The sequence below is a fragment of the Paraburkholderia ferrariae NBRC 106233 genome (assembly GCF_000685035.1).
Taxonomy (GTDB): domain Bacteria; phylum Pseudomonadota; class Gammaproteobacteria; order Burkholderiales; family Burkholderiaceae; genus Paraburkholderia; species Paraburkholderia ferrariae.
Window position 1 is genome coordinate 1 of the sequence record NZ_BAYB01000011.1, and the last position, 113412, is coordinate 113412.

General features: G+C 66.6%; 102 protein-coding genes, 1 tRNA gene and 1 riboswitch (1 of these 104 only partly in view). Of the genes, 58 read left to right on the top strand and 45 right to left on the bottom strand.

Translation table 11 applies throughout. From position 1 onward, the window contains the following. Window positions 1–530 (bottom strand): pyridoxal-phosphate dependent enzyme (locus tag BFE01S_RS12280; RefSeq protein ID WP_028225750.1); only part of this gene is annotated, 530 nt, incomplete at its 3' end. Window positions 531–1156: 626 nt separating this feature from the next. Between BFE01S_RS12280 and BFE01S_RS12285 the strand changes: the two genes are divergently transcribed. From BFE01S_RS12285 to BFE01S_RS12370, 18 genes are all read left to right on the top strand, one after another. Next, complete coding sequence (locus BFE01S_RS12285) at window positions 1157–5200, top strand: DUF3683 domain-containing protein (RefSeq protein ID WP_028225751.1); 4044 nt, start codon at window positions 1157–1159, stop codon at window positions 5198–5200. A gap of 72 nt (window positions 5201–5272) precedes the next feature. Beyond that, complete coding sequence (locus tag BFE01S_RS12290) at window positions 5273–5704, top strand: HIT family protein (protein WP_028225752.1); 432 nt, start codon at window positions 5273–5275, stop codon at window positions 5702–5704. A 103-nt stretch (window positions 5705–5807) separates the two neighbouring features. Next, on the top strand, window positions 5808–6221 hold the full coding sequence (locus BFE01S_RS12295) for a gamma-butyrobetaine hydroxylase-like domain-containing protein (protein ID WP_028225753.1): 414 nt from the start codon (window positions 5808–5810) through the stop codon (window positions 6219–6221). A gap of 99 nt (window positions 6222–6320) precedes the next feature. Further along, window positions 6321–7052 carry a bifunctional demethylmenaquinone methyltransferase/2-methoxy-6-polyprenyl-1,4-benzoquinol methylase UbiE gene (gene ubiE, locus BFE01S_RS12300; protein ID WP_028225754.1) on the top strand — a complete coding sequence of 244 codons (732 nt, stop codon included), beginning with the start codon at window positions 6321–6323 and terminating at the stop codon, window positions 7050–7052. Window positions 7053–7088: 36 nt separating this feature from the next. Beyond that, window positions 7089–8147 carry a Tim44 domain-containing protein gene (locus tag BFE01S_RS12305; protein WP_028225755.1) on the top strand — a complete coding sequence of 353 codons (1059 nt, stop codon included), beginning with the start codon at window positions 7089–7091 and terminating at the stop codon, window positions 8145–8147. Window positions 8148–8282: 135 nt separating this feature from the next. Further along, window positions 8283–8930, top strand: a complete 648-nt coding sequence (locus tag BFE01S_RS38430) for a ubiquinone biosynthesis accessory factor UbiJ (protein ID WP_042337581.1) — start codon at window positions 8283–8285, stop codon at window positions 8928–8930. Between the two features lie 4 nt (window positions 8931–8934). Beyond that, on the top strand, window positions 8935–10512 hold the full coding sequence (gene ubiB / locus BFE01S_RS12315; protein WP_028225756.1) for a ubiquinone biosynthesis regulatory protein kinase UbiB: 1578 nt from the start codon (window positions 8935–8937) through the stop codon (window positions 10510–10512). A 72-nt stretch (window positions 10513–10584) separates the two neighbouring features. Continuing rightward, window positions 10585–11232: a methyltransferase domain-containing protein gene (locus BFE01S_RS12320; protein ID WP_028225757.1), complete on the top strand. Its 648-nt coding sequence runs from the start codon at window positions 10585–10587 to the stop codon at window positions 11230–11232. A gap of 151 nt (window positions 11233–11383) precedes the next feature. Then, the gene (locus tag BFE01S_RS12325) at window positions 11384–11734 is read left to right on the top strand and encodes an FmdB family zinc ribbon protein (RefSeq protein WP_028225758.1); all 351 of its coding nucleotides are present in this window, start codon (window positions 11384–11386) and stop codon (window positions 11732–11734) included. 84 nt (window positions 11735–11818) lie between these two features. After that, window positions 11819–12442 carry a DUF502 domain-containing protein gene (locus BFE01S_RS12330; RefSeq protein WP_028225759.1) on the top strand — a complete coding sequence of 208 codons (624 nt, stop codon included), beginning with the start codon at window positions 11819–11821 and terminating at the stop codon, window positions 12440–12442. Window positions 12443–12514: 72 nt separating this feature from the next. Next, window positions 12515–14320: an aspartate--tRNA ligase gene (gene aspS / locus BFE01S_RS12335; RefSeq protein WP_028225760.1), complete on the top strand. Its 1806-nt coding sequence runs from the start codon at window positions 12515–12517 to the stop codon at window positions 14318–14320. Between the two features lie 173 nt (window positions 14321–14493). Next, a complete protein-coding gene (gene nudB / locus BFE01S_RS12340) occupies window positions 14494–14970 on the top strand; it encodes a dihydroneopterin triphosphate diphosphatase (protein WP_028225761.1) in 477 nt (158 codons plus the stop codon). A gap of 77 nt (window positions 14971–15047) precedes the next feature. After that, on the top strand, window positions 15048–16421 hold the full coding sequence (locus BFE01S_RS12345) for a phospholipase D-like domain-containing protein (RefSeq protein WP_028225762.1): 1374 nt from the start codon (window positions 15048–15050) through the stop codon (window positions 16419–16421). A gap of 252 nt (window positions 16422–16673) precedes the next feature. Then, window positions 16674–17273 (top strand): TetR/AcrR family transcriptional regulator, encoded by a 600-nt coding sequence (locus BFE01S_RS12350; protein ID WP_028225763.1) that lies wholly within the window; start codon window positions 16674–16676, stop codon window positions 17271–17273. Between the two features lie 67 nt (window positions 17274–17340). Next, entirely contained in the window at window positions 17341–19128 is a 1788-nt protein-coding gene (locus BFE01S_RS12355; RefSeq protein ID WP_028225764.1) for an acyl-CoA dehydrogenase C-terminal domain-containing protein, read from the top strand. A 161-nt stretch (window positions 19129–19289) separates the two neighbouring features. Next, entirely contained in the window at window positions 19290–21728 is a 2439-nt protein-coding gene (locus BFE01S_RS12360) for a 3-hydroxyacyl-CoA dehydrogenase/enoyl-CoA hydratase family protein (RefSeq protein ID WP_028225765.1), read from the top strand. Window positions 21729–21780: 52 nt separating this feature from the next. Beyond that, the gene (locus tag BFE01S_RS12365) at window positions 21781–22980 is read left to right on the top strand and encodes an acetyl-CoA C-acyltransferase (protein ID WP_028225766.1); all 1200 of its coding nucleotides are present in this window, start codon (window positions 21781–21783) and stop codon (window positions 22978–22980) included. 81 nt (window positions 22981–23061) lie between these two features. Then, the gene (locus BFE01S_RS12370) at window positions 23062–23841 is read left to right on the top strand and encodes an enoyl-CoA hydratase (protein WP_028225767.1); all 780 of its coding nucleotides are present in this window, start codon (window positions 23062–23064) and stop codon (window positions 23839–23841) included. A 78-nt stretch (window positions 23842–23919) separates the two neighbouring features. Here the strand turns inward: BFE01S_RS12370 and fdhD are convergent, their stop codons facing one another. Then, window positions 23920–24753, bottom strand: coding sequence for a formate dehydrogenase accessory sulfurtransferase FdhD (fdhD, locus tag BFE01S_RS12375; RefSeq protein WP_028225768.1), 834 nt, complete (start codon window positions 24751–24753; stop codon window positions 23920–23922). 98 nt (window positions 24754–24851) lie between these two features. Between fdhD and BFE01S_RS12380 the strand changes: the two genes are divergently transcribed. Continuing rightward, window positions 24852–25334, top strand: coding sequence for a nitrate reductase associated protein (locus BFE01S_RS12380; RefSeq protein ID WP_028225769.1), 483 nt, complete (start codon window positions 24852–24854; stop codon window positions 25332–25334). Between the two features lie 277 nt (window positions 25335–25611). Further along, the gene (locus BFE01S_RS38435; RefSeq protein ID WP_042337583.1) at window positions 25612–28965 is read left to right on the top strand and encodes a sensor domain-containing protein; all 3354 of its coding nucleotides are present in this window, start codon (window positions 25612–25614) and stop codon (window positions 28963–28965) included. 31 nt (window positions 28966–28996) lie between these two features. Here the strand turns inward: BFE01S_RS38435 and BFE01S_RS12390 are convergent, their stop codons facing one another. Next, window positions 28997–29392, bottom strand: a complete 396-nt coding sequence (locus BFE01S_RS12390; protein WP_028225770.1) for an acyl-CoA thioesterase — start codon at window positions 29390–29392, stop codon at window positions 28997–28999. A gap of 290 nt (window positions 29393–29682) precedes the next feature. Between BFE01S_RS12390 and BFE01S_RS12395 the strand changes: the two genes are divergently transcribed. After that, window positions 29683–31578, top strand: a complete 1896-nt coding sequence (locus tag BFE01S_RS12395; protein ID WP_028225771.1) for an ABCB family ABC transporter ATP-binding protein/permease — start codon at window positions 29683–29685, stop codon at window positions 31576–31578. A 59-nt stretch (window positions 31579–31637) separates the two neighbouring features. On the opposite strand, the gene murU is transcribed toward BFE01S_RS12395, so the two are convergent. After that, on the bottom strand, window positions 31638–32357 hold the full coding sequence (gene murU / locus BFE01S_RS12400; RefSeq protein ID WP_042337584.1) for an N-acetylmuramate alpha-1-phosphate uridylyltransferase MurU: 720 nt from the start codon (window positions 32355–32357) through the stop codon (window positions 31638–31640). A 53-nt stretch (window positions 32358–32410) separates the two neighbouring features. Continuing rightward, window positions 32411–33460 carry an aminoglycoside phosphotransferase family protein gene (locus tag BFE01S_RS12405; RefSeq protein WP_028225773.1) on the bottom strand — a complete coding sequence of 350 codons (1050 nt, stop codon included), beginning with the start codon at window positions 33458–33460 and terminating at the stop codon, window positions 32411–32413. A gap of 222 nt (window positions 33461–33682) precedes the next feature. Here BFE01S_RS12405 and BFE01S_RS12410 point away from each other — a divergent pair, with 222 nt between their 5' ends. The 4 genes from BFE01S_RS12410 (at window position 33683) to rsmA (ending at window position 39411) form a co-directional block, all read left to right on the top strand. Next, window positions 33683–36052, top strand: coding sequence for an LPS-assembly protein LptD (locus BFE01S_RS12410; RefSeq protein WP_028225774.1), 2370 nt, complete (start codon window positions 33683–33685; stop codon window positions 36050–36052). A gap of 105 nt (window positions 36053–36157) precedes the next feature. After that, window positions 36158–37528, top strand: coding sequence for a peptidylprolyl isomerase (locus BFE01S_RS12415; RefSeq protein WP_028225775.1), 1371 nt, complete (start codon window positions 36158–36160; stop codon window positions 37526–37528). Between the two features lie 11 nt (window positions 37529–37539). Then, a complete protein-coding gene (pdxA, locus tag BFE01S_RS12420) occupies window positions 37540–38562 on the top strand; it encodes a 4-hydroxythreonine-4-phosphate dehydrogenase PdxA (protein ID WP_042337587.1) in 1023 nt (340 codons plus the stop codon). Between the two features lie 15 nt (window positions 38563–38577). After that, a complete protein-coding gene (rsmA, locus tag BFE01S_RS12425) occupies window positions 38578–39411 on the top strand; it encodes a 16S rRNA (adenine(1518)-N(6)/adenine(1519)-N(6))-dimethyltransferase RsmA (protein ID WP_028225777.1) in 834 nt (277 codons plus the stop codon). A 55-nt stretch (window positions 39412–39466) separates the two neighbouring features. On the opposite strand, the gene BFE01S_RS12430 is transcribed toward rsmA, so the two are convergent. Both BFE01S_RS12430 and panE read right to left on the bottom strand, forming a co-directional pair. Continuing rightward, window positions 39467–40405, bottom strand: a complete 939-nt coding sequence (locus tag BFE01S_RS12430) for a DMT family transporter (protein ID WP_028225778.1) — start codon at window positions 40403–40405, stop codon at window positions 39467–39469. A 160-nt stretch (window positions 40406–40565) separates the two neighbouring features. Next, on the bottom strand, window positions 40566–41507 hold the full coding sequence (gene panE, locus BFE01S_RS12435) for a 2-dehydropantoate 2-reductase (RefSeq protein WP_028225779.1): 942 nt from the start codon (window positions 41505–41507) through the stop codon (window positions 40566–40568). A 161-nt stretch (window positions 41508–41668) separates the two neighbouring features. Here panE and gloA point away from each other — a divergent pair, with 161 nt between their 5' ends. Then, window positions 41669–42055, top strand: coding sequence for a lactoylglutathione lyase (gene gloA / locus BFE01S_RS12440; RefSeq protein WP_028225780.1), 387 nt, complete (start codon window positions 41669–41671; stop codon window positions 42053–42055). A 152-nt stretch (window positions 42056–42207) separates the two neighbouring features. Here the strand turns inward: gloA and BFE01S_RS12445 are convergent, their stop codons facing one another. The 13 genes from BFE01S_RS12445 to BFE01S_RS46550 all read right to left on the bottom strand — a co-directional run bounded on the left by BFE01S_RS12445 (window position 42208) and on the right by BFE01S_RS46550 (window position 56576). Next, the gene (locus BFE01S_RS12445) at window positions 42208–43086 is read right to left on the bottom strand and encodes a M48 family metallopeptidase (protein ID WP_028225781.1); all 879 of its coding nucleotides are present in this window, start codon (window positions 43084–43086) and stop codon (window positions 42208–42210) included. Window positions 43087–43162: 76 nt separating this feature from the next. Further along, window positions 43163–43924 (bottom strand): lysophospholipid acyltransferase family protein, encoded by a 762-nt coding sequence (locus BFE01S_RS12450; protein WP_028225782.1) that lies wholly within the window; start codon window positions 43922–43924, stop codon window positions 43163–43165. Window positions 43925–44002: 78 nt separating this feature from the next. After that, window positions 44003–44566 carry a D-glycero-beta-D-manno-heptose 1,7-bisphosphate 7-phosphatase gene (gmhB, locus tag BFE01S_RS12455; protein ID WP_028225783.1) on the bottom strand — a complete coding sequence of 188 codons (564 nt, stop codon included), beginning with the start codon at window positions 44564–44566 and terminating at the stop codon, window positions 44003–44005. 30 nt (window positions 44567–44596) lie between these two features. Continuing rightward, window positions 44597–46696, bottom strand: coding sequence for a glycine--tRNA ligase subunit beta (gene glyS / locus BFE01S_RS12460; protein WP_028225784.1), 2100 nt, complete (start codon window positions 46694–46696; stop codon window positions 44597–44599). A 16-nt stretch (window positions 46697–46712) separates the two neighbouring features. Beyond that, the gene (gene glyQ, locus BFE01S_RS38440) at window positions 46713–47720 is read right to left on the bottom strand and encodes a glycine--tRNA ligase subunit alpha (protein WP_084169773.1); all 1008 of its coding nucleotides are present in this window, start codon (window positions 47718–47720) and stop codon (window positions 46713–46715) included. 227 nt (window positions 47721–47947) lie between these two features. Continuing rightward, window positions 47948–49672, bottom strand: coding sequence for an apolipoprotein N-acyltransferase (gene lnt, locus BFE01S_RS38445; RefSeq protein WP_042337589.1), 1725 nt, complete (start codon window positions 49670–49672; stop codon window positions 47948–47950). Window positions 49673–49816: 144 nt separating this feature from the next. Further along, window positions 49817–50710, bottom strand: a complete 894-nt coding sequence (locus tag BFE01S_RS12475) for an HlyC/CorC family transporter (RefSeq protein WP_028225785.1) — start codon at window positions 50708–50710, stop codon at window positions 49817–49819. 272 nt (window positions 50711–50982) lie between these two features. Further along, window positions 50983–51651, bottom strand: a complete 669-nt coding sequence (locus BFE01S_RS12480; protein ID WP_042337591.1) for a gamma-glutamylcyclotransferase — start codon at window positions 51649–51651, stop codon at window positions 50983–50985. Window positions 51652–51723: 72 nt separating this feature from the next. Continuing rightward, a complete protein-coding gene (gene ybeY, locus BFE01S_RS12485; protein ID WP_028225787.1) occupies window positions 51724–52185 on the bottom strand; it encodes an rRNA maturation RNase YbeY in 462 nt (153 codons plus the stop codon). 48 nt (window positions 52186–52233) lie between these two features. After that, complete coding sequence (locus BFE01S_RS12490) at window positions 52234–53337, bottom strand: PhoH family protein (RefSeq protein WP_028225788.1); 1104 nt, start codon at window positions 53335–53337, stop codon at window positions 52234–52236. A gap of 34 nt (window positions 53338–53371) precedes the next feature. Then, entirely contained in the window at window positions 53372–54742 is a 1371-nt protein-coding gene (gene miaB / locus BFE01S_RS12495; RefSeq protein WP_028225789.1) for a tRNA (N6-isopentenyl adenosine(37)-C2)-methylthiotransferase MiaB, read from the bottom strand. 317 nt (window positions 54743–55059) lie between these two features. Further along, entirely contained in the window at window positions 55060–56028 is a 969-nt protein-coding gene (locus BFE01S_RS12500; protein ID WP_028225790.1) for a LysR family transcriptional regulator, read from the bottom strand. Window positions 56029–56039: 11 nt separating this feature from the next. Continuing rightward, window positions 56040–56576: a hypothetical protein gene (locus tag BFE01S_RS46550; protein ID WP_028225791.1), complete on the bottom strand. Its 537-nt coding sequence runs from the start codon at window positions 56574–56576 to the stop codon at window positions 56040–56042. Between the two features lie 11 nt (window positions 56577–56587). On the opposite strand from BFE01S_RS46550, the gene BFE01S_RS12510 reads away from it, so the two are divergent. The 3 genes from BFE01S_RS12510 to ribB all read left to right on the top strand — a co-directional run bounded on the left by BFE01S_RS12510 (window position 56588) and on the right by ribB (window position 60080). Next, window positions 56588–57778, top strand: coding sequence for an MFS transporter (locus BFE01S_RS12510; RefSeq protein ID WP_028225792.1), 1191 nt, complete (start codon window positions 56588–56590; stop codon window positions 57776–57778). A 369-nt stretch (window positions 57779–58147) separates the two neighbouring features. Further along, on the top strand, window positions 58148–58864 hold the full coding sequence (locus tag BFE01S_RS12515; RefSeq protein WP_028225793.1) for a helix-turn-helix domain-containing protein: 717 nt from the start codon (window positions 58148–58150) through the stop codon (window positions 58862–58864). A gap of 137 nt (window positions 58865–59001) precedes the next feature. Continuing rightward, window positions 59002–59191: riboswitch (FMN riboswitch) on the top strand. A gap of 166 nt (window positions 59192–59357) precedes the next feature. Then, window positions 59358–60080, top strand: coding sequence for a 3,4-dihydroxy-2-butanone-4-phosphate synthase (gene ribB / locus BFE01S_RS12520; RefSeq protein ID WP_042337592.1), 723 nt, complete (start codon window positions 59358–59360; stop codon window positions 60078–60080). A gap of 87 nt (window positions 60081–60167) precedes the next feature. Here the strand turns inward: ribB and BFE01S_RS12525 are convergent, their stop codons facing one another. Next, on the bottom strand, window positions 60168–60854 hold the full coding sequence (locus BFE01S_RS12525) for an HAD family hydrolase (protein WP_028225795.1): 687 nt from the start codon (window positions 60852–60854) through the stop codon (window positions 60168–60170). A gap of 253 nt (window positions 60855–61107) precedes the next feature. Here BFE01S_RS12525 and BFE01S_RS12530 point away from each other — a divergent pair, with 253 nt between their 5' ends. Beyond that, window positions 61108–61500 carry a hypothetical protein gene (locus BFE01S_RS12530; protein ID WP_028225796.1) on the top strand — a complete coding sequence of 131 codons (393 nt, stop codon included), beginning with the start codon at window positions 61108–61110 and terminating at the stop codon, window positions 61498–61500. A gap of 241 nt (window positions 61501–61741) precedes the next feature. Here BFE01S_RS12530 and BFE01S_RS12535 read toward each other — a convergent pair whose 3' ends face one another. Beyond that, entirely contained in the window at window positions 61742–61939 is a 198-nt protein-coding gene (locus tag BFE01S_RS12535; RefSeq protein WP_028225797.1) for a hypothetical protein, read from the bottom strand. A gap of 716 nt (window positions 61940–62655) precedes the next feature. On the opposite strand from BFE01S_RS12535, the gene BFE01S_RS12540 reads away from it, so the two are divergent. Next, on the top strand, window positions 62656–63459 hold the full coding sequence (locus BFE01S_RS12540; protein WP_407668210.1) for a ferritin-like domain-containing protein: 804 nt from the start codon (window positions 62656–62658) through the stop codon (window positions 63457–63459). A gap of 125 nt (window positions 63460–63584) precedes the next feature. Continuing rightward, complete coding sequence (locus BFE01S_RS12545) at window positions 63585–64094, top strand: hypothetical protein (RefSeq protein ID WP_028225799.1); 510 nt, start codon at window positions 63585–63587, stop codon at window positions 64092–64094. Between the two features lie 114 nt (window positions 64095–64208). On the opposite strand, the gene BFE01S_RS12550 is transcribed toward BFE01S_RS12545, so the two are convergent. The 4 genes from BFE01S_RS12550 to BFE01S_RS12565 form a co-directional block, all read right to left on the bottom strand. Then, window positions 64209–65909, bottom strand: coding sequence for a DEAD/DEAH box helicase (locus BFE01S_RS12550; protein WP_028225800.1), 1701 nt, complete (start codon window positions 65907–65909; stop codon window positions 64209–64211). Between the two features lie 232 nt (window positions 65910–66141). Further along, window positions 66142–66762 (bottom strand): PAQR family membrane homeostasis protein TrhA, encoded by a 621-nt coding sequence (gene trhA / locus BFE01S_RS12555; RefSeq protein ID WP_028225801.1) that lies wholly within the window; start codon window positions 66760–66762, stop codon window positions 66142–66144. A gap of 167 nt (window positions 66763–66929) precedes the next feature. Next, entirely contained in the window at window positions 66930–68225 is a 1296-nt protein-coding gene (locus tag BFE01S_RS12560) for a c-type cytochrome (RefSeq protein WP_028225802.1), read from the bottom strand. A gap of 21 nt (window positions 68226–68246) precedes the next feature. Continuing rightward, window positions 68247–69002, bottom strand: a complete 756-nt coding sequence (locus tag BFE01S_RS12565; RefSeq protein WP_028225803.1) for a c-type cytochrome — start codon at window positions 69000–69002, stop codon at window positions 68247–68249. Window positions 69003–69529: 527 nt separating this feature from the next. Between BFE01S_RS12565 and BFE01S_RS12570 the strand changes: the two genes are divergently transcribed. Next, entirely contained in the window at window positions 69530–70456 is a 927-nt protein-coding gene (locus BFE01S_RS12570; protein WP_028225804.1) for a CopD family protein, read from the top strand. Window positions 70457–70533: 77 nt separating this feature from the next. Here the strand turns inward: BFE01S_RS12570 and BFE01S_RS12575 are convergent, their stop codons facing one another. After that, window positions 70534–70833 carry a hypothetical protein gene (locus BFE01S_RS12575; RefSeq protein ID WP_028225805.1) on the bottom strand — a complete coding sequence of 100 codons (300 nt, stop codon included), beginning with the start codon at window positions 70831–70833 and terminating at the stop codon, window positions 70534–70536. A 316-nt stretch (window positions 70834–71149) separates the two neighbouring features. Further along, window positions 71150–72298, bottom strand: coding sequence for a galactonate dehydratase (dgoD, locus tag BFE01S_RS12580; protein WP_028225806.1), 1149 nt, complete (start codon window positions 72296–72298; stop codon window positions 71150–71152). A gap of 144 nt (window positions 72299–72442) precedes the next feature. On the opposite strand from dgoD, the gene BFE01S_RS12585 reads away from it, so the two are divergent. Together BFE01S_RS12585 and BFE01S_RS12590 are read left to right on the top strand one after the other, a co-directional pair. Next, the gene (locus BFE01S_RS12585) at window positions 72443–73120 is read left to right on the top strand and encodes a FadR/GntR family transcriptional regulator (protein ID WP_084169810.1); all 678 of its coding nucleotides are present in this window, start codon (window positions 72443–72445) and stop codon (window positions 73118–73120) included. A 195-nt stretch (window positions 73121–73315) separates the two neighbouring features. After that, a complete protein-coding gene (locus BFE01S_RS12590) occupies window positions 73316–73966 on the top strand; it encodes a hypothetical protein (protein ID WP_028225808.1) in 651 nt (216 codons plus the stop codon). 192 nt (window positions 73967–74158) lie between these two features. On the opposite strand, the gene BFE01S_RS12595 is transcribed toward BFE01S_RS12590, so the two are convergent. Then, window positions 74159–74452 (bottom strand): GYD domain-containing protein, encoded by a 294-nt coding sequence (locus tag BFE01S_RS12595; RefSeq protein ID WP_028225809.1) that lies wholly within the window; start codon window positions 74450–74452, stop codon window positions 74159–74161. Window positions 74453–74770: 318 nt separating this feature from the next. On the opposite strand from BFE01S_RS12595, the gene BFE01S_RS42955 reads away from it, so the two are divergent. Then, the gene (locus tag BFE01S_RS42955; RefSeq protein ID WP_084169775.1) at window positions 74771–75202 is read left to right on the top strand and encodes an STM2901 family protein; all 432 of its coding nucleotides are present in this window, start codon (window positions 74771–74773) and stop codon (window positions 75200–75202) included. Next, a complete protein-coding gene (locus tag BFE01S_RS12600; RefSeq protein ID WP_028225810.1) occupies window positions 75202–75555 on the top strand; it encodes a DUF1493 family protein in 354 nt (117 codons plus the stop codon). The genes BFE01S_RS42955 and BFE01S_RS12600 overlap by 1 nt, the downstream gene beginning before the upstream one ends. 309 nt (window positions 75556–75864) lie before the next feature. On the opposite strand, the gene BFE01S_RS44225 is transcribed toward BFE01S_RS12600, so the two are convergent. From BFE01S_RS44225 to BFE01S_RS12630, 5 genes are all read right to left on the bottom strand, one after another. Next, window positions 75865–76275 carry a hypothetical protein gene (locus BFE01S_RS44225; RefSeq protein WP_156966992.1) on the bottom strand — a complete coding sequence of 137 codons (411 nt, stop codon included), beginning with the start codon at window positions 76273–76275 and terminating at the stop codon, window positions 75865–75867. A gap of 77 nt (window positions 76276–76352) precedes the next feature. After that, window positions 76353–76429, bottom strand: a tRNA-Met gene (locus tag BFE01S_RS12610). A gap of 109 nt (window positions 76430–76538) precedes the next feature. Continuing rightward, window positions 76539–78197, bottom strand: a complete 1659-nt coding sequence (locus BFE01S_RS12615) for an MFS transporter (RefSeq protein ID WP_028225812.1) — start codon at window positions 78195–78197, stop codon at window positions 76539–76541. A 280-nt stretch (window positions 78198–78477) separates the two neighbouring features. Continuing rightward, window positions 78478–80055: a sensor histidine kinase gene (locus tag BFE01S_RS12625; protein WP_028225813.1), complete on the bottom strand. Its 1578-nt coding sequence runs from the start codon at window positions 80053–80055 to the stop codon at window positions 78478–78480. Between the two features lie 12 nt (window positions 80056–80067). Further along, entirely contained in the window at window positions 80068–80817 is a 750-nt protein-coding gene (locus tag BFE01S_RS12630) for a response regulator transcription factor (RefSeq protein ID WP_028225814.1), read from the bottom strand. Window positions 80818–81023: 206 nt separating this feature from the next. Between BFE01S_RS12630 and recA the strand changes: the two genes are divergently transcribed. The 8 genes from recA to BFE01S_RS12670 all read left to right on the top strand — a co-directional run bounded on the left by recA (window position 81024) and on the right by BFE01S_RS12670 (window position 89657). Beyond that, complete coding sequence (recA, locus tag BFE01S_RS12635; RefSeq protein WP_028225815.1) at window positions 81024–82103, top strand: recombinase RecA; 1080 nt, start codon at window positions 81024–81026, stop codon at window positions 82101–82103. A gap of 7 nt (window positions 82104–82110) precedes the next feature. Beyond that, window positions 82111–82863, top strand: coding sequence for a recombination regulator RecX (gene recX / locus BFE01S_RS12640; protein ID WP_028225816.1), 753 nt, complete (start codon window positions 82111–82113; stop codon window positions 82861–82863). A 117-nt stretch (window positions 82864–82980) separates the two neighbouring features. Then, window positions 82981–83673 (top strand): DUF2889 domain-containing protein, encoded by a 693-nt coding sequence (locus BFE01S_RS38450; RefSeq protein WP_084169777.1) that lies wholly within the window; start codon window positions 82981–82983, stop codon window positions 83671–83673. 51 nt (window positions 83674–83724) lie between these two features. Next, complete coding sequence (gene sucC / locus BFE01S_RS12650; protein WP_028225817.1) at window positions 83725–84891, top strand: ADP-forming succinate--CoA ligase subunit beta; 1167 nt, start codon at window positions 83725–83727, stop codon at window positions 84889–84891. Between the two features lie 93 nt (window positions 84892–84984). Continuing rightward, the gene (gene sucD / locus BFE01S_RS12655) at window positions 84985–85866 is read left to right on the top strand and encodes a succinate--CoA ligase subunit alpha (protein ID WP_028225818.1); all 882 of its coding nucleotides are present in this window, start codon (window positions 84985–84987) and stop codon (window positions 85864–85866) included. A gap of 190 nt (window positions 85867–86056) precedes the next feature. Continuing rightward, window positions 86057–86773: a TerC family protein gene (locus tag BFE01S_RS12660; RefSeq protein ID WP_028225819.1), complete on the top strand. Its 717-nt coding sequence runs from the start codon at window positions 86057–86059 to the stop codon at window positions 86771–86773. 179 nt (window positions 86774–86952) lie between these two features. After that, the gene (locus BFE01S_RS12665) at window positions 86953–87606 is read left to right on the top strand and encodes a pilin (protein ID WP_281177399.1); all 654 of its coding nucleotides are present in this window, start codon (window positions 86953–86955) and stop codon (window positions 87604–87606) included. 257 nt (window positions 87607–87863) lie between these two features. Then, window positions 87864–89657: a PglL family O-oligosaccharyltransferase gene (locus BFE01S_RS12670; protein WP_028225821.1), complete on the top strand. Its 1794-nt coding sequence runs from the start codon at window positions 87864–87866 to the stop codon at window positions 89655–89657. A 93-nt stretch (window positions 89658–89750) separates the two neighbouring features. Here the strand turns inward: BFE01S_RS12670 and BFE01S_RS12675 are convergent, their stop codons facing one another. The 7 genes from BFE01S_RS12675 to BFE01S_RS12705 form a co-directional block, all read right to left on the bottom strand. Beyond that, window positions 89751–90101, bottom strand: coding sequence for a nucleotide pyrophosphohydrolase (locus tag BFE01S_RS12675; protein ID WP_028225822.1), 351 nt, complete (start codon window positions 90099–90101; stop codon window positions 89751–89753). A 39-nt stretch (window positions 90102–90140) separates the two neighbouring features. After that, window positions 90141–90620 (bottom strand): cyclic pyranopterin monophosphate synthase MoaC, encoded by a 480-nt coding sequence (gene moaC / locus BFE01S_RS12680; protein WP_028225823.1) that lies wholly within the window; start codon window positions 90618–90620, stop codon window positions 90141–90143. A 134-nt stretch (window positions 90621–90754) separates the two neighbouring features. After that, window positions 90755–91348, bottom strand: coding sequence for a DUF2946 family protein (locus tag BFE01S_RS12685; protein ID WP_028225824.1), 594 nt, complete (start codon window positions 91346–91348; stop codon window positions 90755–90757). Then, the gene (locus BFE01S_RS12690; protein ID WP_028225825.1) at window positions 91341–92396 is read right to left on the bottom strand and encodes a YheT family hydrolase; all 1056 of its coding nucleotides are present in this window, start codon (window positions 92394–92396) and stop codon (window positions 91341–91343) included. The genes BFE01S_RS12685 and BFE01S_RS12690 overlap by 8 nt, the downstream gene beginning before the upstream one ends. A gap of 19 nt (window positions 92397–92415) precedes the next feature. Beyond that, entirely contained in the window at window positions 92416–92862 is a 447-nt protein-coding gene (locus tag BFE01S_RS12695; protein ID WP_028225826.1) for a nuclear transport factor 2 family protein, read from the bottom strand. Window positions 92863–92936: 74 nt separating this feature from the next. Beyond that, window positions 92937–93962, bottom strand: coding sequence for a lipopolysaccharide heptosyltransferase II (gene waaF / locus BFE01S_RS12700; RefSeq protein ID WP_028225827.1), 1026 nt, complete (start codon window positions 93960–93962; stop codon window positions 92937–92939). A 278-nt stretch (window positions 93963–94240) separates the two neighbouring features. Next, window positions 94241–94435, bottom strand: a complete 195-nt coding sequence (locus tag BFE01S_RS12705; protein ID WP_028225828.1) for a zinc-finger domain-containing protein — start codon at window positions 94433–94435, stop codon at window positions 94241–94243. Window positions 94436–94945: 510 nt separating this feature from the next. Here BFE01S_RS12705 and BFE01S_RS12710 point away from each other — a divergent pair. Continuing rightward, window positions 94946–96145, top strand: a complete 1200-nt coding sequence (locus BFE01S_RS12710; RefSeq protein WP_028225829.1) for a phosphoglycerate kinase — start codon at window positions 94946–94948, stop codon at window positions 96143–96145. Here BFE01S_RS12710 and BFE01S_RS44230 read toward each other — a convergent pair. Then, window positions 96142–96588, bottom strand: coding sequence for a hypothetical protein (locus tag BFE01S_RS44230; protein WP_156966993.1), 447 nt, complete (start codon window positions 96586–96588; stop codon window positions 96142–96144). The genes BFE01S_RS12710 and BFE01S_RS44230 overlap by 4 nt on opposite strands. Here BFE01S_RS44230 and pyk point away from each other — a divergent pair. The 6 genes from pyk to BFE01S_RS12740 all read left to right on the top strand — a co-directional run bounded on the left by pyk (window position 96587) and on the right by BFE01S_RS12740 (window position 103580). Further along, window positions 96587–98023, top strand: coding sequence for a pyruvate kinase (pyk, locus tag BFE01S_RS12715; RefSeq protein ID WP_028225830.1), 1437 nt, complete (start codon window positions 96587–96589; stop codon window positions 98021–98023). The two genes, BFE01S_RS44230 and pyk, sit on opposite strands and share 2 nt — an antisense overlap. 513 nt (window positions 98024–98536) lie before the next feature. Continuing rightward, window positions 98537–99601, top strand: coding sequence for a class II fructose-bisphosphate aldolase (fba, locus tag BFE01S_RS12720; protein ID WP_028225831.1), 1065 nt, complete (start codon window positions 98537–98539; stop codon window positions 99599–99601). Between the two features lie 167 nt (window positions 99602–99768). Then, window positions 99769–100659, top strand: a complete 891-nt coding sequence (locus BFE01S_RS12725; protein WP_028225832.1) for a phosphoribosylaminoimidazolesuccinocarboxamide synthase — start codon at window positions 99769–99771, stop codon at window positions 100657–100659. A 44-nt stretch (window positions 100660–100703) separates the two neighbouring features. Further along, on the top strand, window positions 100704–101222 hold the full coding sequence (gene purE, locus BFE01S_RS12730; protein ID WP_028225833.1) for a 5-(carboxyamino)imidazole ribonucleotide mutase: 519 nt from the start codon (window positions 100704–100706) through the stop codon (window positions 101220–101222). A gap of 72 nt (window positions 101223–101294) precedes the next feature. Next, on the top strand, window positions 101295–102524 hold the full coding sequence (locus BFE01S_RS12735) for a 5-(carboxyamino)imidazole ribonucleotide synthase (protein WP_028225834.1): 1230 nt from the start codon (window positions 101295–101297) through the stop codon (window positions 102522–102524). A gap of 12 nt (window positions 102525–102536) precedes the next feature. After that, on the top strand, window positions 102537–103580 hold the full coding sequence (locus tag BFE01S_RS12740; RefSeq protein WP_028225835.1) for an L-threonylcarbamoyladenylate synthase: 1044 nt from the start codon (window positions 102537–102539) through the stop codon (window positions 103578–103580). Window positions 103581–103700: 120 nt separating this feature from the next. Here BFE01S_RS12740 and BFE01S_RS12745 read toward each other — a convergent pair whose 3' ends face one another. The 3 genes from BFE01S_RS12745 to dacB form a co-directional block, all read right to left on the bottom strand. Next, the gene (locus tag BFE01S_RS12745; protein ID WP_028225836.1) at window positions 103701–105080 is read right to left on the bottom strand and encodes an SGNH/GDSL hydrolase family protein; all 1380 of its coding nucleotides are present in this window, start codon (window positions 105078–105080) and stop codon (window positions 103701–103703) included. Window positions 105081–105182: 102 nt separating this feature from the next. Continuing rightward, a complete protein-coding gene (locus BFE01S_RS12750; RefSeq protein WP_028225837.1) occupies window positions 105183–106112 on the bottom strand; it encodes a sterol desaturase family protein in 930 nt (309 codons plus the stop codon). A 283-nt stretch (window positions 106113–106395) separates the two neighbouring features. Next, window positions 106396–108012, bottom strand: a complete 1617-nt coding sequence (dacB, locus tag BFE01S_RS12755) for a D-alanyl-D-alanine carboxypeptidase/D-alanyl-D-alanine endopeptidase (RefSeq protein ID WP_042337633.1) — start codon at window positions 108010–108012, stop codon at window positions 106396–106398. 361 nt (window positions 108013–108373) lie between these two features. Between dacB and BFE01S_RS12760 the strand changes: the two genes are divergently transcribed. The 6 genes from BFE01S_RS12760 to BFE01S_RS12785 all read left to right on the top strand — a co-directional run. Continuing rightward, the gene (locus BFE01S_RS12760; RefSeq protein ID WP_028225839.1) at window positions 108374–109036 is read left to right on the top strand and encodes a response regulator; all 663 of its coding nucleotides are present in this window, start codon (window positions 108374–108376) and stop codon (window positions 109034–109036) included. Window positions 109037–109070: 34 nt separating this feature from the next. Beyond that, window positions 109071–110372 carry an ATP-binding protein gene (locus BFE01S_RS12765; protein WP_028225840.1) on the top strand — a complete coding sequence of 434 codons (1302 nt, stop codon included), beginning with the start codon at window positions 109071–109073 and terminating at the stop codon, window positions 110370–110372. A 153-nt stretch (window positions 110373–110525) separates the two neighbouring features. Continuing rightward, entirely contained in the window at window positions 110526–112013 is a 1488-nt protein-coding gene (locus BFE01S_RS12770; RefSeq protein ID WP_028225841.1) for a DegQ family serine endoprotease, read from the top strand. Between the two features lie 261 nt (window positions 112014–112274). After that, the gene (locus BFE01S_RS12775; protein WP_028225842.1) at window positions 112275–112763 is read left to right on the top strand and encodes a carboxypeptidase-like regulatory domain-containing protein; all 489 of its coding nucleotides are present in this window, start codon (window positions 112275–112277) and stop codon (window positions 112761–112763) included. Window positions 112764–112963: 200 nt separating this feature from the next. Beyond that, entirely contained in the window at window positions 112964–113338 is a 375-nt protein-coding gene (locus BFE01S_RS12780) for a DUF427 domain-containing protein (protein ID WP_028225843.1), read from the top strand. A gap of 33 nt (window positions 113339–113371) precedes the next feature. After that, on the top strand, window positions 113372–113412 hold the start of the coding sequence (locus BFE01S_RS12785; RefSeq protein ID WP_028225844.1) for a CoxG family protein. Its footprint extends 703 nt past the window's final position; the window shows 41 of its 744 coding nt (coding positions 1–41); its start codon is at window positions 113372–113374; the stop codon falls past the right edge of the window.

The window sequence follows — 113412 nt, forward strand, 5'->3', positions numbered from 1 at the left end:
GCGTGGATCGGGGCCTGATGCTGGCTCAGGATCTCCATGGCGACCGTGCCCTGGCCGGCGATCACGTCCGGGTCGTCGAACGGGTGCACGAAGGTCAGGCCGCGCTCGTCCTGCAGGCGCAGGGCGTGGGCGTAGGTGTCGCTGTAGGACTCGCCCGCCTGCACCACCTCGACGGTCGGGCCGCCGTGGGTGCGCACCGCATCGACCTTCACCTGGGGCGTGGTGACGGGCACGCAGATCACCGCCTTCACGCCGAGCCTCGCGGCCGAGAGGGCCACGCCCTGGGCGTGATTGCCTGCGGAGGCGGTAATCACGCCGCGCTCGAGCTGCGCGGGGGTGAGCTGGGCCATCTTGTTGTAGGCGCCGCGCAGCTTGAAGGAGAACACCGGCTGGTTGTCCTCGCGCTTGAGCCACACCGCGTTGGCAAGGCGCGCGGAGAGATTGGGCGCGCGCTCCAGTTCGGTTTCGCGGGCCACGTCGTACACGCGGGCGGTGAGGATTTTTTTGAGGTAGTCGTCGTGGGAAGCCATGCGGGGCGTGCCTGGAAGGCAAAGGAAGCGGAAAAAGCGGGGTAGGACGGCAAACGCCAATGATAGCGCCAACGGCCAGGGTGCTGGCGCGTGCTCCCGGACTCCATTTCCCGACCCTGTGGACGGCGAATCATGTCGCGCCCATACCACGTAGCGGTCACGACGGCCGCCGCCATCGCTTCCCCGGTTCGCCGCGCGCAAAGAACGCCGCGGAGCGCCGCGCGCCTTGCGCCACAACGGTTTGCCGCCGTTCGCCGATTAACCTTGCGGGGCGGGCGGGTTCCCGGACCGCCCCAGCGCTCGCACGGATCATGCGTTAAAATCCGGTTTTGATAACCAGGATCGGAAGATGCACTGGCAACCTCGGACAGCCCATTTGATGCCCGCACGGCGCGAGACCCGCCCCGCGGCGCAGCGGCATATCCGCCACGCACGATCGTGTCGCGGAGTCTGAGTGCAGGGGTTCCGCTGGCGTGAATGCCGCCGCCGCGAGGCTTCCCCAACCTGATGTCCGCCACCCGCCACCGGCGGACACGATTTCAGAATAGCGCCCCACGCGCCCCGCCGGTATCGGCCGGGCGGCTCGCCAGCCGCTGCACGGTACCGACACAAAGAGTCGTCCAACCATGAACGCACCTCAAGTTTTCGATCCTCACGGCGCTGCCGCCGCCGTGGCCACCGACATCGAACCTCGCCTGCGCGAGATTCCGTATAACTACACGTCCTTTTCGGATCGCGAAATTGTCATTCGCCTGCTCGGCGAGGAAGCCTGGGCCGCGCTTGCCGAACTGCGGGCCGAGCGCCGCACCGGCCGCTCGGCGCGCATGCTCTACGAAGTGCTGGGCGACATCTGGGTGGTGCGCCGCAATCCGTACCTTCAGGACGACCTGCTCGACAATCCGAAGCGCCGCGCGCTCCTGATCGAGGCGCTCAACCACCGCCTCGCCGAAATCGAAAAACGCCGCCGCGCCGACCTGAGCGAGCACGGCGACGATGCCGGCCTCGATCGCGCCGCGCGCGTCGAGACGCTGATCGCCGCGGCGCACCGCGCGATCGACGCGTTCGCGGGCGAGTTCGGGAAGATGGCCGAACTGCGCCGCCGCGCGACCAAAGAACTCGGCCGCCGCACGCAGAAGGACAACATCCGCTTCGACGGCCTCGCGCGCGTTTCGCACGTGACCGACGCGACCGACTGGCGCGTGGAATATCCCTTCGTCGTGCTGACGCCCGACACCGAGGAAGAGATCGCGGGCCTCGTCAAGGCCTGCTTCGAACTGGGCCTCACCGTGATTCCGCGCGGCGGCGGCACGGGCTACACGGGCGGCGCGGTGCCGCTCACGCCGTTCTCGGCCGTCATCAACACCGAGAAGCTCGAAAAGCTCGGCGCGGTCGAGATGACCGATCTGCCCGGCGTCGATCGCCAGGTGCCCACGATCTTCTCCGGCGCGGGGGTGGTCACGCGGCGCGTGACCGAGGCTGCCGAAGCCGCGGGCTTCGTGTTTGCGGTCGATCCCACCTCCATCGACGCCTCGTGCATCGGCGGCAACGTCGCCATGAACGCGGGCGGCAAGAAGGCGGTGCTGTGGGGCACGGCGCTCGACAACCTCGCCTGGTGGCGCATGGTCGATCCCGAAGGCAACTGGCTCGAAGTCACGCGCCTCGAGCACAACATGGGCAAGATCCATGACATCGCGCTCGCGCGCTTCGAGCTGAAGTGGTTCGACGGCGAGCACGCGCCGGGCGAGAAGCTGCTGCGCACCGAACGGCTCGACATCGAGGGCAAGCGCTTTCGCAAGGAAGGCCTCGGCAAGGACGTCACCGACAAGTTCCTCGCGGGCCTGCCCGGCGTGCAGAAGGAGGGCTGCGACGGCCTCATCACGTCGGCGCGCTGGGTGCTGCACAAGATGCCGGCGCACACGCGCACCGTCTGTCTGGAGTTCTTCGGCCAGGCGCGCGAGGCGATTCCGAGCATCGTCGAAATCAAGGACTACCTGTTCGAAACCTCGAAGCAGGGAGGCGCGATTCTCGCCGGGCTCGAGCATCTCGACGAACGCTATCTGCGCGCCGTGGGCTATGCCACCAAGAGCAAGCGCAACGCGTTTCCGAAGATGGTGCTAATCGGCGACATCGTGGGCGACGACGCCGATGCGGTGGCCACCGCCACCTCGGAAGTCATCCGCATGGCCAACGGCAAGAGCGGCGAAGGCTTCGTGGCCGTCTCCGCCGAGGCGCGCAAGCGCTTCTGGCTCGACCGCAGCCGCACGGCCGCCATCGCGAAGCACACCAATGCGTTCAAGATCAACGAAGACGTCGTGATCCCGCTCAACCGCATGGGCGAGTACACGGACGGCATCGAGCGCATCAACATCGAGCTCTCGATCAAGAACAAGCTGCAGCTGGTCGATGCGCTCGAAGCGTTCTTCAAGGCCGGCAAGCTGCCGCTCGGCAAAAGCGACGACGCAAGCGAGATTCCGTCGGCGGAACTGCTCGAAGACCGCGTGCAGCAGGCGCTCGACCTGCTCAAGCGCGTGCGCGAGCGCTGGACCTTCGTGGGCGAGAAGCTCGATCTGTCCTTGCGCGAGGCGCAGCACTATCTCGTGCAACTGGGCTACGAGGCCCTCGCCGAGAAGTTTGCCGACCGCGTCGATGTGCAGCCCGGGGCCACCGTGTTCCACGTCACCCAGGACCGCACGGTGCGCATTTCGTGGAAGCAGGAGATCCGCGCGGAGCTGCGCCAGATCTTCAACGGCGGCGCGTTCAAGCCGATCCTCGACGAAGCCCAGGCGATCCACAAGAAGGTGCTGCGCGGCCGCGTGTTCGTCGCGCTGCACATGCACGCGGGCGACGGCAATGTTCACACGAACATTCCGGTCAACTCGGACAACTACGAGATGCTGCAGGACGCCCACGCGGCGGTCGCGCGCATCATGAAGCTCGCAAGGTCGCTCGACGGCGTGATTTCGGGCGAGCACGGCATCGGCATTACCAAGCTCGAGTTCCTCACGGACGAAGAGATCGCCGAATTCCGCAGCTACAAGCAGCGCGTCGACCCGCACGGGCGCTTCAACGCGGGCAAGCTGCTCGACGGCGCCGACCTGCGCAACGCCTATACGCCGTCGTTCGGCCTGATGGGGTACGAGTCGCTCATCATGCAGCAGTCCGATATCGGCGCGATTGCCGAATCGGTGAAGGACTGCCTGCGCTGCGGCAAGTGCAAGCCCGTGTGCGCGACGCACGTGCCGCGCGCGAACCTGCTCTACAGCCCGCGCAACAAGATTCTCGCGACCTCGCTGCTGGTCGAGGCGTTCCTGTACGAGGAGCAGACGCGCCGCGGCGTGTCGATCAAGCACTGGGACGAGTTCAACGACGTGGCCGACCACTGCACGGTCTGCCACAAGTGCGTGACGCCGTGCCCGGTCAAGATCGACTTCGGCGACGTGACGATGAACATGCGCAACCTGCTGCGCAAGATGGGCAAGAAGAAGTTCAACGCGGGCAACGCGGCGGGCATGTTCTTCCTCAACGCCACGAACCCGCAGACCATCAACCTCGCGCGCGAGGCGATGATGGGCGTGGGCTACAAGGCGCAGCGCCTCGGCAACGACCTCCTCAAGAAGGTCGTGAAGAAGCAGACGGCGCGTCCGCCCGCGAGCACCGGGCGGCCCGCCGTGGTGGAGCAGGTGATCCACTTCGTGAACAAGAAGATGCCGGGCAACCTGCCGAAGAAGACGGCGCGCGCGCTGCTCGACATCGAAGACAACAAGATCGTGCCGATCATCCGCAACCCGAAGACCACGAGCGTGGATTCGGAGGCGGTGTTCTACTTCCCGGGCTGCGGCTCGGAGCGCCTCTTCTCGCAGGTGGGCCTCGCCACCCAGGCCATGCTCTGGGAAGCGGGCGTGCAGACCGTGCTGCCGCCGGGCTATCTGTGCTGCGGCTATCCGCAGCGCGGTTCGGGCCAGTTCGACAAGGCCGAGAAGATCGTCACGGACAACCGCGTGCTGTTCCACCGGGTCGCGAACACGCTCAACTACCTCGATATCAAGACGGTGGTGGTGTCGTGCGGGACCTGCTACGACCAGCTTTCCGGTTATGAATTCGAAAAGATTTTCCCGGGCTGCCGCATCATCGACATCCACGAGTTTCTGCTCGAAAAAGGCATCAGGCTCGATGGCGTGACGGGCACGCGCTACATGTATCACGACCCGTGCCATACGCCGATCAAGACCGTCGATCCGGTCAAGCTCGTCAACGAACTGATGGGCGCGGAAAAGGACGGCTACAAGATCGAGAAGAACGAGCGCTGCTGCGGCGAATCGGGCACGTTGGCCGTGACGCGCCCGGACGTTTCGACCCAGGTGCGCTTTCGCAAGGAAGAAGAGATCCGCAAGGGTGCGGCAAAATTGCGCGGCATCCCGCTCGTGGGCAGCGCCAATGGCGTGCAGCCCGCCACGCCGCAGGAAGCCGGCGGCGTGGGCAGCGCCGAGAACGTCAAGATCCTGACGAGCTGCCCGTCGTGCCTCCAGGGCCTGTCGCGCTACAACGAGGACGCCGGCATCGAAGCCGACTACATCGTCGTGGAAATCGCCCGTCACGTGCTGGGCGACAACTGGATGGCAGATTATGTCCAGAAGGCGAACAATGGCGGAATCGAGCGCGTGCTGGTCTAATGGCGGCGCTGGGTAACAGCGGATTGTAGGGATTGCACGGTGCGATCCTGCGATGGCGGCTCGGGGGCGACGATGGGATGCGTATTCTGCAGTGAGGAAGGCGGCGAAGTGCTATGGCAGGACGAGCGCATGCGCGTCGTGCTGGCCGTATCGGAAGCCGATTACCCGGGCTTTTGCCGGGTGATCTGGAATGGCCACGTCGCCGAATTCTCGGATCTCGCCGCGCCCGACCGGGAGCATCTGATGCGGGCCGTCTATGCCGTCGAACGGGCCTTGCGCCGCGTCATGCAGCCTTCGAAGGTGAACCTGGCGAGCCTCGGCAACCAGGTGCCGCACATGCACTGGCACGTGATCCCGCGTTTCACGAACGACGCGCATTTCCCGCTGCCCGTGTGGGCGCCGCGCCAGCGCACGGTTTCCGAGGCGATGCTGGGCCAGCGCCGCGCGCAGGCCACGCTGCTGCGCGAGGCGGTGCGTCACGAAATGGACGGGGCGCTGGCCTGAAGGGGCCGGCAGCCATGGCTCGGGCCGTGCCATGGCCATGGTGATGGCAGGCCGGGCGCCGGAGGGGCGTCGCGCTGAACGGGCATGAGCCCGAGGACGAATCATGAGTGGACTGAAATCCGATACGCCGGTGCCGACCGGCATCGTGGTGCATGCCGTTTCGCGCGTGCTGGAGTTGCAGTACGCGAACGGCGAGAGCTACCGCGTTCCCTTCGAGCTGATGCGCGTGTATTCGCCTTCGGCGGAAGTGCGCGGCCACGGGCCGGGGCAGGAGACGCTGCAGACCGGCAAGCGCGAGGTCACGATCACGGCGCTGGAGGGCGTGGGCCATTACGCGCTGCAGCCGACTTTTTCGGACGGCCACAATACCGGCATCTACTCGTGGGACCAGCTCCATGAGCTGGCCACACGCCAGGACGAACTCTGGGCGGAATACTTCGCGAAGCTCAAGGCGGCGGGCGTCGACCGCGACACGCCGATGGCGCCGCCCGCTGCGGCGCACGGCCACTGCCACTGACGCTTCCTGTTACGATCCTGCCCCGCTGCCGCCGCTTACCCTGCATGTTGGGCGCGGCAGCCATTCTCAAGACAAGACCCCCGCGAAAGGACGAACGCGATGAGCAAAACCCACTTCGGCTATCAGAGCGTTGAAGAACAGGACAAGGCGAAGAAGGTGGCCGGTGTGTTCCACTCGGTCGCCTCCAACTACGACCTCATGAACGATCTGATGTCGGGGGGGCTGCACCGCGCCTGGAAGGCTTTCACGATCGCCCAGGCCAACGTGCGGCCGGGCGCGAAGGTGCTCGATATCGCGGGCGGGACCGGCGACCTTTCGATGGCGTTCGCGAAGAAGGCGGGCGAAAAGGGCGAGGTCTGGCACACCGACATCAACGAATCGATGCTGCGCGTGGGCCGCGACCGCTTGCTCGACCACGGCGTGGTCACGCCTGCGCTCCTCTGCGACGCCGAGCGGATTCCCTTTCCGGATAACTACTTCGACGTGGTGACCGTGGCCTTCGGCCTGCGCAACATGACCCACAAGGATGTCGCGCTGGCCGAGATGCGCCGCGTGCTCAAGCCGGGCGGCCGCCTGCTGGTGCTGGAGTTCTCGAAGGTCTGGGAGCCGCTCAAGAAGGCGTACGACGTCTATTCGTTCAAGGTGCTGCCGTGGCTGGGCGCCCGCTTCGCGCAGGACGCCGACAGCTATCGCTACCTGGCCGAATCGATCCGCATGCACCCGGACCAGGAAACTTTGAAGACGATGATGGAACAAATCGGCCTAGACGCCGTCAAATATTACAATTTGTCAGCTGGCGTGGTAGCCTTACACGTCGGGACAAAGTATTAGCGTTCCCAAACCTCTGTCTTTAAAGGAAAACTTGCCATGTCTGAGCCCCGCGTCAATGCTTCCAGTAAGCTTTCAATGCAGTGGGCCAGAAGGATGGGAGTGCTGGCCATGGTTGGCGTGCTCGTGGCCGGCAGCTTCGCGTCGTTCGACGCCGAGGCCCGCCGCATGGGCGGCAGCCGCAGCATCGGCAAGCAGTCTTCGGTGGCCTCGCAACGCAGCGCCACGCCGCCGCCGGCCCAGCCCACGCCGGCGCAACAGCCGGGTCAGGCGCAGCGCGCCCAGCCGGCCACGCCCGCACCGGCGCCTGCCGCCGCCGCGCCCGCGCGCAACCGCTGGCTCGGCCCGATCGCGGGTCTGGCGGCCGGCCTCGGCATCGCCGCGCTGCTCTCGCACTTCGGTCTTGGCGAAGCGTTCGCCGGCGCCATGGCGAACGCCATCGTGATCGCGCTCATCGCCTTCGCGGCGATCTGGCTGATCCGCAAGTTCATGAACCGCCGCCGCGCCGTGCAGCCGGCGTTCCAGGTGGGCGGCGGTCTGCCGTCGTCGGGCGGCCTGAACGGCGCGGGCACTTTCCCGCAGGGCGGTTACCCGCAGGGCGGTTACCCGCAGGGCGGCTATAAGCAGGAGCCGAGCTACACGGCGCCTTCCGCGAGCCAGTCTCTCGCGCCGGAAGCCACCGCGCTCAACACGCCGCAGGCCGCCCCCGCGCTGTCGATCCCGGCTGGCTTCGACACGGAAACGTTCCTGCGCAATGCGAAGGTGTACTTCGTGCGCCTGCAGGCCGCCTGGGACGTGGGCAACATGAACGATATCCGCGAGTTCACCACGCCCGAGATGTTTGCCGAGATCCGCGTCGATCTCGCGAGCCGCGGCAGCGAGGAGAACCACACCGACATCGTGCAGCTCAACGCCGATCTGCTCGACGTGGCGGAGCAAGACAGCGGGTACCTCGCGAGCGTGCGCTTCTCCGGCCTGATCCGCGAGACGCAGGGCGCCGCGGCCGAGCCGTTCGTGGAGATCTGGAATCTCTCGAAGTCGCGCACGAGCGGCGAGGGCTGGCTGCTCGCGGGGATTCAGCAGATCGAGCACCACTGAGCGGGCCGCGCGGGCGGCTTTGGCCTTTTGGCCAGGTCCGGCCAGGCCGCGCTGGGCCGCGACCGAACCCCGCGAACGCTACAATAGGAACCCGCGCGGGCTTTTGCCCGCGCGGGTTTTCTTATTCCATGCCCGATGACTCTCGCCGCCAAGCCCTTCGCTGCCGCCGTCAATCACCTGCTCGCCCGCGAATCGTGGGCCCGCGAACGTCTCGCTCCGTACGCGGGCAAGACGGCGCGGCTGTCGTGTCCGCCCGTCGTTCTCACCTTGCTCGTGCAGCCCGACGGCTATCTCGCGGCCGTCGAGGAACAGGACGCGCCGCGCGCGGACGTCTCGCTCTCGCTGCCGGCCGACGCGCTGCCGTCGTTCGTGCAGGGCGGCCAGGCCGCGGTGATGAAGCACGTCAAGATCGAAGGCGATGCGGAGTTCGCACAGATCATCGGCAAGCTCGCCGAGCATCTGCGCTGGGAGCCCGAGGAGGACCTCGCGAAGCTCGTCGGCGACGCGCCCGCTGCTCGCCTCGCCTCGCTCGCGCGCGCCGCGAGCGATCAGGCGCGGCGCACCGGCCGCAACGTGCTGGGCTCGCTCACGGAATATCTGCTCGACGAGAATCCGCAACTCGTGCGGCGCGCCGAGCTGGACGGCCTGAACGCCGAACTCTCCCGCGCGCGCGACGCCCTCGCGCGCGTGGAAAAGCGCATCGAGCGCCTCGAACAAAAAACGGCAGCCGGCACGCCCGACGTGACGCCGCTGCGCGGCCCGCGCCCGACCACAGGCCTCTAAAAAAATGCGTTTCCTGCGTTTCCTGAAGATCTTTTTTACGGTCATCCGCTTCGGTCTCGACGAAATGATGTTGAGCCGGATCAATGACCGGCGTGTACGGCTGCTGCTGCGCATCACCACGATCGGCCGCAAGTTCGAGCAGCCGCCCGGCGTGCGCCTGCGGCTCGCGCTGGAAAGTCTCGGCCCCATCTTCGTGAAGTTCGGGCAGGTGCTCTCCACGCGGCGCGACCTGCTGCCGGCCGATATCGCCAACGAACTCGCGCGCCTGCAGGACCAGGTGCCGCCGTTCGACTCGAACGTGGCGATCGGCATTATCGAAAAGTCGCTCGGCGCGCCGGTCGATACGCTCTTCGACGATTTCGAGCGCGTCCCGGTGGCGAGCGCCTCGATTGCGCAGGTGCACTTCGCGAAAGTGCGCTCCGGGCAGCACATGGGCAGGGCTGTCGCGGTGAAGGTGCTGCGGCCGAACATGCGCCCCGTGATCGATTCCGACCTCGCGCTCCTGCGCGACATCGCCATCTGGGCCGAGCGCCTGTGGGCGGACGGCAAGCGCCTGAAGCCGCGCGAGGTGGTCGCCGAATTCGACAAATACCTGCACGACGAACTCGACCTCATGCGCGAGGCCGCCAACGGCAGCCAGTTGCGCCGCAATTTCGCGGGCCTCGATCTGCTGCTCGTGCCCGAGATGTTCTGGGAGTACAGCACGAGCAATGTGCTCACGATGGAGCGCATGGTGGGCGTGCCGATCAGCCAGGTGGACAAGCTGCGCACGGCCGGCGTGGACATTCCGAAGCTCGCGCGCGAAGGCGTGGAGATCTTCTTCACGCAGGTTTTCCGCGACGGCTTCTTTCACGCCGACATGCACCCCGGCAACATCCAGGTGAGCCTCGATCCGGCGCATTTCGGGCGCTATATCGCGCTCGACTTCGGGATCGTCGGCGCGCTCTCGGACTTCGACAAGAACTACCTCGCGCAGAACTTCCTCGCCTTCTTCAAGCGCGACTATCACCGCGTGGCCACGCTGCACATCGAGTCGGGCTGGGTGCCGTCCAATACGCGCGTGGAAGAGCTGGAGAGTGCGATTCGCGCCGTTTGCGAGCCGTACTTCGACCGGGCGCTGAAGGACATCTCGCTCGGCCAGGTGCTGCTGCGCCTCTTCCAGACCTCGCGGCGCTTCAACGTCGAAATCCAGCCGCAGCTCGTGCTGCTGCAAAAGACCATGCTCAACGTCGAGGGCCTCGGGCGCTCGCTCGATCCGGAGCTCGATCTCTGGAAGACGGCCAAGCCGTACCTCGAACGCTGGATGGCCGAGCAGATCGGCCTGCGCGGCTGGTACGAGCGCTTCAGGATCGAAGCGCCGCAGTGGAGCAAGACGCTGCCGCAACTGCCGCGGCTCGTGCACCAGGCGCTGCTCCATCGCCAGGACCCCGTGCATGGGACCAGCGAGGAATGGATCCGTGCGATCCTGCTCGAACAGCGGCGTACGAACCGGCTTTTGCAGGGCCTGCTCGTGTTCGGCATTGCGGTGGGCGTGGGCATCGTGGTGGCGCGTGCCTGGATCGCGTTTGCCGCGGGCGGCTGAGGCCGCGCGCAGACCACGCTCTGCGTGCGCGGGATGGACTGCAGCGCGGCACCATGGGACAGGAGACACAGCATGAATGAACCGAATCGACCCCCGGCCCCGGCCGCCCCCGAATTCGCCACGCGCGACCCGGGGCAGGCTTCGTTCTGGGACGAACGTTTCGAGCGCGGCTTCACGCCGTGGGACCAGGCGGGCGTCCAGCCGCAGTTCGAGGCCTTCGCCGCCGCCCATCCCGCGGCCACGGTGCTGATTCCCGGCTGCGGCAATGCCTGGGAAGCGGGCTGGCTCGCCGGGCGCGGCCGCACGGTGCGCGCCATCGACTTTTCCCCCGCCGCGGTCGCGAGCGCCCGCGCGGCGCTCGGCCCGCACGCGGCGGCGGTGGAGGAGGCCGACTTCTACACGTATGCGCCGCCGTTCGCACCGGACTGGGTTTTCGAGCGTGCCTTCCTGTGCGCGCTGCCGCCCGCCCAGCGCGAGCGCTACGCGCGGCGCCTCGCGGCGCTGCTTGCGCCCGGCGCGCTGCTCGCCGGCTATTTTTTCGTCGGCGAGCCGCAGAAAGGGCCGCCGTTCCCGATCGTGCGCGCCGAGCTCGACGCGCTCCTCGCGCCGTACTTCACGCTGCTCGACGATCAGCCGGCCACGGGCTCGCTGCCGGTGTTCGAGGGGCGCGAGCGCTGGATGACCTGGTGCCGCAACGAAGCGGCCGCGCCCGCGCGCTGAGCGTCTCTTGATGCGGCCGCAGGCCGCCCCAAACTAAGGCGGCGTTGGCCGCGCTCCGACCTCGTCCGGCGATTGCCAGGGCGGGCGCCGGTTTGCGGCTATAATTCAAGGCTTTGCAAGCAATTATCAGATTTTCATCAGGATAGAGATCATGCCGATCTACGCTTATCGCTGCGAATCGTGCGGTTTCGCGAAAGACGCGTTGCAGAAGATCAGCGATGCGCCCCTCACGCAGTGCCCGAACTGCGGGGCGGATACGTTCCGCAAGCAGGTCACCGCGGCCGGCTTCCAGCTGAAGGGTTCGGGCTGGTACGTCACGGACTTCCGCGGCGGCAATAATGGCGCGGGCGCCGCGGCCGCAGCGGCACCCGGCGCGAAGGAGTCGGGCGAAGCGGCTTCGTCGCCGGAAAGCAGCAAGCCGGCGGCCGAGAGCGCGGCGGCGCCGGCCGCTTCGAGCGCCCCGGCAGGCCCGGGCTCGACCCCGAGCCCGGGCGCCACCTGAGACCCGCGGTCCGGCTTGACCCGCCGGATCGCAAGCATGCCGCGCGCCACCCGGCGCGGCACCAACGGCGGTGTGTACATGACGATGAAGAAAGCGACGCTCAAGACGATATTCCTGACCGGCTTGCTGGTGCTGGTGCCGCTCGCCATCACGCTGTGGGTGCTGAACCTCATCATCGGCACGATGGATCAGACCCTGCTGCTGCTGCCGCAGGCGTGGCAGCCGAAGCAGCGGCTGCCGGGGCTCGGCGCCGTGCTGACGCTGGCGTTCATTTTTGTCGTGGGGCTCTTCACGCAGAACTTCGTCGGCCAGAAGCTCGTGTCGTGGTGGAACGCGCTGGTGCGGCGCATTCCGCTCGTGGGCCCGCTGTACAGTAGCGTGCAGCAGGTTTCCGATACACTGCTTTCGAGCAACGGCAATGCGTTCCGCAAGGCACTCCTGATCGAATATCCGCGCAAGGGTTCGTGGACGATTGCATTCCTCACCGGCATTCCGGGTGGCGACGTGGTGAACCACCTCCAGGAAGAGCATGTGAGCGTCTATGTGCCCACCACGCCGAATCCCACCTCGGGCTTCTTCCTGATGGTGCCGAAAAGCGAGGTGATCGAGCTCGACATGAGCGTCGACGCCGCGCTCAAGTATATTGTTTCGATGGGCGTCGTCGCCCCGGCTGCGCCCGCGCGCCGCTCCATCGATCCTCCGATGTAATGCCGGCTGCCGCGCCGGGTTGTTCTCGCGCGGCCCGCCCGTTCAATTCATGCATAACGAAAGACGAACATCATGTCGATGAGATCTGAATACTGCGGTCTGGTGACCGAACAGCTGCTGGGCCAAACTGTTTCGCTGTGCGGATGGGTGCATCGCCGCCGCGACCACGGCGGCGTCATCTTCATCGACCTGCGCGATCGCGAAGGCCTGGTTCAGGTCGTCTGCGACCCGGATCGCGCCGACATGTTCAAGACTGCCGAAGGCGTGCGCAACGAGTTCTGCGTGCAGATCAAGGGTGTGGTGCGCAACCGTCCGGAAGGCACGGTCAACACCAACCTCACGAGCGGCAAGATCGAAGTGCTGTGCCACGAGCTGACCGTGCTCAACGCATCGGTCACGCCGCCATTCCAGCTCGACGACGACAACCTCTCGGAAACCACGCGTCTCACGCACCGCGTGCTCGACCTGCGCCGTCCGCAGATGCAGCACAACCTGCGCCTGCGCTACCGCGTGGCGATGGCCGTGCGCAAGTATCTGGACGCGCTCGGCTTCATCGACATCGAAACGCCGATGCTCACGAAGAGCACGCCGGAAGGCGCGCGCGACTACCTCGTGCCGTCGCGCGTGAACGCGGGCCAGTTCTTCGCGCTGCCGCAGTCGCCGCAGCTCTTCAAGCAGCTTCTGATGGTGGCGAACTTCGATCGCTACTACCAGATCGTCAAGTGCTTCCGCGACGAAGACCTGCGCGCCGACCGTCAGCCCGAATTCACGCAGATCGACTGCGAAACGTCGTTCCTCGGCGAGCAGGAGATCCGCGACCTGTTCGAAGACATGGCGCGTCACGTGTTCAAGGAAACCATCGGCGTCGAGCTCGATGCGAAGTTCCCGGTGATGCAGTACTCGGAAGCCATGAGCCGCTTCGGTTCGGACAAGCCGGACCTGCGCGTGAAGCTCGAATTCACCGAACTCACCGACGCCATGAAGGACGTCGAGTTCAAGGTGTTCAGCTCGCCCGCCAACACCAAGGACGGCCGCGTGGCGGCGCTGCGCGTGCCGAAGGGCGGCGAGCTTTCGCGCGGCGACATCGACGGCTACACGGAATTCGTGCGCATCTACGGCGCGAAGGGCCTCGCCTGGATCAAGGTCAACGAGCGCGCGAAGGGCCGTGACGGCCTGCAAAGCCCGATCGTCAAGAACCTGCACGATGCCTCGATCGCCGCGATCCTCGAGCGCACGGGCGCCCAGGACGGCGACATCATTTTCTTCGCGGCCGACCGCGCGAAGGTGGTGAACGACAGCCTCGGCGCGCTGCGCCTGAAGATCGGCCATTCGGAGTTCGGCAAGTCCAACGGTCTCGTGGAAGCCGGCTGGAAGCCGCTGTGGGTCATCGACTTCCCGATGTTCGAGTACGACGAGGAAGAGAACCGCTACGTGGCGGCGCACCACCCGTTCACGAGCCCGAAGGACGAGCACCTCGAATACCTCGAGACCGACCCGGGCCGCTGCCTCGCGAAGGCCTATGACATGGTGCTGAACGGCTGGGAAATCGGCGGCGGTTCGGTTCGTATCTATCAGGAAGACGTGCAGAGCAAGGTGTTCCGCGCCCTCAAGATCGGTCCGGAAGAGGCGCGCGCGAAGTTCGGCTTCCTGCTCGACGCGCTGCAGTACGGCGCGCCGCCGCACGGCGGTATCGCGTTCGGCCTCGACCGCATCGTCACGATGATGGCCGGCGCCGACTCGATCCGCGACGTGATCGCGTTCCCGAAGACGCAGCGCGCCCAGTGTCTGCTCACGCAGGCGCCGAGCCCGGTGGACGAGCGTCAGCTGCGCGAGCTGCACATCCGTCTGCGCCAGCCGGAGCAGAAGGCGGCGCAGTAAGGGCGCGCAGTAAGGTCCGCGGTTCGGTCGCCCGGTTCGATCGACCCGGCAAGCCACGCAACGCAAGAAAGGCGCATCACGCGCCTTTTTTGTTTTTTGCGTTACATTTCCCTGAGCGGTTCCGCGTGCCGCACCGCACGTGCCGCACGAGAGTCCACCCACGCTCCGTCACCATGCAGAAGCCGCCGAAGATTCCCGAATCCGTTCTTGTCGTCATCCATACGCCGCAGCTCGACGTGCTGATCATCGAACGCGCCGACCGCCCCGGTTTCTGGCAGTCCGTTACCGGTTCGAAAGACCGTCTGGACGAGCTGTTCGCCGAAACGGCGGTGCGCGAAGTGGGCGAGGAAACCGGCATCGCGGTGGGGCCGGGCGGCGTGAGCGAGGCGGCGCTGCTCGACTGGCACCATCAGATCGAGTACGAAATCTACCCGGTCTGGCGCCACCGCTACGCGCCTGGCGTCACGCGCAACACCGAACACTGGTTCAGCCTCGAAGTGCCGCCCGGTACGCCGGTCACGCTCTCGCCGCGCGAGCATCTCGCGTATCGGTGGCTGCCGTATCAGGAGGCGGCGGCGTGCTGCTTCTCGTCGTCCAACCGCGAAGCGATCCTGCAACTGCCCGAGCGCCTGCGCGGAGCGCGCGCGTGACGGAGCGGCCGGACGCGCCGGACACGGCCGATACCACGGGTATCGCGGGCGCCGCGGGCACCACGGATGCGGCGGACATCGATCCGCGCCGCGCCGTCCGTTTGCGCGACCTGCTGCTGGGGCGGCGCTACCGGTCGCGCTACCGCTTCACGAGCGGCAACGAGGTGCGCCTTTTCGGCTCGGGCGCGGCGCTCTTCGGCGCGATGATCGAGCGCATCGACGCGGCCACGAGCGACGTCGCGCTCGAAACCTACATCTTCTGCGACGACGACATCGGCCGTGCCGTGTCCGAAGCGCTCGTGCGCGCCGTCGCGCGCGGCGTGCGCGTACGCGTGATCACCGACGGCATCGGCAGTCCGCACATCGCGCTCTTCGACGTCTGGCGCGCGCAGGGCGTCGAACATCGTGTCTATAACCCGCACATCTTCGGCCGCTTCGGCTTTTCGCGCACGCACCGCAAGCTCGCCGTGATCGACGACCACTATGCGTACTGCGGCGGCATCAACGTGATCGACGACCTGGAGCAGGACGGCCGCAAGCTGCCGTTCCCGCGCTGGGACTTTGCCGTGGAGCTGGCCGGCCCCGTGGTGGTGGACGTGCGCGAGGCGATCCAGCTTCAGTGGCACCGCATCCGCCTCGGCCACCGGCCGCCGCTCGCGCACGCTTCGGCCGTGCCGCGCTTTCTCGGCGTGCCAGCGAGCGCCGGCTTCATGGCGCCGCATCCGACGGGCCATGGCACCGGCCGCCCCGTGCAGGCCATCGACGAAGCGCTGCGCGAACTCGCGCCCATCGTGCCGCCGGGGCGCGCCGCGCGCATCATCGAGCGCCTGCGCGCGCGGCTGCGCGCCAGCGTGCGCGACCCGCGCACCGCCCGCGTGCCTTGCGTGGCCTTCGTCGCGCGCGACAACGTCGTGAATCGCCGCGCGATCGAGAAGGCTTACCTCGACGCCATCGGCGAAGCCCGCGAGGAGGTGCTGCTCGCCAATCCGTATTTCATGCCGGGACGGCGGCTGCGCCGCGCGCTCGTGGAGGCCGCGGGGCGCGGCATTTCGGTGCGGCTATTGATCGGACGAAAGGAGTTCAAGGTTCTCGACTACGGCGTGCCCTTCCTCTACCACGCGCTGCTTTCCGCCGGCGTGCAGATTGCCGAATACGAGAAAACCATGCTGCACGGCAAGGTGGCGGTGGTGGATTCGCGCTGGGGCACGGTCGGCTCCTCGAACCTCGATGCGCTGAGCCTCGTGCTCAACAACGAGGCGAACGTGCTGATGGTGCGGCATCCGCAGATTCTCGCGCTGCGCGAGGCCATCCTGAGCGCGTTTGGCGACGCCACCCAGATCGACCGTGCGCGCTATGAGGCACGCCCGGTGCTGGAGCGGGTGCTGAGCTGGATGGCCTATGCGGGCTACCGCGCGGTCATGAAGCTTCTCACCGTGGGCGGCTACGATTAGGCTTTCCGGCGTTTCCCGCAACGTGCTGGGCCGCCCGGCGCCTGCCACACGAGTATTCGAGGGAGCAATCGAGGAAAAATCCTGAGGAAAAGCCCGCTTGTGCGCGTGGCCCATTGCCCCAGAATTAGAGAACCGGTTAGAAATCGGTTTCTAATAAAGTCCTTGTTTCGCGGACGGCTGTCCTCAACAATAGTACGGCCGTTCGATTTCATTTCGGCCCCCGACGGGCTACATCGTTACGGTAAAAAAGCTATGCGAAAAGGCGAACAGACACGAGCCGCGATTCTGGATGCAGCACTCGACCTTGCCGGTCGCGACGGACTGGAAGGTCTGACGATCGGCCTGCTCGCGGAGCGCATGCAGATGAGCAAGAGCGGGGTCTTCGCGCATTTCGGGTCGCGCGAGGACCTGCAGGCCGAGGTGGTGAGCGAGTATCACCGCCGATTCGAGGAAGAAGTCTTCTTTCCGAGCTTGCGCGAACCGCGTGGTTTGCCTCGTCTGCGTGCGATGCTTTCGAGGTGGTTCGAAAAGCGGATTCACGAAGTCATGACCGGCTGCATCTACATCAGCGGCGCGGTCGAGTACGACGATCGTGCCGACAGCCAGGTGCGCGAGCGGCTGGTGGCGAGTGTCACGATGTGGCGTGCAGCGCTGTTGCGCGCGATTTCGCAGGCGATCGACGAAGGGCATCTGCGCCGGGACACCGATCCCCAGCTGATGCTGTTCGAACTCTATAGCGTAACGCTCGGTCTGCATCATGACGGCCGCTTCCTGCATCTGCCGGACGCCGTCGATCATGCGTGGGCCGCGCTCGAAAAACTGATTGTTTCGTATCAGAGCGAAAGCCGCTAGCGGCTGACGGCGCGCGGTGCGCCGCGGCGTCAGCAGGGCGGCGACGCTCAAATTTGGGAGAGTAGACATGGGACAGTACACCGCGCCGCTGCGCGACATGCAATTCGTGTTGCACGAACTGCTGAACGTGGAAGGCGAAGTGAAGCAGATGCCGAAGCACGCCGACCTCGACGCCGACACGATCAACCAGGTGCTCGAGGAGGCCGGCAAGTTCTGCTCCGAGGTGCTGTTTCCGCTGAACCAGACCGGCGACCGCGAAGGCTGCACGTATGCCGGCGACGGCGTCGTGACCACGCCGGCTGGCTTCAAGGAAGCGTACAGGCAGTACGTCGAGGCCGGCTGGCCGGCACTCGGCTGCGATCCCGAATACGGCGGCCAGGGCCTGCCCGCGTTCGTGAACAACGCGCTCTACGAAATGCTCAACTCGGCGAACCAGGCGTGGACCATGTATCCGGGTCTCTCGCACGGCGCCTACGAATGTCTGCACGCGCACGGCACGCCCGAGCTGCAGAAGACCTACCTGCCGAAGCTCGTGGAGGGCGTCTGGACGGGCACGATGTGCCTGACCGAGCCGCACTGCGGCACCGACCTCGGCATCCTGCGCACCAAGGCCGAGCCCAACAGCGACGGCTCGTACGCGATCACCGGCACGAAGATCTTCATCTCGAGCGGCGAGCACGACATGTCGGAGAACATCGTCCACCTCGTGCTCGCGCGCCTGCCGGACGCGCCTCCGGGCACCAAGGGCATTTCGCTCTTCATCGTGCCGAAGTTCATCCCCACCGCCGCGGGCGAGCCGGGCGAGCGCAACGGCATCAAGTGCGGCTCGATCGAGCACAAGATGGGCATTCACGGCAACTCGACCTGCGTGATGAACCTCGACGGCGCGAAGGGCTGGCTCGTCGGCGAACCGAACAAGGGCTTGAACGCCATGTTCGTGATGATGAACGCCGCCCGTCTGGGCGTCGGCATGCAGGGCCTCGGCCTGACCGAAGTCGCGTACCAGAACTCGCTCGCGTATGCGAAGGACCGCCTGCAGATGCGCGCACTGACGGGCCCGAAGGCGCCCGAGAAGGCCGCCGACCCGATCATCGTGCACCCGGACGTGCGCCGCATGCTGCTCACGCAGAAGGCCTGGGCCGAAGGCGCCCGCGCGTTCACGTACTGGGCCGCGCTCCACATCGACAAGGAGCTCTCGCACGAAGACGAAGCGCAGCGCAAGGAAGCCGCCGATCTGGTGGCGCTCCTCACGCCGATCATCAAGGCCTTCCTCACCGATAACGCGTTCGAGAGCACCAACCTCGGCATGCAGGTGTTCGGCGGCCACGGCTTCATCTCCGAGTGGGGCATGGAGCAGTACGTGCGCGACGCGCGCATCAACCAGATCTACGAAGGCACGAACACGATCCAGTCGCTCGACCTGCTGGGCCGCAAGGTGCTGGGCGACATGGGCGCGAAGCTCAAGAAGTTCGGCAAGCTCGTGACCGAATTCGTGGAAGCCGAAGGCATCAAGCCGGAAATGCAGGAGTTCGTGAACCCGCTCGCCGACATCGGCGACAAGGTGCAGAAGCTCACGATGGAAATCGGCATGAAGGCCATGCAGAACCCGGACGAAGTGGGCGCGGCCGCGGTGCCGTACCTGCGCACGGCGGGCCACCTCGTGTTCGCGTACTTCTGGGCCCGCATGGCGCGTATCGCGCTCGACAAGGAAGCGTCGGGCGATCCGTTCTACAAGTCGAAGCTCGCCACCGCGCGCTTCTACTTCGCGAAGCTGCTGCCGGAAACGGCGACCTCGATCCGCCAGGCGCGCGCCGGTTCGAAGACGCTGATGGAAGTGGACGAAGCGCTGTTCTAAAAGCCGACGGGGCGCCGCTCTGTGCCACCGCATCGAGCCGCATCGGGCGCCCCGCTTACACGATGTCCGAACGCGGCGCGCGTATCTTGCGCGCGCCGCCGCCCTCACATCTCATTGACGCAATATCGCGCTCGACATTGCATATCCGCTGGAGGAACACCGTGAGCAATCTCAATATTCGCAAGGTGGCCGTGCTCGGCGCCGGCGTGATGGGCGCGCAGATCGCAGCGCACCTGATCAACGCCCGCGTGCCCGTGCTCCTTTTCGATCTGCCCGCGAAAGAAGGCCCGAAGAACGGCATCGCGCTCAAGGCGATCGAGAACCTCAAGAAACTGTCGCCCGCGCCGTTCGCCGTGAAGGACGACGCGCAGTACATCATCCCCGCGAACTACGAAGACGACATTGCAAAGCTCGCGGAATGCGACGTGGTGATCGAGGCGATCGCCGAGCGCATGGACTGGAAGCACGACCTCTACAAGAAGGTCGCGCCGCACATTGCCCCGAACGCGATTTTCGCGAGCAATACCTCGGGCCTCTCGATCACGGAACTGTCGCAAGGTTTCGACGATGCCCTGAAGGCGCGCTTTTGCGGCGTGCACTTCTTCAACCCGCCGCGCTACATGCACCTGGTCGAGCTGATCCCGACCGCGCAGACGAAGCCCGAAATCCTCGACCAGCTCGAAACGTTCCTCACGAGCGTGGTGGGCAAGGGCGTGGTGCGCGCGAAGGACACGCCGAACTTCATCGCGAACCGGGTGGGCATCTTCTCGATCCTCGCGGTGATCGCCGAGGCGAAGAAGTTCGGCCTGCGCTTTGACGAAGTGGACGACCTCACGGGCAGCCGTCTCGGCCGCGCGAAGTCGGCGACGTTCCGCACGGCGGACGTCGTGGGTCTCGACACCATGGCGCACGTCATCAAGACGATGCAGGACAACCTGAAGGACGACCCGTTCTTCCCGGTCTACGAGACGCCGGCCGTGCTGGCGGGCCTCGTGGCGAAGGGCGCGCTCGGCCAGAAGACGGGCGGCGGCTTCTATCGCAAGGAAGGCAAGGCCATCAAGGTGCTCGACGGCAACACGGGCGAGTACGTCGATGCGGGCGGCAAGGCCGACGAGATCGTCGGGCGCATTCTCAAGCGCCCGCCAGCCGAGCGCCTGAAGCTCCTGCGCGAAACGCAGCATCCGCAGGCGCAGTTCCTGTGGTCGATCTTCCGCGACGTGTTCCACTACATCGGCGTGCATCTGCAGTCGATCGCGGACAACGCGCGCGACGTCGATCTCGCCATCCGCTGGGGCTTCGGCTGGAACGAAGGTCCGTTCGAAGGCTGGCAGGCCGCGGGCTGGAAGCAGGTGGCCGAGTGGGTGAAGGAAGACATCGACGCCGGCAAGACGCTCTCGAACGCGCCGCTGCCCGCGTGGGTGTTCGAAGGCCCGGTTGCCGCGAACGGCGGCGTGCATGGCGCCGATGGCTCGTGGTCGCCGGCGGCGTCGCGCTTCGTGCCGCGCTCGGACCTGCCGGTGTACGAGCGTCAGGTGTTCCGCGCCGCGCTCCTCGGCGAGACGGCCCGCGATCCGAAGACCTTCGGCAAGACGCTGCTCGAAAACGAACATCTGCGCGCGTGGGTCGATGACCGCGCCGGCGAGGACGATGTGGTCATCGTCTCGTACAAGAGCAAGATGAACACGATGGGCCCGGGCCTGCTCGACAGCCTCGCGCAGGCCATCGAGATCGCCGGGCAGGGCTACAAGGGCGTCGTGATCTGGCAGCCGACGTCGCTCAAGCTCGGCGCGCCGGGCGGCCCGTTCTCGGCGGGCGCGAACCTCGAAGAAGCCATGCCCGCCTTCATGATGGGCGGCGCGAAGGGCATCGAGCCGTTCGTGAAGAAGTTCCAGGACACGATGCTGCGCGTGAAGTACGCGAACGTGCCGGTCGTGACGGCGGTGTCGGGCATCGCGCTCGGCGGCGGCTGCGAAATCATGCTGCAAAGTGCGAAGCGCGTCGTGCACGTGGAAAGCTACGTCGGCCTCGTGGAAGTGGGCGTGGGTCTCGTGCCGGCGGGCGGCGGCCTGAAGGAAGCGGCCATCCGCGCGGCGGAAGGCGCGCAGGCGATCGGCGCGGTGCCGGGGGACCTGCTCCGGTTCCTGCAGAAGTCGTTCGAAAACGCGGCCATGGCGAAGGTTTCGGCTTCGGCGCACGAAGCGCGCGCGATGGGCTATCTGAAGCCTTCGGACACGATCGTCTTCAACGTGTTCGAGCTGCTCGACACGGCGAAGAAGGAAGTGCGCGCGTTGAGCGCCGCCGGTTATCGTCCGCCGCTGCGCGCGACGCAGATTCCGGTGGCGGGCCGTTCGGCGATCTCGACCATCAAGGCGTCGCTCGTCAACATGCGCGATGGCCGCTTCATCAGCGACCACGACTTCCTGATCGCGAGCCGCATTGCGGAAGCCATCTGCGGCGGCGACGTCGAGGCGGGCAGCCTCGTCGACGAAGAGTGGCTGCTCAAGCTGGAGCGCCGCGCGTTCGTCGATCTGCTCGGCACGCAGAAGACGCAGGAACGCATCATGGGCATGCTGCAAACCGGCAAGCCGGTGCGCAATTGAAGCGGCACGGCGCGTACGCACCGGGTATCCCATTTAAGGACTGGAGTTACAGATGAGCAAACAGTTGCAGGACGCCTACATCGTCGCCGCGAGCCGCACCCCCATCGGCAAGGCGCCGCGCGGCGTGTTCAGGAACACCCGCCCCGACGAGCTGCTGGTGCATGCGATCAGGTCGGCGGTCGCGCAGGTGCCGGGTCTCGACACGAGCGTGATCGAAGACGCCATCGTCGGCTGCGCGATTCCCGAAGCGGAGCAGGGCCTGAACGTGGCGCGTATCGGCGCGCTGCTCGCGGGGCTGCCGCAAAGCGTGGGCGGCGTGACCGTCAACCGCTTCTGCGCGTCGGGCATCACGGCGCTCGCGATGGCGGCGGACCGTATCCGCGTGGGCGAATCCGACGCGATGATCGCGGGCGGCTGCGAGTCGATGAGCATGGTGCCGATGATGGGCAACAAGCCGTCGCTCTCGCCGCACATCTTCGATCGCAGTGAAGATATCGGCATCGCCTACGGCATGGGCCTGACCGCCGAGAAGGTCGCGGAGCGCTGGAAGGTGAGCCGCGAGGCGCAGGACGCGTTCTCGGTGGAATCGCACCGCCGCGCGCTGGCCGCGCAACAGGCGGGCGAGTTCAAGGACGAGATCGCGCCGTACATGCTCGTCGAGCGCTTCCCCGATCTCGCCAGCGGCGAAGTGAAGGTGAAGGAGCGCCTGATCGAGCTCGACGAAGGCCCGCGTGCCGACACGACGCTCGAAGGCCTCGCGAAGCTGCGCCCGGTGTTCGCCAACAAGGGTTCGGTCACGGCCGGCAACAGCTCGCAGACTTCGGACGGCGCGGGCGCGCTGATCGTGGTCTCCGAGAAGATCCTCAAGCAGTTCAACCTCACGCCGCTCGCGCGCTTCGTGAGCTTCGCGGTGCGCGGCGTGCCGCCGGAGATCATGGGTATCGGCCCGAAGGAAGCGATTCCGGCGGCGCTGAAGGCCGCGGGACTGAAGCAGGACGATCTCGACTGGATCGAGCTGAACGAGGCGTTTGCCGCGCAGTCGCTGGCGGTGATCCAGGACCTGGGCCTCGATCCTTCGAAGATCAACCCGCTCGGCGGCGCGATCGCGCTCGGCCACCCGCTCGGCGCGACCGGCGCGATCCGCGCTTCGACCGTCGTGCACGGCCTGCGCCGCCGCAACCTGAAGTACGGCATGGTGACGATGTGCGTGGGCACCGGCATGGGTGCAGCGGGCATCATCGAGCGGCTGTAAGCGTATCCGCAGCCCTTCTATGACTGACAACACGGTTCGCAGACTTCACGGTCTGCGAACCGTTTTTGTATCGAGACCACAATGAGCAACGAAATCCTGATCGGCCGCGAAACGGGTGACGGCGGCGTGATGACGATCACCATCAACCGGCCCGAGCGCAAGAACGCGCTCACGCCGCCGATGTACCAGACCATGGTCGAGGCGCTGCAGGAAGCGCACGCCGACACCGGTGTGCGCGCCGTGCTGTTTCGCGGCCATGCCGAGATATTCACCGCCGGCAACGACATCGAAGACTTCCTGAAGACGCCGCCTACCGGCAGCGATTCTCCCGTCATGCGCTTTCTCGCCGGGATTGCGGGCGCCACGAAGCCGCTCGTGGCGGCCGTGGCCGGCCCGGCGATCGGCGTGGGCACGACGCTGCTGCTGCATTGCGATATCGTCTACGCCGCCGACAACGCACGCTTTGCCATGCCGTTCGCGCAGCTCGGCCTGTGCCCGGAGGCGGGTTCGTCGCTGCTCCTGCCGCGCATTGCCGGTTATCAGGGCGCGGCGGAAAAGCTGCTGCTCGGCGAGACCTTTGACGCCGCCGAAGCGCACCGCATGGGTTTCGTGAACCGCGTGCTGCCGGCCGCCGAGCTCGACGCGTTCGTGGCCGCGCAGGTGGCGAAGCTCGCGGCGCTGCCGGCGGCGTCGCTGCGCGTGACGAAAGCGCTCATGAAGCAGGGGAGCGAGCACGAACTCAAGACGCGCATGACCGAGGAGGCCGTGCACTTCGGCAAGATGCTGCTCGCGCCCGAAGCGCGCGAGGCGTTCACGGCGTTCCTGCAAAAGCGCAAGCCGGATTTTCGCCAGTTCGATTGAGCGCTGGCCGGGCGGCATACAAAACGCAGGGAGCAGAAAGGCGCGGGGCCGGTGGGGACGGCCTGCGCCGGCTGGTTTTCAGGCCGTCTCGTAGTCCACGTAGCCCGATTCGCGGCAGAAGCTCACGAGCCGCAGCCCGGCGCGCTTCGCAATGGTGATCGCAAGCGAAGAGGGCGCCGAGATCGTCGCCACCATCGGAATGCCCACGCGCGCCGCCTTGCGTACGAGCTCGTAGCTCGCCCGGCTCGAGAGGAACACGAAGCCCTGCTGCGTATCGGCACGCTGCAGCACGAGCTGGCCGATCAGCTTGTCGAGCGCGTTGTGGCGTCCCACGTCCTCGAATGCGTGCAGGATCGCGCCTTCGGCGTCGCACCACGCAGCCGCGTGCAGGCCGCCCGTGAGTTTCGTGAGCGCCTGATGCTGCGGCAATTCGCGCGCCGCGCGCGCGATTGCGCCGGGCGCGAGGCGCGCTACGAAGCCGGTATCGGGCACCGGCTCGGGTTCGAGATCGAGCAGGTCGATGCTCTCGATGCCGCACACGCCACAGCCCGTGCGCCCGGCGAGCGCGCGGCGCTTTTCCTTGAGTCCGGCGAACGCCTGCTGCACGACCGTGAGATGGACTTCGGCGTGGGGCAGGTCCGAGTCTTCGCGCAGGAAAACCTCGATGTCCTGAATGTCGGCGTTACGGCCGACAATGCCTTCCGAAATCGCAAAACCGACGGCAAAGGCTTCCAGATCGCGCGGCGTGCACATCATCACGGCGTGCGAGATGCCGTTGAAGACGAGTGCCACGGGCCACTCCTGGCCGACGTGATCGGTGGTGGTTTCGGTCGCGCCGCCGCGGTGCCGGTGCACGCGCAGATCGACGGCGCCGGGCTGGCCCTCGGTTTCCAGTGGGTTGGGTGGGTTCAAACGTTATGCTCCTCGGTGCAGCGCGCCTCGCGCGCGCCGCGGAAGGTTCTAAAATACCCCAAGCGGGCGCCCCCCGCTCGCGCCCCCAGGATACTGCCATGTCTTTGAACGAAGCTCCGCTCCTCTTCGGGTTCGAGGTCGAGTCGTCGGAAAACCTCACCTATATCCCCATGTGCGTACGCTTCAATCTGGACCGCTTCGGTCTGCGCGTCTCGCTCGCCCAGTGGCAGTTGCTGCCATGGGAAGACCGGCGCCTCCTCGCGTGCTTTCCCGTGGACGAAGACGTTGAAATCGAGCCGAATTTCGATCACGCGCTCTTCGAAATGCTGCGCACGCATGCCAATGTCGAGCCCGAATGGTTCGAACCCGATCCCGCGCCGGCCTGGCGCGACGTGAGTGCGGTGCCGGACGGCATTGCCCATCAGGCGTCGCTGGCGGGCATGCGGGCACCGGGCGTCGAGGCATGGGCGCGGCTCGCGCCGTTTCAGCGCTACGTGCTCGCCAAGCTCGCGCGCAAGCCCGAGAGCAATCACGACTTCGCGCCCGCGATGCGCGAGTTCGGGCTCGTGGCCGAGGCTTAAGCCCTGGTCCTGGCCTTGGCCGCTGTGCCGGTTGAACCCCGTGGCTGACGCTCTTCGCGGGCGTCGTGCGTCGGTGTCTTGCCGGCGCCCTTAATCGGTCCCCTTATTCTTTTTCTTTAGTCCCCCCTCTAATCGGCGGATTTTCGCCTTTTTCCCCTCAAGCCTTGCCTAGGCGTGCCGTTATCCGGTTTGGCGCAGTAGACGCCAGCCATTCGCACGCAGGTCGTTTTCCGTCGTTCCGCGCGCCGAGCGGGGGACGAACGACGTTCGGCACACAATGAACCTTCTAATTCCGAGGCGCCAGCTCATCAATCTGGCGGTCGTTGCTGCGGCCGTGGGGGCCAATGCGTTCGTGGCCTGGACGCAGATCGGCACGCAGCGCGAGATCGATGCACGCGCCGCCCAGGCGGCACGCGTGCGGCACGACCTCGACCGTTTCCGCGAAGCGCTGGGCGGCGGCCTCGCCGCGCTCGGCCGCTTCGAGTCGGGCGGCGTCACCGAACCCGCGGATGCGCGCGCGCGCCGTGCTGCGGCGCTCGACGAGGCCGCGCGTTCGGTGCGGGCCGAGCTCGCCGACAACCCGGCGCTGCTCGCGCGGTTCGACACGGCCTCGCTCGAAGCGCTGACCGTGGCCCGCGATATCGACGACACGCTCGCGCGCGTCGAGCAGCGGGTGGCCGATGCGCAGACCCAGGCCGCCGCGAGCAGCGTCGCCCCGGCGGGCTCGATCGTAGCCGCGGCGCCGGCAAGCGGGGCGGCCAGGGTCGCGGGTGCATCGGCGGTGGCGGCGCCGGTGTCCGTCGCCCCCGGGTGGGCCAGCGGACTCTATGCCCCTCCTGGCCGTGCCGCGGCCGCCCCTACCGGCGCCGCCAGTACGGTCACGGCCGCCACGACCCCGCTCGCCGCGCTGACCTCCGACGCCGAGACGTGGGCCACCACCGAATACATCCGCCTCGACACCCGCGTGGACCGCCTCGACGCCCGGCTCTCGTCGCTGCAGGGCGCGGAAGATCTCGCGCTGGCGGCGGCGCTCAGCGAGTCGTCGCGTTCGTCGAGCCGCGCCTCGGCGCTCCTGATCGTGACGATGCTCGCGGGCGCCACGTTGCTGCTCTACACCTTCGGCGCGCGCGAGAGCGCCGCCCGCGAAAAGCTGCGCGGCACGCGCGAGATCGGCGAGCGCTTCCAGGGCCTCTTCGACGCCCACCCCGTGCCGATGTACGTGTTCGACCGCGAGACGCTGGGCTTTCTCGCCGTCAACGCGGCCGCGATCCAGCAGTACGGCTACGGCGAGGACGAATTCCTCACGATGACGATCCGCGAGATTCGCGTGTCCGAGGACGTGCCCCGCCTCGAGCAGCACCTCGCGCGCTCGGACACGCTCACGCCGAACGTGCGCACGATGGCCGGCATCTGGCATCACCGCCGCCGCGACGGCTCGACGATCAGCGCCAATATTTCGCACCACGCGCTGACCTTTCTGGGCCGCGCGGCGGTGTTCGTGCTGGCGGAGGACGTCTCCGACCAGATCCGCGTGGAAGCCGAGGCGCAGCGCTCGAACCAGATGCTCGAGACGGTGATCGACAACATTCCGCAGCGCATCTTCTGGAAGGACGCCGATTCGCGCTACCTTGGCTGCAACATGACGTTCGCGCGCGACGCGGGCCTCGCCTACCCCGAGCAGGTGATCGGCAAGACCGACGAGGAACTGCCCTGGCGCGCCTACGCTTTGCGCATGCAGGCGCAGGACCGCGAGGTGCTCGAATCGGGCCTGCCGAACATCAATTTCGAAGACGACCTGACGATCGACGGCGTGCACAAGACCACGCTGACGAGCAAGCTGCCGATGCTCGACGGCGAGGGCCGCGTGATCGGCGTGATCGGCTCCTTCACCGACACCACCGAGCGCAAGCGCGCCGATCTCGCGCTGCGCCTGCAAAGCCGCGCGCTCGACGCGTGCGTGAACGCGATTCTCATCACGGCGCCGGGGCCGGGCGGCAGCAACCTGATCGAGTACGCGAACCCCGCGTTCCGGCGCATCACGGGCTACGACCCGGCCGAGGTGATCGGCCTCGACAGCCGCCTGTTGCAGCGCGACGACCGCGACCAGGACGGCCTCATCACGATCCGCGAATCGCTCGGCGCGAACCGCGAGGTGAGCGCCGTGCTGCGCAACTACCGCAAGGACGGCGGGCTCTTCTGGAACCAGTTGCTGATCGCGCCGGTGCCCGATCTGGACGGCCGCACGACCCACCACATCGGCATCATCAACGACGTGACCGAGCTGATCCGCTATCAGGAGCAGCTCGAATACCAGGCGAACTACGACAGCCTCACGCTCCTGCCGAACCGCAATCTGCTGCGCGACCGCCTGCAGCAGGCGCTCGTTTCCGCGCACCGGCACGAGCGCGGCGTGGCCGTGGTGTTCATCGACCTCGACGGCTTCAAGAACGTGAACGACAGCCTCGGCCACAGCGTGGGCGACCGGCTGTTGCGCGTGGTGGCCGAGCGGCTCGCGCGCTGCACGCGCACGAGCGACACGGTTGCGCGCCACGGCGGCGACGAGTTCGTGATCGTGCTCACCGACACCATCGACGAGAAGTCGCTGATCAACTGGATGGAGCGCGCGCGGGCGATGATTTCGGAGCCCGTGTGGCTCGACGGCACCGAGCTCTACGTGGGCTGCAGCCTGGGCGCGAGCGTGTTCCCGCAGGACGGCAACGACGCGGAGACGCTGCTCAAGAAAGCCGACGTGGCGATGTACCGCGCGAAGGACATGGGCCGCAACACCTTCCAGTTCTTCCAGCCCGAGATGAACGCGAGCGTCGGCGCGCGCATGAACCTCGAGCGGCGCTTGCGCCGTGCGCTGCGCGACGGGGAATTCCGGCTCCACTACCAGCCGCTGGTGGAAGTGGAGAGCGGGCGCATCGTGGGCATGGAGGCGCTCGTGCGCTGGTACGACCCGGAAACCGGGCTCGTGCCGCCGGCGCAGTTCATCCCCGTGGCCGAGGAAAGCGGCCTGATCGGCCCGCTATCGGACTGGGTGCTGCGCGAGGCGTGCCGCCAGAACCGCGCCTGGCAGCGCGACGGGCTGCCGGCGGTGCGCGTTTCCGTGAACCTGTCGGCGCGCGTGTTTCAGCAGCGCAATATCGCGCAGCTCGTGACCGAAGTGCTGGCGGAAACGGGGCTCGCGGCCTGCTATCTCGAACTCGAACTCACCGAAAGCACGCTGATGCGCAATGCCGAGGAAGCCGTCTCGATGCTCAACGAGCTGCACGCGCTCGGCATCGGCATTTCGGTGGACGACTTCGGCACCGGCTATTCGAGCCTGAGCTACCTGAAGCGGCTGCCGGTGGACCGGCTCAAGATCGACCGCTCGTTCGTGGCGGACATCGGCACGAGCGTGGACGACGAGACCATCACGGCGGCGATCATCGCACTCGCGCACGAACTGCAGTTGCAGGTGATTGCGGAGGGCGTGGAGACGTCGTCGCAGTACGCGTTCCTGCGCGAGCGCGAATGCGACGAGATGCAGGGATTCTTCTTCGCGCCGCCGCTGCCCGGCGAGGACATCGCCGCGCTGCTGGGCGCGAGCGTGGCGTACGAAGGGACCGGGGCCGCGTGGATGGCCTGAGACGCGGCTCCAGCCCCGCAATCGCTGAAGCTCAGGCGAGCGCGGGCAGCTCGCGCGGTTTGCGGCCGCTGTCCGTGGCCACGTAGGTGAGCGTTGCCTCCGTCACCTTGACCACTTCGTCCGCAAGGCGCATGCGCTGGGCGTACACCTCGACTTCGACCGTTACCGAGGTCCTGCCGGTCTTGACGATCTCGGCATAGAAGCTCAGCAGGTCGCCCACGAACACGGGCTGCTTGAAGAGGAACGAATTCACCGCGACGGTCGCCACGCGGCCGTTCGCGCGGCGGCTGGCCGGAATCGAGCCGGCAATGTCCACCTGCGACATGATCCAGCCGCCGAACACGTCGCCGTGGACGTTCGCGTCCGAGGGCTGCGGCACGACGCGCAGCGCGGGCGGTTGTGGGGGGAGCGTGAGGGCGTCGGTCATCGGGAGTCCATGAAAAAGTGGGGAGCTTCGCAGCAGGCGCTACGGCGGGCACGGCAGCGGGCGCCGGTGCCGCCCGAAAGGCGCCGCAGGAGCGGCCTCAGCGCCGCCGGCGGCCTTCTGCGACAATACGCGAATCAGGAATTGTACGGGAAAGCGGGTGTCCGGGCCGGCCCTTGAGGCCAGATCCGGGGCGAGCCTCGGGGCCAAACCCGAGACCCCCGGGGCCGATGCCGCCTGCCCAACCCGTCGCCGGACACCCCCAATCCATCACGCGGTTCGCCGCTGCCTTCATGCGCCGTTTCCCTTCGTCCAACGAACCCGCGCTGCCCGCCATCGGGCCGCGCAACGACTGGCAGACCATCGTCTCGCTGCTGCCCTATCTCACCGCGTACCGGTGGCGGGTGGCGTTCGCGCTCACCTGCCTGATCGGCGCGAAGGTCGCGAACCTCGGCGTGCCGATCGTCATGAAGCACATCGTCGATAACCTCGTTTCGGTGCGGCATCTCACGGCGCTCGGGCGCGCGGAGCACGCGCCGGGCATCGTGCTCGTGGGCGGCATCGGGCTGCTGGTGGTGGCGTACGCCGTCGTGCGGCTCTCCACCTCGCTTTTCACCGAACTGCGCGAGATCCTCTTTTCGAAGGTGACCGAGAGCGCCGTGCGCCAGCTTGCGCTCAAGGTGTTCCGCCATTTGCACGCGCTCTCGCTGCGGTTTCATCTGGACCGGCAAACGGGCGGCATGACGCGCGATATCGAACGCGGCACGCGCGGCATCACCCAGCTCATTTCGTACTCGCTCTACAGCATCCTGCCGACGCTGGTGGAAGTGGGACTCGTGCTCGGCTTCTTCGTCGTGAAATATGAGGCGTACTACGCAATCGTCACGCTCGTCGCGCTGGTGGCGTACATCGTGTTCACCGTGAAGGTGACGGAGTGGCGCACGCATTTTCGCCGCACCATGAACGAACTCGATTCGCGCGCCAACTCGCGCGCGATCGATTCGCTGCTCAACTACGAAACGGTGAAGTACTTCGGCAACGAGGAGTGGGAGACGAAGCGCTACGACGAGAATCTGCACCGCTACCGCGCGGCCGCGATCAAGTCGCAGCATTCGCTTTCGGCGCTGAACTTCGGGCAGCAGGCCATCATCGGCACGGGGCTCGTGTTCATCCTCTGGCGCGCGACCCAGGGCGTGATGGCGGGGCGGCTCACGCTCGGCGACCTCGTGCTCATCAACACCTTCATGCTGCAGCTCTACATTCCGCTGAACTTTCTCGGCGTGGTGTATCGCGAACTCAAGCAGAGCCTGACCGACATGGACCGCATGTTCACGCTGCTCACGGTCTCGCGCGAAGTGGCCGACCAAGCGGGCGCGCCCGCGCTCGCGGTGCGCGGCGGCGAGGTGCGGTTTGCGCACGTGAGCTTTGCCTACGAACCGTCCCGGCAGATCCTGCACGACGTGAGCTTCACGATTGCGGCGGGCACCACGACCGCAGTGGTGGGGCACAGCGGCTCGGGCAAGTCCACGCTCGCACGCCTGTTGTTCCGCTTCTACGATCTCGATCGCAACGACCCGGAAAAATACGGCGGGGCGATCACGATCGACGGCCAGGACATCCGCGACGTCACGCAGGATTCGCTGCGCGCCGCAATCGGCATCGTGCCGCAGGATACGGTGCTCTTCAACGATTCGATCTACTACAACATCGCCTACGGCCGCCCCACGGCGAGCCGCGAGGAAGTGATCGCGGCCGCGCGCGCGGCGCATATCCAGGCGTTCATCGAGAGTCTGCCGAAGGGTTACGACACGCCCGTGGGCGAGCGCGGGCTCAAGCTCTCGGGCGGGGAGAAGCAGCGCGTGGCGATCGCCCGCACGCTGCTGAAGAACCCGCCGATCCTGCTCTTCGACGAAGCCACCTCGGCGCTCGATTCGCGCTCGGAACGCGCGATCCAGCACGAACTCGACCAGATCGCGCGCGAGCGCACGACGCTCGTGATCGCACACCGGCTTTCGACAGTGGTGCACGCCCAGCAGATCATCGTGATGGACCACGGGCGCATCGTGGAGCGCGGCACGCATGCCGAACTGCTGGCCGCGGCCGGGCATTACGCGCAGATGTGGGCGCTGCAGCAGCAACGCGGCGCGGCTCCCGATGCGCGCATCGAGGAGGCGGCCGGAGAGCAGTGAGACGTCGCGCGCCGTGGTGCGTGCGACGATGCGCTGGCCCGCTGGCCCGCCGGAAGGCTTCAGGCGCGCAGTGCCTGGTCCAGCGCCGCGAGTTGCTCAGGTGTCCCGACATTCTCCCAGCGCCCTTCGTAGAGTTCGCCGGTTGCGCGCCCTTGCGCAATCGTTTCGCGGTAGTACGGCGCGAGCGCGCGCTTCGTGCCGCGCGCGAGGTCGCGGAACATGCGCGTGTCGTAGAGCCCGATGCTGCCGAACGTGCGGCGAGGCGCACCGTCGAGCGCGAGCGTGCCGTTTGCCCCCAGCGCGAAGTCGCCCTTCGGATGGAACGGCGGGTTCGGCACCATCACGAGATGCATGCCCGGCTCGGCGCGTGCCGCGAGCGCTTGCGCAGGCGTTTCGAGCCGCGCGAAATCGTATTCGCTGAAGATGTCGCCGGCCACGGCAAGAAACACGGCCGCCTCTCCCTGCGTTTCCAGCAGCGGCAGCGCCTGCGCAATGCCGCCCGCCGTCTCCAGCGCCTCGGTTTCGGGCGAGTAGCGCAGCGTCACGCCGAACTGCGCACCGTCGCCGAGCGCGGCTTCGATGCGCTCGCCAAGCCACGCGTGGTTGATCACGATGCGCGTATAGCCGGCGGCGGCGAGCCGCTCGATTTGCCAGACGATCAGCGGCTTGCCGGCCACGGGCAGCAGCGGTTTCGGGGCGGTGTCGGTCAACGGGCGCATGCGCTCGCCGCGGCCGGCGGCGAAGATCATCGCCGTGCGCTCGAAGCGGGCGCGGCTCATGGGTGGGGCCTCGTCATGGGTGGGCGGGGTGGGGCTCGGAACGATCGGAATGCTCAGAAGGTGTAGCCGCTCTTGACGGCCGTGCCTTGCAGCTCGTCGATGAGCCGAGCGAACGGCGCGAGCGGCCGGTAGCGGCGCGCGACCTTGCTCGCGTAGCCGAGAAAGCGCGGCAGGTCGTCCATGTAGTGCGGCTTGCCGTCACGATAATGGATGCGGCAGAAAAGGCCCAGCACCTTGATATGGCGCTGCAGGCCCATCCATTCGAGCTGGCGGTAGAACTCGCCGAAGTCGGCGCTCACCGGCAGGCCGGCCTTTTTCGCGTGCTCCCAGTAGTGGGCGAAACAGTCCAGCTCGAACTCCTCGTCCCAGCTGAGGAACGCGTCGCGCAGCAGCGAGGCGACGTCGTAGGTGATCGGGCCGTAGACCGCGTCCTGGAAGTCGAGCACGCCCGGGTTCGGGCTCGCGATCATCAGGTTGCGCGGCATGAAGTCGCGCAGCATGAACACCTGCGGCTGCGCGAGCGCGTTGTCGACGAGGAGCGCGAAAGTCTTGTCCAGCACCGCGCGCGTGGCCGCATCCACTTCGCGGCCCAGATGGCGCTGCAGGTACCACTCGGGCATCAGCTCCATCTCGCGGCGCAGGAACGCTTCGTCGAAGGGCGGCAGCACGCCTTCGCGCGAGGCAAGCTGCCAGCGGATGAGCGCGTCGAGCGCCTCGCGCATCAGCTCGCGCGAGCGCGGGCCGGGGCCGGACTCTTGCAGCGCCTTCAGGTAGGGGGCCGTGCCGAGGTCGGTCACCAGCATGAAGCCGGCGTCGAAATCGGCCTCCAGTACGCGCGGCACATGCACGCCGGCCGCCGCGAGCAGTTCGGCCACCTGCACGAACTCGCGGCACTTCTCGGGCGGCGGCGCGTCCACGGCGATCAGCGTGGCGCCGTGCGCCCCCGTGCTCGCGACGCGGAAGTAGCGCCGGAAGCTCGCGTCGGCGGAAGCCGGGGCCAGCGTGGCGGGATCGAGTGCGTGGCGTTGCGCGTGCGAGGCAAGCCAGGCGGCGAGCAGGTCGATGCGGGTATCGGCGGGGCGGTGCGCGGCGGTGGAGGTCATGAAAACCGGAAGCAGAATCAGTGGATCAACGTCTTGCCATATAATACCCCACGACTTTTTTGACGCGACTCGCGCCAAAGCCCGCATGACGGTACGCTTGCCGCCTTCATCGTCCGGTGTAAGGTGATCCGCTGTGCGCCCGGCTTCCGCCGCGGCACGCGCGAGAGGTGTGCGACCGCGGCGAGAAGGGCTGGCGGCCGGGCCGATTCGCCAAAACCATACATGCCGCCCAGAAAGCTTTTCCAGACGATCTCCAACAGTGACGACGGCGTGCCGGGCAAGCGGCGGCTCATCGCGGCACTCGTGGCCGTGCCGGGCTTGATGCCCGCGATCTCGCACGCCCAGCTCTCGGGTGCGGCCGCGCAGCCGGAGCCGCTGGACGGTGCATGGAGCCTGCGCCTCGCGCCGCAGCTCGAAGACCATCCGCTGGTGGCGGGGCAGCGCCCGGCCACCTTCGTGCTCGGCGATTCGACCACGGGCACCGCCGATACCGACGTCGCCGTCAAGGGTGCAGCCGAGCTGCGCCAGGGCGTGAACGTCGTCAAGGGCGATGCGCTGCATTACGACGAGGACACCGATACGGCCGATGCGTACGGCCATGTCGTGGTCTCGCAAAGCGGCACGACCTTCGCCGGTCCCGAAGCGCACCTGAAGGTCGAGGCGAACGAAGGCTTCATGCCCACGCCGAAGTACCACTTCACGATGACGGGCGGCTCGGGCAGCGCGGAACGCGCGGACCTGCTCGACAACGAGCGCTCGGTGCTCACGAACGGCACCTATACCGCGTGCCAGTGCTCGTCGAATCCGGCCTGGTATATCAAGGGCAGCGAGTTCGACTTCGACACGGGCGCCGACGAAGGCGTCGCGCACAACAGCGTGCTGTTCTTCCAGAACGTGCCGATCTTCGCGAGCCCGTGGTTTTCGTTTCCGCTCTCGGGCGACCGCCGCAGCGGCGTGCTGCCGCCCACGTTCTCGCTCAGTTCGACGAACGGCTACGACATTGCCATACCGTATTACTTCAACATCGCACCGAACCGGGACGCGACGATCACGCCCGAGCTGATGTCCAAGCGCGGCCTGTTCACGACGGCCAACTACCGGTATCTCTCGGCGAACTACTCGGGGACCATCACCGGGACGTTCCTGCCGGACGACGCGATCACGAAGACGAACCGCTACGCGCTGTTCATCCAGCACAACCAGAACTTCGGCGACGGGTTCGGCGGGTACATCTACTACAACAAGGTCTCGGACAACACCTATCCGGAAGACCTGGCGTCGCCGGCCAGCCAGTTCATGAACGGCACGCAGCTCCTGTACCAGCAGGAAGCGGGCGTGACGTACAACAACGGGCCGTGGTCGGTGCTGGCCCGCGTCCAGCACTGGCAGACGCTCGAAGGATCGTCGCCGCCGTACGGCCGCGAGCCCGAGCTGAACGTCAAGTACAACCAGTACAACGTCGAAGGCTTCGACTACGGCGCCGAGGCCGACTACTCGCGCTTTCGCATCACGAGTTCGGACATGACCGAAGGCGACCGCGTCGTCTTCAATCCGTATCTGTCGTACTCGCTGCTGGGGCCGGGCTACTTCGTGACGCCGAAGGTGCAATGGCACTTCGCCGCGTACGATCTGAGCAATATCGGTTCGGGCTCGCCCGTCGGGCAGCCGAAGAACTTCACCGAGTCGGTGCCCACGTTCAGCTTCGACACGGGCCTCGTGTTCGACCGCACCGTGCACCTGTTCGGTCAGGACTACATCCAGACCCTGGAACCGCGCCTGTACTACGTGTACACGCCGTACCGGAATCAGGAGTTCGCGCCGCTCTTCGACACGGCCGATTCGGACTTCGGCCTCGCGGAAATCTTCACGCCGAACACCTTCGTCGGCGACGACCGCATTGCGGACTCGAACCGCATCACCGCGGCGATTACCACGCGCTTCATCGATCCGGCCACCGGCGACGAACGCGCGCGCTTCGTTCTCGCGCAGCAGTACTACTTCCAGGATCAGCGCGTGACGCTGACGCCCGGCGAGACGACGGCGCAGGCAACCCATTCGGACCTGATCGCAGGCGCATCGCTGAAGATCGGGGGCGGTTTCGCTTCGGAAACCGCGTTCCAATATAATGCCGACAATAACGACCTGACGAAGGCGAGCGTCGGTTTCGGCTACAGCCCGGGCCCGAACCGGGTGCTGAACATCGCATACCGCTACACGCGCGCGAACACCACGCTCGACTACACGCCAATCAACCAGATTATGATCTCGGCGCAATGGCCGTTTTCGCACCGGGTGTTCGCCGTGGGCACCTTCAATTACGATCTGGTCGGGCACCGGATCGTCAATGGCCTGGCGGGCTTGCAGTACGATGCCGACTGCTGGGTGCTCGGTGTCGGCATCCAGCGCTATGCAAACGGGGTCAATACGACCGGCGGCCAGAATTCGTCTACGCGATTCATGGCGCAGCTAACGCTCAAGGGGCTGTCGAACGTCGATAACGGGCTGGTGGCAGCCTTCAAGGCCAGCGTGCCGGGCTACACGACGCTGCCTGCCCAGCCGCCGCCGGCATCGCGTTTCACGGATTATCAATAACGCGTGATCCGTCGCGTTTTTCCCGGAACGGGAAGCGTGCGGGACAGCGCGGGGTCGGTTGCAAAGAGACGACGGGCGAAGCGGCCCGCCAACATTGGAGTATTTGTGGGAATCATGAAAAAGCTTCGCCTGGCAGCGTTCGCTGCGAGTCTGATCGCCGTCGCGGGCCTCATGCCGGCCACGCCGGCGCAAGCGCAGGGCCTGCCCACCAATCCCGGGCAGACGGTGGACACGATCGCCGCCATCGTCAACGACGGCGTGATCACGCAGCGCGAGCTGGACGAGCGCGTGGGCCTCATCGCACGCCGCCTGCAGCAGCAGAACGCCCCGGTGCCGCCGATGGACCAGTTGCGCGCCCAGGTGCTCAACCAGATGGTGCTCGAACGCATCCAGCTCCAGCGGGCGAAGGAAGACGGCATCACCGTCGACGACGCCGCCGTGCAGCGCACGCTGGAGCGCCTCGCCCAGGCCAACGGCCTCGACCTCGCCACCTACCGCGCGCGCATCGAGGCGGCGGGCGTGCCCTGGAGCACGTTCACGCGCGACGCACGCACGGAGCTCACGCTCTCGAAGCTGCGCGAGAAGGAAGTGGACAGCAAGATCTCGGTGTCGGACGCCGAAGTCGCGAACTACATCGCCAGCCAGCGCGGACCGAATGCGGGTCAGACCAACGACCTGCACTTCGAGCACATCCTCATCAAGGCGCCGCTCAACGCTCCGGAAACCGACATCGAAGCTGCCCAGGCGAAGGCCAACGCGCTGCTCAAGCAAGCCCAGTCGGGCGACAAGTTCTCGAGCCTCGCGAAGTCGAATTCGCAGGCTGCGGACGCGAAGCAGGGCGGCGACATGGGCTTCCTCGCGCCCTCGAAGCTGCCGCCCGAATTCGTGACGGCTGCGGCGACCATGCGCCCGGGTGAAGTCAATCCGTCGGTGATCCGCACCAACGACGGCTTCGAGATCATCCGCCTCGTGGACCGCCGCACGGGCCAGGGCACGGCCGGCGCCGCGCCGACGCTCGTGCAGACGCACGTGCGTCACATCCTGCTGCGCGTGGGCGAAGGCGGCATGCCGGAGCCGGAAGCGCGCCAGAAGCTGCTGGAGATCAAGCGCGAGGTGCAGGCGGGCGGCGACTTCGCGAAGTTCGCGCGCACCTACTCGCAAGACGGCTCGGCTTCGCAGGGCGGCGACCTCGGCTGGATCAGCCCGGGCGAAACCGTGCCTGAATTCGAGCGCGCCATGAACACGCTGCAGGACGGTCAGATCAGCGACCCGGTGCGCACCGAATACGGCTACCACCTGATCCAGGTGCTCGGGCGCCGCGACGCCGAAGGCTCCGTGACCCAGCAGATGGACCTCGCGCGCCAGGCAATCGGCCAGCGCAAGGCCGAGCAGGCTTACGCCGACTGGCTGCGCCAACTGCGTGACAGCGCCTACGTCGATTACAAGATCGCCGGCATGACGCCGCCGCAGAACTAAAGGAAACCGCCGTGAACGCCCCCGCATCCTCGTCGCCGGCTCCGCGGGGGCCGGGGCCGATCCGCATTGCCATCACCACCGGCGAACCCGCCGGCGTCGGCCCGGAACTGACTGCCGCCGCGCTCGCCGGCGCCGCTGCACACTGGCCCGACGCCGAGTTCGTGGTGCTCGGCGACCGGGACCTCCTCGCGGCACGCGCTGCCGCCGTCAACGTCGATTGGGCTGCGCTCAGCGCAAGGTCGCGCGTGCGCGTGGAGCACGTGCCGCTCGCCGTGCCGGCCCAGCCGGGCAAGCTCGACGCCGCGAACGGCCGCTATGTGCTGGCGCTGCTCGACCGCGCCATCGACGGCGCCGTGGCGCACGCGTTCGACGCCATCGTCACGGCGCCGCTGCAGAAGAGCACCATCAACGACGCCGGCGTTCCGTTCACCGGCCACACCGAGTACCTGGCCGAGCGCACCGGCACGCCGCAGGTCGTGATGATGCTCGCGGGCACCGGCGCGCGGCCGTTGCGCGTGGCGCTCGCCACGACGCACCTGCCGCTCAAGGACGTTTCGGCGGCGCTCACCGTCGATGGCCTCGTCACGACGCTGCGCATCGTCGACCACGACCTGCGCCGCCATTTCGGCGTGCCGCAGCCGCGCATCCTCGTGACGGGGCTCAACCCGCATGCGGGCGAGAACGGCTACCTCGGCCGCGAGGAGATCGAGACGATCTCGCCGGCGCTGAAGAGGGCCGCGGACGCGGGCATCGACGCGCGCGGCCCGTATCCGGCCGACACGCTGTTCCAGCCGCGCTACCTCAAGGACGCGGACTGCGTGCTCGCCATGTTCCACGACCAGGGCCTGCCGGTCCTGAAATACGCGACGTTCGGCGAAGGGATCAACGTGACGCTCGGCTTGCCGATCATCCGTACCTCGGTCGATCACGGCACTGCGCTCGATCTTGCCGGCACGGGCCGCGCCGACGCGGGCAGCCTGATCGCCGCCGTCGATACCGCCGTTTCGATGGCGCGGCACCGCCGCGCTCTCTGACTGAATTTCCAGACGATGTCTAATAGCAGCAGACAGCACCAGGGCCACTTCGCGCGCAAGCGCTTCGGCCAGAACTTTCTCGTCGATACGGGCGTGATCGACTCGATCGTCGATACGATCCGCCCGCAGCGCGGCGAACGCATGGTCGAAATCGGGCCGGGTCTCGGCGCGCTCACCGGGCCGCTGATCGAACGGCTCGCCACGCCCGAGTCGCCGCTGCACGCGGTGGAACTCGACCGCGACCTGATCGCGCGCCTCACGAAGAAGTTCGGGCCGCTGCTCGAACTCCATGCGGGCGATGCGCTCGCCTTCGACTTCGCTGCGCTGGCCGCGCCGGGCGAGAAGCCTTCGCTGCGCATCGTCGGCAACCTGCCGTACAACATCTCGAGCCCGCTGCTCTTTCACCTCGCCGCGTTCGCGCGCTGCGTGATCGACCAGCACTTCATGCTGCAGAACGAAGTGGTGGAGCGCATGGTGGCCGAGCCGGGCAGCAAGGCATTCGGCCGTCTCACGGTGATGCTGCAGTACCGCTACGTCATCGACAAGCTGATCGACGTGCCGCCCGAATCGTTCCAGCCGCCGCCCAAGGTCGATTCGGCCATCGTGCGCATGATTCCCTATGCGCCGCACGAGTTGCCCGATGTGGACGACGCGATCCTCGGCGATCTCGTGACGGCCGCGTTCTCGCAGCGTCGCAAGATGCTGCGCAACACGCTGGGCGATTATCGCGACCGCGTGGATTTCGAGGCGCTGGGCTTCGATCTCGCGCGCCGCGCCGAAGAGGTGCCGGTGGAAGAGTACGTGCGCATCGCCCAGGCGCTGGGCGGATCGGCGAAGTCGGCCGGGTAAGGGCACCGAAGCCCACGCGCCGCCCGTGCGCGGCCATGGAGCCAGGGCCTCTGCCCTAGCGTCGCTGGGGTTTGGCGGGTGCGTTCACGAGCGCGATGCCGGCCAGCACGAGCAGCGCAGCGGCGAGAAACCGGCTGCTGAACGACTCGCCGAGCAACAGCACGCCGAACGTCACGCCGAAGAGCGGCGTGAGGAACGAGAACACCGAAAGCCGCGACGCCATATAGCGCGTGAGCAGCCAGAACCACGTGAGATAGCTCACGAACGCCACGACCACGGCCTGATAGCCGAGCGCCGCGACGGCAAGCGGCGTGACCGTGCGCACCTCGATCTGGCCGAGCCCTGCCGCGAGCGCGAGCAGCACCACGCCGGACACCGCCAGTTGATAGAAGAGCGTCTTGCTTGCGCTGACGTGCGCGAGCGTGCTGCTGCGCACGACCACCGTCGTGGCGGCCCACAGCGCGCCGGCGAGCACGCCGAGCGCATCGCCGGCGAGGCCGGTCAATATCGCGTGCATGTCCTTCGTACCGGTGCGCGCGAAACCATCGGCGAATGCGAGCGCCATGCCGGCAAAGGCCACCGCAACCCCAACCCACTGCGTGCGCCGCATGCGCTCGCCCGGCGTGAACCAGTGCAGGCCCAGGGCGGTGAAACAGGGGGCGGTGTAGAGGAACACGGCCATGCGCGACGCGCTCGTCATCGTGAGGCCGAGAAAGATGCACACGAATTCGCCGGCGAACAGGACGCCCGCAAAGAGCCCGGCCCCCAGCGTGCCGTCCTCGCGAAAGAGCGGCGTGCCGCGGCTTCGCGCCCAGCCCCAGACCAGCAGCGCGGCGATGGTCGAGCGCAGCCCCGCCTGAAACACGGGCGGCAGCGCCACATTGGTGCTCTTGATGGCAACTTGCTGCAAGCCCCAGATCGCGCAGAGCACGATCATCAGGATCACAGCCTGACTGTCTGGCGCGCGGCGCGCGGGCAAGGCGAGGGTGCTCATCGGTCGTGTCGGTGGCTGGCGGATAGCGGCGATGTGGCTTGTCGGCCGCTTGTTTGTTGCCTTGTTTGTTACCTGTAAGGCGGACCGATACGATACCAAAGTCCGCCTGCCCGCCAGGCCGATACCCCTGCTGCCCTCAGGGTGCGGCGCGCGCCCCTCGTCAGTTCGCCGCGCCGCGCTGCGCTTCGTAGGCCTTCAAATGGCTATAGGCCACGCGCAGCACCGAAAGTGCATCGCTGCTTTGCGCCTCGCCGCCGCGCCGGATCAGGTCGCCCAGCACGTGATCGGCCTCGGTGCGCGAGCCGTTCTGCACGTCGCGCAGCATCGAGGCCGTGAGCGGCGAGCCGGCCGCGAAAAGCATCGAACGCGAGCGCTCCACGAAGGCGTCGCGCACCGCGTAGCCGTTTTCGGCCGCGGTGGCGCGGCATTCCGCAAAGAGGCGTTCGACGATCGCTTCGCCATCGGGCGTCGAGAGGATGACGCCCACGGGGGCGCGCAGGAGACACGTCGAACCGGCCAGCGAGGCAAGGAACACCCACTTCTCCCACATCTCCTGGAGAATGCGCTCGCTGGCTTTCACGTTGAAGCCGGCGTGGGAGAACGCATCCGCAATCGCCTGCGCGCGCGGCGAGACGCCGCCGCCCAGTTCGCCGAAGGTGATGGCGTGCGCGTCGTTCAGATGCACGATTTCGCGCGCGGCATTCAGCGTGGAGGCGATCAGGCACACGCCGCCCAGCACGGCCTGGGTGCCAAAGCGTGCCTGCAGGACGTCGAGATGACGCATGCCGTTCAGGAGCGGCAGGATCGCCGTGGAGGGGCCCACGGCCGCCGCGAAGGACTCGATGGCGTCATCGAGATCGTAGGCCTTGCAACTGAGTAGCACGAGGTCGAAGGGGCCGGCGCTGGCGAGCGCGTCCTGCGTGACCGCCTGGATCTCGCGCAGCGTGAGGTCGCCGTGAGGGCTGCGAATCACGAGGCCGGCTTCGCGCAACTGGGCGGCGCGCTGGGGCCGGACCAGAAACGTCACATCGCGCCCGGCGGCGGCGAGCCTGCCGCCGAAGTAACCGCCCGTCGCTCCTGCGCCCACTACCAGAATCCGCATGTCTGCTCCTTGAATCGATTGTCTGTCAGGCTTCCCGCTGCCCGCGGCAAATTCGGGATGGCGATCATGCTAGAGCAAATCGGCGGCGTTTGCCGGCGTCGGCACGCGCCACGGGATTTTGGTAGAGTCGCGGTTTTGACGACGGCCAAACGGAGTACACGATGCGCCTCCTCCATACGATGATCCGGGTCGGCGACCTCGATCGCTCGATCAAGTTCTACACCGAACTGCTCGGCATGAAACTGCTGCGCCGCGAGGACTACCCCGACGGCAAGTTCACGCTCGCGTTCGTGGGCTACACCGACGAGCGCAACGGCACGGTGATCGAGCTTACCCACAACTGGGACACGCCTGCCTACGACCTCGGCACGGGATTCGGCCATCTGGCCGTGGAGGTCGAGGATGCGTACGCGGCCTGTGCGAAGATCAAGGAGCAGGGCGGCACGGTGGTGCGCGAGGCCGGACCGATGAAACACGGCACGACGGTGATCGCGTTCGCGACCGATCCGGATGGCTACAAGATCGAGTTCATCCAGAAGAAGCAGTAAAGATGTGGCCGGGGCACCGGAATTGCCCGGTGCCGCCTGGAATCGCCTGGAATTGCCCCGGCGGTCGGCCGGATTCCCGGTGCGATCGATCATACGGACTGCTATGTATCGATAGTGCGCGCACCGCCCGGGCCGCAACGCGCCCTAAGCCTTCACATCTCCACCGGGCACTGCTTCAGCGCCTTCCTCGCCTCGCGAAACTCCGGAAAGATCGACTCCACCGTCCGCCAGAACCGCGGACTATGGTTCATCTCCCGCAAATGCGCGAGTTCGTGCGCGACGACATAGTCCACGACCGGGAGCGGGAAGTGAATCAGCCGCCAGTTCAGCCGTATCCGGCCTTCGCTCGAGCAGCTTCCCCAGCGCGTGGCAGCGGAAGAAAGCGCATAAGAGCGGAACGCGACGCCCAGTTTCTCCGCATAAGCCGCAAGCCGCTCGCCGAACAGGCGCGTCGCTTCGCCCTGCAGCCAGCCGGTCACGCGGTCCTTGATCTGCTGCGCGTCCGCGTGCGACGGCAGCGGCAGGGCGAGCACTCGCGTGGTTTCATCGAAGGCAAGATGGGCCGCGCCCAGCCGCAGTCGTATCGGCTTGCCGAGATAAGGAAGTTCAGCCCCGTCGCCCCATTGCACGCGCGGCAGCGCACGCTGCTCGGTGCGCGTTTGCCATTCGGCCAGTTTCGCAAAGATCCAGCGCTGCTTTTCCGCGATGGCTGTTTCGATGTCGGCGAGCGTCACCCAGCGCGGCGCGGTGACGGCAAGCCCCGTGCCGTCGATCACGAAACCAATGGATTTGCGCGACGATCGTTTGAGGTGGTAATGCAGCGTGCACGCGCCGAGCACGACCGCGCGCAAGCGTGTGCCGTCCGGTGCGAGGGGCACCGGGTTCGACGGCTGGGAGGGTGTCGGCGTAAGGGTGGGAGTCGAGCCCGGCGAGGGCGGGACAGCGTGCCCGAGCGCCTCCCCGAAAAGCGGCAAATCGAGCTGCCGGTTATCAAGCGCCGCAGCGGGCCGCGGCGTATTGGACTTCTGCATCGTCAGGTCTGTAGCGATTGATCGCGTGGCGCGTGGCGCGTGGGCCAGGCCCGCGCCGCTTATCGGCCCGCTCGCGTCAGATGCGAGCCGCGTTCGCCGACGCGCCATCCGTCTCGCGGTACGCCGCCGGATCGATGCGCCGCATCTCGGCTTCGATCCACTGCTCCACGCGCGTATTGACTGCGTCGGGCGAGAGTCCGGTCGTCTCGATCGGCTTGCCGATCGACACCGTGACTATACCCGGATATTTAATGAACGAGTTGCGGGGCCAGACGCGCCCCGCATTGTGGGCAATCGGCACCACCGGCGCGCCGGTTTCGATGGCGAAGCGCGCGCCGCCGGTCTTGTACTTGCCCTGCTTGCCGACAGGCGTGCGCGTGCCTTCCGGAAACATGATGACCCAGGCGCCTTCGGCCATGCGCTGCCGGCCCTGGCGCGTCACCGAATCGAAGGCGTGCTTGCCTTCCTTGCGGTTGATCTGAACCATCTTCAGCATGCCGAGCGCCCAGCCGAAGAACGGCACGTACAGCAGTTCGCGCTTGAACACGTAGCACAGCGGGCGCGGCATCAGCGCCGGAAACGCCAGCGTTTCCCATGCCGACTGATGCTTCGAGAGCAGCACGGCCGGGCCGTCCGGCAGGTTCTCCCAGCCCTCGATGCGGTAGCGGATGCCGTTGAGCCAGCGCGTGACGAAGAGCGTCGTGCGGCACCAGCCCACCGCCATCCAGTAGCGCCGGTCGGCGTTCATGAACGGGAACGCGATGAAGCACGCCGTTGCGTACGGCATGGTGAACGCGATGAAGTAGATGAACAGCAGCAGGGAGCGGAGAAAGCGCATCGGTCGGGGCGGAAGGGTTGGGCGAGCGGCGCGCCTGAGGCACGCGCCGCCGTGGCCGTTCGGGTTAGCGTGGCGTGCTCAGGCCGGCTCGCTCGCGAGGAAGTCGAGCGCGAACGCGCGCAGGTCCGCATGGACCTGGGTGCCCTCGGGCAGCCCGCCCGCGCTCAGCGTTTTTTCGCCCTTGCCGGTGAGTACGAGATGCGTGCGAAAACCGAGCGCGGCGCCGGCCTGCAGGTCGCGCAGCGAGTCGCCCACCACGGCCGTTTCCTCGGGGTCGATCTCGAAGCGCTCGGCGAGCATCTTCAGCATGCCGGGCTTCGGCTTGCGGCAGTCGCAGTGGTCCTGCGCCGTGTGCGGGCAGAAGAACACGGCGTCGATACGCCCACCCACGGCCGCCGCGAGGCGGTGCATCTTCGCGTGCATGGCGTTGAGCGCGGCCATGTCGAAGAGGCCCCGGCCAATGCCGGACTGGTTCGTCGCCACCGCAACGCGATAACCCGCCTGGTTCAGGCGGGCGATCGCTTCGAGGCTGCCGGGGATGGCGATCCATTCGTCGGGCGACTTGATGTACGCGTCGGAATCGACGTTGATCACGCCGTCGCGGTCGAGGATCACGAGTTTTCTGCTGGAACTGGTCGGCATGGCGTCGCGCTCAGTGTGGGCCCGGGGGCGTCAGGCGGCGAGCCGCGAGATGTCCGCTACGCGGTTCATCTGCCGGTGCAGCGCCTTGAGCAGCGCGAGCCGGTTGGCCCGCAGCGCCGGGTCTTCGGCGTTCACCATCACGTCGTTGAAGAAGGTGTCCACCGTTTCGCGCAGCGCCGCGAGCGCCGTGAGGGCGCCCGTGTATTCGCGGGCCGCGAGCTGCGACTCCACGCGCGGCGCAACCTGTTCGAGCTGCGCGTAGAGCGCCTTTTCGGCCGCTTCGACGAAGAGCGCGACCTGCACGCCGGCGTCGTCGGCGACCTCGGACTTCTTGAGGATGTTCGAGATGCGCTTGTTCGCCGCCGCGAGCGACGCCGCTTCCGCGAGCGCCGCGAATTCGCGCACCGCGTCGAGGCGCGCGACGATGTCGTCGAGGCGCGTGGGATTCATGGCGAGCACCGCGTCGATTTCGGCGGCGGCGTAGCCGCGCTCGCGCAGCAGACCGCGCAGGCGGTCCATGCAGAATTCGTAGATCGCAGCCGTCGAATCGGTCACGGCCGGCACGTTCGCGAACTGGGCCTGCGCCGCGCGCAGCAGTTCGAGAAGATCGAGCGGCAACTGCTTTTCGACGAGGATGCGCAGCACGCCCAGCGCGTGACGGCGCAGCGCGAACGGGTCCTTTTCGCCGGTGGGCGCGAGGCCGATGCCCCAGATGCCCACGAGCGTTTCGAGCTTGTCCGCGAGCGCGACGATCGTGCCCGTCGGCGTGGCCGGCAGGGCGTCGCCGGAGAAGCGCGGCTGGTAGTGTTCGGAGCACGCAATCGCCACTTCTTCGGGCTCGCCGTCGTGGCGCGCGTAGTACGTGCCCATCGTGCCTTGCAGCTCGGGGAACTCGCCCACCATGTCGGTCAGCAGGTCGGCTTTCGCGAGGCGCGCGCCGCGCCTCGCGAGCGCGACATCGGCGCCGGCCCGTTGTGCGATTTCGCCGGCGAGCGTTTCGAGGCGCTCCACGCGCTGCAGTTGCGAGCCGAGCTTGTTGTGGTACACGACGTTCGCGAGCAGCGGCACGCGATCGGCCAGCGGCTTTTTCTTGTCCTGCTCGAAGAAGAACTTGGCGTCGGCCAGACGCGGGCGCACCACGCGTTCGTTGCCTTCCACGATCTCGACCGGCGTGTCGGTCGCGATGTTCGAGACGATCAGGAAGCGCGAGCGCAGGCGGCCTTCGGCGTCGGTGAGCGCGAAGTACTTCTGGTTCGTCTGCATCGTGAGGATCAGGCACTCCTGCGGCACCTGCAGGAATTCGTCCTCGAACCTGCAGGCGTACACCACCGGCCATTCGACGAGCGAGTTCACTTCGTCGAGCAGCGCTTCGGGCATCACGACCTTGTCCTCGCCCGCGGCGGCGATCAACTGCGAGCGGATCGATTCGCGCCGGTCCGCGTAGTTTGCGATCACGGAACCCTTGTGCTTGAGCGCGTGCGCGTAGTCGTCGGCGCGCGTGATGGCGATCGGGCCTTCGGAGAGGAAGCGGTGGCCGCGCGTGGTGTCGCCGGCGTCCACGCCGAATGCGCTCACCGGCACGATCTGGTCGCCGTGCAGCGCGATGAGGCGATGCACGGGGCGCACGAACTGCACGTTGCTGCCGTCCGGGCGCTGGTAGGTCATGACCTTCGGGATCGGCAGCTTCGTGAGCGCTTCGTCGAGCACCGCCTGCAGGCCGTCGGCGAGCGTCGCGCCGGGTGCGGCATAACGCAGGAAGAAGGCTTCGTTCTTGCCGTCCGAGGCGCGTTCGAGCTCGCTCACCGGGAAGTCGGGGAAGCCGAGCGCCGCGAGCTTCTTCGCGAGCGGCGCGGTGGGCTGGCCGTTCGCATCGAGCGCGACCGAGACGGGCAGCACTTTTTCGCGCACCTGCTTTTCGGGCGCGACGCTGCGCACGTTCCTGATCGTCACCGCGAGGCGGCGCGGCGTGGCGTAGCGTTCGAACGAGAGGTCGCCTTCGATCAGGTCGCGTGCGGCGAGGCGCTCGGCGATACCTTCGGCGAACGCGTCGCCGAGGCGCGCGAGCGCCTTCGGCGGCAGTTCCTCGGTCAGCAGTTCGACGAGGAGAGTGGCGTGATGGGCTTGGGTCATTGTTCTGGTGATCCGGTCATTCCTCGTCGAACTTGCGTTCGACCTTCAGCGGCGGCGCCCAGGCGGGCATCGCGGCGTCCTGTTCGTCGGTGGTGAGGCCGGGCACGCCGTGCACCGGATTGCCGAGCATCGGGAAGCCGAGCTTTTCGCGCGAATCGTAATACGACTGCGCGACGCTGCGCGAAAGCGCGCGAATGCGGCCGATGTAGGCGGCGCGCTCGGTCACGGAGATCGCGCCGCGGGCGTCGAGCAGGTTGAACGTGTGAGCGGCCTTGAGCACGAGTTCGTAGGCGGGCAGCGCGAGCTGCATTTCCATCATGCGCTTCGCTTCGCCTTCGTACGCGTTGAAGAACGTGAAGAGGAGATCGACGTTCGCGTGCTCGAAGTTGTAGGTGGACTGCTCGACTTCGTTCTGGTGGTACACGTCGCCGTAGGTGAGGCGGCGGATCTCGGGGCCGTTCGGGCCTTGCTCTTCCCACTCGGTCCACACGAGGTCGTACACGTTCTCGACCTTCTGCAGGTACATCGCGAGGCGCTCGAGCCCGTAGGTGATTTCGCCCAGCACCGGCTTGCAGTCGAGGCCGCCCACCTGCTGGAAGTAGGTGAACTGCGTGACTTCCATGCCGTTCAGCCACACTTCCCAGCCAAGGCCCCAGGCGCCGAGCGTGGGGTTCTCCCAGTCGTCTTCCACGAAGCGCACGTCGTTCTGCTGGAGGTCGAAGCCCAGTGCTTCGAGCGAGCCGAGGTACAGGTCGAGGATGTTTTCCGGCGCGGGCTTGAGCACCACCTGGTACTGGTAGTAGTGCTGCAGGCGGTTCGGGTTTTCGCCGTAGCGGCCGTCCTTGGGGCGCCGCGAGGGTTGCACGTAGGCGGCTCGCCACGGCTCGGGGCCGATTGCGCGCAGGAAGGTATGGACGTGCGAGGTGCCGGCGCCGACTTCCATGTCGATCGGCTGGAGCAGCGCGCAGCCCTGCTTGTCCCAGTAAGACTGGAGCGTCAGGATGATTTGCTGAAACGTGAGCATGAAATGCCTGCAGTTTGCTTTTTTGGGGCAGGAAGCGGCGGCTTCCGGCGGCGCGCACGGGCGAGGCGCCCGGCAGCCCTGGCCGGGAAGGCCTGGTGCTAAAACGTTGAATTTTACCGGATCGGCGCGGCGTTGAGACCTGGGCCCGTATTTCGGGGCCCAGGTCCGGGTGCGCAGGGGTGCAGCGCTGGGGCGCAGTGGGCGCCGCGGACCACCCGGCGGCTGTGTTACGGCTTGCGTTCCGCCTTCGCGCGTCCGGGGCGGCCCGGCCCGAAGGCGAAGCCGAACGCCAGCATCAGCAGCGAGATCGCGACCACGGTGTTGTTGCCGCTCGTCACATAGGGCGTGAAGCCCGTCGTGCCTTCGATGTGCACGTCGAGCGAGCCCACCGTATAGACGGGCAGCCGGGCGATCACGCGGCCGTGGGCGTCGATGGCGGCGGTCATGCCCGTGTTGGTGGCGCGCAGCATCGGCCGGCCGGTTTCGAGCGAACGCATGCGTGCGATCTGCAGGTGCTGGTCGAGCGCGATGGTGTCGCCGAACCAGGCGAGGTTCGTCGAGTTGATGAGAATGCCGGGCGAAGTGGGGTTGTCGCGCACGCTGCGGGCGATCTCCTCGCCGAAGATGTCTTCGTAGCAGATATCGGCGGCCACCGGCTGGTTGTGCACGAGGAACGGCGCCTGCACGGGCGCGCCGCGCGCGAGGTCGCCCAGCGGGATGTTGAGCAGGTTCACGAACCAGTGGAAGCCCCAGGGCACGAATTCGCCGAAGGGCACGAGGTGGTGCTTGTCGTAGCGATAGAGGCCCGGCCGGCCCGGCGTGATGCCGAAGAGGCTGTTCGTGACATCGACGAGGTGTCCGTCCGGCGTGATCGTGCCGCCCAGCGCGCCGAACAGGATCGCGGTGCCGGTGGAATCGGCGAAGCGGCGCACGGCGAGCGCGAACGGCTGCGGCATTTCCTGGAGCAGCACGGGGATCGCCGTTTCGGGCGTGACCACGAGGTCGGCGGGCTTCTGGGTAATGAGCGTCTGGAATTCGTCGAGCGCGGCCTGCATGCCGGCATCGGAGAACTTCATTTCCTGCTTGATGTTGCCCTGCAGGAGGCGCACGTCGAGCGGTGCGTTGGCCGGCTCGGTCCACGGCACGAGCGGCAGCAGGAGGCCCGCGACGATCAGCGCCGCAGCCAGGGCGGCCGGCACGACAGCCGCCGCGCGCGGCGCGCCCGGGCGCGGCTGGGCGGACAGGGCCGGCTCGCCGCCCGGGGAGCGGCGTTTGAGCGCCCATGCCCGCACGAGAGCCTGCACGATGAGCGCGGCGACGAGCGCGAGCACCCAGCCCACGCCGTACACGCCGGCGATGGGGGCGTAGCCCGAGAGCGGACCGTCCACTTGCGCATAGCCGCTCGCGAGCCATGGAAAGCCCGTGAACACATAGCCGCGGCCCCATTCGCCGAGCGCCCACGCGCTCGCGAACGCAAACGCGCCATGCCAGGTGGGCGAGAACGGCGCGTCGCCCGCGCGGCCGTTGCTGGCGTGTCCCGCGCAGAACGACCAGACGGTGGCCGCGAGTGCCGGATAGAAGCCCAGATAGAGCGAGAACAGCACGAGCGCGGCACCCGCGAGCGGCGCGGACATGCCGCCGTAGAAGTGCATGCTCACATACAGCCACCACACGCCGGTGACGAAGTTGCCGAAGCCGAACGCCCAGCCGGTCATGAGCGCGCTCTTCCAGCCGGTGGTGCGCGTGAGCCAGAAGTAGAAGCCCGCGAAGATCGCGATTTCGAGCCAGCCGCCATGCGGGGTCGGCGCGAACGAGAGCGTGTTGAGCGCGCCGAGTGCGGCGGCGGCCAGATAGTGCCAGGCGGGCAGCGCGCGGCGACGGGTGTCGTCGGCGGGTCGCGTGGCGGCGGTAGGCGCGCCGGCGCGCGCGGGAGAATCGATCGGTTCGGACATGGAATTGGGTTGCGCTCGGGTTTCAAGCAAACGCCGGCCTGCGGGCCGGCGTCTTCGGTTGGCGGCGGCATGGCGCGCTGCCGCCTGCGGTCGTGCCGCCCGGGTTGACGCCGCGTTCGTGCAGCGTTGCCCGGGCGGAGCCGCTCAGGTGCCCGGAGGCTGCAGCTCGCTTTCGCGCAGCCCGGCCATCGGGTCGCGGCGCACGAGCAGCATGTGGACCTGGCGGGCGTCGGCGCGCAGCACCTCGAAAATGAGGTCGTCGATGCGTACCTTTTCGCCCCTGTGCGGCACGTGGCCAAAATGATGCGTGACGAAGCCGCCTATCGTATCGACTTCCTCGTCGGAGTAGCGGGTGCCGAACGCCTCGTTGAACTGCTCGATTTCGGTGAGCGCCCGCACGCGGTAGCGCCCGTCCGGCGAGGCGATGATATTGCCGCTTTCCTCGTCGAAATCGTACTCGTCCTCGATGTCGCCCACGATCTGCTCGAGCACGTCCTCGATCGTGATGAGGCCCGCCACGCCGCCGTACTCGTCGACGACGATCGCAATATGGTTGCGGTTCACGCGGAAGTCGTGCAGCAGCACGTTCAGCCGCTTCGATTCGGGGATGAACACGGCCGGGCGCAGCATGCCGCGCACGTCGAATTCCTCTTCGGCGTAGTAGCGCAGCAGGTCCTTCGCGAGGAGCACGCCGATCACGTTGTCGCGGTTGCCCTCGTACACGGGGTAGCGCGAGTGCGCCTTCTCCAGCACGAAGGGGATGAAGTCGTCGGGACGGTCGGCGATGTTGATCGCGTCCATCTGCGCGCGCGGGATCATGATGTCGCGCGCGCTCAGTTCGGAGACCTGGAACACGCCTTCGATCATCGACAGCGAATCGGCGTCGATCAGATTGCGGGCGTGCGCGTCCTGGAGGATTTCGAGAAGTTCGCTGCGCGAGTCGGGCTCGGGCGAGATGAAGTCGGTCAGCCGCTCGAGCAGCGTGCGCTTTTCCTGCGGTTTGTCGGTATGTCGTCGACTGGGATAGGAGTCGTTCATGGTGGTGCGCCCTCAGGCCCCTGGATGGCCGGGCGCGTTGTTGCGGAAGGTTAAGGATACATCATGCCCGTTGCGGCTCTGTGTAAGGGCCGCCGGCAGGTCAATCCTAACGCAGATGCGGCGCCCTCGCGTGGTGGACGAAAAAGCCGGGTTCCGCGCTTCGGTAGCGATGCGGGTCAAAATTTGGCCGGACTTCAGTCGCCGACTGACGGCGCCGGCGGATTGGGTCGCGAGGCCTATGCGCACGTTAATGAGCAGATTAACGCGCAGGCTTACGCGCAGCGCGCGAGCAACTGCTCCAGCGCCCGGTCCGGCATGCCGCTTTCGCGCAGCGCTTCCACGGTGCGCCGCACGTAGTCGAGCGTCGTGCCGTAGCGGCCGCTCGCGCAGCCGAGCACCGTGCGCACGGTCGCGTCGTTGAGCTTGCCGGTGTAGGTGGCCACGTCGCGGCGCATGACGAAGGCGAGCGCCGACACGCGCCGGCCGCCGGCCAGCACGCACGGCAGCCACGCTGGCCGGTACGAGCCCATTGCCATTTCGCGGCGCCAGAGGGCTTCGAGATGCGGCATTACGCCCTCGGCGGCCAGCCGGAACGCGACACCGGCGCACGAGCCGCCGCGGTCGAGCGCGAGCACGAGCCCCGGCTGTTCGGGCGTGCCGCGGTTCACGCGCGACCAGAGGTAAAGGCCGCGGTGATAGCCATGCACGCGCGAGCGCACGTTTTCGACGGTGGGCAGCCCCGGATTCCAGATCAGCGAGCCATAGCCGAAGAGCCACAGATCGCTCGCGCCGTCCCAGCCCGAGAGGGCGCAGTCGAGCGACGCCTGCAGTTCGGCTTCGGTCAGGAGCCGCGACTCGCCGAGCGCCGGCGGGTAGCCCGGGCAGGGCGCTGCGGCGCCTGAGAGCAGTTCGGGGGCCGGATCGGGGTCTTTGGCGCTCATGTCGTGCGGGCTGAACGGACGGAATGTGCTGAACGTGCGGACGGGGTTTTCAGGCGTGGCGGCCCGGCACGCTCACTTGTAAGGATCGGGAAAGCCGAGCGACGTGAGGATTTCAGTCTCGATGCCCTCCATCTCCTCGGCCTCGGCTTCGTTCTCGTGATCGTACCCCTGGGCGTGCAGCGCGCCATGCACCAGCAGGTGAGCGTAGTGCGCGGCGAGCGGCTTGCCCTGTTCGGCTGCTTCCTTTTCCACCACCGGGCAGCACAGGATCAGGTCGCCGGTGACGGGATCGTCCTCGCTCTCCGCGTAGGCGAAGGTGAGCACGTTGGTCGAGTAGTCCTTGCCGCGGTACGTGCGGTTGAGCGTGCGGCCCTCTTCGGCATCGACGAAGCGCACCGTGAGCTCGGCGTCGGCGAAAAGGGCGGCCTTCACCCACGCCGCCACGGTCGCGCGCGGCAGCGCCGCCTTGTGCTGCGGGAACGCCTTCGCGGCGGGGAACTGGACGGTCAGTTTGAGTTTCGGTGTGCGGGCCATAAAAGCGAAAGCAGCAAGCGAAAGCAGCGCGTGCGGTCGGGCGGGCGGTCAGCGGGCGTCGGCGTTGCCTTCGTCCTTCTTCGCGTGGGCGTCGTAGGCTTCGACGATACGCGCGACGAGCGGATGGCGCACGACGTCTGCACTCGTGAAGCGCGTGAGCGCGATGCCGCGCACGTTCGCGAGCACGTGCTGCGCCTCGACGAGGCCGCTCTTGTGGCCGCGCGGCAGGTCCACCTGGGTGGTGTCGCCCGTCACGACGGCCTTCGAGCCGAAGCCGATACGCGTCAGGAACATCTTCATCTGCTCGGGCGTGGTGTTCTGCGCCTCGTCGAGGATGATGAACGCGTGATTGAGCGTGCGGCCGCGCATGTAGGCGAGCGGTGCGATCTCGATCATCTGGCGCTCGAACATCTTGGCGGTCTTGTCGAAGCCGAGCAGGTCGTAGAGCGCGTCGTAGAGCGGACGCAGATACGGATCGACCTTCTGCGCGAGATCGCCCGGCAGGAAGCCCAGGCGCTCGCCCGCTTCCACGGCCGGACGCGTGAGCACGATGCGCTTGACCTGGTCGCGCTCGAGCGCATCCACGGCGCAGGCCACGGCGAGATAGGTCTTGCCGGTGCCGGCCGGGCCGATGCCGAACGTCACGTCGTGCGAGATGATCTGCTTCAGATACTCGCGCTGGGCGGGCGTGCGCCCGCGCAGGTCGGCGCGGCGCGTATAGAGCTTCGGGCCGAGTTCCTCGGCGTCGAGCCCTTCGCGCACGGGTTCGTCGAACGGATGGTCGGGGTCGCCGCGAAAGCGCGGGTCGATCTCCGCAGCGTCGCTGTTGCCGCTGCCGGCCGCGGTGCCGTTGCCGCGGTTGCGCGGGTCGTTGGCCGGATTGCCGGGATGGCGCGCTTCCACCAGCGCGAGCTGGATGTCGTCGACGGACAGCGGGTCGCGGGCCCGGTTGTAGAAGTTTTCGAGTGCGGCGAGCGCGAGCCTGGCGCCGCGGCCGCGGATTGCGATCCGGTGGCCGCGGCGCGCGAGCGTGACGTCGAGCGCCTGTTCGATCTGCCGCAGGTTCTCGTCGAGCGGGCCGCACAGATTCGCAAGCCGCGCGTTGTCGTCGCGCGGCGCGGTGAATTCCAGTTGCTGCTGTTGGTTCTTCAAGGTAGCGGTGAACTCCGGTTCAGGGGCTGCGCGGTTAGTGCGCAAGCGCCGACGTGTCCTCGTGCGCGAGCACGAGCTCGCCGCGCAGCGAATGCGGATACGCGTGATTGATCTTCACGTCGATCATCTGGCCGATCAGGCGTGCGTGCGAAGCGAGCGGCGCCGGGAAGTTCACGACGCGGTTGTTCTCCGTGCGGCCCGAGAGCTCGCCCGGGTCCTTGCGCGACGGGCCTTCCACGAGAATGCGCTCGACCTGGCCGACCATCGACTGGCTGATGCGCTGCACGTTCTCTTCGATCGTGGCCTGCAGATGCTGCAGGCGCTTCAACTTCACTTCGCGCGGCGTGTCGTCGTGCAGGTTCGCCGCGGGCGTGCCGGGGCGCGGGCTGTAGATGAACGAGAAGCTCGTGTCGTACTTCATCTCTTCGACGAGCGCCATGGTCTTTTCGAAGTCCTCCCCGGTCTCGCCCGGGAAGCCGACGATGATGTCGGTGGAGAGCGAGAGGTCCGGACGGATCGCGCGCAGCTTGCGGATCACCGACTTGTATTCGAGCACGGTGTAGCCGCGCTTCATCGCCATCAGCACGCGGTCGGAGCCGTGCTGCACCGGCAGGTGCAGGTGGCTCACGAGCTTGGGCACCTTCGCGTAGGCGTCGATGAGGCGCTGCGTGAACTCCTTCGGGTGCGAGGTCGTGTAGCGGATGCGCTCGATGCCGGGGATGTCGGCCACGTATTCGATCAGCGTGGCGAAGTCGGCGATGTCGTGCGCGCCGCCGAATTTCCCGCGATAAGCGTTCACGTTCTGGCCGAGCAGCGTGACTTCGCGCACGCCCTGGTCGGCGAGGCCCGCGATTTCGGTGAGCACGTCGTCGAGCGGGCGCGACACTTCCTCGCCGCGCGTGTAGGGCACCACGCAGTAGCTGCAGTACTTGCTGCAGCCTTCCATGATCGAGACGAAGGCGCTCGGGCCTTCCACGCGCGCGGGCGGCAGATGGTCGAACTTCTCGATTTCGGGGAAGGTGATGTCGACCTGCGGACGGCCGCTCGCGCGGCGCGCGTCGATCATCTGCGGCAGGCGGTGCAGCGTCTGCGGGCCGAACACGAGATCGACGTACGGCGCCCGCGAGACGATGGCCGCGCCTTCCTGGCTCGCCACGCAGCCGCCCACGCCGATCAACAGGTTCGGGTTCGCTGCCTTCAGTTCGCGCACGCGGCCGAGGTCGGAGAACACTTTCTCCTGGGCCTTCTCGCGCACCGAGCAGGTGTTGAAGAGGATCACGTCCGCGTCTTCGGGCGTGTCGGTCTTGACGAGGCCTTCGGCGGCGCCGAGTACGTCGACCATCTTGTCGGAGTCGTACTCGTTCATCTGGCAGCCAAAGGTCTTTACATAAACTTTCTTGGTCATCGGGGATTCGCCGTTCGCAGTGGTTGACCTGGGGGCGTCGTCCGGTGCTGCGGGTCTGGACTACGGTGATAAAAGGGGACTGAAACTGATCGGGCCGCGTTGCGATGCGTCCTTCGCGCTTTCTGCCGCTGTTGCCGGAGTGCCGGATTTCCGGCTCTTCGTCGGCGCTTTCGTCGACATTCATCGGCCTTCATTGCCGACTCCAGCGCGGTTTCCACGCTGCTTTGCGCAGATTTCCCGTGCGGGTTTCCGTGCGGCTTCCGTGCGATTTTTCGCCGTTTTCCGGCACTGCGGCCGCGCTTCAGCGCAATCTACCATTATAGCCTTTTGCGCTGCCATTCCTCGGGCGCCGAAACGGGTGCGCAAGGTACGAGGGCGTCCAGTTCGTCGGCCGTCTGCGCGAAGCGCACCGTGAGGAAATCCAGCACCGCACGCACGCGCGGCGCGACAAAGCGGTTGCGGTGATAAAGCGCGTGCAGCGGCGCGTCCGGATAGCGCCAGTCGGCCATGACGATCCTCAGCCGCCCGGCGCGCAGGTCGTCGGCCACGTCCCAGATCGACTTCACCGCGAGGCCGTAGCCGCACAGCGCCCACTGGCGCGCGACGGCGCCGTCGTTGGTTTCGAGCGCCGTTTCCAGCGCCACCGTGTGCTGCTGGACGACGTCGCCGCGTGCAAAGCGCCACTCGTTGACGGGCCCGGCCACCGAGCCGATCACGATGCAGTCGTGGTTGGCCAGATCGGCCGGTTCGCGCGGCTCGCCGCGCCGCGCGAGATAGGCGGGCGAAGCGCACAGCACGCGCCGGTTCGGCGCGAGCGGCCGGGCCACGAGCGAGCTGTCCTGCGGCGTGCCGAAGCGGATGGCGAGGTCGATGTCTTCCTGCACGAGATTCGTGAGCGAATCGCTCAGCAGGAGCGCGAAACGCACCTCCGGATACTGCTGGCGGAACTCGTCGAGCCATTGCATCAGCAGGTTGCGGCCGAAGTCGGAGGTCGCCGAAATGCGCACCTTGCCGCGCACGACGTTCTGACCCTCCTGAAGTGCCGATCTGGCGTCGTCGAGCGAGCGCAGTGCCTGCTCGCTGCAATTCAGGTAGAGCCGGCCTTCGTCGGTGAGGCGCAACTGGCGGGTAGTGCGCTCGAACAGGCGCGCATGCAGGCCGGATTCGAGCCGGGCGAGCCGTGCGCTTGCCGCCGCGGGGGTGAGGCCGAGCTTGCGGCCCGCCGCCGAGAGGCTGCCCAGCCGCGCGGCTTCGACAAAGAGGCGAATGTCGCCGAGATTGTCCATGACTGCGATTATTAGACTGCGTTTGAAAATGATTCAAATGCTACGCTAATTATCAAATCAACGCCGCGCGTGGAGAATTCGGCTGTCTGAAATTCGTTCTGCGTTCCGCTCCTGCGCCCCGGCGCACTTCGGACCGCGCTGAAGGTAGCCGCCATGCCGCTCGACCACGTCACGCCCGTCACGCCCGACCTCGAAGCCACGCGCCGTTTTTTCGCGACGTTGCCGGCTTCGAAGAAGGTGCCCGGCCGCCGTTTCGTGTCGCGGGGTGCTGGTTCTACGCGGGCGGCCGCCCGGTGATCCCTCTCATCGACGCGACGATACCCGCCGCCCCGGCGGCCTTCGTCGCACCGCGCATCGATCACCTGGCCTTGCGGGTCGCGGCTGCCGGCGAGTGGCGCGCGCTCATCGAGCGTCTGCAGGCGTATGGCATGCCGTGCCAGTGCGCCGAGGTGCCCGCTAACGCGGAACGGCAACTTTTCGTCGCTTGCGCCCGGCGTCGTCGTGGAATCCGTCACGGCGCCGGGCAGTGCGGCGGCCGCCTGATTCACGGAGTCTTTCGATGCCTGTTCCTCTTCTTGCGCTGGCGATCAGCGCGTTTGCCATCGGCACCACCGAGTTCCTGATCATGGGCCTTTTGCCCGAGGTCGCACGCGACCTCTCGGTGTCGATCCCCGCCGCGGGCCTGCTCGTGACGGGGTATGCGCTCGGCGTCGCGGCCGGCGCGCCGCTGCTCGCCGTGCTCACGAGCCGCATGCCGCGCAAATTCGCGCTGCAACTGCTGATGGGCGTATTCATCGTCGGCAACGTGCTGTGTGCCGTCGCCACGAACTACTCGCTGCTGATGGTGGCGCGCGTGGTCGCCTCGTTCGCGCATGGGTCGTTCTTCGGCATCGGCGCCGTGGTGGCCGCCTCGCTCGTGCCTGCCGAAAAGCGCGCGAGCGCCATCGCGCTGATGTTCACGGGTCTCACGCTCGCGACCGTGCTAGGTGTGCCGTTCGGCACGGCGATAGGCCAGCAGTTCGGCTGGCGCGTGGCGTTCTGGATCGTCAGTGCGCTGGGTGTGATCTCGCTGGCCGGCGTGACCCTGCTCGTGCCGAACCACCATGACAGCGCGCCCGCGGGGCTGGGCCACGAAGTGCGCGTGCTGCGCGATCCGCAGGTGTGGGTGGCGCTCGGCATGACGGTGCTCGGCTTCGGCGGCGTGTTCGTGGTGTTCACCTATATCGCGCCGATTCTCGAGCAGGTGAGCGGCTTTTCGCCGCGCGGCGTGACGCTCATGCTCGTGCTGTTCGGCCTCGGTCTCACGCTCGGCAACACGCTGGGCGGCAAGCTGGCCGACCGGGCGCTCATGCCTTCGCTGATGGGCATACTCGTGCTGCTGGCGATCGTCATGGCCGTGTTCACGAAGACGAGCCATGCGAGCCTGCCTGCTGCGATCACCGTGTTCATCTGGGGCATTGCCGCGTTCGCCACTGTGCCGCCGCTGCAGATGCGGGTGGTGGCGAAGGCCGCTGCGGCGCCGAATCTCGCTTCCACGCTCAATATCGGCGCGTTCAACGTGGGCAATGCGATGGGCGCGTGGTTAGGCGGCCTTGCGATTGCGCGCGGCGTGGCGCTCGATGCGCTGCCGTGGGTCGCGGCGGCCGTGTCGGTGGCGGCGCTGCTGCTGACCTGGTTCGCGGCGCGGCTCGACGCGCGCGCGACGCCGGCGAGCAACGCGCGCGTTGCGGTGGGGCAGGATGCGGGGTGAGGGCGCTGTCGGCGCAAAGCGGTTTGCGCGTCAGTTGGTTTTCAGCGGCTCGACGAGTTGCGGTCCATCAGTTCCGGCGGCGTTGACCGTACGGCTAACGGGGAAGCATGCGAAGGCATCGGCCGGTAAGGCGGCGGTGCGGGCGAGTTCGCGGGCGATCTCTTCGGCGCGAGGGCGGCGTCACATAGTCGATGGCCGAATCCGCGGGCTTTCTGCGCCAGGTAAGGTGGCACGGTAGCGGCGGGAAAGCTAAGCGAACGAACGCGATAACGGTGTGAAGATAACTTCGTTGGGCGCCGCAAAACCCGATGCTAGTCTTGCCTCCATTCCTGCTCTCGCGCCGCTGGGCGGCGCTTTACGGAGGCACACATGAGTACCCCGCTTGCGCTGGTGCGCGATGGGCATGCCGGCGATGCGTCCGGCGCAGCGCGCGCCGAAGGTCCGTTCGATTCGCTCGAGTACCTGGTTGGCGTCAATCTCGCGCGCCTGCGCGCCGAACGCCAGCTTTCTCTCGATGCGCTGGCGCGCGCCTCGGGCGTTTCGCGCGCGATGCTCGCCCAGGTCGAGTCGGCGCGCAGCGTGCCCTCGATCAAGGTGCTGTGCAAGGTGGCGGCCGCACTGAAGGTGTCGGTCTCCGCGTTCTTGCGGCGCCACGCGGTAAGCGGCTTCGAGCATCTGCCGGCCGAGCGCACGCCGCGCCTCGTCAGCGCCGATGGCCGTTTTTCGGCTCGCGCGCTCTATCCGGAGCACGAACCCGCGGCCGCCGAGTTTCACGAGCTGCGCATTGCGCCGCTGCACACCGAGACCGGCACGCGGCGCGCGCCAGGCACGACGATGAATCTGGTGGTGAGCGAAGGCACGCTCGAAGTGAGCATTCACGACCGGCGCCAGTTGCTCGCCACGGGCGACGCGATCGTGTTCGACGCCGATCAGCCCTATGCGCTGCGCAACCCCGGCGACACGGAAGCGCGGGTGTTCCGCGTGACGCTGAACGCCGAAACGCCGCCGCGCTGGGATGTGCCCGAACTGGCCTCGCTCGCCGCGCTGCCGGCGCTGGGCGCGGATGCGCCCCGCCATCCGGCCTGAGCGGTGTCGCGGGCGTAGTGCGTGTCGTCGCGCCGCGTATGCGGCAGCGCACAAGAATTTGGTCTAGTGCCTGTTTCCCGCGCTGCAGGTTGCGGCCGGGTGTTGTATCCTTGGTCCGCCGGTCGATCCGGTAATCAGTGCGTCTTCAGGGCGGGGTGAAATTCCCCACCGGCGGTATGCCGGCCCGTGCCGAAAGGCACAGCCAGCGAGCCCGCGAGCGCCTGCGCAAGTTTCTCGGTCTCGTGGCGTGGCCACGGGCGCGCAGGGTCAGCAGATCTGGTGCGAAGCCAGAGCCGACGGTGAGAGTCCGGATGGAAGAAGATGTGCAGATAGTCATGTTTGCCCATCCGTTGCGGCTCGCATGCCGTGCGCTTCGCGCGCCCCTTTTCGGGCGCGCAGGCGTGTGTGCGTGTCAGGCGTGCGGTGAGGGTGTCTTGTCTGTTTGCAATGCCCTGAAACGTTTTTCGCCCAACTCTTGCGAGGAGCGTTTCACATGTCTTTCAACACCAGTATTGCCTCTTCGGTCGAGCAGCCGCTCGACGCCATCCACGATCTTCCGTTGCTCGACGCCGTTGCGGTGCCGCCGCGCATTGCTGCCGCGCTCGAGGCCATGCGCGAAGGGCGCCCGGTCGTCCTGCAGGACGACCACGACCGCGAGGACGAGGCCGACCTGATCGTGGCCGCCGACCGCCTGACAGCGCAGACGATGGCGCTGTTCATCCGCGAATGCAGCGGCATCGTGTGCCTGTGCCTCCCGGACGAGAAGGTGCGCGCGCTCGAACTGCCGCCCATGGTCCCGCACAACGAAAGCCGCAACCGCACGGCGTTCACGGTTTCCATCGAAGCGCGCCACGGCGTGAGCACGGGCGTTTCGGCGGCGGACCGCGTGACGACGATCCGCGCGGCCATCGCTCCAGGCGCGAAGCCGGCCGACATCGTGCGGCCGGGCCACGTGTTCCCGCTGCGCGCGCAGCCAGGCGGCGTGCTGACGCGCCGCGGCCACACCGAAGGCACGGTCGATCTGGCCGCGCTGGCGGGTCTCGCGCCGGCAGGCGTGCTGTGCGAGCTGATGAACCCGGACGGCACGATGGCGCGCGGCGACGAAGTCGTGCGCTTTGCGAAGCTGCACGACCTGCCGATGCTGACGATTGCGGAACTGGTCGAGTTCCGCGAGTCGCTGGCGCAGGCGCGCGAACGCTGCGCGGAACCGGCCTGATCTCATAGGGCTGGGCAGGCCTGCGCGCGCGTTATACGCTCACGCGCGCGCAGGCCCGATACTGCTATCGCACTGCGCGCCGCCCGCCTACGACTGCACGTCGCCGAATTCCCCGCGCACGCCCGCTTCGACCAGCGCGGGCAACTGCTCCATCCGTTCGATGATCCGGCTGATCCCCATTTCGCGCAGCACGTCCGCGTAGCCTGCGGGGATATGGCTCGCGCCGACGAACGCGATCGTCTTCATGCCGGCCGCCCGCGCGGCGTTCAGGCCGGAGATGCTGTCCTCCACGACCACGCAGCGCGCCGGTTCCACGCCGAGCCGTTGGGCCGCGTGGAGATAGACGTCCGGGTAGGGCTTGGGGCGGGCCACTTGTTCCGCGCTGAACACGCGCTCGCCGAAGATCGTGTCGAGCCCCGCGCGGCGCACCGACGCGCTCACGCGCGCGAGGTGGCTGTTCGACACCACGGCGGCAGGCAGCGCGATCTGGCGCAGGGCGTCCCGTACGCCGTTGATCGGGCAAAGCGATTCGGCGAGGGCGATTTCGATGTTGTGGTCGATGGTCGCGATGAAGTCGTGCGGCATCGTCAGGTTGAAGCGGGCGGCGATGCCGTCGAGAAAGCGCGACGTTTGCTGGCCGAACGCCGCTTTCACGGCCGCGTGGAAATCGACGCCGGGAAAGGTTTGGCTGAGCGTTTCGAGCAGCACGCGATCGGCGATGACTTCGCTGTCCACGAGGACGCCGTCGCAGTCGCAGATGAGGTGGTCGATCATGCGCAAGACTGAAGGTAATACGGCGGACCGCCGCCGAGGCGGCGCGTCCGGGTGGGAGGGAAGGCTGAAAACATCATGATACGTGCTTTTCGGTGCGTGGCCGGGCTCCATTGAGTCGATATGGGCAGTATTGCGCTTTACCGGATTGGCGTCGCCTCGGCCGAACGGCCAGGGTGCCGCCCGTGCCGCGCGATGCGACAATAGCGCCGTGAGCAGTCAGGGATCGGTCGTTCAATCGGAAGCGGGGGAAGACATGCGTGGACTAGCGATGAGCGGCGCGGCGCTGCTGCTGGCGGGGTGCCTGAACATGCCGGGGCCTGAAGGTGGATTCGGTGGGTTCGGCGGGTTCCGCGGGCCGTCTTTCGCCGACTTGCAACAGATGTGCAGCGGCCAGCCCGTCGATTTCGGCGCCGACACGCAGGCCGTCTATTCCGCGACTTTCGACGCCTGGGTGGCCAACCGCCACGGCAAGCTTTCGCATGAGCAGTACTGCGGCTTCCAGGCGGCGCTTGCCCAGCACTACGCGTCGCTGGGCACGAGCACCGACCCGCAGGTTCGCAATCAGTGGGTGAGCTGGCTCAACGAGCAGCGTGCGAGCGCCATCACCTGGCGCGCGGCCGCGGACCCCACCTTACGCTCGGGCTGAGCGTCGGATCGAGCCAACTGCGGGAGCCGGCGGCGAAAGCCAATACGGTGGAAAAAGTGGTCACGCGGGCATGAAGCGCGCGGGTCCGCGTGACCGTGCACTGCAGGCGCGTACGTCTACAGCCGTGCGCCTGCATCGGGGATGCGCTCGACCAGAAGCGCTGTGCCGGACGATTCATCCCGGCGTCCGGCCCGGGTCGAAAGCGTTGATGTCGAAGAGCGGGCGCTGCGCGCCCGCACGGCTATGAACAGCGTTTGATGGCTCGCAACGCGGAGTCGCCGGTTTCGGTCAGGCGCCATTGCTGGTGGCCGGTGGCCAGTCGTTCAAGCTGAACGAGTTGCCGTTCGAGCAGCGCGTCCAGTTCCTCCCGTTCCATGTCGATCTGATTGGGAGCGTCCTTCACCAGCAGCAGGGTGGCGAATTCATGCGGACTCAGCATCGTTCTCTCCGTGTTGCCGCATCAGAGGTCGCCACGAGCGGCCCGAAGGTGGCCTGGCGACAGAATGCGGTGGTGTGAGCGAAAGCCTGCAACCGTGCGCGTTGCCTGGTAGGGGGCGGCCAGCTTCCGGCATGCGGAGCAGCAGCCAAATGGCATCCAGCCCGGGATCGGCGACGGGGAACTGGAGTGTAGTCAAAGGGGCAACGTTGTACAAACCACCTGCCCAAAATATTCCGTTTGACATTCACCCTCTCCAGAAGCGGGTGAGGCGTGCGGGCAGATCCTTGATTTCACTTGAAGTTTTCATCGCACTGCCACAATGCGCGGAGGGTTGAACGTTTGCGCGAAGGGCGGGCCGATGCTCGTGCGCAGCGCGTCTGGTGCATCGCGGCAAGCGGGTCCACCGGGCGGGTATGCAGGGTGGGCCTGCCAAATGCGCGATGCATGGCAACAGGTCACTCGCGCCATGGCCCGGCGGCCCCGTCAGGGAAATCGTTCAGGGGCGTCTTTTCCCGGAACTGCCCGCGCCCGGAGCGGTCTGTGCTCTTTGACTGCAGCCTGGCGAAACAACAGCTAAGATGGATTGCAAATGGACGGTACCTTTCACTATGCGTAGCGCCGGTTGCAGACCGAAAGCTGCGCCGCGCCCAGCGCTGGCACAGATACCGCTTTGGGAGCACAACACAATGCATAACGACATTGAGCCTGGCCACGTAATGCCCTGGCGTATCGAAGACATCGATCTCACGCGCATCGATCGTCAACGCGCGGCCGCCAACGAAGACCTGCTGCTGCTGCTGTGTGCCTCGTCGTTCATCGAGAGCGGCTCGGACCTGTACACCAGCAATCTCAGCGTGTTCTTCAACGGCGACCCGGAAGTGTCGGAGTGGCTCAACAGCGAGTGGGAGCCCGAGGAGCTTCAGCACGGCCGCGCGCTCAAGACTTACATCCAGTACGTCTGGCCCGAGTTCGACTGGGACACCGCGTTCAACAACTTCTTCGCCGAGTACTCGAAGACCTGCTCGTTCGAGGAGTTCGAAAAAACCCGCGCGCTCGAAATGGTCGCGCGCTGCGTGGTGGAAACGGGTACGGCCACGCTGTATCGCGCGATCGGCGAATGCTCGGACGAGCCGGTGCTCAAGGAGATCACCGACAACATCCGCACCGACGAAGTGCGCCACTACAAGCACTTCTTCCGCTATTTCAAGAAGTACAACCAGATCGAGGGCCAAGGCCGGCTGGCGGTGCTGGGCGCGTTGCTACGCCGCGTGATGGAGATCAAGAACGAGGATTCCGAGATCGCGCTGCGCCATGTCTTCGCCATCCGCTACCCGGACCGCGTGGACGACCCCGCCTACAACCGCGAACTGACCGCGCGCGTGAACCGGCTGGTGCGGCACAATCTTTCAGCGGACATGTGCGTGAAGATGCTGCTCAAGCCGCTCGACATTCCGGCGCGCATCCAGCCGGGCGTGCATTATCCGCTCGCGAAGATCACGCAGCACGTGTTCTTCCGCTAGGTGCGCCGCGCGCGTTGGCGGGCATCGGTGCGCGCCAGTACGCGTTGCTGCGATAGAGCCCGCCGAACAGCGGGCTTTTTCTTTTGCGCGGCATGGGAAGCCAGGCGAAAACGAGGACGAAGACAGTGAGCGATCCAGGTTTGGACAACCATCGCGCAGACCGTTTGCAGTTCGAGGCATGGCCGCCCGACCTGCTGGCGTGGTTCGACGGCAGCAATCTGGCTGGCAAGACGGGATTTACGGCTTCGCTCGTGACGCGCCAGACCGATGGGCGGCTCGGCACATCGCTGCTGGGCATCGGCGAGCTTTACGCGCCCGATGCGCGCACGCTTCGCCTCGCGCTGTGGCGGGGCGCGCGTTCGGCGCGCTCGCTGGCGAGCGGCACGCCGGCGGCGTTGACCTTCGTCTTCGACGGCGCTTTTTTTCAGGTGCAGCTCGACGCCGCGCAGATGGCGTCGCGAGAGGCAGAGGCGGCAGGACTGGCGTGCTTCGAGGCTGCGATCGCGGCCGGCGAGGCACAGCGCGTGCCCTATGCGCGGCTCGAGTCCGGCATCGTGTTCACGCTCGACGAGAGCGGACGTGAAGCGACATTGCGGCGATGGGCCGAGCAGGTGGAGTGGCTACGACAAGGATAGGAGAGAGAAGCAGGGCGGGCGCGCGACCCACGCCTTGAGGCGGGCGCCGCGCCCAGGCCGTCCGGGCGCGGCCTGGCCGGTGCCGCGACGCCCTGCCGCGGCACCGATCCACGATCAACGCTCGCGCGGACCGTTGCCGTTACGGCGTGCATCGCCGCCGGAGCGGCCGCCGAGCAGTGCACCCGGGTTCGACGACTGCGGCTTGCGTGGCGCGCGGTTGGTGGCGCCGTCGTGCGCTGCACCGCGGGTGCGCTCGTGGTCGTGCGAGCTTTCGCGGCGGGTGTGCTCGGCCCGCGAAGCGCCTGCGCCCGGACCCTGTGCTTTCACTTGACCCTGTGCTTTCACCGGGCCCGAGCGTGCGCCGCCCGCGGGCTTTGCCGGGCGCTGCGCGCCGTTGCCGGCGCCATTCCCGCCGCGGCCGCCGTTACCACTATTGCCGCCGCCGGCCTGGCGCGCTTCACCACGCCCCTCGCCGCGACCGCTGCTGCGGCCATCATTGCGGCCATCGCCACGTCCCTGACCTTCTTTACGACCTTCTCCGCGCCCTTCACGAACCTGCGCCGGCCGGCCCTGGCTCCCGCCGTTGGCGCCGCCGCGCGCCTGACCCTGCTGGGGCTGCCGCGGCGCGCGGGCGCCGCCCTGGCTGCGCCGCAGGATCGGCTCGGGTTTCGCGTGCGGGTCCGGCTCGAAGCCCGGCACGACCTCTTGCGGCACCGCGCGCTTGATGAGCTTCTCGATGTCCTTGAGCAACTGATGCTCGTCCACGCACACGAGCGACACGGCCTCGCCCGTCGCCCCGGCGCGGCCCGTGCGGCCGATGCGGTGCACGTAGTCCTCGGGCACGTTCGGCAGGTCGAAGTTGACCACGTGCGGCAACTGGTCGATGTCGATGCCGCGCGCCGCGATATCGGTCGCCACCAGCACCTGCAGCGTGCCGTCCTTGAATTCGGAGAGCGCGCGCGTGCGCGCCGACTGGCTCTTGTTGCCGTGAATCGCCAGCGCGCTGATGTCGTCCTTCGTGAGCTGCTCGGCGAGGCGGTTCGCGCCGTGCTTCGTGCGCGTGAACACCAGCACCTGGAACCAGTTGTGCTGGCGGATCAGGTGCGTGAGCAGGTCGCGCTTGCGGTCGCGATCGACCGGGTAGATCTTCTGCGCGACGGTCTCCGCCGTGGTGTTGCGGCGGGCCACTTCGATGAGCGCGGGCGAGTCGAGCAGGCTGTCGGCCAGCGCCTTGATCTCGTCGGCGAAGGTGGCCGAGAAGAGCAGGTTCTGGCGCTTCGGGGGCAGCTTGGCGAGCACGCGCTTGATGTCGTGGATGAAGCCCATGTCGAGCATGCGGTCGGCTTCGTCGAGCACGAGAATTTCGAGCTGCGAGAGGTCGATGGTCTTCTGCTGCATGTGATCGAGCAGACGGCCCGGCGTCGCGACGACGATATCCACGCCGCGCCGAAGTGCGTCGATCTGCGGATTGATGCCGACACCGCCGAACATCACCGTCGATTTGAGCTTCAGGTACTTGCCGTAGGCGCGCACGCTTTCTTCCACCTGCGCGGCGAGTTCGCGCGTGGGCGTAAGGATGAGCGCGCGCACGACGCGCTTGCCGCCCGCGGCGGCCGGCATGCCGGACAGGCGCTGCAGGATCGGCAGCGTGAAGCCGGCGGTCTTGCCGGTGCCCGTCTGGGCGCCGGCAAGCAGGTCGCCGCCGCCCAGCACGGCGGGGATCGCCTGCAACTGGATCGGGGTGGGCGTCGTGTAGCCGAGTTCGTTGACGGCACGGACCAGCGGTTCGGACAAGCCGAGAGATTCGAAGGACATAGAGACTCGTTGTATAGCGTTGACGCAAGCGGAGCAGCGCGGCGCTCATGCGCGCGCCGGGGGGAGCCCTCTGGGACCCCGAGGCCCGGCCTGCTTGCATGCATGGCTCGACGGCGCGCCAGTGCGCGCGCCATCTGACAGGCGGTCTATGCAGACCCGCCGGCTGGCGTTAAGTTGCATCGGCGGGCCGCTGACACTGCGGCGGCCACGCGATGGCTTCGCTTATGACGCGTCACGCGACATAGCGCGCAACGCTGACGAATTGACAGACGCTCCCGGCCAGTACGAACAGATGCCAGATACCGTGTCCGTGCCGGATGCGTTCGTCGTTGACGAAAAAATAAATGCCGACGCTATAGATGATGCCGCCGGCGAGCAGCCATGCGGTGCCGGCGGCCGGCAACGCTTCGAGCAGCGGGCGGACCGCCACCACGGCGAGCCAGCCCATCACCACGTACAGGATCATCGAAAGCGCGCGCGTGCGGCGCCCCAGCGTGAGTTCCTGCACGATGCCGAGAGCGGCCAGCCCCCAGCTCACGCCGAACAGCGACCAGCCCCACGGCCCGCGCAGCGTAACGAGCGTGAACGGAGTATAACTGCCCGCGATCAGCAGATAGATGGCCGCGTGGTCGCATTTCTGAAGAAACGCTTTCACACGCGGACCGCGCACGCCGTGATAGAGCGTCGAGATCGTATACAAGGCGCACAGCATGGCGCCATAAACAGCGAAGCTCACGACCTTGTAAGCATCGTGATCGAGCGCGCCGATCGTCACGAGCGAAACGAGGCCCGCTATCGACAACATCGCGCCCACGAGGTGAGTAAGGCTGTTCAGACGCTCACCAGCGTGCATACCGACTCCTTCTTCTTCTACCTGCCTGCATCGGGCGCCGCGCGACGCCCCGGCGGGCCGGTCCGCAAGCCCGCTGCAATATTCCGGATCGAAATAGCGAAGGGCGCAGCCTGCGGTGTTCAGCAGGCTGCGCCCCCTCAAGCAGACGCAACTATAACAGGCCGAGCCTAGTCGAGCGGCGCGGAGCGCAGATCGGCCACCTGTTGTGGGGAAACCGGCTTGCCCTTGTTGCCCCAGGACATGCGGATGAAGGTCACCACCGCCGCGACTTCCTGGTTCGAGAGCGCCTGGGCGAACGGCGGCATGCCATAGGGCCGCGGGTTGCCTTCGGTGCTCGGCGGATAGCCGCCGTTGAGCACCATGCGGATCGGATTCACGGCCGAGCGCATCTGGATCGACTGATTGTTCGCGAGCGGCGGGAAATTCGGCGGCATGCCCAGGCCGTTTTCCGCGTGGCACTTTGCGCAATTGTCGTGATAGATCTTCTGGCCCTGCTGCAGCAGCTCGCCTCCGAAGGCCTCCGATGTCTCCATCTGCATCGTCTCGGGCGCCTCGCTCTTTTGCGGGATGGTCTTGAGGTAGGTGGCCATCGCCTTGATGTCGTCGTCCGAGAGGTACTGCAGGCTGTTGTGCACCACGTCGGCCATCGGCCCGAATACGGCGCCGCGCTGCGAGATGCCGGTCTTCAGCAGGCTCGAGATGTCCATGATGTCCCAGCCGCCGAGACCGCCTTCGCTCGACGTGAGCGAGGGCGCATACCAGTTCTGCAGCGGGATCAGGCCGCCCGCGAACGCCGCCGAGTTGACCGGGCCGCCCACCGCGTTGATCGACGTGTGGCACATGCTGCAGTGGCCGAGGCCCTCGACGAGATACGCGCCGCGGTTCCATTCGACCGACTGGTTCGGGTCCGGCTTGTACTCGCCCTCGCGGAAGAACAGCGTGCGCCAGCCGATCAGCAGGTTGCGGTTGTTGAACGGGAACTTCAGTTCGTGCGGGCGGCTCGCCACGTGCACGGGCGCCACCGAGCGCAGGTACGCGTAGATCGCATCGGCATCCGCGCGCGTCACCTTCGTGTAGCTCGCGAACGGGAACGCCGGGTAGAGCAGGCTGCCGTCCTTCGAGCGGCCCGTGTGCATGGCGCGGTAGAAGTCGTCGGCGCTCCATTTGCCGATGCCGTACTCGTCGTCGGGCGTGATGTTGGGCGTGTAGAGCGTGCCGAACGGCGTGGCCATCGGCAGGCCGCCCGCGAAGAGCTTGCCGCCGCGCACCGTGTGGCAGGCCACGCAGTCGCCGGCGCGCGCGAGATACTCGCCGCGCTTGATGAGGTCGGCCTGGTCGGCGGGCGTTGCGGCGAAGGCCGCCGAGCTGCGCAGATAGCCGCTGCCGGACCACAGCACCGGCACGAGCGCCGCCGCGGCGGCGACCACGACTGCGGAAAGTGCGAACAGGGACTTGCGGTTCATATGGCTGTCTCCCCCGGCGCCTTATTGCGGTTCGCTGCCGCACGCAAGCGGCGTCTTCAACGAGTTCGCCGCTACCGGCACGGGATTCTGCGGAGCGGGCTGCGTGGCGAGCCAGGCCGCGACCGCGTTCACGTCGTCATCGGTGAGACGCGTGGCGATCTCATGCATGCAGTCCGGCGCGATGGCATGGCGCGAGCCCGAGCGCCATGCGCCGATCTGCGCGCTGATGTAGTCCGCGTGCAGCCCGACGAGACCCGGGATCGCGGGCTCCATGCCGGTCAGCTTCGCGCCGTGGCACGCCGCGCAAGCGGGGATCTGCCGTGACGGATCGCCGTGCAGGACGATGTCGTGGCCGCGCGCGAGCGTGCTGCCGGACACCGTGGGCTGCGAAGGCGGCGGATAAGGCGGCCGCTGCTTCGAGAAGTAGGTGGCGATCTCGTGCAGGTAGTCGTCGGAGAGATAGGTGACGAGGTAGTTCATCGGAGGGTACCTGCGGCGCCCCTCGCGGAAATTCAGCAACTGGTTGTACAGGTACTCGGCCGGTTTGCCGGCGAGGCGGGGGAAGTAGTCGTTGTCCGTGCCCTGGCCATGCGAGCCGTGACACGCGGTGCAGCCCTGCACGCGCGATTCGATGGTGTCGGGGGCCTTGGGCTGGGACGCCTGCGCATGGGCGGCGTTGAAGGCACCGGTCGCGCCGAAGAGCAGTACGGCTCCCAGCGGCGCAACGAGCGGAATGAGCGGTCGGAGGATACGTCTTGGGGACACGCGTAACTCCATCTTTATCGTGGACCTGAACCAGGCATCGTAAGACCCGGGTTATAGGCTGCGCGCGATGAAAGCCGAAGACCGTGCGCGCTGCGGTGACGCGGCGATTCTAGCACTGCGACCCGATAGCGACGATTTGACGCATGCCCCAGTTGGCCCCGCTGACAGGCCCTGGGAAAACGATCGCGGCAAATCAAGACGCTTTCGTCGGTATCATTCTGCACCCAATAACCGATCCGTGGTGTGGGTTTGTTCACTGCCGTGCGAGGTGCCTGCCGGAGTCGCGCGGAAGGGGGCGCACTCCCGCGGTTGCGCTGACGCGTTCGTTGCGTTCATTGAACCGAACGGCGCGGCGCCTATCGAACGAGGCCCGGCGCGCGGGCGTCGATGGTGCGCCGCGGCGGTTTCGTTTTTCATGTTGTTTCCTTGCCACTGGTCTCGATGACTCTAATTGCCCTTTCTTTTTCGACGTTGCATGCCCGTGCAGCCGTCGTTTCCGCCTGCCCTTCGACTGTCCTGCGCGAGGAGGCGAAAAGCCGATGAAGGCTGACTGGCTCTGGATCGGGCAGGTCGCGATGGCCGCCCTCGTCAACGTCTCGTATGCGTTTGCACTCGGCTCCGCGCTCTACGGCGCGTGGCTCGACAAGGACGGGCGCAGTCCGGTCTCGCCCGCGCGCGCGGCTTCGCTGCGCGCACAACGCTCGCTGCGCGCCTCGGCGCTCGTGCTCGTGGTGGCGCTCCTCGTGTGGCTGCTGTACGAGAGCGCGTCGATCAGCGGCGAGCCGCTGCCGGCGGCGTTCGGCGTGGTCTCGACGGTGCTTGCGCAAACACATGTCGGGCTGGCGTGGAGCGTTGCCTTCGGCGGCGCGCTGGTGTTGCTCGTAACCGTGTTTGCAGCGGCCGGCGCCGTGCGCGACGGCGTGCTGTGGCTTGCGCTCATCGCCACCGCGGCGGGGCGCGCCGCGCTCGGCCATGCCGCCGATGCGGGCTTCGCCTCGGCGGCGCTCGGTCTGCACACGTTGCACGTGCTGAGCGCGAGTGCGTGGAGCGGCGTCGTCATGGCGGGCGGCCTGGCGGTGCTGCCGGTGCTCGGCACGTCGACGGCGCGCGGCATCCTGATCCGCACATCGACGCAGGTATCGAACGTAGCGATGTTCGCCGTGGGGCTCGTGCTCGCCACCGGCGTGTTCAACGCCTTGCGCGGCACGGGCGGGTCGCTGGCCGCGCTCACCGAAAGCGCGTGGGGCCACGTGCTGCTCGTCAAGCTGGGGCTCGTGGCGCTCGCACTCGTGCTGGGCGGCTATAACCGCATGGTCGCGATGCCCGAGCTGCGGCGCGCGGCTTCGACGGCCGCCGCGCGCCGCTTCGTGAACGTGATCCACCTGGAGGCGATCGTGATGATCGGCGTGCTGGTGCTCGCGGCCGTGCTGGCGCGCAGCGTGCCGGGCTACATGTTGCAGGGCTGATACGTGAATGGGCGAGGCCGCGTTATCAAGCGGTCTTGCTTAAACGGCGTCACGCAGTGGATGTCGTCCAGGTAGCCTTACTCGTAGCCGAGCCGATGGCTGAGAATGGGTGCGAAGAAGAGGGCGATGGCGCAGCCGATCGCCTTGCCTTCGAGCCCGGACAGCGCGATCACCGACGACGGATGCGAGAGCAGATCGAGCAGTTGCGGCAAGCACCAGAGCACTGCGAAGCCGATGAAGGCATGCTCGACCGTGAGGATGCGCCAGCCGTGCGTACGGGCGACGGCCGCGACGATCACGCGCAATATCCCGAAGGCGACCAGTGCGCCGACGGCGGCCTGCTCGCGGATCAGATAGTCGGGGAGCATCGCTTCCATGTGTGTCCCTGCGATTTTTAGTGGGTCTCGCAGGGGATTCAGCAAGGAGCAGGCCAGTGCGCGCATGGCGCACCGTGCGAGGCCGGGCGGCAACGCACCGGGCCTTGTGCGGCGGCCCTTGGCGCCGTGTTTTCTGTGTGCGTAAACGACATTCGCCGCGTGCGCCCAGGGGCGCTACGCGGCGAATCGGCCTCGATACGGCCTCAAACGTTACGGCGGTGAAACGCGGCGGGCGAAACGCGTCACGTAACGCGTACGATGTGACCCGTGTGTTATGCGCGCGCCGGCTTCACGCCGGAGGGTACGCCCGGCATGCCTACCATTCGGCGACGCTGCCGTCTGCGTGGCGCCACACCGGATTGCGCCAGCGGTGTCCGGTCTTCGCCATCTCGCGCACCTTCTCCTCGTTCACTTCGATGCCGAGCCCCGGTCCCTGCGGGATCGAGACGAAGCCGTCTTCGTACTTGAACACTTCCGGATTGCGGATGTAGTCGAGCAGATCGTTGCCCTTGTTGTAGTGAATGCCGAGGCTCTGCTCCTGGATGAACGCGTTGTAGCTCACGGCGTCGATCTGCAGGCAGGTGGCGAGCGCGATGGGACCGAGCGGGCAATGCAGCGCGAGCGCCACGTCGTAGGCCTCGGCCATCGCGGCGATCTTGCGGCACTCGGTAATGCCGCCCGCGTGCGAGGCGTCGGGCTGAATGATGTCCACGTAGCCGCCCGCGAGGATGTGCTTGAAGTCCCAGCGCGAGTAGAGCCGCTCGCCGAGCGCAATCGGCGTGCTCGTTTGATTGACGATATCGCGCAGCGCTTCCACGTTTTCCGAGAGCACGGGCTCTTCGATGAACATGAGCTTGAACGGATCGAGTTCCTTCGCGAGCACCTTGGCCATCGGCTTGTGCACGCGGCCATGGAAGTCCACGCCGATGCCGACGTTCGGACCCACTGCCTCGCGCACGGCCGCGACGTTGTTGATGACGCCCTGGACCTTGTCGAAGGTGTCGATGATCTGCAGCTCTTCCGAACCGTTCATCTTCACGGCCTGGAAGCCGCGCTCGACCACGGCGCGCGCATTGTTCGCGACGTCGCTCGGGCGGTCGCCGCCGATCCACGAATAGACCTTGATCCTGTCGCGCACCTGGCCGCCCAGCAGCGCATGCACGGGCACGCCGTGATGCTTGCCGAGGATGTCCCAGAGCGCCTGATCCACGCCCGCGATGGCGCTCATGGAGATGGGGCCGCCGCGATAGAAGCCCGCGCGGTACATGACCTGCCAGTGATCTTCGATGAGACGCGGATCCTTGCCGATCAGATAGTCGGCGAGTTCGTGGACGGCTGCTTCGACCGTATGCGCGCGGCCTTCCACGACAGGCTCGCCCCAGCCCACGATGCCCTCGTCGGTTTCGATCTTGAGGAAGAGCCAGCGCGGCGGAACGACGAAGGTTTCGAGCCTGGTGATTTTCATGGGTGTCTGTCTCCGGAATCAGTTTGCCTGTGAGGTGAGGCAGGGGCGTCTCGTGGAAGAGATGCTACTGCAAAAATCGCCTTTAAGTGCTATTAATAGTATTATTTAGCCGAACTTCCCACTATCTGAGCGACAACGACAGTGATTCAGCGCGACCTGCACGGTACGGTGGCTTTCGAACTCGGCAGTGCGATCCTGCGCGGCGACTACGCGCCGGGCGAGGTGCTGCCGCGCGAGGCCGAACTCATGGAGACCTTCGACGTCAGCCGCACGGTGCTGCGCGAGGCGCTGCGTACGCTCACCTCCAAAGGGCTCGTGGAATCGCGGCCACGCGTGGGTACCCGCGTGCGTGCGCGCGACGCGTGGAACCTGCTCGATGGCGACGTGCTGGAGTGGTACGCGCGCGTTGCGGCGCCGCTCGCGTTTGCGCTCAAGCTGCAGGAAATGCGCGAGATGATCGAGCCCTACGCGGCGGGACTCGCGGCGACGGCGCACGACGCCGCCGCGCTCGCGGCCATGGCCGACGCGCACGCGGCGATGGCGGCCGCGCGCCACGTGGACGAGTGGGTGCGTGCCGACCTGCGCTTTCACCTGGCCGTGCTGGCCGCGTGCCGCAACGAACTGCTCGTGCCGCTGGGCGCGTTGATCGCCCGCACGCTGGAAGGACAGTTGCGCGTGAATGCGAAACGCGCCGACGTCTTCAACGCGGCGCTGCCCGAGCACACCGCCGTGTTCGAAGCCATTGGGCGGCGCGACGCGCCAGCCGCGACTGCGGCGATGGCCGGGCTCCTGCATATGACGCGAGCGCGCATCGAGGGTTGATCGGAGGCCATTTTCTGTTGCCTGGCCCCCGACAATCCTATTGATCAGACTTACTGAATACTCCTCGAAAAGTGCCGATAACCGGCTTGTCAGGGGCGCCCGCGCGCGAGCAGCGATCCGCTGCGAACGGCTTGCGCGTGGCGCGTAGCCCGGACGCTTCCGACGCTCGATATCCCACTTTTCCAGGAAAGCCAATTGAAGACGTTTGCACTTGCAGCCGCGACGGTATTTGCCCTGTCGGCGGGAACCGCGGCACACGCGGTCGAGGTATATGGTGGCGTGGGTACGGACGGCATTACCGGTGGTCTGGGCTTCTCCATCGAACCTCACGACAATATCCGTGCGGAATTCAGCGGCTTTAGCCTCTCGCATGGGTTCAACAGCGATGGCCTGCACTACGACGGCACGTACAAGATCACGCACGGCGGCCTCTTTCTGGATATTTTCCCGGCACCGAGCGTGGTGGGCCTGCGCGTGACGGCCGGCGTGCTGATCGGCGACGACACGCTCTCCGGCGACGCCACGCCCATGAACGGCACCTATACGTTCAACGGCGTGACCGTGCCGTCCGGCGGCGAGACCGTTCATGCGAAGGCGTCGTACCCGACGGTGCGTCCGTATCTGGGCGTGGGCTTCGGACACAACCCGCTCAAGCGAGGTTTTTCGGTGACGTTCGATGCGGGCGTGACCTACGGCAAACCGCATGTGGACTTCGACGTGCCCGCCGATCTCGTGGCGCTGGCCGGGCAGCAGAACGTGAACGCGGAAGAGCAGAGCCTGCAGAACAAGGCTAACGATCTGAAGTTTTATCCGATCGTGAAGCTTGGGGTGACATATCGGTTTTGAGCGGGGCGGTGGGCCTTCTTTGTTGTGACCTATCGTGTGGACTCCTCATCGTACGCGGGCGCGTGTCTGAACTCGCGCGCGCTGAAACATCGAGCGTCGTCACCTCAGAGGAAATCGCCGGCCGCTTCGGCCGTGCGCTTCAGAGAACGGGCGATGCGGGCGAAGGTGCTCGCATCGCGTGCTGCATGACTATCAGGACAGCTTGCCGATGATCGCGGCGAAGTCGGCGTTGTTGAACGCCCGCAGGGTCTGCGTGCGGATATTTCCCGCCGAGCCCAGTGCGAGGCCGAATGCCGTCAGGCTTTCGTCGTTGGGGGCTTCGACGATCGAAACAATGTCGTACTGGCCCAGCGTCCAGTAGATTTCCTTCATTTCGCAGCCGAAGCTTTTTGCCTGCTCCACGACCTGGCTGGCGCGCTGCGGGCTGTTCTTGATGGTGCGGATACCCTGGTCGGTGAATTGCGAAAGCACCACGTAGGTGGCCATGGTGATTCTCCTTGCTGTGGGGGATACGCGCGTGGGCGGCGGGGAGCGGGCGGGGCGGGTGCCCGTTGATCCGGGCTGGGCGCGTAGCTTGATTTTAGGCAATGCGGTGGAGGGGAGGTGTCGGGTGCGGGCGGCGAACAGCGGCTTTTACATTGGGTGACGATTTCGGGCAGACCTGCCAAATCGCTCTCGACCTTGCTGGTTGGCCTGCAGGTCTTGGCATTTGCATCCCCAATTCTATTGGGGCCGGCTTCGTATTGAGCAGACGCATGCTTGTCGATACCCTTGTCTGATGAATGACGATGGGAGCGACAAATAATGAGCAATGCTTATCAATATGGCATACATCAAGGACTTACTCCGACAGAGTTATTTTTTCTGATTGCAGTCGACGAAACCTGCGATGAACTCGGGGTGAACGATGCAGTGGCCGTCGCCACCATACTGGCGGGTCAAAACTGGCTTCCAACTCGTGCAAAGCCAATGGGCGCGACTCCTGGCACGTCTATCGCGTCAAAACTCAGTCGTCGATTTTTGGATCACGACATAAAATGGAAAATCCTGCCAACCGTCACCAACGGGAGTGTCAAGCGGTTAAAAATCCTTATGACCCGGAATATCGGGAAGTTTGTGGGCCGTGCCGTGCCTGTTGTAGGCTGGATCATTGCCGCACGTGATGTAGTGACGATCAGTAATAATTCCGTGCGGCACTATAATAGGCTCGTTAAAGAGGAAGACAGGATTTTCTGATGCCAAGTTCCATATGGGAAGAATTGGAATCATTCGTCAGGTCCGAGACGGAAATCAGTAAGCATCAGGCGCTCACCCGTGGACTCAACCTGGAAAAGGATCTGGATTTAACCGGGGATGATGCCGATGATTTTATGGGGAAATTTTTCGAGAAATTCAGGATCGAGCATGGTGATTTTGATTTTGATCGATATTTTTCTCCGGAAGGCTTCAATCTTTTTGTGGTTATTGGGTTCGCTTTTTCGAAAAAATCAAGACGAAAATATGATAAGGAGCCTTTAACTCTGGGCATGCTGGAAAAGGCTATTGAGGCGGGTGTCTGGAATAGCGGCGCGCTCGGAAAATCTGACTGAACGGGGGCGTGTTGCGGTTTGTTGTGGACGTATACCATTCGAGATCGCAGCTCTCTCGGATGTTGAGAGAGCACTGTCGTAACGAGGGCCGCCTGGCGAGGCTGCTGTAATATGGCTTGCAACGCCAATATTCACGGTACGGTGAACCTCTTGGTGAGGTCCGGAAGTTGATCTTCGGCAAACAGGATTCGAGCAACTTTGGCCCACTCTTTTTGCAAGAGTATTTCTAATTTGCACCGAAAACTCATCCCGATTTCGAGCTTTTGCCATTGACACTTGTCTCAGAAAAAATTCACGGAAACGAGTCGCTTAGATTTTGGAATGAAGAATTGGCATTGGTTCCAGCAGTCCGGCATAGTGTCCGAGGGTGGCAGCCTCAAAGGCAGCTTTCTTGTCGTCAAGTGCGGCATCGAACTGGGCTTCTGATTTGAAGCCCATGTTCTGAAGAATGTCCTTCACGATCCCAACGTCGTCGGCCTTGATGTCCTTGAAGCTGATTTCCCCGGTCGGGCTGATGTTCAGATCGAGCTTCCGCAGGTCTTTGTTGTTGAGGTCAAAAGGTTCGGCCATGGCAAGCTGAAGATTCAGTGACAGAGCCGAAATTCTAGCTTGATGGAAATCTTTGGTTCCGAGAGAGCGGCGGATTTTCCGCTTGTTCTGAATGACGCGAAGGTAGTAGACGCCGTGACGCGAGCGGTAGAGACGGGGCAACTTGTGCATGGGAATGACCCACCAAGTGACCCACCGAATGAGAAAAGCCCCATGTAACCGATTGATTACATGGGGCTTTGTGCAACTGGTGGCGAATCAGGGATTCGAACCCCGGACCTGCGGATTATGATTCCGTCGCTCTAACCGACTGAGCTAATTCGCCGAAGAAGATAATTATGCAGAGCAAGACGAAGACTGTCAACCCCTGCCAACCAACTTTTTACCAGACGAACCGAGCGGATGGGGCGGCCGGCCACCCCATCCCTCACACATCAATCCTGCGCGTAAATATCCGAGTCCTTGGTTTCCTTGAGGAACAGCGTCCCGATCACGAAGGTCGCTGCCGCAATGATGACCGGATACCAGAGCCCCGAGTAGATATCGCCCTTGGCCGCCACGATCGCGAACGCCGTGGCCGGCAGGAACCCGCCGAACCAGCCATTGCCGATGTGATAGGGCAGCGACATCGACGTATAGCGAATCCGCGTCGGGAACATCTCCACCAGCATGGCGGCGATCGGCCCGTACACCATCGTCACGAGAATCACGAGGATGGTCAGGATCACCACCGTCATCGGCCAGTTCAGCTGCGCCGGGTCTGCCTTGGCCGGGTAGCCGGCCGACTTCAGCGCGCCCGAGAGCGTCTTTTCGAATGCCGCACCCTTTTCCTTGGCGCCTTCGGCCTTGCCGTCAAACGTGTCGATCACGGTGTCGCCCACCTTGATCTGCGCGATCGTGCCCGCCGGCGCCGCCACGTTCGAGTAGTTCAGGCCCGCCTTCGAAAGCGCGCTCTTCGCGATGTCGCAGGACGACGTGAACTTCGACGTGCCCACCGGGTTGAACTGGAACGAGCACTCGTCCGGGTTGGCGATCACGACGATCGGCGCACGCTGCGTCGCGGCTTCGAGCGCCGGGTTCGCGAAATGCGTGAGCGCCTTGAAGAGCGGGAAGAACGCGAACGCCGCGATCAGGCAGCCGGCCATGATGATGGGCTTGCGGCCGATCTTGTCCGAGAGCGAGCCGAAGAACAGGAAGAACGGTGTGCCGATCAGCAGCGACAGCGCGATCAGGATGTTGGCGCTGGCGCCGGCCACCTTGAGCGTCTGCGTGAGGAAGAAGAGCGCGTAGAACTGGCCCGTATACCAGACCACGGCCTGGCCGGCGGTGAGGCCGATCAGCGCGAGAATCACGACCTTCAGGTTCTTCCACTGGCCGAAGGCTTCGGAGAGCGGCGCCTTCGAGATCTTGCCCTCGGCCTTGATACGCTTGAAGGCCGGCGATTCGTCGAGTTGCAGGCGGATCCAGACGGACACGGCGAGCAGCAGGATCGAGGCGACGAACGGAATGCGCCAGGCCCACGCGGCGAACTGCTCTTCGCCCACCGATTCGCGCACGCCGAGGATCACGAGCAGCGAGAGGAAGAGGCCGAGCGTGGCGGTGGTCTGGATCCACGCGGTATAGAAGCCGCGGCGTCCGGCCGGCGCGTGTTCGGCCACGTAGGTGGCGGCGCCGCCGTACTCGCCGCCGAGCGCGAGGCCCTGCAGCAGGCGCATGGCGATGAAGATCACGGGCGAGGCGATGCCGATGGCCGTGTAGCCGGGCAGGAAGCCGACCACGAAGGTGGACAGGCCCATGATCACGATGGTCACGAGGAAGGTGTGCTTGCGGCCGACCAGGTCGCCCAGCCGCCCGAACACGATCGCGCCGAACGGGCGCACCGCGAAGCCGGCCGCGAAGCCGAGCAGGGTGAAGATGAAGCCGGCAGTGGGATTGACGCCGGAGAAGAAGCTCTTGCTGATGAAGGCCGCGAGGGAGCCGGCCAGATAGAAGTCGTACCACTCGAACACCGTGCCGAGCGACGACGCGAAGATCACGCGTTTTTCGTCGCTGGTCATCGGCGCGTGCGAAACCTGTCCGCCTACGGTTGCCATGTATGTCTCCAATATTGATATGCGTGTGGTCCGCAGCGCAGGCATCCTGCGGCAGGCGGTCCTGCGGATCATTATTGAAATGGAAACTTACGCGGTTCTGACGTTCCGACAGGCTACGGGTAACTGCGGGGGAATGGGGTTCGATTAACCAAGATCGGCTAAATTGTCGGCATCGATCGTTTTACGTCGCTCTTTGTCGTTAAATTTGATTTCTGGCTGGGGATTTTTGCAGGGGCGTAAGGGTAAGTCCCATCCGCTATTTCGGGATAAAACCGACGTCTCAGGCTCGCTCCCGCAGCCTCAGCGTCACGCGCACAAGCGTTCCCGCGAGCCGCGGCGACTGTTGGTAGACGTTGTCTTCGATGGCGAGCGTGCCGCCGTGCATCGTCGTGATCTCGCGGACGATGGCGAGGCCCAGTCCGCTGCCGTCGCCCTCGCGGCCGAGGATGCGGTAGAAGCGTTCGATCACGCGCTCGCGCTCCGCCGCCGGGATGCCGAGGCCGGTATCCTCCACCTCCAGGTGGACCACGTGCGCCGCCGGCTCCGGCCGCACCCGCACGGTGATGCGCCCGCCTTGCGGCGTGTAGCGGATGGCGTTGTCGATGAGGTTCGAAAGCATCTCGCGCAGCATCACCGGATTGCCTTCCACTTCGACCGCCGCGCTGTCCTCCTCATCGCTGCCCGGCACGCGCGGTCCTTCGTAGCCCAGGTCCATCTGCTTCGCGAGCGCGGGCTGCACCCAGTCGCGCACGGCGAGCCGCGCGACTTCGGCCACGTCCACGGGCGTGAAAATCTGCCCCGACATGCGGTTCTCCGCGCGCGCGAGCGCGAGCAGTTGCGTGACGAGCCGCGCCGCGTGTTCGGAGCTGGTTGCGATCTGTTCGAGCGAGCGGTGCACCTCGGGCGGCGCGTCCTGGCGCAGCGCCAGTTCGGCTTGGGTGCGCAGGCCCGCGAGCGGCGTTTTCATCTGATGGGCGGCGTCGGCGATGAAGCGCTTTTGCAGCTCCATGTTCTGTTCGAGGCGTGTGAGGAGGTCGTTGAACGAGGTGACGAGCGGCTCGATCTCGGGCGGCGCGCGGCGCGCCTCCAGCGGCGAGAGGTCGTCGGGCCGCCGCATGCGGATGTTCGACTGCAGCGCGTGCAGCGGCGCGAGCCCGCGCGAGAGCCCGAACCACACCAGCAGGATCGCGAGCGGCAGGATCACGAACTGCGGCAGGATCACGCCCTTGATGATGTCGTTGGCGAGCTGGCGGCGCTTGTCGAGCGTTTCGGCCACCTGCACGAGCACGGGTTGGCCCCCGCTCGCCTGCGGCAGGTCCACCGTCGTATAGGCCACGCGGATGTCGATGCCGTGCAGCATGTCGTCGCGGAACTCGACGAGGCCGGGCGGCGGCCGGTCGTCTTCGTGCGGCAGCGGCATTTCGCGGTCGCCGGCCACGAGTTCGCCGCGCCCGCCCAGCACCTGGTAGAACACGCTATCGACGTTGTCCGCGCTCAGGAGTTCGCGCGTGGGGGCGGGCAGCGACAGCTCGGCCACGCCGTTCACGGGATGGATCTGGCGGGCGAGCACGTAGGCGTCGGTTTCGAGCGCGTGGTCGAACGGGCCGTTCGCGATCGACTTGGCCACCAGATAGGTCACCGCAATGCTCATCGGCCAGAGCAGCAGGAGCGGCGCGAGCATCCAGTCGAGAATCTCGCCGAAGAGCGAGCGCGGGCGCGCCTGGGCGACGGCTTCGGTTTCGTCGGGCGGGGCGAAGGGGTTCGCGTAGCGGGCGTCGCGCGCGCTGTCGTCGAGCGTGTCGAGGGTCGCGGCGCCGGGCGGCGGCGCGGAGCGCGCGGCGGGGGCGGGCTCGGCCATCGTCTCGCCCGCTTACTTGTAGTAGTGGCTGGTCGGCATGGCGGGCGGCGCCATTGCGGTGCCGTTCGGCGGCGCGCCGTTCGAAGCGGCCGCACCCTGTTCCTTTTCGAGGCAGTAGCCCAGCCCGCGCACGGTCACGATGCGCACGCCGCCGGCTTCGAGCTTCTTGCGCAGCCGGTGCACATATACCTCGATAGCGTTGAGGCTCACTTCCTCGCCCCATTCGCACAGGTGATCGACGAGCTGCTCCTTCGAAACGAGCCGCCCGAGCCGCTGCAGCAGCACTTCGAGCAGGCCGAGTTCGCGCGCCGACAGGTCGAGCACCTGGTCGTTGATGCGCGCCACGCGCCCCACCTGGTCGAACGCGAGCGCGCCGTGGCGCACGACGGTCGGGCCGCCGCCCGCGCCGCGCCGCGTGAGCGCGCGCACGCGCGCTTCGAGTTCGTTGAGCGCGAAGGGCTTGGCCATGTAGTCGTCGGCGCCGAGGTCGAGGCCCTTCACGCGTTCGTCCACGCTGTCGGCGGCGGTCAGGATCAGCACCGGGAGGGTGGAATTGCGCGCGCGCAGGCGTCGCAGCACCTCGAGGCCCGGCATTTTCGGCAGGCCCAGGTCGAGGATCAGCAGGTCGAAAGTCTGCACGGACAGCGCGGTGTCGGCATCCACGCCGCTCTTCACGTGATCGACGGCATAGCCCGATTGGCGGAGTGATCGGATGAGACCGTCCGCGAGTATGCTGTCGTCTTCGGCAATGAGGATTCGCATGATGCGCCAGCGCCACAGCGCTGTCTCCAGGCCCGCGCCGGGCTTGCATGGCGCGTGGCGGTCTCCCGAAATTTCGCGGTTTTGGCGAGCGCAGGGCTTGCTAAAACCACTGTTTTTTTATACAGTGTCTGCGTTCGTGCGCACAAGCTCAAAATGAAGCCCGCGCATCGTCACGAGACGCCGTTCATCATAGCAAAGGACGATTCATGGAAGATAGCAAGAAAGGCTCGGCTGGGCTGACTGCTGAAAAGAGCAAGGCGCTGGCCGCCGCGCTCGCGCAGATCGAAAAGCAGTTCGGCAAAGGGTCGATCATGCGGCTCGGCGACGGCGAAGTGGTCGAGGACATCCAGGTGGTCTCCACGGGCTCGCTCGGCCTCGACATCGCGCTCGGCGTGGGTGGCCTGCCGCGCGGCCGGGTGGTCGAGATCTACGGTCCGGAGTCGTCGGGCAAGACCACGCTCACGCTGCAGGTGATCGCGGAATTGCAGAAACTCGGCGGCACGGCGGCGTTCATCGACGCGGAACATGCGCTCGACGTGCAGTACGCGTCCAAGCTTGGCGTGAACGTGCCCGAACTGCTCATCTCGCAGCCGGACACGGGCGAGCAGGCGCTCGAAATTACCGACGCGCTGGTGCGCTCGGGCTCGATCGACATGATCGTGATCGACTCGGTTGCGGCGCTCGTGCCGAAGGCCGAAATCGAAGGCGAAATGGGCGACTCGCTGCCGGGCCTGCAGGCGCGCCTGATGTCGCAGGCGCTGCGCAAGCTCACGGGCACGATCAAGAAGACCAACTGCATGGTCATCTTCATCAACCAGATCCGCATGAAGATCGGCGTGATGTTCGGCAACCCGGAAACCACCACGGGCGGCAACGCGCTCAAGTTCTACGCGTCGGTGCGTCTGGACATTCGCCGTATCGGCTCGATCAAGAAGAACGACGAAGTGATCGGCAGCGAAACGCGCGTGAAGGTCGTCAAGAACAAGGTCTCGCCGCCGTTCCGCGAAGCCGTGTTCGACATCCTCTATGGCGAAGGCATCTCGCGCCAGGGCGAAATCATCGACCTGGGCGTGCAGGCCAAGATCGTCGACAAGGCGGGCGCATGGTACAGCTATAACGGCGAGCGCATCGGCCAGGGCAAGGACAACGCGCGCGAATTCCTGCGCGAGAACGCCGATATCGCCCGCGAGATCGAAAACCGCATCCGCGAATCGCTCGGCGTGAACGCGATGCCGGCAAACGCCAACGATTCCGGCGCAGTCGAAGTCGCGGGCGAAGAGGAGTAATCCGCTTGTGATCCGCAAGGGCAGGTCCGCATCGGCGCCTCCAGACTCTCTGGCGCCACCCGAAGCGGGCCGCCCGCGCGATCCCCGCGCGCCTGGTGGTCCGCTCGAGCCCTTCGAGCAGGCGGGCGCGCCGCCTGATTCGCCCTTCGATTCATCCTTCGACGAATTCGAATCGTCGTTCGGCGCCTTCGAGTCGGCGGACCTCGGCGAGCGCAGTGCCGAACCTCGCTTCGAGCGCAGCTCCGAATCCCGCAAGGCACGCTCGCCTTCGGCGCGTTCCGGCAGCGCTTCCCCCTCATCCCAGCGTCCCGGCCCTTCGCTCAAGGGCCGCGCACTTGGCTATCTGTCGCGTCGCGAGTACAGCCGCGCCGAACTCTCGCGCAAGCTCATGCCGTTCACGGACGACGCCGACGCGCTCGAAGCGCTGCTCGATGCGCTCGTCCGCGAGGGCTGGCTCTCCGACGCCCGTTTTGCCGAAAGCATCGTTCACCGCCGCGCCGCGCGCCTCGGCGCCACCCGCATCGTCGGCGAACTCAAGCGCCATGCCGTAGGCGACACGCTCATTAAAGAGGTGAACGCGCAGCTGCGCGAGACCGAACTCGCCCGGGCGCGCGCCGTCTGGCAGAAGAAGTATGGCCAGTTGCCCGAAACGCCCGCCGAACGCGCGCGTCAGGCGCGCTTTCTTGCCGCCCGCGGCTTTTCGATGGGGATCATCGGCAAGATCCTGAAGGGGATCGAGGACGACTGGTCCGAAAGTTGAGCCTGCAAGGCGCGCGTAAGTCCCTGAGCCTGCTACGTGTTCTGCCGGGTTCGGTCCAGTCTCAAATACCCGGTATGCTAAAATCAAGAGGTTTTCCCATCCGGTCTTAGCCTTAGCATGCCGCTTTCTCCGCCCGTGCCCCGCCAACTGCGCCACCAGCGCGCAATCCGGGCGGTCGCCTATGAGCGCGAAGACGGCCTGTGGGACATCGACGCGTGTCTGACAGATCACAAGCCACGCGACGTGCCGCTCGCGGCCGGTGTCCGGCCCAAGGGTCTACCGATCCATGAACTCTGGCTCCGCATCACGATCGATCGCAAGCTCAACGTCGTCGACGCCGAAGCGTCGTCCGACTGGGTTCCCTACGACGGTCAGTGCCAGAACGCCAATCCCGCCTATCGCGCCCTTATCGGGCTCAATCTCCTCCAGAACTTTCGCCGCGAAGCCGGCCGCCGCCTTGCCGGCACGGCAGGCTGCACGCACCTCACGGAAATGCTGGGCGTGCTGCCCACCGCCGCGGTGCAGGCATTCGTCGGCGCGGTCTGGAAGGGCGGCAACGGTGCGCCGGGCGAAGACACGGGACCGGAAATTGGCAAGACTGCCGACGGCGCTGCCGCCGGCGAAACACCGCCTTTCCAGCTGGGCCGCTGCCATGCGCTGCGGTTCGACGGCGAGGCGGTGAAGCAGTTTTATCCGCGCTGGTATGGCCACGTGCCGCGTTCGGTCGAACGCGGCGCCGAAACTGCCGGCGTGCGCGGCGACGAGGGTCCGGGCCAAGAGGGCAGGACCGTAGCCGCCCCGCATGAATAACAACAGCGGAATCGAAGTTCACTCCAACTCTCAGACTGAAGGGAATCACGCATGAAGATTCACGAGTACCAGGGTAAGGAAATCCTGCGGAAATTCGGAGTCGCGGTGCCGCGCGGCAAGCCGGTGTTTTCGGTGGATGACGCGGTCAAGGCCGCTGAAGAGCTGGGCGGCCCGGTGTGGGTCGTCAAGGCGCAGATTCACGCTGGCGGCCGAGGCAAGGGCGGCGGCGTGAAGGTTGCGAAGACGCTGGAGCAGGTCCGCGAATACGCGAACCAGATCCTCGGCATGCAGCTCGTTACGCACCAGACCGGTCCGGAAGGCCAGAAGGTCAACCGTCTGCTGATCGAAGAAGGCGCTGACATCAAGCAGGAACTGTATGTCAGCCTCGTCGTCGATCGCGTGTCGCAGAAGATCGTTCTGATGGGTTCGAGCGAAGGCGGCATGGACATCGAAGAAGTCGCCGAAAAGCACCCGGAACTGATCCACAAGGTCATCGTCGATCCGGCGACGGGTCTGCTCGACGCCCAGGCCGACGACCTGGCTGCGAAGATCGGCGTGCCGGCTGCCTCGATTCCGCAAGCGCGCGAAATCCTGAAGGGCCTGTACAAGGCATTCTGGGAAACCGACGCGTCGCTGGCCGAAATCAACCCGCTGAACGTCACGGGCGACGGCAAGGTCATCGCACTCGACGCGAAGTTCAACTTCGACGCGAATGCGCTCTTCCGCCATCCGGAAATCGTCGCCTACCGCGACCTGGACGAAGAAGATCCGGCTGAAATCGAAGCGTCGAAGTTCGACCTCGCCTACATCTCGCTCGACGGCAACATCGGCTGTCTCGTGAACGGCGCGGGCCTCGCGATGGCGACGATGGACACCATCAAGCTGTTCGGCGGCGAGCCGGCGAACTTCCTCGACGTGGGCGGCGGCGCCACGACGGAGAAGGTCACCGAAGCGTTCAAGCTCATGCTGAAGAACCCGGACCTGAAGGCGATCCTCGTGAACATCTTCGGCGGCATCATGCGCTGCGATGTGATCGCGGAAGGCGTGATCGCGGCTTCGAAGGCCGTGGACCTGAAGGTGCCGCTCGTCGTGCGCATGAAGGGCACGAACGAGGACCTCGGCAAGAAGATGCTGGCCGACTCGGGCCTGCCGATCATCTCGGCAGACAGCATGGAAGAGGCTGCGCAGAAGGTTGTCGCAGCTGCCGAAGGCAAGTAATTTTCACCGGATACGAATGGCGTAGTGACGGCGCGAAGGCGGCTTTCGAAGCAGCCTCGCGACGCGCGACGCCAGGCAAACAGAGGTCAATACATGTCGATTCTGATCAACAAAGACACCAAGGTCATCACGCAGGGCATTACCGGCAAGACCGGTCAGTTCCACACGCGCGCCTGCCGTGAGTACGCCAACGGCCGCGAAGCATTCGTCGCGGGCGTGAACCCGAAGAAGGCCGGCGAGGACTTCGAGGGCATCCCCATCTACGCGAACGTGCGCGAAGCGAAGGAAGCCACCGGCGCGACCGTTTCGGTCATCTACGTGCCGCCGGCAGGCGCTGCCGCCGCGATCTGGGAAGCGGTGGAAGCCGACCTCGATCTCGCGATCTGCATCACGGAAGGCATTCCGGTTCGCGACATGATCGAAGTGAAGGACCGTATGCGCCGCGAAGGCCGCAAGACGCTGCTCCTCGGCCCGAACTGCCCCGGCACGATCACGCCGGACGAGCTGAAGATCGGCATCATGCCGGGTCACATCCACAAGAAGGGCCGCATCGGCGTCGTGTCGCGTTCGGGCACGCTGACGTATGAAGCCGTGGCGCAGCTCACCGCGCTTGGCCTCGGCCAGTCGTCGGCAGTCGGCATCGGCGGCGACCCGATCAACGGTCTGAAGCACATCGACGTCATGAAGATGTTCAACGACGATCCGGATACGGACGCCGTGATCATGATCGGCGAGATCGGCGGTCCGGACGAAGCGAACGCTTCCCACTGGATCAAGGACAACATGAAGAAGCCGGTGGTGGGCTTCATCGCGGGCGTCACGGCGCCTCCGGGCAAGCGCATGGGCCACGCCGGCGCGCTGATCTCGGGCGGTGCGGACACGGCCGACGCGAAGCTGGAAATCATGGACGCGTGCGGCATCAAGGTCACGCGCAACCCGTCGGAAATGGGTCGTCTGCTGAAGTCGATCCTGTAATTTTCGAAAATCGCCTACGCCCGAACGCAGCTTTGCGCGGGCAGCCGGCGTTTTTTGATATGCTTGCGGAATCCTTTCACGAGGTTTCCGGACAAAAGCGAGGGAGCCAGTCATGGCCCCCTCGCTTTTTTATTGGTTCTGGCGCTGCAGTCGGGGCCTTCAGTGACGTTCAAGCCGCCCACATCATCACATGTTCGAGTTTCTCGCGACGCTCCACTGGGGCGCTGTTCTTCAGATCATCGTCATCGACATCCTGCTCGGCGGTGACAACGCCGTTGTGATCGCGCTCGCGTGCCGCGATCTGCCCGCGAAGCAGCGCATGCGGGGCATCCTGTGGGGCACGGCGGGTGCCATCGTGCTGCGCGTCGTGCTGATCGCGTTCGCCGTCGTGCTGCTCAACGTGCCGCTGCTGAAGTTCGCGGGCGGCCTGCTGCTGCTGTGGATCGGCGTGCGTCTTCTTGCTCCCGCGCATCTCGAGCACGCCAACGTCAAGCCTGCCGACAAGCTCTTCGGTGCGATCAAGACGATCATCGTTGCCGATGCCGTCATGAGCGTCGATAACGTGGTGGCGATCGCGGGTGCCTCCGAATCGGCGGACCCCGCGCACCGGTTCGGGCTCGTGATCTTCGGCCTTCTTGTGAGCATTCCGCTCATCGTTTGGGGCAGCCAGCTGGTGCTGCGATTGCTGGACCGCTACCCTGTGATCGTCACGCTGGGCGCCGCGCTGCTCGGCTGGATTGCGGGCGGGCTGATCGTCAACGATCCGGCCGGCGACCGCTGGCCGCTGCTCGACACGCCGCTCGCCGAATACGGGATGTGCGTGGCCGGCGCGGTGTTCGTGGTGGGGGTGGGGCTCGCGCTCAAGCGCCGCAACGCGCGGCGCGCACAGCCCGCTAATTTGCATTGAAGGCATTGAAGGCATTGAAGGCATTGACGGGATTTACGGCGCCGCCGTTGCCCTGAAACCGAAGCGCGCGCCCGCGCTGCCTACGCCATTTGGCCGACTGCCTCGAAGCGGGGCGCGCCGATACGATCAAAACGCCTGCTCATGCCTGTGAGCAGGCGTTTCTTGTTTCAGGAGCCCTGATGATGATCGTATCCGTTCTCGCCACCAGCCCGCCCGCTGCCCCTTCGAGCTGGTTCTTGTTTCAGGCGTCGTCGCGTCTTGCCGCGCTGGCTTCGGCCAGGCTTGCGAGGCTCGCACGCCGTTTTTCATCCCGCCTTGCCCCCCACGGGTTCACGCTGATCGAGCTCATGATCGTGCTCGCCATCGTCGGCGTGATTGCCGCCTATGCCATTCCCGCCTATCAGGACTATCTCGCGCGCAGCCGCGTCGGCGAGGGACTTTCGCTCGCGTCGTCGGCGCGGCTCGCGGTTGCGGAAAACGCGGCGAGCGGCAACGCGTTCTCGGCCGGCTACGCCGTACCGCCGGCCACGCGCAATATCGAATCGGTGCAGATCGACGACACCACCGGCCAGATCACGATCGCGTTCACCACGCGCGTCGCGCCGGCCGGAAGCAATACGCTCGTACTCGTGCCCTCGGTACCCGACAACGCGGAGTCCCCCACCGCCCGCGTCGCGCTCGCGCAAGGCAGCATGCAGAGCGGCACGATCACGTGGGAGTGCTTTGCGGGCAGCAAGACGGCTTCCTCGCTGGGTGCGCCCGGCGCGGGCCCGACGCCGGCTGACGCCGCGACCCTGCCGTCGAATCTCGCGCCCCCGGAGTGCCGGGCGTGACGATGGGTGAGGGTGAAGCGTGAGTGGTGAAGGCACCGCGCTGGCAGCGGCCCGACGCACGCCGATGCCGGGCGATGCGCAGGCTGCAAACGTGCGCCGCCGTGGGAGGCGGCGGCGCACGACGCGAGCGGTGCCGCCGCGCGGCGACGCCTCTCAGGCGACAAAAACCGCAAACCGGTGACGCCGCAACAGCCGCAGCCGCAAATGGCGGGCAAAGTCTTGTATAGTGCGCCGGTTGCTGATGCCCCCGCTTACCCATGCCCTCCAATTTTGCGCGCTATCTTACGTTCTTCTTGCTGGCTGTCGCGTTGACGCTGCCTTATGCAGTTGTCGGCCACACGTACCCCATCCCGACGTTCTATGCCGAATACGTGTCCCTGACGCTATGGCTGCTGGTCGGTGCGTCGGTCGTGATGCTGACGCTGTCGGCGCGGCCCCCGATCGAATTCGCCTCGCCCGCCGTCGCGCTGGTGCCATTCGCCTTCGGCTTGCTGCTGGTGGTGCAGACCGTCGCGATGCCGGTGACGCAGCCCTCGCTCAACTGGCTCGGCGCAGGCTACCTGCTGGCGGCCTTGATGGTGACTCACGCGGGCTACGGCATTGCGCGCGCGCGCAATGCCGGGACAGCGATGGTCTGGGCCGCCGCGGCGCTGATGGTGGGCGGGATGTTCGCCGTGTTCTGCCAGGTCGTGCAGCTCTTTCACCTCGAAGCGAAGGTCACGCCGCTCGTCGTCGCCTACAACGTGACGGTCGATCGCCGTCCGTTCGGCAACATGGCGCAAGCCAACCACCTCGCCACCTATATTGCGTTTGCAATGGCGGCCGGCCTCTTTCTCGTGCAGACCCGCCGGCTGTCTCTCGTGGTGTGGGCCGTGCTCTCCGCCGTCTACGCGGGCGGGCTCGCACTCACCGTTTCGCGCGGGCCGTGGCTGCAGATGGGCGTGATCGTCGTCGCAGGGCTCTGGATCGCGCTCGCGGGCGTGCGTCGCGAAGGCTCGCTCGCGGGCGGCGGTCGCAGCCTGCGCAACTGGCTCCTGCCGCTCGTGCTGCTCGCGATTTTTATCGGCGTGAACGCATTCGTGCGCTGGGCCAATGTCCACTATCAGCTGCAACTCGACCAGTCGGCCGCCGACCGCTTCAAGGACGCCGGCCAGATCGCGCCGCGCATCGCCCTGTGGCGTTACGGCATCGCGATGTTCAAGCTGCATCCGCTCCTCGGCGTGGGCTGGGGCGATTTCCCGATTCACCAGTTCGAGCTTGCGCGCGCGCTCGGCGGCGTCGAGATCGCGAACAATTCCCACGACATTTTCATCGACCTGCTCGCGAAGACCGGCGTGATCGGCTGCGGGATCGTCCTGCTGGGTCTGGCCGCGTGGTTCGTGCGGGCGCTGCGCGTGCCGCATACGCCCGAGCGCGTGTTCGGTTTCATGCTGATCGGCGTGCTGGTCATGCATGCGCTGGTCGAATATCCGCAGCAGTACATGTTCTTCCTGCTGCCTGCGATGTTCGTGTTCGGCATTCTCGAAACGAAGCCCTTGCGCGCGGTGCCGCGCGGGCTGTCGTTCGGCGCCTTTGCGATTGTCGTGTTCGGGGGGATTGCGTCGCTGTATCCGATCTTGCGCGACTATCACCGCGCCGAAGTGCTCTATTACGGCGAGCATCCGGCCGAGGAGTACAGCGAGGCGCCGTCGTTCCTCTTCCGCGCATGGGGGGACTACGGCATGGCCACGCTGATGCCGATGAATGCGGCGAATCTCGCGACCAAGCTCGCGGCGCACCAGCGCGCCATCGCGCTGCTGCCGGGCGAGACCGTGCTGCGGCGCTATGCGGTGCTGCAGGCGCTGAACGGCGATACGGCAGGCGCGCTGGATACGGTCGCGCGGCTGAAGATCTTCGCGACCGAGTTGCACGACTGGCCGACCCAGCAGGCTTCGCTGTATGGCTTGTGCGACGAGCAGCCCCGGCTCAAGGACTTCAAGGCCGAGCTGGTGAAGCAGTATGGCGTGCCCGCCAAGGCGATCGAAGAGGACGACGACGATTCGGACGATTGATGGCCGGTGAGGCCGGGGGAGGCTGGTTGAAGGTGGCCGAAGCCGGCTGGCTGGCAGCGAACCTGACAGGACTACCGCAGGATCGCCGCCGGTTCACAGCTCCGAATACTTCGTGGCCTTGCCCCTTGCCTTGTCTGCCGGATAGCGCCCGGCATTGAGCTTGAGCTTCTCGGCCGCCGCGTCGAGCAGGTCGAATCCTGCCGCGTCGGCGGTCAGGAGGAGGTAGAGGAACACATCGGCGCATTCGTGCCGGAGGTTGCGAAGCTGCTCGGGATCGCGGAGCAGGGCTTCGATCTCGGCGTCGGTTTTCCACTGGATCGTTTCGAGCAGTTCGCCGGCTTCGATGCTCGTGGAGACGATCAGGTTGCGCAGCGTATGAAACTGCTTCCAGTCGCGTTCGTCGCGAAACGCCAGCACCTGTTCGAGTAGCGCGTGAATCGTCATATTCCTGTCCTGTCGACTGGACGTGGCGCGCGCGGCGCGTCAGCCTTGCGCGACCCAATCCCCCGATTTTCCGCCGTGCTTTTCCATCACCTTCACGTCGGTGATGGTCATGCCGCGATCGACGGCCTTGCACATGTCGTAGACCGTGAGCAGCCCCACCTGCACGGCAGTGAGCGCCTCCATCTCCACGCCCGTGCGGCCGAAGGTTTCCACCTGCGCCGTGCAATGCACGCCGGGCAGCGTTTCGTCGAGCGCGAAATCCACCTTCACGCGCGTGATGGCGAGCGGATGGCATAGCGGGATCAGATCCGAGGTGCGCTTCGCGCCCTGGATGGCGGCGATGCGCGCGACGCCGATCACGTCGCCTTTCTTCGCCGCGCCGTCGCGGATCAGCGCGAAGGTGGCGCTCAGCATACGGATCGTGCCGCGTGCGACGGCAATGCGTTTGGTCTCGGCCTTGTCGCCGACATCGACCATATGCGCGTCGCCGGCCGCATCGAAATGAGTAAGTTCTGGCATGGTGGGCTCTCAGTTGCGGTTGCCATCATAGCAGCGCGATGGGCGGGCGCCGGGCGCGCTGCCGTGCCCCGGGCCGAGGCCAAAGGCAAAGCCGCCGCCTGATAGGACCCGCTTCAGGCGCCGCTCCGCTTGCCCTAAGCCGCCGCCTGCTTTTCCGGGCTCGCCACGTACCCGAAACGCACGGGCACATCGGCGCGCAGGATCGGCGCAATGGGTAGCACTGCGGGCAGCGTCGCGTCGGCACGCCACGCGAACGTGCCGCTGCTGCCGTCTTCGGCCAGCGTGGCGTGATCGGTGAAGAGATCGAGGTCGTGGTCATGGAGCAGAGCCACGCGCGCGGGCTCTGCAGTGTCGTCGGCGAACAGCACCGATCCGGCTTCGTCCACCCACACGCGAGCCGGCGCAAACGGCTGCCCGGTCTGGTCCGTCAGCGCGAGCGTGCCGTTCGCATCGGCGCCAAGCCGCACCACGAACGGCGTGTACTCCAGCTCGACGTACACCCGCTGCGGCCCGTTCTGGAAGTACCACTGGCCGCTCGCATCACACTCGTAGTTGCGGTTGATGAAGCCGATCAGCGCCTCGTGCCGGATTGCCGTGCCGGGGCCGCCGGCGGCCTGGTCGGCCTCGTCGCGCAGGCGCCACTGGCCGCGCGCGTCGAGCCGCAGCCAGCCGGTGCAATGGGGGACGTTGGGCCAGCGCGCGAGCGCCTGCTTGACGATGTCATCCATGAGAAACGAAGCTCGAAAGCCAACGGGTCACGTGCTGCGCGAGCCAGCCGAAGCGGCCGGGAAAGGGGCCCGTCATGAAGCCCACGTGGCCGCCTTCTTCGGGCTGCTCCAGTTCGACGGCCGCGCTCACTTCGTGGCGGCCGGGCAGCGCGTGGCCGGGCAGGAAGGGGTCGTTGCGCGCGTTGAGCACGAGCGTCGGCACGGCGATTTCGCCGAGGCGCGGCCGGATCGTCGCCTGGGTCCAGTAGTCGTGCGCGTCGCGAAAACCGTGCAGGGGTGCGGTGACGACGTTGTCGAACTCGCCCATCGTGCGGCTCGCCAGCATGGCTTGCACATCGAAGAGGCCCGGATACTGTTCGAGCTTCTGCAGCGCCTTCACCTTGAGCGTCTTGAGGAAGCTGCGCGTATAGACCATGCCGAAGCCATGCGAGAGCATCCTGCCGCCCGCATGAACGTCGAGCGGCGCCGAAATCGCCACCGCGGCCGAGACGATGGCGGCATCTTCACGCTGCTGCGCGAGCCAGTGCAGCAGGACATTGCCGCCGAGCGAGACGCCCGCCGCAACGAGCGGGCCGCGATGGCGCGCGGCGAAGCGGCGCAGCACCCAGTTCACTTCGTTGGCGTCGGCGAGGTGATAGAAGCGCGGCAGCAGGTTGAGCGGGCCGCTGCAGCTGCGAAAGTGCGGGACGACCGCGTGCCAGCCGAGCGCCACGGCGGCGCCCGCCATCGTGCGCGCGTAATGCGAGCCCGAGCCGCCTTCCAGGCCGTGAAAGAGCACGAAGAGCGGCGCGTCGGGGGCGGGGCGCGGCTGGTCCGGCGCGGGTTCGGCCCAGTCGAGTTCGATGAAGTCGCCGTCGGGCGTGTCCCAGCGTTCGCGCCGGTAGAGCGGCAGGGGCGGGCGCGAGAAGAGGGCGGGGACGATGGTCTGCGCGTGCGCGCCAGGCAGCCAGAGGGGCGCGCGATAGGCGCCGGCCGCCGTGGCTGCGCGGATGTCGATGCTTGCTGTCGTCGCTCGCGTGTCGGCGGATGGGTCCCCGGTCGTGCTCATGACGGCGCCTTCGGGGGTATCAGTGCAGCGCGCCCTGGCCGTGGCGCAGCTTGGCGGAAAACTGGGTCGCGGCCTCGTCGGGCATGCGGCTCGCGTGAATATGGGCGATGCGCCATTCGCCGCGCTCGTGAACCATCACGTAGGTCGTGAAGACCATGGCGGGGATGGCGTGCGGATCGACCGGACGGTGCGCCTCCACGATCGCATAGACCACGGTGCCGAGGCTGTCGTACACGCGGATGTCGAGCGGCTCGATCGAAACCGGCGCCGCTTCGAGCTGCGCCGAGAGCCCGGCGCGAATGCTCGACAGACCGTGCAGATGCGAGCCGTCCGCGCAGATGCAGCTCACGAATTCCTCGTCGATCCACAGCCCCATCACGTTATCGATATTGACTTCGGCGACGGCCTGGTAATACGCGTTGAGGGTATCCGCGGCGGCTTCGAAGATGTGGGCAAAACGTGGCATGGCTCGTTGATCTGGTGCGCCGGGGCGCGGGTTGGCGAATCGGGGCTGGCGACGCCCCTTCGAGGTTCCTTCCGCTAGCGCTGGCCGAGCAGCATGCCGCGCAGATCGCCGAATACCTGCTCCGGACTCAATTCGCGCAGGCAGTTCAGATGCCCGAGCGGGCATTCGCGCTGGAAGCACGGGCTGCAATCGAGATGCAGCCATTGTACCTTTGCGAGTTCCGACAAGGGCGGGGTGTGGCGCGGATCCGTCGAACCGTACAGCGCGACGAGCGGGCGGCGCAGCGCGGCGGCCACGTGCATGAGACCCGAATCGTTGGTCACCACGGCGTTCGCGCGCGAGATCAGCGCGCAGGCTTCGCCGAGCGCGGTCTGCCCGCACAGGTTGCGCACGTTCGAGGCACGCTCGGCAATGGCCTGCGCGAGCGGCGCGTCCTTCGGCGAGCCGAGCGCGACGATCTGCGTGTACGGGAACGACTGCCCCACCATCTGCGCGAGCGCCGCGAAGTGCTCGGGCGGCCAGCGCTTGGCGGGGCCGTACTCGGCGCCCGGGCAGAACACGAGGAGTGGCACGCGCGTATCGAGATTGAAGCGCGCGGAAACGCGCGAGGCCTCGTTGGGGTCCGATTCGAGGCGCGGCATCGGCAGATCGTCGGGCACGGTCGCGCCGGGCGCCCAGGCGAGCGCGGCGTAATGCCGGACCATCGGCGGCCGTTCGCCTTTGGGCGGATTCGCGTGCCGCACGTTCAGCAGGCCGTAGCGATTCTCGCCCGTGTAGCCGATGCGCAGCGGAATGTTCGCAAGCCAGGGGATCAGCGCGGACTTGAGCGAGTTCGGCAGCACGTAGGCGGCGTCGTAGCGTACTTCGCGCAAATCGCCGGCGAGTTGCCAGCGGCGCAGCAGTTGCAGCTTGCCGTGGGCGAGGTCGGTGGCATAGACGTCGCGAATCTCGGGCATGCGCTCGAGCACGGGCGCAACCCATGTGGGCGCAAGCGCATCGATCGCGATGCGCGGATGCAGTTTCACGAGCCGCGAAAGAAGCGGCTGCGCCATCAGTGCGTCACCGATCCAGTTCGGTGCGATTACCAGCGCGCGGCGCATCGGGTGTCAGAGTCCGGAAGTGGCAAACGTTCCGCGCGCCTCGGGCGCGGGAACGCGGTTAGCGGAGCAACGCGCCGCCAGGGCGCGTTGGCGATGACCGCCCGCGGTGCGAGGCAGGCGGGCGGAGCGAAGCGAAATAAAGGCACTGGCAAGGGGCGGGCGCAAGCGGGGCTTTCGCGCCACGCGAAGCCGGCGCAGCGGAATCCGCCGGCGGCACGCGGGAACGAAGCGGGAACGAAGCAGGAAAAAGCGCAAAAGAAAACCGGCGCCGCACCGGCTCAGTGGCCGCGCACGACCTCGCCCTCGCGCAGTTTGTAGCGCGTGCTGCAGTAAGGGCAGCGCGCTTCGCCGTGCGCCACGTCGATAAAGACGCGCGGGTGGTTGCTCCAGCGCGGCATCGACGGATTCGGGCAATACGCGGGCAGATCCTTGGCCGAGAGTTCGACCAGCGGCATTTCCTTGATTTCGCTCATGAGGACAATTCTCGTAATGCTCGTGTTGTTAAGCCGTGGCCGGGGCGCGAAGGGAGTCCGCTCGCGCACGCCGTCAGCAAAGCGCACATTTTAGCGTCATTTGGTGCCGGCACGGAGGTTCGCGGGCGCCGGTTGCTGCGTTGCACAATCTCCGCGCCAACCGATTGCGCGGACGTTTTTCGGGCTTCAGCCGGTATTCTTTGAAAGAGAAATGCAAGAAAGGCGCGCGCATTGCTTCGCTTCCTGCAAAAAAATGCGACAAAAACGTGAAAAAAATCGCGCAACCCTGCAGCAGCCGCCCAAATACGGGACATTCGCCCGGGCACGTCTCTGATCGACCTGGCTATCGGCTAAAATACCAATCTCGCAATTCGATGCCGGAGTTTCTCGGGTGACGAGCAGCGACCCGAGACAATGCCAGACCGGATCCCGCGCCGTGCCGCCGAGCCCTGCAGTGCAGCTTCGCATCGCATTGCCCCCGCCTTCCCACCATCACGCACAGTCAAGTCCATGAACAAGGTTCTGCGTCTCTCCGATCTGATCTCCGAAGGCAAACTCAAGGGCAAGCGGGTGTTCATCCGCGCCGACCTGAACGTGCCGCAGGACGATCACGGCAACATCACCGAAGACACCCGCGTGCGCGCTTCCGTGCCGGCCATCCGCGCTGCGCTCGAAGCGGGCGCCGCCGTCATGGTCACGTCGCACCTCGGCCGCCCGACCGAAGGCGAGTTCAAGCCTGAAGATTCGCTCGCGCCCGTCGCGAAGCGTCTTTCGGAACTGCTGGGCCGCGACGTGCCGCTCGTCGCGAACTGGGTCGAGAACGGCGTGAACGTCGCGCCGGGCGACGTCGTCCTGCTCGAGAACTGCCGCGTCAACAAGGGCGAAAAGAAGAACTCCGACGAGCTCGCCCAGAAGATGGCGAAGCTCTGCGACATCTACGTGAACGACGCATTCGGCACGGCTCACCGCGCCGAAGCCACCACCTACGGCATCGCGAAGTATGCGAGCGTCGCCTGCGCGGGCCCGCTCCTCGCGGCCGAACTCGACGCGCTCGGCAAGGCGCTCGGCGCGCCGAAGCGCCCGCTCGTGGCGATCGTCGCGGGCTCGAAGGTCTCGACCAAGCTCACGATCCTCAAGTCGCTCGCCGAGAAGGTGGACCAGCTGATCGTCGGCGGCGGCATTGCCAATACGTTCATGCTCGCGGCGGGCCTGAAGATCGGCAAGTCGCTTGCCGAAGCCGACCTCGTGGACGAAGCGAAGGCGATCATCGAAGCGGCCCGCGCACGCGGCGCCTCGGTGCCCATTCCGAGCGATGTCGTGACCGCAAAGGCGTTCTCGCCGACCGCCAAGGCCGAAATCAAGGCCGTGGCGGACGTCGCCGACGACGACCTGATCCTCGACATCGGCCCGCAGACCGCGAAGGTCCTCGCCTCGCAACTGGGGCAGGCCGGCACGATCGTGTGGAACGGCCCGGTGGGCGTGTTCGAGTTCGACCAGTTCGGCAACGGCACGAAGACGCTCGCGGATGCGATCGCCAGCTCCGGCGCGTTCTCGATCGCCGGCGGCGGCGACACGCTCGCGGCCATCGCGAAGTACGGCATCCAGGACAAGGTCAGCTATATCTCGACGGGCGGCGGCGCCTTCCTCGAATTCCTCGAGGGCAAGACGCTGCCGGCCGTGGAAGTGCTCGAAACGCGGGCGGCTGGTTAAGTGGCGCCGCGCGCCCCGGCGGCAAAGGCAGCCGCAAAAACGGCCCGTGCGCGCGGTGCAGCGCGCGCGGTGTCCGCAGCGGGGCGCAAGGCGCCCTTGTCCGCGGTGGCGGTGGCGGGCGCGCAGGATGCGCCCGAACTGAACGCCGCGCATGAAACACCCGCCGTGCCGGCCCTCGCCGGCACGGCACCGTCCGAAGCGCCGGTGGCGGCGCTGGCGGACGCAGAATCCCAGGCGGTGGCCGGGGGCACGGCGCGCGATGGCGCGCCGGCGAGCCCCGCGCCTGCCGCCCCGACGGCGAGCGCACCCGCGGCGCCGTCACACAAAGCGACGCCGGGACTCACCGGCGCGCGTTCCGGCCATACCGCACGTGCGGATGCGCCGTCCAGCCCGTCTCGCAGCAACGCTTCTTCCAGCGATCCTTTCCAGACGAGGAGATTCATGCATCGCGCCACCAAGATTGTCGCCACCATCGGTCCGGCATCCAGCACGCCGGACGTCCTGCAGAAAATGATTCAAGCGGGACTGGACGTGGTGCGCCTTAACTTCTCGCACGGCACGGCGGACGATCACCGCCAGCGCGCCGAAACCGTACGGGAATGCGCCCGCAGGGCCGGTCGCGAAGTCGCGATCATGGCCGACCTGCAAGGCCCGAAGATTCGCGTGGGCAAGTTCGAGAGCGGCAAGACCACGCTCGAGCCGGGCCAGTCCTTCATCCTCGACGCCGAATGCGAACTCGGCAACGACGAGCGCGTGGGCCTCGATTACAAAGACCTGCCGCGCGACCTGAAGCCGGGCGACGTGCTGCTGCTCAACGACGGCCTGATCGTGCTCGACGTCGCGCGGGTGATCGGCAGCGAGATCCATACGACCGTGCGGGTGGGCGGCGACCTGTCGAACAACAAGGGCATCAACCGCCAGGGCGGTGGCCTCACGGCGCCCGCGCTCACGGCGAAGGACATGGAGGACATCCGCACGGCGATGTCGCTCGGCGTGGACTTCGTGGCCGTGTCGTTCCCGAAGAACGCCACCGACATGGAAATGGCGCGCCAGCTCGCGAATATCGCGGGCGCGCCGTACGGCATCAAGCCCAAGATGATCGCGAAGATCGAGCGGGCCGAGGCGATTCCCGCGCTGCAGGAAATCCTCGATTCGTCGGACGGCATCATGGTCGCCCGCGGCGATCTGGCCGTGGAAGTGGGCAACGCCGCGGTGCCGGCGCTGCAAAAGCGCATGATCCGCATGGCGCGCGAGTCGAACAAGTTCGTCATCACGGCCACGCAGATGATGGAGTCGATGATCCACGCGCCCGTGCCGACGCGCGCGGAAGTCTCGGACGTCGCCAACGCCGTGCTCGACGGCACCGACGCCGTGATGCTCTCGGCCGAATCGGCGGCGGGCAAGTACCCGGTGCAGACCATCGAGGCGATGGCTGCGATCTGCCTGGAAGCCGAGAAGTCGGAGCAAAGCGAGCTCGACAAGGACTTCCTCGACCGCACTTTCACGCGCATCGACCAGTCGATCGCCATGGGCGCGCTCTTCACGGCGTATCACCTGGGCGCCAAGGCGATCGTCGCCTTGACGGAGTCCGGCTCCACCGCGCTGTGGATGTCGCGTCACTGGACCCACGTGCCGATTTTCGCGCTCACGCCGCGTCAGGGCAGCGAGCGGGCGATGTCGCTCTACCGCAATGTCACGCCGCTGCATCTGGATACGAGCAGCGACCGCGACACGGCGCTCCAGCAGGCGATCGAAGTGGTGGTGAGCAAGGGCTACGCGGCGCACGGCGACATGGTCGTGCTGACCGTGGGCGAGCCGATGGGCCAGCCGGGCGGCACCAACACGCTCAAGATCGTCCGCGTGGGCGACGTGCTGTAACGCAGTCCTCCAGCGCTTCTTCCTGCCGCATCCGTAGCAACCGGACGGGCGGGAGGAAGCGCCTTCTTTGCCCGCGCGCTTGCCAGGCATGGCGCCGCGCCGGTGTCAGCTGGTGTCGGCTGGTGTCACACTGGTATCGGACTGGATCCGGAAAGGATGCTATCCGGGTGCCCGTTAGGCGCTACTTGCATGACGTACGGCGCGCTTGAGCGCTACTTGGCGCTCTTTTCACCGCCAATGCCGCGATTGCCGCCGGATTCGGCGAAAAGCCGCGCGCAGGCTGTCAATCTCTTTTGCGCGTGCCCGCCGTTTCTGACGCGTTTGTGGCATACCGGCACGCCATTTTCGTGCCAATTACGCGGAAGGTCCCGGGAACGGCGCCGCTTCGCGATAAAATCCCGATATTGAGCCCGCGACGAGCACGCGGGCGGCGGCCGCCAGGCTGCTCTCGACCGGCCGCGTCAGATGGCCGGCGAAACGCAGGATTTCGTTTCATATCAAAGGAGTAGCACAATGCCTCTCGTTTCAATGCGTCAACTGCTCGACCATGCGGCTGAACACGGCTATGGCTTGCCGGCGTTCAACGTGAACAACCTGGAACAGGTGCAGGCCATCATGGAAGCGGCCGACCAGGTTGGCGCGCCGGTGATCATGCAGGCGTCGGCGGGCGCGCGCAAATATGCGGGCGAGCCGTTTCTGCGCCACCTGATCGAAGCGGCGGTCGAGTCGTATCCGCATATCCCGGTCGTGATGCACCAGGATCACGGCCAGTCGCCAGCGGTGTGCATGGCGGCGATCCGCAGCGGTTTCACCAGCGTCATGATGGACGGCTCGCTCGAAGCCGACGGCAAGACGGTGGCATCGTACGAATACAACGTCGAAGTGTCGCGCAAGGTCGTGGAAATGGCCCACTCGATCGGCGTGACGGTGGAAGCGGAACTGGGCGTGCTCGGTTCGCTGGAAACGATGAAGGGCGACAAGGAGGACGGTCACGGTGCCGAAGGCACCATGACGCGCGAGCAGCTCCTGACCGATCCGGAGCAGGCCGCCGACTTCGTGAAGCTCACGCAGTGCGACGCGCTCGCCATCGCGATCGGCACCTCGCACGGCGCGTACAAGTTTTCGAAGAAGCCCACGGGCGACATCCTGTCGATCCAGCGCATCAAGGAAATCCACGCGCGCATCCCGAACACGCACCTCGTGATGCACGGTTCGTCCTCGGTGCCGCAGGAACTGCTCGCGGAAATCCGCGAATTCGGCGGCGACATGAAGGAAACCTACGGCGTGCCGGTGGAGGAGATCCAGGAAGGCATCCGTCACGGCGTGCGCAAGATCAACATCGACACGGACCTGCGTCTGGCCATTACCGGCGCGATCCGCCGCTACATGTATCAGAACCCGTCGAAGTTCGATCCGCGCGACTACCTGAAGCCGGCCCGCGAAGCCGCGAAGAAGGTGTGCGTGGACCGCTACCTGGCGTTCGGCTGCGAAGGCCAGGCGGGCAAGATCAAGCCGGTGTCGCTGGACAAGATCGCCGGGAAGTACAAGTCGGGCGAGCTCGCGCAGATCGTCCGCTGACGGGCGGCGCCGCGCAGCCCGGCCGGTGCGGCGGGTCTGCGCCCCGGCGCCCATGCAGGATCGTCGCCGTTTCCGCCGGCTGGGGAAACGGCGACAGGCTTTTTGATTTACCCTATTGGTCCGGTTTTCATGCCGGTCCCGCCACGTTTTCATAGCGAATCACGACGATGTCTACCCTCTACGAATCCACGCTGCGCTCGCTGCCGCTACTCGGCCGCGGCAAGGTCCGCGACAACTATGCCGTGGGCAACGACAAGCTCCTGATCGTCACCACCGATCGCCTTTCGGCGTTCGACGTGATCATGGGCGAGCCGATTCCGGGGAAGGGCCAGGTGCTCAACCAGATGGCCGACTTCTGGTTCGAAAAACTCAAGCACGTCGTGCCGAACCACCTCACGGGCGTGGCGCCGGAAACGGTCGTGGCGCCGGACGAAGTGGAGCAGGTGAAGGGCCGCGCCGTGGTGGTGAAGCGCCTCGAGCCGATTCTCGTGGAAGCCGTCGTGCGCGGCTATCTGGCCGGCAGCGGCTGGAAGGACTACCAGGCGACGGGCGCCGTGTGCGGCGTGGAACTGCCGCCGGGCCTCTCGAATGCGCAGAAGCTGCCCGAGCCGATCTTCACGCCGGCGGCCAAGGCCGAAATGGGCCATCACGACGAGAACATCACCTACGAAGAGATGGAGCGCCGCATCGGCACCGAGCTTTCGCGCACCATCAAAGAGATTTCGATCCGGCTGTACAAGGAAGCGGCCGACTACGCGGCCACGCGCGGCATCATCATCGCCGACACGAAGTTCGAATTCGGTCTCGACAACCAGGGCCAGCTCTATCTGATGGACGAGGCGCTGACGGCCGACTCGTCGCGTTTCTGGCCGGCCGACCAGTACCAGGTGGGCTCGAACCCGCCCTCGTTCGACAAGCAGTTCGTGCGTGACTGGCTCGAAACCCAGGACTGGAAGAAAGAGCCGCCGGCGCCGAAGCTGCCGGACGAAGTGGTCGAGAAGACCTCGGCGAAGTATCAGGAGGCGCTCGAGCGCCTCACCGGCCAGAAGCTGGCGTAACGGCGCGCACGGCGCGGATTCAAGCGGGAAGGGAAAGGAAGCACATGAGTGAAGTACAGACGGCTCACCAGCACGCGGCGCCGCTCGTCGGCGTGCTGATGGGCTCCAGCTCCGACTGGGAAACGATGAAGCACGCGGTCGCGATCCTCCAGGAGTTCGGCGTCGCGTACGAGGCGAAGGTGGTCTCGGCGCACCGCATGCCCGACGAGATGTTCGCGTACGCGGAAAACGCCCGCGAACGCGGCCTGCGCGCGATTATCGCGGGCGCGGGCGGCGCGGCGCACCTGCCGGGCATGCTGGCGGCCAAGACCACGGTGCCCGTGCTGGGCGTGCCGGTCGCGAGCAAGTATCTGAAGGGCGTGGATTCGCTGCATTCGATCGTGCAGATGCCCAAGGGCGTGCCGGTTGCGACCTTCGCCATCGGCGAGGCGGGCGCGGCCAATGCGGCGCTCTTCGCCGTCTCGATCCTGAGCGGCACCGACGTCGATTATGCGAACAGGCTGGCTGCGTTCCGCGTGCGCCAGAACGAAGCTGCGCACGCGATGGTATTGCCGGCGCTGTGAGCGCCATCGTCCCGAAAAGAACCCCACGCTCGCCTGGGCGCGCGCTGTCCCGGCGGCCCGGCGGAGGCTCAAATGAACCCTGACAACACTCCGGTTTCCCCGATCCTGCCCGGCGCCTGGCTGGGCATGGTGGGCGGCGGCCAGCTCGGCCGCATGTTCTGCTTCGCGGCCCAGGCGATGGGCTATCGCGTTGCCGTGCTCGACCCCGATCCCGCGAGCCCCGCGGGCACCGTCGCGGACCGCCATCTGCGCGCAGCCTACGACGACGAAGCCGCGCTGACCGAACTCTCGCGCCTGTGCGCGGCCGTCTCCACCGAATTCGAGAACGTGCCGGCCGCGAGCCTCGACGCCCTCGCGAAATCGACCTTCGTGAGCCCGGCCGGGCGCTGCGTGGCCGTGGCGCAGGACCGCATCGCCGAAAAGCGCTTTATCGCCTCGGCCGGCGTGCCGGTCGCGCCGCACGTGGTGATCGAGTCGTCCCAGGCGCTTGCCGGCATCGACGATGCCGCGCTCGCCGCCGTGCTGCCCGGCATCCTCAAGACGGCGCGCCTCGGCTACGACGGCAAGGGCCAGGTGCGGGTGGGCAACGCCGAAGAAGTGCGCGAAGCGCATGCCGCGCTCGGCGGCGTGCCGTGCGTGCTGGAAAAGCGCCTGCCGCTGAAGTTCGAGGTGAGCGCGCTGATCGCGCGCGGCGCCAATGGCGCGAGCGCAGTGTATCCGCTTGCGCAGAACACGCACCGCCACGGCGTGCTGTCGCACACCATCGTGCCCGCACCCGACGCGAGCCCGACGCTCGTGCAGCAGGCCCAGCAGGCGGCGCTGCAGATCGCGGCGAAGCTCGGCTACGTGGGCGTGCTGTGCGTCGAATTCTTCATCCTCGAAGACGGCTCGCTCGTCGCCAACGAAATGGCGCCGCGCCCGCACAACTCGGGCCACTACACGACCGACGCGTGCGCGACGAGCCAGTTCGAGCAGCAGGTGCGCGCGATGACGGCCATGCCGCTGGGCGACCCGCGCCAGCACTCGCCGGCCGTGATGCTCAACATTCTCGGCGACGTGTGGTTCCCGGCGGGCGCAGGCGAGGCGAAGGCCCCGCAGGGACCGCGTTCGGTGGCGGCGCCGGTCACGCCGCCGTGGGACCAGGTGGCCGCGATGCCGGCCGCGCGCCTGCATCTGTACGGCAAGGAAGAGGCGCGTCCGGGCCGCAAGATGGGTCACGTGAACTTCACGGCGCCGACGCTCGACGAAGCCCGCACGGCGGCGCGCGATTGCGCGCGCCTCCTGCATATCGTCACGGGCTGAAAGCGCAACGTCATGACCGATCAGCCGCAACATAGCGCTGCTTCGCTGCCCGTGAGCGATGCCGGGATCGATGCCGCCGCCGCGCTGCTCGACGCGGGCGAGCTTGTCGCCTTTCCGACCGAGACCGTCTACGGCCTCGGCGGCGACGCCGCGAATCCCGACGCCGTCGCGCGCATCTATGCGGCGAAGGGGCGGCCGGCCAACCATCCGGTGATCGTGCATCTGCCGCCGGACGGCGACCCCGAATACTGGGCCGCCGAGTGGCCCGAGGCGGCGCAGAAGCTGGTCGCGGCATTCTGGCCCGGCCCGCTCACGCTGATCGTGAAGCGTCATCCGCGCATACCCGACGCCGTGAGCGGCGGCCAGGATTCGGTGGGCCTGCGCTGTCCGTCGCACCCGGTGGCGCAGAAGCTGCTCGCGGCTTTCTCGAAGCGACGGGGCGGCCATGGCGGGGTGGCGGCGCCTTCGGCGAACCGCTTCGGCCATGTGAGCCCCACCACGGCGCAGCACGTGCGCGACGAGTTCGGTGCAGCGGTGCACGTGCTCGACGGCGGCGCGTGCGACGTCGGCATCGAATCGACCATCCTCGACCTCTCGCGCGGCTTTCCGGCGCTGCTGCGCCCGGGCCATATCACGCCGCACGACATCGCGCAGGTGCTGGGCGAGGCGCCGCGCCTGCCCGACGGATCGGATGCCACGGCGCCGCGCGCCTCCGGCACGCTGAAGGCGCACTACGCGCCGCGCACGCCGCTCGCGCTGCTGCCGTTCGACGCACTGGAGCCGATGCTTGCCGCGGCGGCCGCGCAAGGCGAGGCGGTGGCGCTGGTGGCGCGCGCTTCGCGGGCGGGGGCATGGGCGGGCGCGCCCGGCGTGCATTTCGTTGCCGCGCCGGAAGATCCGCAAGCCTACGCGCGCGAACTTTATGGCTTGCTGCGCGCGCTCGATCGCGCGAATGTCGCGCGCATCCTCATCGAAAAGCTGCCCGGGACGATCGAATGGATCGCCGTGAACGACCGGCTGGGACGGGCGGCGGCGGCGTTCGAGGCGCAGGAGTAGGGCGTTCGGGGCCTGGTACTCCTCAACGCGCATTCAACCGGCCGGAATAAAAAACACCCCACGCACTCGAAGCGCGTGGGGTGTTTCCTTTTGCACCGGCGCAACCCGGTGCGCGAGCGCTTACTGCGGTGCCTTGCCGATACCGGCGGCCGCCAGTTGCGTTTCCACGTACGCAGCGAATTGCGCGTGCAGTTCGGTGGTCGGGTGCACGAGATCCGCGAACATGTAGGTCGTCGGCGCATTGGCTGCCGTCAGCGTCTGCGGCGAGCAGAACAGCGAGCTCGCGAAGTTGCTGCCGTACACGGCCGCCGCGGCCTGGAGCTCCGCCGCAGGCGTCGAGGCCGGCAGGCCGAGCGTCGCTTGCGGGTTGGCCAGCGCGAAGTTGGTCGCGTCGGTCTGCATCTGCGTGAGGTTGCAGGCCGTGCTCGTGTTCGTCACCGTGAAGCCGAGGCTCGCGGCGTTCTGGAGCGTCGAGTCGAGCCACGAGAACGTATCGACCGGGATGACCTTCCTGGCCGCGATCGACGGCGCCAGGCCCTTGAGCAGCGTGAGGTTGTAGGCCGCCGTGATGAGCGAGAGCGCCTGGTCGGGCGCGCTTGCCGAACCCGGCGTGGCCTTGGCTGCCGCGTCGGCTGCGAGTGCCGCCGGCGTCTTGCCGATATCGGGCACCGTGACGACCGCGACCTTCGGCGTGCCGGCGATCTGCGTGTTGACGATGGTGGCCAGTTCGCCCGCTGCGTTGAGGATCGGCATCACCGAAGCGAAGTCGGTGGAGGCGGTCGGATCGATCTGGATGTACTGGAGCAGGAGGGCGGCCGGCACGAGGGCCTGGGCCTGCGCGGCCGTGAAGCCCTGCGCTTCGAGGCTGGCGATCGCGCTCGCCTGGGCGCTCGTGTTGGCGAGGAGCGCCTGGAACGCCGGCGCCGCGAGCGCCGCGCCGAACGACGCCAGACCCGCGCCGTTCGAATCGAGCAGGCCGAGAATTTCGTTCGCGCCGCCTTCGACCAGCACGAGCTGGTTCGCGCTGAAGCTCGTGTGCTGCGCGAGGTACTGGGTCACCTGCCACGTGACCGGCTGCTCGCTCGCGGCCGGGATCACGGCGCTGGTGTTGCTCACGCCGCCCGTGTACACCATCGCGCCGCCCTGCGCGTAGTCGAAGCCGCCCGTTGCCGAGAGCGGCAGGCCAAAGCCGCCTTCGAAGGCCGGCGAGAGCGTGTTGCCGAAGTACTCGGACACCTTCTGCGTCCAGACTTCGCCCGGGTTGGTCGTGAAGCGGCCGCCGCCGAAGCCCGGCCCGATCTGCGGCGAATACGTGCCCGCGTCGGAGAGGCTCGTGCCGAAGGCCACCACTTGCATGTTGACGCCAGACGGCGGAGTGCTCGAACTGTTGCTGCCACCACTGCCGCCGCCGCAGGCGGCCAGCAGCGCGAAGGTCGCGCTCGCGATGGCGATCTGCGTCGTGCGCAGCAGCGTACGGTGTCCCGGTGCTCGATGCTTCATGTTCACTTCATCTCCTCTGTTGTGGCCTGTGACGCCATGTAATGCCGGTCCGCCCTGACTTGCGGTTCCCCTTGGGGCAAGGCCGACAGACTACCGAATCTTTCAGGTTTCGCGCGATCCCTGCTCGCCCCTGGTGTTGTTTTGAGGCACGCCGCCGCCGGCCGCGGCCAGCGCCGCCTGTTGCGCATGAAAGCGTGCGGCCCACTCGGGCGGCGCGAAAACCGCTGCGAAACGCTCGCGCCAGCCGCGCACCCGCACGACGTCGCGTGCCATCGACATCCATTCGTGGAAAGTCGCCTTCAGCGGGTTATAGCTGTTGAGCGGCTCGACGATGCCGTACACGGGCGGATCGCCCGCTTCCTCCTCGACGTAGCTGCCGAACAGCCGGTCCCAGATCGCCAGCACGCCGGCGTAGTTGCGGTCGATATAGCGGTCGTTGCGCGCGTGATGAACGCGATGCATCGACGGCGTATTGAACACGTATTCGAGCCAGCCGAGCTTGCCGATGGCCTGCGTATGCACGAAGAACTGGAACGCGAGATTGACGAGCACGATGCCCACGATCTGCGTGGGCGTGAAGCCGATCACGGCGAGCGGAATCCAGAACACCCACATGCCGGCGACGGGGTACATGAGGCTCTGGCGGAATGCCGTGGACAGATTGAGCCGCCCCGACGAGTGATGAACCACATGCGCGGCCCAGAGCCAGCGTACGCGGTGGCTCGCGCGGTGAAAGAAGTAATAGAGGAAGTCCTGAGCGACGAACAGCACGAGCCACGCGATCCAGCCCGGCTGCCACGAGATGAGGCGGAAGTGGCGGTAGACGTAGGCATAGACCGGAATGGCGACGAGCCAGGCGAGCTTGTCGGCGCCCTGGTGCATGAGTGCGAGCGCGGCGTTGCAGAGCGTATCGGGCCAGCTGTAGAGCGCGCCGCCGGGGCGCGTGCGGGCGAGGTGCCAGGCTTCCCAGCCGATGCAGCCGAGAAACACGGGGGCGAGCGCGAGCAGCAGCCATTGCGCATCGAACTGCATGAGCCTCGTCCTCCTCTTCGTCCCGGTAGCGGCGCTGCATTGCAGCGCGGCGTTGTTGTCCTTTCGTTGTCCTGTCGTGCCGGCATGGGCCGCAGGCGGTCCGGGGCGTGTGCGCCGCCGGACAATGCCCGTCAGGGTACACGTCTAACGCGCGCGTCTCACGTGGCTTTGCTAGAGGAAAACTTCGGTCCGCCGCCCGCGGGACGGGCGGCGCAGGGGAGGGGAGCCCGCCGTCTGCGCGGCACGGGCCCGGTGTGTGCGCAGTAGGCGCTTTAGTGTGCGCTCAGTGGGCGATATGGCGTTGCGGGTTTTTACGGAGATGCTTCGCGGCCCGCTTGGGATGCGCTTCCACATACACGGGCGCTTCCTCGGGCATGCCCTTGTAGACCCATTCGAGCAGCGCGTCGTGGGCCTCGCGCGCGGCTTCCGCGTGCGAGTCGTTGATGATGCTCACGACGATCCACGTCTCGCCGCTTTGCGCGGCGACGTAGCCCGCAATCGCGCGCACGTCGCGCAGCGTGCCGGTCTTGATATGCGCGTTGCCGCCCACCGGGGCGTTAGTCAGGCGGTTGCGCATCGTGCCGTCCACGCCGGCCACCGGCAGCGAATCGATGAAGGGCTGCGCCACGGGGCTCGCGTTCGCGGCCTGCAGCAGGCTCGCGAGCGAAAGCGCGCTGATGTGTTCTTCGCGCGAGAGGCCGCAGCCGTTGTCGAGCACGAGTTCGGGCATGTTCAGGCCGCTTCTGCGCAGGAACGTGGTGACGGCGGTGGCCGCCTTCGTCGTGGTGGCGGGCGGCTTGCCCTCCACGGCGCCGAGCGTCAGGAACAGGTTGCGCGCCATCACGTTGTTGCTGAACTTGTTGATGTCGTGCACCACGTCGGCGAGCGGCGGGCTTTCGTGTACCGCGAGAAGGCGCGCGTGCGGCGGCACGACGCCGTCCTGCACGGTGCCGCCGAAGGTGCCGCCCGCCTGCTGCCACAGCGCGAGGAAGCCATCGGCGAAGAAGGTGCTGTGATCGACGGGCGCGGCCATGTTGAGCGTGCGCTCGCCGCAGCCGAGCGCGTAGCTGCCGTCGAAGCTCGCCGTGACGAGCCCGTTCTGACCGGGGGCGATCTGCGGCGAGGGCAGGAGGCCGCGGCAGGCGCCGCCGCGCTCGCGGATATGGTTATCGATCTGCCATTGCGCGACGGGCGGCACGACGTCGATCGACACGCCTTCGCGCGAGGGCTGGAACGTGAACGACACGGACTTGAACGCGTACATCAGCGGATCGGGGCCGACGTTGTAGGGCGCGCTTTCGTCGCCGTCGAACGAGGGCAGGTCTCGCGTGGAGGCGTCGAACTCGCTCTTGTCGAGCACGAGCGTGCCTTCGATGCGCGCGATGCCCGCCGCGCGGATCTTCTGCACGAGGTCGATCAGCTCTTCCGGCACGAGCTTCGGGTCGCCCGTGCCCTTGATGTAGAGGTTGCCGTGCAGCGTGCCGGCGGCATCGACTTCGCCGTTGGTATAGGCGCTGGTTTTCCAGCGATAGTCGGGGCCGAGCATCGAGAGGCCGCTCCACGTGGTGACGAGCTTCATCGTGGAGGCGGGCATCATCGGCTGACCCGCGTTGACGGCGACGCTCGGCTGGCGGTCGCCCACTTTTTCGATCACCACGCTCACTGCCGAAAGCGGCACGTGGGCGTGCTCGAGACCGGCCATCACCGAGGGCGGCAGCGAGGTGCTCACGTTCACCGTGGGCAGGCGCGCGCCCGCGGGCTGCGCGTAGGCGGCGGGCATGGCGGCGAAACTCGCCGCGAGGGTGGCGCAGGCAAAGCGGATCGCGAGCGGCGCGCCCGGCGCGCGGCGGCGAGGCAGGGAGCGAAGCAGGGAGCGAAGACGGGACAGCGCGGAAGGCATCGAGGCGGACAACAAGGCGGCGGGCATGGGGAGCGTCGGACGAAAACGGGCAGTGCAAGGAGCGCGCGCAGGCGCGAAATTGGGGCAGGGCGCACGGCGCGGCGCGATACGCATTTTGTAAGCCTCATGCGCGTCGCGGCGCCGTTCGCCGCAAAAGCGCTCATTGTAAAGACCTCGCGTGGCGCGCGCGCAAACTAGGCAACAAAAGGCAGTGGATGTCCCGCCCGGCGAGGGAGCCGGCCACGGCATCGCTCGCCGAATCGTCGATGCGATCGGCGGCGGGGGCGGGTTGAGGCGCTAGAATGCTCCCATTTGCCGGAACCCGAGCGAGAGCGGCTTGCCGCCTCGCCAATTGAATACGATGCGAATACTGCTAGTCGAAGATGACCGCATGATCGCCGAGGGCGTGCGCAAGGCGCTGCGCGGCGAAGGCTTTGCGGTGGACTGGGTCGAGGACGGCGAGTCGGCCCTTTCGGCCGTGAGCGGCGAATCTTACGATCTCATGCTGCTCGACCTGGGCTTGCCCAGGCGCGACGGGCTCGACGTGCTGCGCACGTTGCGCACGCGCGGCGTTTCGGTGCCGGTGCTGATCCTCACGGCGCGCGACGCGATTGCCGACCGCGTGAAAGGGCTCGACGCCGGCGCCGACGACTACCTCATCAAGCCCTTCGATCTCGACGAACTCGGCGCCCGCATGCGCGCGCTGATCCGCCGCCAGTCGGGCCGCAGCGACTCGACGATCCGCCACGGATCGATCACGCTCGACCCGGCCTCGCACCAGGTGACCCAGGCCGGCGTGCCGATCGCGCTTTCCGCGCGCGAATTCGCGCTGCTCGAAGCGCTGCTCGCGCGGCCGGGCGCAGTGCTCTCGAAGAGCCAGCTCGAAGAGAAAATGTACGGCTGGGGCGAAGAGATCGGCAGCAACACCGTGGAGGTCTACATCCATGCCCTGCGCAAGAAGCTCGGCGCCGACCTGATCCGCAACGTGCGCGGCCTTGGCTACATGATCGCGAAAGAAGCATGACGCGCGTTGCTCTGCAAGGGAGACCCCCGCGCCGATGAGTTCCATTCGACGACAACTGCTGTTCTGGCTGCTCGCGATCGTGGTGGCGGGCGTGGGGCTCGCGGGCTGGCTGATCTACCGCCAGGCGCTGGCCGAAGCCAACGAGCTGTTCGACTACCAGTTGCAGGAGATCGCCGAGGCCCTGCCCTCCGAACCGTTCAACGAAATCCTCAGTTCGCGCGACACGGGCGACGAGGGCATCGTCCTGCAGATCTGGAATCGCAACGGTGTCCTGATGTATTACTCGCATCCGCGCGCCCCGCTCGCGCCGCGTGCCGAACTCGGTTTTTCGACCGAGCGCACCGACCGCGGCGACTGGCGCGTGTACGGCGCGATCGTGGGCGACAACGTCGTGCAGCTCGCGCAACCGGTTTCGGTACGCAACCGGCTTGCCGCGAATGTCGCGTTGCGCACGCTATGGCCGCTCATCGTGCTGCTGCCTTTTCTGGGGCTGGCGGTATGGCTCGTCGTGGGCCGCGGGCTCGCGCCGCTCTCGCGCGTGGCGCGCGCGCTCGATACGCGCCACCCCGAAGCGCTCGACCCGTTGCCCGAGCAACGACTGCCGCGCGAAGTGACGCCGCTCGTGCATGCGCTCAACGCGCTGCTCGAGCGTCTCGCGCACGCGCTCGACACGCAAAAGGCCTTTGTCGCCGATGCGGCGCACGAATTGCGCACGCCGCTCGCGGCCGTGCAGATCCAGGCGCAACTGGTTGCGCGCGCAAAGGACGACGAGGCGCGCCGCGAAGCGCTCACCGATCTGCAGGCGGGCGTCACGCGTGCGACGCGCCTGGCCGAACAGTTGCTCGCGCTGGCGCGCTCCGAACCCGATGGGCATGCGCGGGTGCGCAGCGTCGATCTGCATGCGCTGCTCGACGATTGCGTCGCGGCGTATGCGCCCGTCGCGCAGCAGCGCGGCGTGGATCTCGGCATCGAGGGCAGCGCGCCGGCGACCGTGCACGGCGACCCCGATGCGTTGCGCGTGATGCTGAACAATCTGCTGGACAACGCAACGAAATACACGCCGCCGGGCGGCCGCGTCGATGTGAGCCTGCGCGTGGACGAAGGGCATCCCGTGGTGGGCATTGCGGACAGCGGGCCGGGCATTCCGGTGCAGGAGCGCTCCCGCGTATTCGACCGCTTCTATCGCGTGGGCGCGGGCGCCGCGCGGGCGCGCACCGACGTTTCGGGCACCGGCCTCGGGCTCGCGATCGTGCGCCGGATTGCCGACCAGCACGACGCCAGCATCGTGCTCGGCGATTCGGCCGCGGGCGGCCTGCAGGTCGATGTGCGTTTCTGAGCGCATCGGCCGGTTTTTTTGAACGCCTTGACCGCTCCTCGCGAAAGCCCGGGAACTTTCTCGGGCGGGGCGCGACGTGCTTAAGACTCTTTTAAGCGACACCCCGTAGTCTTCATATCGTCGTGACCAGTACCCCGCTTGAAGGAGTCCGCAATGAACGCAAAAGTCTTTACTCGCAGTGCCGTGGCGATCGCCGTTGCCGTCGCGTTGTCGGCGGGCTACGTGGCGGGGCGCCGGGACGTGCCCGCACCGCAGGTCATCACCCCGGCCCAGGCCGCGATGATGCCGGCGGAAGCCGCCGCCAAAACCGGTATTCCCGATTTCTCGGGCCTCGTCGAAACCTACGGCCCCGCTGTCGTCAACATCAGCGCGAAGCACGTGGTCAAGCAGACGGCCATGCGCAGCGGCCCGCAGCAGTTGCCCATCGACCCGAGCGACCCGTTTTACCAGTTCTTCAAGCACTTCTACGGCGGCATGCCCGGCGGCGGCGACGACGGCGGCCAGTCCGACTCGCCCAGCACGAGCCTCGGCTCCGGCTTCATCATCAGCCCGGACGGCTATATTCTGACGAATGCGCACGTCGTGGACGGCGCAAACGTCGTGACCGTGAAGCTCACCGACAAGCGCGAATACAAGGCGAAGGTCGTGGGCGCGGACAAGCAGTCCGACGTGGCCGTGCTGAAGATCGACGCGAAGGATCTGCCGACCGTGAAGATCGGCGACCCGCACCAGAGCAAGGTGGGCCAGTGGGTGGTCGCGATCGGCTCGCCCTACGGCTTCGACAACACCGTGACCTCGGGCATCATCAGCGCGAAGTCGCGCTCGCTGCCGGACGAGAACTACACGCCGTTCATCCAGACCGACGTGCCGGTGAACCCCGGCAACTCGGGCGGCCCGCTCTTTAACCTGCAGGGCGAAGTGATCGGCATCAACTCGATGATCTACTCGCAGACGGGCGGCTTCCAGGGCCTTTCGTTCGCGATTCCGATCGACGAAGCGATGAAGGTCAAGGACGAACTCGTGAAGACGGGCCACGTGAGCCGCGGCCGTCTTGGCGTGGCGGTCCAGTCGATGAACCAGACGCTCGCCGACTCGTTCGGCATGGACAAGCCGCACGGCGCGCTGGTGAGTTCGGTCGACGTGGGCGGCCCGGCGGCGAAGGCGGGCCTGAAGCCCGGCGACGTGATCCTCGCGGTGAACGGCCAGCAGGTGGGCGATTCGTCCGATCTGCCTTCGATGATCGCGGGCCTGAAGCCCGGCACCAAGGCTGACATCCAGCTCTGGCGCGACAAGACCACCAAGACGGTAAGCGCAACCATCGGCTCGTTCTCCGACACCAAGGTAGCCTCGAACGACGGGCAGAACGCGCAGATGCAGGGGCGCCTCGGGGTGGCGGTGCGCCCGCTCACGCCGGACGAGAAGAGCAACGCCTCGCTCGATCACGGCCTGATGGTCGAGCAGGCGGGCGGCGCGGCGGAAAACGCCGGCATCCAGCCCGGCGACGTGATTCTCGCCGTGAACGGCCGCCCGGTGTCGAGCGCCGACCAGCTCAAGCAGATGGTCGCGCAGGCCGGCAACAGCATCGCGCTGCTGATCCAGCGCGACAACGCGCAGATCTTCGTGCCGGTCGATCTGGGCTGATCGCAGCGTCCGGGGCGATCCGGCCCGAACGCCGGATCGCCGCCTGCTTTCCGACAAGCGTTTCCGATATCCGCTTTCCACTGCCGCCGTGGGCCTCGCGCCCCGGCGGCAGTGTCGTTTGCGGGGTTCGCCGGGCGCCCCGGCACGCCTGCATTTGACACAGAGATCGTCTATATGTATTCATACGCCGAGTCTCTCGAACGATGCGGGCACGCCGCTTGCGCCGCCTGTCTTCCGAGCAATCTGTCAGGAGCGAACACAATGAAAACAGCCTTCTCCAAGCGTCCCATCGCTTCGGCCCTGCTGGCGGCGGCGCTCGCCGTCGGCCTCGCGGGCACTGCTGCGGCGCAGCAAAACAATGGCACGGTCGGCGGCTCGACGAGCGACAACACGAGCGCCGGCAATGCCAACGGCACCGGCATGCCGCAGATCCAGCAGCAGGGCGACGTCTCGTTCGTCTCGGGCGGCGTGGGCCAGGACGAATCGCGGGCGTTGCAGCACGCCGAGCGCCAATGGCCGCTCGCGCTGCGCTTCACGGGCCCCGGCGGCGAGTTTCTGGCCGACGTGCGCGTGAAGATCGCCGACGCGCACGGCTCGGACGTGCTCGACACCACCTCGCGCGGTCCCTACATGCTCGTGAAGGTGCCGCCGGGCCGCTATACGGTTCACGTGAGCCACGCCGGGGTGGCGAAGACGGCGGCGGTGACGGTGGGCGCGAACGGCAGCGCCCGGGCGTCGTTCAACTGGTAAACGCTTGGGCAATCGGGCGCAGTTTCGCCGATAATGAAGGCACGGGCCGGGCGTTAATCGGATGACAGCCGGGCCGCCACCGCACGCAGCGCTGGGTTGCCGTGCGAGGAGCGTTGGCCCGGCGGGCAGAGACCGGCCGGCCACGCGGGGCGCCACGGCGGCGCCGCCGCGAATCCGTCAGGGAGCCGGACATGGCGAACATGTCGAACAGGTCGGACGATAACGAAGCCGGTCATCGCATCGGCCTCGCCGTAAACCGTCACCGCGTGCGCGTGATCCACGGCGGCATTACCATCGCCGACACGCTGGCGGCCGTGACGCTCTCCGAAACCGGCTATCCCGACGTTGCCTATTTTCCGCGCGCCGATGTCAACATGGCGCGGCTCGAACGCTCCTCTCGCATTTCGCACTGCCCGTACAAGGGCGATGCGGCGTACTTCCATTTGCGCACCGAGGAAGGCTGCGTCGAAGACGTCGCGTGGAGTTACGAGGCGCCGCTCGAGATCGTAAGCGGCATCAAGGATTATCTGGCGTTTTACGCATCGCGCGTGGACCGCATCGATCAGACATCCTGACCAGTCACGAGCGTGCATTCGGGGGGAGCCGCCATGGAACTGAACGACGCATTACGTATTCCGCTTGCACCGTC

Excerpts from the sequence above, each read along its gene's own strand:
- glyS (WP_028225784.1), bottom strand. The coding sequence starts at position 46,696 with ATGACCCAAGCCCATCACGCCACTCTCCTCGTCGAACTGCTGACCGAG.
- BFE01S_RS12390 (WP_028225770.1), bottom strand. The coding sequence starts at position 29,392 with ATGACCGACGCCCTCACGCTCCCCCCACAACCGCCCGCGCTGCGCGTC.
- glyQ (WP_084169773.1), bottom strand. The coding sequence starts at position 47,720 with ATGCTCACGTTTCAGCAAATCATCCTGACGCTCCAGTCTTACTGGGAC.
- BFE01S_RS12515 (WP_028225793.1), top strand. The coding sequence starts at position 58,148 with ATGAGTACCCCGCTTGCGCTGGTGCGCGATGGGCATGCCGGCGATGCG.
- BFE01S_RS12675 (WP_028225822.1), bottom strand. The coding sequence starts at position 90,101 with ATGACGATTCACGCGCTACTCGAACAGGTGCTGGCGTTTCGCGACGAA.
- miaB (WP_028225789.1), bottom strand. The coding sequence starts at position 54,742 with ATGACCAAGAAAGTTTATGTAAAGACCTTTGGCTGCCAGATGAACGAG.
- aspS (WP_028225760.1), top strand. The coding sequence starts at position 12,515 with ATGTCGATGAGATCTGAATACTGCGGTCTGGTGACCGAACAGCTGCTG.
- BFE01S_RS12475 (WP_028225785.1), bottom strand. The coding sequence starts at position 50,710 with ATGAACGACTCCTATCCCAGTCGACGACATACCGACAAACCGCAGGAA.
- BFE01S_RS12665 (WP_281177399.1), top strand. The coding sequence starts at position 86,953 with ATGATGATCGTATCCGTTCTCGCCACCAGCCCGCCCGCTGCCCCTTCG.
- BFE01S_RS12370 (WP_028225767.1), top strand. The coding sequence starts at position 23,062 with ATGAGCAACGAAATCCTGATCGGCCGCGAAACGGGTGACGGCGGCGTG.
- BFE01S_RS12770 (WP_028225841.1), top strand. The coding sequence starts at position 110,526 with ATGAACGCAAAAGTCTTTACTCGCAGTGCCGTGGCGATCGCCGTTGCC.
- BFE01S_RS12480 (WP_042337591.1), bottom strand. The coding sequence starts at position 51,651 with ATGAGCGCCAAAGACCCCGATCCGGCCCCCGAACTGCTCTCAGGCGCC.
- BFE01S_RS12525 (WP_028225795.1), bottom strand. The coding sequence starts at position 60,854 with ATGATCGACCACCTCATCTGCGACTGCGACGGCGTCCTCGTGGACAGC.
- sucC (WP_028225817.1), top strand. The coding sequence starts at position 83,725 with ATGAAGATTCACGAGTACCAGGGTAAGGAAATCCTGCGGAAATTCGGA.
- BFE01S_RS42955 (WP_084169775.1), top strand. The coding sequence starts at position 74,771 with ATGAGCAATGCTTATCAATATGGCATACATCAAGGACTTACTCCGACA.
- BFE01S_RS12565 (WP_028225803.1), bottom strand. The coding sequence starts at position 69,002 with ATGGAGTTACGCGTGTCCCCAAGACGTATCCTCCGACCGCTCATTCCG.
- ybeY (WP_028225787.1), bottom strand. The coding sequence starts at position 52,185 with ATGGCCCGCACACCGAAACTCAAACTGACCGTCCAGTTCCCCGCCGCG.
- BFE01S_RS12325 (WP_028225758.1), top strand. The coding sequence starts at position 11,384 with ATGCCGATCTACGCTTATCGCTGCGAATCGTGCGGTTTCGCGAAAGAC.
- BFE01S_RS12500 (WP_028225790.1), bottom strand. The coding sequence starts at position 56,028 with ATGGACAATCTCGGCGACATTCGCCTCTTTGTCGAAGCCGCGCGGCTG.
- BFE01S_RS12295 (WP_028225753.1), top strand. The coding sequence starts at position 5,808 with ATGAGTGGACTGAAATCCGATACGCCGGTGCCGACCGGCATCGTGGTG.
- BFE01S_RS12305 (WP_028225755.1), top strand. The coding sequence starts at position 7,089 with ATGTCTGAGCCCCGCGTCAATGCTTCCAGTAAGCTTTCAATGCAGTGG.
- sucD (WP_028225818.1), top strand. The coding sequence starts at position 84,985 with ATGTCGATTCTGATCAACAAAGACACCAAGGTCATCACGCAGGGCATT.
- BFE01S_RS12750 (WP_028225837.1), bottom strand. The coding sequence starts at position 106,112 with ATGCAGTTCGATGCGCAATGGCTGCTGCTCGCGCTCGCCCCCGTGTTT.
- BFE01S_RS12350 (WP_028225763.1), top strand. The coding sequence starts at position 16,674 with ATGCGAAAAGGCGAACAGACACGAGCCGCGATTCTGGATGCAGCACTC.
- BFE01S_RS38430 (WP_042337581.1), top strand. The coding sequence starts at position 8,283 with ATGACTCTCGCCGCCAAGCCCTTCGCTGCCGCCGTCAATCACCTGCTC.
- ribB (WP_042337592.1), top strand. The coding sequence starts at position 59,358 with ATGTCTTTCAACACCAGTATTGCCTCTTCGGTCGAGCAGCCGCTCGAC.
- BFE01S_RS38450 (WP_084169777.1), top strand. The coding sequence starts at position 82,981 with ATGCCGCTTTCTCCGCCCGTGCCCCGCCAACTGCGCCACCAGCGCGCA.
- gmhB (WP_028225783.1), bottom strand. The coding sequence starts at position 44,566 with ATGCCGACCAGTTCCAGCAGAAAACTCGTGATCCTCGACCGCGACGGC.
- purE (WP_028225833.1), top strand. The coding sequence starts at position 100,704 with ATGAGTGAAGTACAGACGGCTCACCAGCACGCGGCGCCGCTCGTCGGC.
- BFE01S_RS12410 (WP_028225774.1), top strand. The coding sequence starts at position 33,683 with ATGCCGCCCAGAAAGCTTTTCCAGACGATCTCCAACAGTGACGACGGC.
- BFE01S_RS12690 (WP_028225825.1), bottom strand. The coding sequence starts at position 92,396 with ATGAGCACGACCGGGGACCCATCCGCCGACACGCGAGCGACGACAGCA.
- BFE01S_RS12575 (WP_028225805.1), bottom strand. The coding sequence starts at position 70,833 with ATGGAAGCGATGCTCCCCGACTATCTGATCCGCGAGCAGGCCGCCGTC.
- BFE01S_RS12530 (WP_028225796.1), top strand. The coding sequence starts at position 61,108 with ATGCGTGGACTAGCGATGAGCGGCGCGGCGCTGCTGCTGGCGGGGTGC.
- BFE01S_RS12540 (WP_407668210.1), top strand. The coding sequence starts at position 62,656 with ATGCCCTGGCGTATCGAAGACATCGATCTCACGCGCATCGATCGTCAA.
- lnt (WP_042337589.1), bottom strand. The coding sequence starts at position 49,672 with ATGTCCGAACCGATCGATTCTCCCGCGCGCGCCGGCGCGCCTACCGCC.
- BFE01S_RS12725 (WP_028225832.1), top strand. The coding sequence starts at position 99,769 with ATGTCTACCCTCTACGAATCCACGCTGCGCTCGCTGCCGCTACTCGGC.
- recA (WP_028225815.1), top strand. The coding sequence starts at position 81,024 with ATGGAAGATAGCAAGAAAGGCTCGGCTGGGCTGACTGCTGAAAAGAGC.
- BFE01S_RS12445 (WP_028225781.1), bottom strand. The coding sequence starts at position 43,086 with ATGCAGAAGTCCAATACGCCGCGGCCCGCTGCGGCGCTTGATAACCGG.
- BFE01S_RS12735 (WP_028225834.1), top strand. The coding sequence starts at position 101,295 with ATGAACCCTGACAACACTCCGGTTTCCCCGATCCTGCCCGGCGCCTGG.
- BFE01S_RS12710 (WP_028225829.1), top strand. The coding sequence starts at position 94,946 with ATGAACAAGGTTCTGCGTCTCTCCGATCTGATCTCCGAAGGCAAACTC.
- dgoD (WP_028225806.1), bottom strand. The coding sequence starts at position 72,298 with ATGAAAATCACCAGGCTCGAAACCTTCGTCGTTCCGCCGCGCTGGCTC.
- BFE01S_RS38435 (WP_042337583.1), top strand. The coding sequence starts at position 25,612 with ATGAACCTTCTAATTCCGAGGCGCCAGCTCATCAATCTGGCGGTCGTT.
- BFE01S_RS12535 (WP_028225797.1), bottom strand. The coding sequence starts at position 61,939 with ATGCTGAGTCCGCATGAATTCGCCACCCTGCTGCTGGTGAAGGACGCT.
- ubiE (WP_028225754.1), top strand. The coding sequence starts at position 6,321 with ATGAGCAAAACCCACTTCGGCTATCAGAGCGTTGAAGAACAGGACAAG.
- nudB (WP_028225761.1), top strand. The coding sequence starts at position 14,494 with ATGCAGAAGCCGCCGAAGATTCCCGAATCCGTTCTTGTCGTCATCCAT.
- BFE01S_RS44225 (WP_156966992.1), bottom strand. The coding sequence starts at position 76,275 with ATGCACAAGTTGCCCCGTCTCTACCGCTCGCGTCACGGCGTCTACTAC.
- BFE01S_RS12330 (WP_028225759.1), top strand. The coding sequence starts at position 11,819 with ATGAAGAAAGCGACGCTCAAGACGATATTCCTGACCGGCTTGCTGGTG.
- panE (WP_028225779.1), bottom strand. The coding sequence starts at position 41,507 with ATGCGGATTCTGGTAGTGGGCGCAGGAGCGACGGGCGGTTACTTCGGC.
- BFE01S_RS12775 (WP_028225842.1), top strand. The coding sequence starts at position 112,275 with ATGAAAACAGCCTTCTCCAAGCGTCCCATCGCTTCGGCCCTGCTGGCG.
- fba (WP_028225831.1), top strand. The coding sequence starts at position 98,537 with ATGCCTCTCGTTTCAATGCGTCAACTGCTCGACCATGCGGCTGAACAC.
- BFE01S_RS12600 (WP_028225810.1), top strand. The coding sequence starts at position 75,202 with ATGCCAAGTTCCATATGGGAAGAATTGGAATCATTCGTCAGGTCCGAG.
- BFE01S_RS12395 (WP_028225771.1), top strand. The coding sequence starts at position 29,683 with ATGCGCCGTTTCCCTTCGTCCAACGAACCCGCGCTGCCCGCCATCGGG.
- BFE01S_RS12660 (WP_028225819.1), top strand. The coding sequence starts at position 86,057 with ATGTTCGAGTTTCTCGCGACGCTCCACTGGGGCGCTGTTCTTCAGATC.
- BFE01S_RS12780 (WP_028225843.1), top strand. The coding sequence starts at position 112,964 with ATGTCGAACAGGTCGGACGATAACGAAGCCGGTCATCGCATCGGCCTC.
- BFE01S_RS12705 (WP_028225828.1), bottom strand. The coding sequence starts at position 94,435 with ATGAGCGAAATCAAGGAAATGCCGCTGGTCGAACTCTCGGCCAAGGAT.
- BFE01S_RS12365 (WP_028225766.1), top strand. The coding sequence starts at position 21,781 with ATGAGCAAACAGTTGCAGGACGCCTACATCGTCGCCGCGAGCCGCACC.
- BFE01S_RS44230 (WP_156966993.1), bottom strand. The coding sequence starts at position 96,588 with ATGAATCTCCTCGTCTGGAAAGGATCGCTGGAAGAAGCGTTGCTGCGA.
- BFE01S_RS12355 (WP_028225764.1), top strand. The coding sequence starts at position 17,341 with ATGGGACAGTACACCGCGCCGCTGCGCGACATGCAATTCGTGTTGCAC.
- BFE01S_RS12630 (WP_028225814.1), bottom strand. The coding sequence starts at position 80,817 with ATGCGAATCCTCATTGCCGAAGACGACAGCATACTCGCGGACGGTCTC.
- BFE01S_RS12290 (WP_028225752.1), top strand. The coding sequence starts at position 5,273 with ATGGGATGCGTATTCTGCAGTGAGGAAGGCGGCGAAGTGCTATGGCAG.
- moaC (WP_028225823.1), bottom strand. The coding sequence starts at position 90,620 with ATGCCAGAACTTACTCATTTCGATGCGGCCGGCGACGCGCATATGGTC.
- BFE01S_RS12695 (WP_028225826.1), bottom strand. The coding sequence starts at position 92,862 with ATGCCACGTTTTGCCCACATCTTCGAAGCCGCCGCGGATACCCTCAAC.
- BFE01S_RS12685 (WP_028225824.1), bottom strand. The coding sequence starts at position 91,348 with ATGGATGACATCGTCAAGCAGGCGCTCGCGCGCTGGCCCAACGTCCCC.
- murU (WP_042337584.1), bottom strand. The coding sequence starts at position 32,357 with ATGAGCCGCGCCCGCTTCGAGCGCACGGCGATGATCTTCGCCGCCGGC.
- BFE01S_RS12405 (WP_028225773.1), bottom strand. The coding sequence starts at position 33,460 with ATGACCTCCACCGCCGCGCACCGCCCCGCCGATACCCGCATCGACCTG.
- BFE01S_RS12760 (WP_028225839.1), top strand. The coding sequence starts at position 108,374 with ATGCGAATACTGCTAGTCGAAGATGACCGCATGATCGCCGAGGGCGTG.
- trhA (WP_028225801.1), bottom strand. The coding sequence starts at position 66,762 with ATGCACGCTGGTGAGCGTCTGAACAGCCTTACTCACCTCGTGGGCGCG.
- BFE01S_RS12320 (WP_028225757.1), top strand. The coding sequence starts at position 10,585 with ATGAATGAACCGAATCGACCCCCGGCCCCGGCCGCCCCCGAATTCGCC.
- BFE01S_RS12380 (WP_028225769.1), top strand. The coding sequence starts at position 24,852 with ATGTCTTTGAACGAAGCTCCGCTCCTCTTCGGGTTCGAGGTCGAGTCG.
- BFE01S_RS12625 (WP_028225813.1), bottom strand. The coding sequence starts at position 80,055 with ATGGCCGAGCCCGCCCCCGCCGCGCGCTCCGCGCCGCCGCCCGGCGCC.
- BFE01S_RS12670 (WP_028225821.1), top strand. The coding sequence starts at position 87,864 with ATGCCCTCCAATTTTGCGCGCTATCTTACGTTCTTCTTGCTGGCTGTC.
- BFE01S_RS12560 (WP_028225802.1), bottom strand. The coding sequence starts at position 68,225 with ATGAACCGCAAGTCCCTGTTCGCACTTTCCGCAGTCGTGGTCGCCGCC.
- BFE01S_RS12740 (WP_028225835.1), top strand. The coding sequence starts at position 102,537 with ATGACCGATCAGCCGCAACATAGCGCTGCTTCGCTGCCCGTGAGCGAT.
- pyk (WP_028225830.1), top strand. The coding sequence starts at position 96,587 with ATGCATCGCGCCACCAAGATTGTCGCCACCATCGGTCCGGCATCCAGC.
- BFE01S_RS12595 (WP_028225809.1), bottom strand. The coding sequence starts at position 74,452 with ATGGCCACCTACGTGGTGCTTTCGCAATTCACCGACCAGGGTATCCGC.
- BFE01S_RS12570 (WP_028225804.1), top strand. The coding sequence starts at position 69,530 with ATGAAGGCTGACTGGCTCTGGATCGGGCAGGTCGCGATGGCCGCCCTC.
- BFE01S_RS12285 (WP_028225751.1), top strand. The coding sequence starts at position 1,157 with ATGAACGCACCTCAAGTTTTCGATCCTCACGGCGCTGCCGCCGCCGTG.
- rsmA (WP_028225777.1), top strand. The coding sequence starts at position 38,578 with ATGTCTAATAGCAGCAGACAGCACCAGGGCCACTTCGCGCGCAAGCGC.
- BFE01S_RS12430 (WP_028225778.1), bottom strand. The coding sequence starts at position 40,405 with ATGAGCACCCTCGCCTTGCCCGCGCGCCGCGCGCCAGACAGTCAGGCT.
- gloA (WP_028225780.1), top strand. The coding sequence starts at position 41,669 with ATGCGCCTCCTCCATACGATGATCCGGGTCGGCGACCTCGATCGCTCG.
- BFE01S_RS12745 (WP_028225836.1), bottom strand. The coding sequence starts at position 105,080 with ATGAAGCATCGAGCACCGGGACACCGTACGCTGCTGCGCACGACGCAG.
- BFE01S_RS12450 (WP_028225782.1), bottom strand. The coding sequence starts at position 43,924 with ATGCGCTTTCTCCGCTCCCTGCTGCTGTTCATCTACTTCATCGCGTTC.
- BFE01S_RS12550 (WP_028225800.1), bottom strand. The coding sequence starts at position 65,909 with ATGTCCTTCGAATCTCTCGGCTTGTCCGAACCGCTGGTCCGTGCCGTC.
- waaF (WP_028225827.1), bottom strand. The coding sequence starts at position 93,962 with ATGCGCCGCGCGCTGGTAATCGCACCGAACTGGATCGGTGACGCACTG.
- BFE01S_RS12510 (WP_028225792.1), top strand. The coding sequence starts at position 56,588 with ATGCCTGTTCCTCTTCTTGCGCTGGCGATCAGCGCGTTTGCCATCGGC.
- ubiB (WP_028225756.1), top strand. The coding sequence starts at position 8,935 with ATGCGTTTCCTGCGTTTCCTGAAGATCTTTTTTACGGTCATCCGCTTC.
- dacB (WP_042337633.1), bottom strand. The coding sequence starts at position 108,012 with ATGCCTTCCGCGCTGTCCCGTCTTCGCTCCCTGCTTCGCTCCCTGCCT.
- BFE01S_RS12765 (WP_028225840.1), top strand. The coding sequence starts at position 109,071 with ATGAGTTCCATTCGACGACAACTGCTGTTCTGGCTGCTCGCGATCGTG.
- BFE01S_RS12615 (WP_028225812.1), bottom strand. The coding sequence starts at position 78,197 with ATGGCAACCGTAGGCGGACAGGTTTCGCACGCGCCGATGACCAGCGAC.